Source organism: Neobacillus sp. YIM B06451, assembly GCF_032667185.1.
Classification (GTDB): domain Bacteria; phylum Bacillota; class Bacilli; order Bacillales; family Cytobacillaceae; genus Bacillus_D.
This window is the reverse complement of the sequence record NZ_JAVFKJ010000009.1, coordinates 1-115,343: the sequence shown is the minus strand read 5'-3', so window position 1 is coordinate 115,343 and position 115,343 is coordinate 1. Positions and strand designations below refer to the sequence as shown.

Below are 115,343 nucleotides of genomic sequence, written 5' to 3'. Positions count from 1 at the left end.
AATGTTATCGATTATGTAACCAGGCCCGAACTGGATCACTATTTTCCAAAGTCCAAATACCCCATATTTGGGCTTTCCTTCAATAATCTAATACCTAGCTGCAGTATTTGTAATAACCTAAAAGGGAATAAGACAGATCATACAAAAATGCATCATCATCCATATTTTGATGAAACAAAGCTTAATTTTCGTCTAAATGGCCTCAAATATGATGATGATATCAACACGTTTAATAAAAGTGACGAATGGGATATTGAATTAGACGAAAAGGGTTGTACTTTTACAAAAGAGTCAATTGAAATCTTTCGGCTTAAAGATATTTACAGAGAGCATAATTTCATCATTGAAGATATGATTGAAAAGGCACAGAAATATAACCGGACATTTGTTGATAGTGTTGAAAGTCTTTTTTCTGGGGAAGAGAATGAGGCAAATCCCTCAGGGGTTGTGAATGTGAGGTTTGAAAGAGAGGAGCTAATGGAGAGGATCTTTGGAGTCCTACCTTCAGTAGAGGATCACTCCAATCCAATGAACAAGTTTAAAAGAGCGATTTATCAATCCATAAGGGACGCACAGAACATTAAGGTTTCCCTTCTATAAAATTCACGCTTATAAGATGTAAGTCACATATAATAGGTGTTTTGAATATTAGTAAGGCTCTTGATGCACAAGGCGAATAATCCTCACCAAATTTTTCTTACTAAAAATGATGACAGATTCTATAATACACTTTTAGAACTGAAAAGCGATTATCAGGATGAATTATCGGACTTTATTGAGTATGAATGTGAAAGAGGGAAAAGTCTAGAACTATATCACTAGTCCTTAAACTAAAGGTCGGGCACCTAGATAAAACTAGGTGCCCGATACGATATTGCTTCAATAAAGAGCTTACTTTCATACAAGATACGGTAGGTATAAATAATAACAACTGAATATTTCACCTTTGAGCTGATAAGCAGAATCATTTCACAAGTAAAGAAAATGAAGAATTCAATTTAAAGCAGTGGGCATTATTCCCAAAAATGTTTATGATGGAGGCCTGTATTTTTCTTTAAGGTATTTTTAATCCTTTCTTGATCGAAAGCTTGTATATTCCTCCAGATTAACTAAAATTATCAATCAATGTTTAGAATCTGGATACCACTGCCACCTTAGGGAGAAATGTTAAATAGACAAAAATGTATCGTTTAATCAAATAGTAGTATCGGTAAACAATGGAAGGTTTGGTGAAGGTCGTGAAGGGAATTTTTCTATTACTTTTAACTTCATTTTTAATTTTATCTGGATGTTCCGATGAAGCTAAAATTGAAGAGTTATCTCAAAGGGTCGATGATTTGGCTGCTTAAGGTGATTATTTGAAGGCTGCTGAAGTTCAAAAAGAAATTAATGCTTTACGACGAGGTAAAAAAACATAAAGGATGAAAATCCCGAAAAAACAGCCGAAATTGAGTACAAAAGCAATTTTGAATATCTAGATATTACTGACACAAAAATTAACTGGTCTAGAAATACAGGTGATTTAACTGGAAGTATCACAAATAATGGACCTATGGCATTAGACGGATACTTTCATGTATATTTTTTTTACGAAAATGACAACATCGTTAAGGATCTGCGTGCCAGGTCAAGTCGATTCCCACACAGACCCGCCAACCCAGTCATATTAAGGCTTTTAGCTATCATACATAGAGCAGGAGACCGAGTGCAATCGGTCTTTTTTTATTGAGTGGTGCCCAAAATGGTGCCATGTGTACTTTGGTGGCCAAATTACTCAAGCAACCCATATAAATGATTGACTGCAATGCCTTCAATCGAATCTGTCAGGTGAGAATAGAGATCCAATGTCACGTTAATTTTGGAGTGCCCTAAACGCGCACTGACAATTTTCGGGTGGACATTCTCCTTCAGCAGGATCGTAGCATGTGAATGTCTTAAATCATGGAAACGAATGTCCGGAAGGTTTGCCGCTTTTAAACACCTTCTCAGTGCTCTAGTTATTTCGGTTGGAGCCATGATGTTTCCTTTTGTATTGCAAAAGACTAAGCGGTGAGGGTTAAATGAAACTCCAAGGATTTTTTCTCGATGGTCGTTTTCAACCTTCAGTTTTTGCAGAAGTTTGAACAATTCCAAGGTTAACCTTATACCTCGGGGTTTTTCGTTCTTGGGAATCTTATTAAAGAAATATTTCCCGTTTGCTTCTGTAATAATTTGTCTTTAATAAGAGCTAAACGAAAGCAAATGTAAAGGGTGCGTTGATTAAAGAGGATTAACGCTCTATTTCATTTAAAAATAATATAGAAAAGGGCGAGTGGAAATGAGTAAACTATGACCTTGGTGATCCTTTTTGTATTCCTGGTAAAGGTACCTTTTTTGAGGAAAAAAGCTAAGTTATTTCCTGTTATATAACAACTCTAATGAGTAATTATTAAAAAGAATATTTTTAAACAATATTGGAACTTTATAAGTATGGATATCGAAAAGTGGATGCCTATACCTAATTATGAAGGAATATATGAAGTAAGTAATTTTGGTAATGTTAAGAGGCTGTCGGGGGATGTCATAAGAAGGGACGGTTACATAAATAAAGTTAATGAGAAAGTATTATCCCCAAGCTGGGACGATGGATATAAAGTCGTCTCCCTTTACAAAAAGGGACAGGGAAAACGCATTTATGTTCATGTATTAGTAGCCCGAGCATTCATTCCCAATCCTGAAGGAAAACCATACGTTAATCACATTGACGGGAACCGGGGGAATGCTAATGAAGAAAACCTTGAATGGGTCACACAAAGTGAGAATATTAAGCACTCTGTCATCATGACCCCAACAGAGGAAATGGTTGAGAAACGTACTATGATACCTCCAGAAGAAAAAGAAATTTGGTCACAAATTAACATTAAAGGATTTGAAAACCTATATGAGGTAAGCAATTTTGGAAATGCTCGTAGTCTGCCAAGGATAGTGGAGGATAGCTCAGGAAGAAAAAGAAGCACTCCTGGTAAAGTGTTAAAACCATGGATAACTTCTAGCGGTAAGTACATGGTTGAATTAAGTAACAATAAAAAAAGTAGGTCTATTTATCTTCATCGATTGGTTGCAGAAGTCTTTATCGCAAATCCTGACAATAAACCGTTTGTCTCGCACATTGACGGATTCACTGATAACAATTCTGTATTTAATTTGAAATGGGAAACATACTCCGAAATTTCAAAGCTTAAGAAAGACTCCCTAAACGCTGGGGAAAAAGCACCTGAAATAAAAACTACAGAAGAAGAGACATGGCGCAATATTGAAGGATACGATTCCCATTATCAAGTATCGAATTTGGGGCGTGTACGAAGCTTAGATAGAAAGTTAATAGGCAAAAGGGGAGGTATAAAAGAAATAAAAGGAAGATTAATGGAAATTAAACTTAAGAAAGGATATTCCTTTGTAAGGCTTTCAAAAGGTGGGGTAAGAAGAAACATTTTGGTACATAAACTGGTGGCACAAGCTTTCATTTCCAATCCTGATAACAAGCCTATTATTAACCATATAAACAATATAAAACATGACAATCGATTGGAGAACCTAGAGTGGGCCACATATAAAGAAAATACACAACATATGGTTAATCAATTTAGAGGAAATGCGAAAGCGATAAAACAATACGATTTAAAAGGGGAGTTTATAAAGGAGTATCCCTCGGTTACTACTGCCTCTAATGAAACTGGTGTCAGCTATTTAACAATAATTGATATGTTTAAAAGGAAAAAAAATATGTGTGCGGGATATTTGTGGAAATGGGCGGATGACGATACAATAATCGAACCTTATAAAAATCCTAGGGAAAAGGAAGTCAATCAGTACACTTTGTCAGGTGAATTCCTCAGATCATTCCCGTCTGTTTTAGCAGCAGCAGAGCACTTACAAGCAATAGAAATAAAAACAGCTTGTAGATCAAGCATCAGTAAGGCGTTACTTGGAAAAGTAAATTATGCATACGGTTTTCAGTGGCGTTATGGTGGGGATGAAACCCCTCTTTTACAACTTAAAAACCGAATCAACCGGATAGTCCAACTGACTTTAGATGGTGAGTTAATTCAAATGCATGAGCATATACGTGCGGCTGAAAAGTACTTGGGATTAAAATTGGGTAATAGCGGTATCAGTAAGTGTTGCAATGGAAGGCAAAAATCAGCGCATGGATTTAAATGGATGAAAGAGGAAGATTATATTAATTTAAATCAACAGCAAGAAAGTCAATCTTATATCGTTTGAATAAATGAGAAGAGTATAAAGCTGTTTTTTAATTTTTAAACATCACACAACGCGAACTATTATGGAGAGAACGCAGGAAGGAAAGGCAATAGCAAAGCAACGGGAGGACTATCGTGAGGGTAGGCCAGCAAAGTTCACCAAGAGGCAATTAACACATGCTTTATCATTGCTGGAAAAGCACTCGTACGGGTATCTCAAAAAGTACTGTAATCAGAGCGAAACCAATTGTCATAACGGTCAAGTTACGATTGCTGAAGCCAAAGCTGCTGGCTTTAAAATGCCAATTACACGCGATTCGTGGCTCTATAAATATATGGACGAGGGGTGAGTTGAATGAGTGAAAAAGAAGTTTACACTCATTGTAGTGAGTGTGGAGATCCTATTTATGTAGGACAAACTATCGTAACAGACAGTAGAATCTCTGGGTCGTATTGCAGTTCAGAATGTTGTTCGAAATGAGTAGAAGATTCTGGCTTTGGGTGGGATAATTACCAAGCCTGGAAAGATTGATAGAATTATGCTGTTGCAAATTGGAGGCGATGAACATGGATGATTATAATTATATTGTTAGGGTTTATTTGACTAGCGGTAGAGATATTCGTTTTTGGTTCTCTCATGAAAAGTCCAGTAGAAATTAGAAACAGTATAATTACTTTTAATTAAGACCCATGGTATTATTTTAAGAATGCTTATGTGAAGGATATTTTAAAAAAGAAGAAGTAATAACATTGAGGTTGAAAAGAAGAAATAACAGTTTAAGCAAGTCCTTAGGGGTTTACTTGTTTATATTTCAAACTAAAAACTTTAAAATGTTTTTTGACTTTTTGTCTGGGTATTAGAGTGTAAACAGGTAAATTAGTGTAAAAATCTAACGATAAATATCTACCCAACTTAGTAAGTTAATGATTGTTATGCTATTTTCTTCAAAAATATACCTAATTATTGAAATTTATGTATATATTTAGTATAATTTGTTTATATACATGCACACTAATCCTGTTTAACATTAAGTTAAGAGGTGATTTATGTGTGTGGCAAGGAGGGTAAACTTAAAATGGCAACTCAAATGCAGACAACTCCAACTCAATATGGAGAGGAAGCTAATGAATTATTAAAACAAATTTCAAAAAAGCCATCTAATGAAAATATACAACAATTGATAAATAGGTTGGAAGAGAAATTTGAAGGTATGAATAAAAGACGGGGGTAGGAATATTACATGACTGACCCACGTTCTTTTTTTGTGGACTTATTTAATGAGGATGATCTTCGATATCTTGGTGGTTTTGATTGTGGAGATCAAATAATGAATGATTTTTACAAAACAGAAGAATTCTTTCAGGAGATGCAACTAGGTCTTAATGCCACATATGCTTTGTTCTTTAAGGGAGAGCTTGCCGTCTTATGTTCAATTTGTGCTGATAGAATTAATTTAGCTCAAGATGAAAAAGAAGAAAATGCTTTTCCAAGGGGAGCAGTACCAGCAATCAAAATTGCTCGAATTGGTAGAGAAATAAGGTTTAAAGAGAATCGATTAGGCAAATTGATGATTGATTATATTATTTTAAAAATATTAAAAGATTACCATAAATCCATTGGTGTACGAATGATAACTTTGGATGCTTATCCTAACAGGGTATCATTTTATGAAGATTTAGGATTTAAGGTAAATAAAAATCAAGGAAGAAATAATCCGAATGTCAGTATGAGACTTGATATTTTTGATTATAATCCTGAATGAATGTAATGATACTCAAACCGGGTATCATTTTTTATTTGATTAAAAATAATTTCCTATAAATTCCAACAAAACCCATGTTTAGTATAATCTTTTTATAGAGAGGCATATAATGAGTTGGACTTTGTGAACATCGCCGTCTTTATTGCCAATGATTTCTTAAAATGAATGCAGATGAGGAGTTAGTTCATTAAATTTAGTTTTCTTAAGATTATTCCCTACTGCCTATCTGCTAATTTACGATAATTCATTAACTCCAGATGAGTCATGATTGTTTTATATCTTTTTTGATATAATTGGACTAGTGGAAATAAAATGTAAAATTCATGATTTAAAGAATTTATTATAATGGCTGTGGATTAGAAATTAGATAGGGCAGCGGACAGGGGGGAACAAAAATGAGCTTTTTAGCATACATAGCGGGAAGTTTGATAGCACCAAAAGTAATTGATTACCTTTTTTCAACAGGTTTAAAAAAATGGGAAGAGAAGAAGTTAATTAAAGAAATAGAAGATATAGTTACTCAATTTAATCGAAAGTTTGATGATACTGAGGTTGATAGTAATTATTTTGTAAAGTTTTTAGAACAGAATAAAATTAGTGACACAATAATACAAAGAGTATTTACTGCTTACAAAACTTCAAAGGAAGATTACGAAGCTTTATCCAAGAAATTGGCCCAACAAGCCGTTGAGTTCATCAATATTCAGAAAGATAAATTAAATCATACGCACGTTAAGAACCCGAGTGATTTTGAACAATACTTTTCTGAGTTGTTTAATGTATTAATTAATTTTCGAGAATCATTATTAAACATGAAAGACAAGGCAGTTTTGTCAATCGTTAATGAGTCTGTTGGTAAACCGGAAGCCATTATCAAAGCCATTGAGGCAAAGTTTAGTGATGATTATTTGTTAGAAAGGTTTAAGAACCTTATGCATGATGAGCGTATAATCCCTAGGCTAGAGGAGTTGAATCAAGAATATAAAAATGCCTTTATTCCATTGGATAATGGATTTATTAAGAGAAAAGAATTTTCTGTATGTAGAGAAGCAATAGATTCTGGGAACTCTTTAATAATACATGGAAAGGCTGGAAGAGGGAAAAGTGGGTGTACAGTAGATATTATCAATTATTGTGAAGAAAAAGCCATACCATATTTGGCTATTAAATTAGATAAACGGATCCCGAATATGAATGCAGAGAAGTGGGGGAAAGATTTAGGATTACCTGCATCGATTACTCATTGTATTGATAGTGTTTCTAAAAGGGAAAGAGCAGTAATTATTCTGGATCAGTTGGATGCGCTTCGTTGGACTCTGGCGCATTCTAGAGATGCGTTATTAGTATGCGCTCAGATTATAAATCAAGTAGAGAGATTAAATATTGAGAGGGAAAATAAAATATCCGTCGTTTTTGTTTGTCGAACCCATGACTTGGAAAACGATAATAATATTAGGACGTTATTTAAAAGAGTTGACTCAAAAGAGGAAGTTATTCAATGGTCTAAGGTTCAGGTAAATGAGTTGGACGAGGATTTAGTTAAGGGCATCGTTGGGGAGCGTTATGAGCAACTAACAAGTAAACTGAAAGAGATACTAAGAATCCCAAGCAATTTATATATTTGGCAACAGTTGGACCCGAGCAAAGTATATGCGGAATGTTCTACCGCAAGTCATTTGGTTTCAGAATGGTGGGGACAGTTGTCCTATAAATGTTTTGAATTTGGATTGAAAGAAGACAATCTAAATCAAACTAAAGAAAAAATGGTAACTCTTTTGGAGAAACTAAGTAGAATATTCATTCCGTTAAGTTTATTAAACGAAAATAAATCATCCTTAGAATTTTTAATTTCAAATGCTTTCTTAGTGATTCAAGATAATAAAGTGTCTTTTGCCCATCAATCTATATTAGATTGTTTTTTAGCTGAAAAAATGCTTAAGAGATATTATGAGGGTGAAGAAATATTAGATATTATTGGCACTAAAGAAAAACAAACCCCTGGAAAAAGATATCAAGTGCAAATGTTCATGCAAAATTTATATGAGTTTGATAGCCAGGAATTTATTAATGTAGGAACAGAAATGTTTGAGGCAAATCAAATCAGGTATTTTGTTAAATTTGTTTTCCTTGAGGTATTAAATCAGATAGATAATCCAGATGAAAATATACAAAATTTTATTGTACATAATTGTGAAAACAAAATTTATAATAACCATCTTATAAATAACGTTATATTTTCAAGGCCTAAGTATATTAGGGTGCTTAGGAAATATGGCATTTTAGATAACTGGTTTAACAATCCCTCAAATAAAGATATTGTAATAAAATTACTAGTCAGCATGAGCCCGTATTTTGACGCTGATGATATTGCTTTCATTGAAAAGTATACATTTAATTCAAAGGAAGATGATAATAAACTCTCTAAATGTTTTAGGCACGATATAAATCAGGATACAGATGAGTTATTTGAATTACGAATGAAATTTTATACCCTTTATCCTCAGTTGGCTGATGTGTATCTTGACTTTAAGTCAATGCTTAAGAATTGTGAATTAAGAACAATACAACTATTGGCATTTTTTTTGGAAAATAAAATTAAGAGTAAGGGGAGAAGAATTTATAATTATGAAGAAGAATTTCTATATGAAGACTCTGAAATTCTAATAAATAATGGGGAAGAGGTTCTTAATTTATTATTGCCATTCGTTCCTACAGATAAAGACGTAAGCTTGATATATAGTGATTGGTCTGGTAAATATTCTCATAAAAGAGGACTAGAAAGGGCTTGTATCCAAATTATAAAGAAAGCGAATGCAGCAATAATTTCTCAACAACCGGAAAATTTCTTTGAGCGTTATAAAGAATTCATGGGAAAAGATAATGATTTATTTAATGAAATTATATTAGATGGATTATACAGATTGTCAGAAAGTTATAGTGATATTGTAATTGATTATTTATGCAGTGATTTCAACAGCAACATATTCGATAAGACGAGTGGCAATGGCGATAAATTACTTCTTGCCAAACAAATCTTAGGAAAGCATTCAAGAATCTGTAGTGAGAATATTTTCAATGGATTGGAAGAACGAGTTTTAAGTTATCAATCGCCAGAAGCTAAAGATAGATATTTACGTAGAGTTAATTATAATAGAGAAAAAAACGGCGATACAGTTTATTGGAGTTTCTGGGGTGATTTTCAGAAAGAGATTCTAGAAGTTCTCCCCTATGATCGATTGAGTAATCAAGCAAAAGATCTGCTCCGGATTTTAAGACGTAAATTCCCTAAAGGGACAACTTTATATAAATATTCAGATGGACATTTTGGATCGGTAAACTCACCTGTGGCGGGGAAAAAATTAAATAACAAAAAGTGGCTAGAGATTTTAACTAATACAAAACTTAATCATAAAAGTCATTCTCGATGGAAAGAGGTTCCAGGAGGGTTTATTCATAATTCTATTGAAGAGTTTGCAAGTAGCTTTAGCAATGCTGTTTCCGAGGAACCCGAAAGAATGGTACATCTACTTCTTTCATATAAGGAGAAAGTTTTGGATGTATATGTAGATTCTTTATTTAGTGGAGTTGCATATAGTAAGACTTTGGATAATGTGCCGGTAGAGTTATTAGAAACAATGATTTTGACCTATCCATATGATTATACCTCATATCGGGCGAACTACATTTGCTCAATTATTCGAAACAGGAAAAACGTAAAATGGTCTCAAGAGGTTTTGGATATTCTAAAGGATATTGCAATTAACCATAAAAACCCGGAAATCGGCAAACCCAATATAACTAATAATGAAGATAAAGAAATGCGTAGCTTTGATATGCTACAAAGTAATGCAATAAACTGCGTAAGGGGTATCGCAGCTGAAGCAGTAGCTCAGCTAATATGGAACGACAGTTCGTTGTTTAACCAGTTTAAAGATACAATTGAAAAGTTGGCATTAGATGAAAACCCGGCAGTGAAATTAGCGAGTTTATTTGCATTATGGCCTTCGTATAACATAGAAAGAGATTGGGCATCAGAAATAATCCTAAATCTATTTGAACAAGACTACAGGCTAGCAGGCTTCCATGATACGAAAAATATGCTCTTTTTGCTATATCCGAAATATCGTGAACGAGTATTAGAAGTTATTAAGAAATGCTATAACTCCGAAGATAAAGAACTAATTGAAATAGGTGCATATTGTCTGTCAGAGATGTTTATTCTTAAAAACGAATTTGCCGAAATAATAAATAATGTGGATACAATGAGTGAAGTACAAGCAGAAGCGGTTCTTCATATGACTACTAATTATTTCAATAAAGATGAATTTAATTCATTAGCAAAAGATATGATACGCAAGTTTAAGGCAAGTACATTAAATCTGGAGATGCCGATTTCAAGATTATTTTATGATAATGTTATTGATTTAGAGAGAGACAAGAACTTTTTAATTGAAATAATGGACTCTGACTTAAGTCGCAGAACAGTACATGCTTTTGTTCATTATCTTGAAGAAGAATCAAAGTCAGTAGTTGATTACAAAGATATTATACTTTCAATGAGTTACCATTTAGTTGGAAATGAAGTTGATAAACTTGAAGGTATTTGGGGAATAGAAGATGAAATTTCTAAATTGATTATTGGATTATATGACGAAACCTCTAACTCAACAATACCTGAGATAAAAGATATTGCAAATGAATGTCTCGATATATGGGATTTGATGTTTGAAAAGCAGTTTGGGCAAATTAGATCCTTGAGCCAAAAACTGATGGAAAGGTAAGAAATTGTTGTATGGCTCCTACCTTTTGTTAACTGGATAAATTGTAAACTCACCAGGCATCCCATGTGTTGCCACATACATTCAACACATGTGGAGTGCTGTTCACTACTTGTAAGGAAAGAATAATATAGGATGTTTCATTGAGTTGAAATCTTTTATAGGAATTTTGAAACCCTCATTCGAGGGTTTTTTTAATGCCAAATTCAAATGAAAGATAAACCTGTTTTAAAGGATAGTTAATTGTACGAACAACAATAGTTTTGTTAAAATATAGTAAAAATGGCATACAGTATTGTAATAATGGTGGTGGGGAAATGAGTGATCAGAAAAGGGTTAAGTATTTATTAGAGCTAATGAATAATAAAAAAGCTCTAAAAAATTTAACTGGGGAAAATAAACAAGCCTACAAATATATCATTACAGGTATATTCATAAATCTAATTAATGGTTTAGTTTTTATTTTTATTTGCATTGGTGAATTAACCAATGTCTCAGAGTTATCGACAAAAGGCCACGAGAGGGTACCCTCTCGTGGCCTTTGTTCTGAAGCGAGCTCTTAGCTCATTTGTCATATTTCCGTACTTCTTCCCAATTGGTAATTGGATAAATACCGGCGAAAGCATGGAGCAGCGCCCTTTTGGGTTTCTATTTCTATTTTTTATAATTAGGTTCGATACGATGACAAAACTGGGTAATATTGAATGGCATTTTTTTTGTAAACATTATTCTTCCGAATGCAGTATCTTTAAAGCGAAATTCCCTTCAAAAGAATTATAATTCCTTTGTAAAGGGAATGGATAACAACAAAGAAATCACCTGGAATGAACTATACGCACTTTGTAACATTGACTACGAGGAAGTTAAAAGGACTCCGCCTAAATGGACATTTGAAAAGTTTGTTGATTACCTTGTAATGGTTAAACAAAATGACGAAGATGTTCATCCTGCATACTTATATAAGAATCATAACAACTTCTATACACAATTAAAAAGGCGAGAGAGAAACGGGGATATCCAAGTGGAGGAGGTTTATAAAGCAAGTGGTTTAGACTACGAGAAAATAGTAAGGCAGAAGAGATATAGGAATAAGTTTTCCGTCGTTAAAAAGCTTTCTGAACTCAGAATGAACGGCAGTCTTCATACCCTTAGAGCAACCCATATTAGAAAAATAGATCCAGCACTTTATAAAGCCCTTTTGGAATACGGAAATGGAAGTTTTGAGAAAGGGCTGGAAGAGTTGGCATTTAATGTTGCGGATATCCATAAGGTTCCAGAGTACAAATTTATAAAACCAGTATATACCCGTTTAAGGGCAATGCTTGGAAATAAGTTTCAATCGATTATGTCGGAAGCGATTAAATATACAGACTTGCCGATTGCACACAATAATAACAAAATTGATGGAAAAAAACCTGACATGGTCTATATAAACGGAGAAAAAGTCTGGTTGGAAGTAAAATTAACAACAAAACTTGTTAATTCCCACTTGTTATCGGAAAACCCTTATCATATGAGGATAGAAAGAGTCATTTACATCGTATTTGATGAATCTGAACCGTTATCCAATCCACTGCCTTCCAATGTGGAAGTTCTTAATGCATTTACCTTTATTAAAAATGTGAAGGATCTTCCAAAAAGAGAATGGTTTAAAGGAAGGTTATTTGAACTACTGGTAGATGCAGAAAACATTGGTATTGAATTCACAACAACCGAGCATCAAAAGGCCATTGTTTAGAAAAGCTTTTGCTCTTAACAGCAATTATGAAATGTAGGTGAATTTCCTCTACCCTTTCTTATTATTTTTATACATTCAGCACTCTACGCATGTCGAGGCTGTTGCGAAAATTATACTAAAATAAGGCAACTAACCCTTATGGGAGTTGCCTTATTTTGGAGGTAATAGTAGGTAATTAAACGGCCCGAATGGTTTAGCGGCAATTAATCTTTAATAGGAACGATACGCTTATCGATGTACTGAGTTGCTACGCCTGTTAGCGAATATGCGGTGGAGTTTTTGAATACGGATCCCGCAAGTCCTTGTGGCAAACGTTTCTTTTTAGCTGGCTCATAGCCTAGAGGGGCAAGGGATACTGAAATCATTCGACCGATAACTTGTTTTACAGTATCGTTGCTGATATCTAGATCGCAGCTGTTTGCTGATGCGCAATGGGATTCTATTTGCTGTGCACATGCTACAAGTGCAGGGATATCAGCAGAGGATAACTCAGCCATTTTAATCCGATTTGCTTCCTTCCATATAATTTTGTCATAAATGTCACGGGCTGTTTGGCTGTTGGCTACAACTCGGCAAGTAGGATGTGTCATAATGAAGTCATCAAATGTCATTGAAAATCACTCCTCTAGGACGTTTTAATTAAGGTTTAAAATTACGTCCTTTAATAATTATAAGGTAACATTTTACGTCCCTCTTTGTCAACTTGAAAACAAAAAAAGTTTGTGTTTCAAACCGAAGCCAATAGGAATCCTTTGAGAGAGAAAACAGATTCAAACAGGATAACTTCGATGAGATTTGACCAGGGGGCGTATGTCAACAGCTTGTAGACCTTGATTCTTTTTTTGAGATAAACGATATCGGAATTAGGATAATTGTTTACTAGGAAAATACTTGAAAATATTTATTGATAAATGAATCATGAATTCATATTATTGAGCTATGGGGTTTTCCAAAAAATCCAATGGTTACAAACAAAAAAGACTTGAGGAGCAATTTTGATGCATATTTTAGAACTTCTAGATAAGGGGCAGATTGTAGAATTAGAGCAGGTTGCAAGGGAAATTGCTCAATATAAACCAACCAAATCTCAAATAAGTTCTCTGGAGTTATCAAGTAATATGATTAATAGCTCTTTTAATGAAATGGTATGGGTGGGAGCCGCCACTTCAAAATCGATATTACGCTCGATAATTGGAGTCGTACCTGGACTTTTAGTGGGATTAGTAGGATCGGTGTATGATAAAAGAAACCAAGGAAACGATGAACTTATTAAAAACAATAATCAAGAAATAATTAGAGAACGTGAGAATCAAATACGTATAGAGGAATATATAAATTTTTCCTCGTCAAAAGTTGCTTCTACATTGACCAAAAATTCATTTCACACATTAGACTAAGAGATTTAGCCCTAATTATAAAAAATCGGAGTTCATCCAGGTATTTTGAAGAAAGTTCTATAACGTCTTCATCACCAGTCCAATCATAGAATCCGTATTTTATTGTCTTTGACATATAATTAGGGACATTATTAGTTTCAAACGTTGGCAAGGATCGGGACCACTAATTCAAGTGTATTCGTTATTTTGTAAAAAGGTTATTTAGGTTGCATTTTATGAGGGAATTCGTAAACCAATTTTAAAAGCATTATCAAAAACTCGAATGACATATAGGCATCTTCTTTACTAATATCGGGTATTTCGTGGGTAGCGGTATTACCAATTTGCCTTATTCGGTCTACCCAAGGCTTCATTTTAGCAGTTATGAAATCATGTCTTTCTAAATAGTCCACGTAATAAACGAAAGACTTGTTTTTATCTGCACCTTCTAGGACTGCTAAATTCATCAGCATTTTTCGGCACAATAATACTGTTGAATTATACAATTCGGCAGAGATAGCTTTCCTTGTTTCATTTAGAAGAATAGCTAGGGGAGGAGGCAGATTTTCAACATTTGCAACCATTTTTGGCTGTGGTACTTGAAGGGTATAATCCTCTGTCAAAAAAGTTGGAAAATTACAAGAAGTGCATATTAGGATAAATGCAACTTGTTCATAAAAACCAAACTTTTCATTCCTTTGTTGAAAATTATAGCCACCACTCGAAGAAGTTTCAGTTCCACAATAACCACAAACATATTTTTGACCTATTATGGTTCCTTTACCAAGCCATTCACCGTGAAAGTACATTTAATATCCCCCTAATAGCATTTCCTAACTAAATTATACTAATTACACTAGAAGTTTTATATACAATTAGAGGAAAATACCTCCTTTTGTCGAAAATGTTTTTTAAAGGAGTAAGGAGAATATCTAGGTTCGCCTCAGATGTCATGATGCAGGCAGTATTACTTACCTTATGGACATCCAGCCCGCAAGCTCTTTCAATGAATACTTCCATTGAACTCTTCCTTTCTTGGCCAGTTAAAATGGAGGCTGGTGCAGCAACCAGAATTAGGATTAATCTACTATGAGTGCTTCCCCGAAGGAGAGCGACAGACGGTTGTGCACCGTGGTCGTTGGAGTCAGACTAACGGATGGGCTCTATGGCACCAAAGTTGATCGACCTTCCTCTCCCGGCCTAGGAACAGGATCCATTTTCATTCTCTATGGTGAATCGCCGGTTTCGTTATTCATAGATGGCTAACAGGGGTGTTACTTTAACAAGCTACAAAAAAAGATACAAACCTAAACCATTTGTTTAAAATGTCGAATCCTCACAAGAGAGGTAAGATATTGGAGAATGTTTTGAACGAGCTGTTTAAAAGGTAGGGTGCCTCATAAGGGAATCATTCGCTTTAACTGGCTCAAATGGAGAAGGAATTTATGAACTAATTGATGGAGTAGTTGAATTGGATAGCATGATTTTCTTGGTAGAGATGAAATGGTTGAACCAACCGATAGGGGTTGGCGAGGTTCTCAACATTTAGTCCGAATCTTCAATAGGGGTCACGCTTGTGGAATTTTTATTTCTATGTCACAATTTAAACAGCCTGCTGTCACCATATGTAGGGAATCTCTTTCCCGAGCATTGATAGTTCTTGTCAATCTTGAGGAAACATATAAGGTACTCTATCAGGAAGAGGATTTATAAAAATACAGGCTAAAATCATTAATAAGGAACCTTTGTATTCCGAGTTATGCCTTGGGAAATTAGTGACTGAGGATTTACATTGTCAAGGGATAAGATAGGGAGGGGCAAGGGGTTAGGGATCTCTGCAGCTTGTTTATAGGTCATTAAAAAGCAATAGGTCCCCTACGATCTACCAGAAGGTTTTCAGGACATTAATAATTATTTTTCGCTTTTTATTGATTTATATTTTTTGATATCGTATAATTTCTTTAAAATAATAGCTATTTTTTTATCGCATCTTGTTACAGAAGAACTGGACAGATGGATTGCTTAGGCAATCCTCTGTCCTTTTTTATTGGCCTTTTGTTGAGAAGATTTATACTTCAGCATTCATAATTGTGATAATTATACAAGAAGGTGATAGCAAATATTTCAATATTTAACGAGTCGAATCAAAGTAGGGGTATTCGAGAAACCGCCGTATCTAAAATCACAAAACAGATAAAATCAAATGAGGGATAAATATGGAGCAGATACATTCTATTAATCAAGGTAATTTTCAACATCATGGAAAAATAAAAGAAAAGATTGATGGTAATACTTCGTTAGACTCGGCTTTTACAACTATGATTGGGGTAAAACCTTGGGCGGCAAATACTATCACCTCTTATTCCAATAATATTGGGAACATAGTGGGTTTCATGCGTAAAGAAAACATTGAACCTCTTCTAGGAAACGTTGATTTTGAATTAGTACAAATGTGGATTTCATTCCTACAAAAGAATGAAAAATCTAAAACGACCAAACAAAGAGTTGCTGCGCTATCCTCTATTTTCAGCTTCTTTAAGCAATTAGGAGTACTGGGTGCAAATCCATTTTTAGCTATCAAAGTGGCTATCACTGATTCCGGACATCATTCGAGGGTTCTATCCCTTGAGGAGTTGTTTGAGATTTACTCTGCTATACGAACAGAAGCAGAACTGGCAGTTTTGGAACTCCCAATCTCAATTGACTTAATGACGGGATTACGCAATGTTACCCTGAGTAAATTGAGGGGGAACTCCATTGACCACATGGAAAAAGGAATTAAATACGGATTGATTGATGATGAAACAGGCGGAGCTGAGGAGATAGGCGAAAAAAGCAATACCAAAAACAAGGAAGGTTTCATTCCATTGCCACCCTTATTGTTTCAAAAGGTTACCCAATATATTGATGATATGAAACTAAAAGGTCAAGACTCATTGTTATATGGACTACAAGGGAAACCACTTGCAAATAAACAATTAAATCATATGGTAAAGAAACTGTGCGCAGCCATGGGTTGGACAGGGGATAAGGGGATTACCCCATACTCATTCAGATATACATTTGCCACTATACTTGGGGAGATGGGGGTATCCGATGATGCCATTCGATACGGCCTTGGACATAGTATTGATGCCTCAAAGGGAAGTCTTGCCCGATATGTCCGATTGGATGAAAGGTATAAAAAAGAACTGAGGACCGCTCAAACGATTTTGGAAGAAATCTTGGAAACATTTCTTCTGTTAAAAGCCCATCATCTGATGAATTTAAATATCAATCAAATTAGCGATGAGTTGCCAGACCTTTATAAACGGCAACTAAAGGATCAACAAAGCATTATTCATTATAAGTATCATTTGATTGAAATGGCCAATAAAAATAAGCAAATAGAACTGATGAACATGAATGGTCAAATACCTATGCAAAATGTTTCCCTATCATTTCAACCTTATCAACAACAAAATGGAAATATGTTACAACCAGGAATGATGACTGCCCCTAATTATCAGTATTTCGCTGATCCTAACATGAATGGGTATCCTATTCAACATGCGTATCCGATGATGCCAATGAATATGGCTCCACAACAGCAAGCCGCTTATCCTTTTGGGGGTCAGTATGGTGGTACTCCTTACCCCGTTAATCCTTATATACAGGCCAATATGAATGTTTTAGCCCTACCTAAGGATACAAACAAATAAAGCTCCTCTGAGGAGCTTTATTTCCCTTTAAAATTGAAACTATTGATGGCTTTACGTTTTTGTTCAAAATCCACATGCGTATATACAGAGGTTGTCGCCAAACTTTCATGACCCAACAATTCTTGAAGAGTCCGAATATCCACGTTTTCCTTATTCTCCTGGAGGAGCAGGGTGGCAAATGTATGCCTCATATGATGTAGGGAAAAACGTTGAGGAGGCAGTCCTGCTTTTTCAAGCGTTTCCTTAAAAATCTTGTGAAGGCCACGGGGATTGAGCTTTTCTCCATTCTTGTTGCGAAATATCGGTTCTTCATGATGAATTTGATGTGCTAAAAGGCTGTCCCGATAATCCAAAAAAAGCTGGTGTATCATCGGGTGAAGGGGGAGGAGGCGCTCTTTTTTTCCCTTTCCTAAAACCTTAATGGTCATATTTTCAAAATTGACTTGTTTCCAAGTAAGATCAACTAGTTCTTGCCGTCTCATTCCCGTACTTGCTAATAGTTTAAACATCAAGTGATTTCGCATGGCAAACCGCTCTTCGGACTGCTCTAAATAGCCAAAAAGCTTTTGAACCTCAGAAAGAGTCATGTAAACAGGGAGCTTTTTGTCGTGTTTAGGTGTTTCGATTCCGGACATGAAATCGCTATTTATGAAACGCTCCTTTAAGCAATATTTTGATAAGGATTTTAGACATGAAATCTTTCGGGCCATTGTTCTTGGACTCAGATTGTTTTTGAGAACCATCTCCTGAATGTATCGCCTGACAGTGGAGGGAATCAAATCTTCGAGTTGCAACGAACGGTTGTGCCGAGTTAAAAAGTCATGTAACGTTTTCAAATCATATTCATAACTGTCCAATGTGTTTTTTGAGTAATTACGCTCAACCTGCAAATACAATAAAAATTCATCAAATGCATGTGACAATAACATAAAGATCCTCCAAATGAAAAAATAATAAACAACTAAAGAATTAAGGTTCAAACCAAAAAATTATGGTTCAAACCATTGAACGATAACTACCCGAAAGGAGACAATAATTATGAGGAACTTAGGGGAACGAAGTTCCATATATCAAGTATTATGGGGACTTAGAGGGGATACGTCAGGTTTGACGATAATTTTTTCTCAGTTAACATAATATATATTCTAAGAAGTTGAATTCAAAAACAGAAAACTAGTCTCACTATCAAAGTAAACTCTTGATAGTGAGACGGAATAAAATTTTTCGCATATATTGCTTTCATCATACCACAGCAGTTATTTTACCCAATACCTTACCCAGTTCTCTGAATATCGATCACAAACGGATTTTAGTTGTACCATTAGCTGCTTCAGTGTTTTGCGATAAGGAAAGGTTCGGACTGTTGATTTCAGAAGTCTGCAAAAGTTTGTTAGTCCATATAAAATGCATTATTTCCCATAATGATTTCATGAATCTTTTTTAATTATTTTGCTGCGTTTACCAATTAAAGTCTAACAAATGATGGATTTTGAGGTTTATTTTCCCCCCTCTTCAATTCTGAGGCTGAATAGGATTATTTACATTACTCACCAAATTGCATTTTGACAATTAAAAAAACCATTGATTTGATAATCAATGGAGAAATAGTAACTCAATTAATTCCTTTATGCAGGGGTCTTCCGAGCGTTTGTATCCATGCTTTTTAAATACATCCTTAACATAATTATGGTTAATATGGACCTTTTGCCCTGTTTCCACCAGCCTGACTTTCTTCTTTTGATTAAAACGTCTTATAGGTACATCTGGATGCTTTGGAAAATTAATTATGGACAAGATAATCCCTCCTAATACGGTTATCTTGTCCAAAAGTATATGAAATCCGTGCTAATTTTAGAAGCTATCTTTTGAATAATGAGTAATAACATTATTTATCCGTCTTACAAATGGATCGTTTTTTCTGGAATAACCATTTCGTTTCATTTCTTCTTTGACGATTTGTTGAATGGTTTCTTTAGTGTCAATTGATGCACCTTCAGGGAGTGTTCTTTTGGGTGCAATTTTGGGGGCTATGGCTACACGTTTTTCCCTTTTCGGACGTCTAACAGTTAGAATCATACCGAACACCTCCTATCATTAGTTTACCACAGCAAATGTTTATGAAACAACTTGATCACCATTGTTATCTTCTTCTGTATTCTCAAATATCACTGCACCTTCTTCTGATTGGTACCAGTATAGTGTAACGATAGTTTCCGCAACTTTAATAAGTGTACCAAGATAATCGCTGTCTGTTTCTGTAAAAGTTAAGTCGTCCGAATAAAGACAAACCACATAATAAGAATCCTGTTGTGCAAAAGGATTAATACACATCGCAAATGTGCCCTTCCAAATATAAGGCTTCTTTTTATTTATCGCCTGGAGACAAGCATCCCTCATTGCCATAGGGAGTTCTTCTAGCCTCTTTTTGCTTGCAGCTTCTTCATGCAGCTTGACAGATTCAACGTGATATTGAAGTCGAAAATTACTTTCACTGGCTTGATAGGAAGTTTCAACGAGTTCTAAAACTCCTGTAACCATTTTATTGGGATCAATTTCAAAATACTGCGTTCCATCATCCTCTGTGAACTCATTAACACAGTCTTTTAAGGTTTCATCAAAAAATTTATCAGAAGTAAGGATTCTGAGAATATTTTCCCTAATAGAGGTTAACTCATTAGTAACAGCGTTTTTCTCAACAACTGCATTTACTTTTTCCCTAAATTCAGCCGAAATGCCAAATCCAGAGAATTTTGATAATCCTTGAGTGTTAAACGGGACTGTCATCACCAGCCAAACAAGAACAATAAATAGTAGAACCGAAATAAACAATAAAAGTTGTAGGTTGGCGGGATTTGTAAATATGTAATTCAATAATGATTTATTTTCCACTGGTGGGGGTTCTACCAGAGGTTTATAATTATTTCCAACAATTAGAATAGAAATTAGAGTCATAAGTAAAGGGGGGATATATTTGGCGGTATCTTTATTCCATTTCCATTTCCAATTAATTTGAAATAGCCCGGCAAATGACAGAACTAAAAGAAAAGCAAGTACAGTAAAAGCTCCAAAGAGAAATGATTGATAATCTTGAATCATGACTGCTTGTCCCCCTTCTATAATCAATATTAATCCATCTATTTAAGAGGAACAACAAAATATTAGGAAAAGTATTTAATAGCAAATAATAACGAAAGAATTATGGATTATTTAAAAGTTATAAATATAAAAGGTTTATCAAGACCTCCAGTAAGCCTTTTTTAAAATGCCTTACGATTTTTCCTAATATAAAAAAGCGAAATCCACTTCCATAATGGATTTCGCTGTTGTCATTAACCGTTATTCAACTCCCCCGCTTCCTCCAGTGCAATGACAGTCAGTACAAACATCGCGTGCGACCATGTGAGGGGCATGACCCAAGCAGGTTGGCCGGTCTCTTTGTGGATTTGTTCAGGCAGCAGGCAAAGATGGTTGGCGTTGTTCACGGCCCATTGCAAATAAGCTCGGGCTTTTTCGAAATTGCTGATTTTAATGTCGAATAAAGCCATCCACAGGGTGGTGAGAATCCACGGGTTCCCTCCGATATATACGTCCCCTGGAAAACGTTCCAGTCCGCCTGTTACCGGCGAAGTCAACAGGCGTTCAATCGTTTCCGCCGTCTTAATCATCCTTTCCGAATTTTCATCAATCATCCCGAAAGGTACATTCAATCCGAGGAGGCTGATGTCGACAACTGAATCTTCCATGAGCCTGTAAGTTTTGTATCCTTTCCGGTCCTCTTCTACTACCGTCTCCTTACCTGCCAGCGCGGCCTCCGTAAAGGTTTTCTCGTCAACTGCAAGCTTCAGTGCCCTTAAATACGAGCCGGTTTCTTCATTCCAGCATCGTTCCTCTACCGTCTTTTTCATCCGTTCTGCCGTTCTTTCCCATTTTTCAGCCAAATCTACTCGGTCCAGTTTTCGGGCAAGCTTTGCCGAACCAATCAAACCGCCATAGACAGCTGCGGTTGAGTACAGATGTTCCCCCTCCCTCTTTTCCCAAAGATCGTTTGTCGGGAGCGGCAGATGGGTTTCAAGGTCAATGAACATTGTCAGGTAATTGGCGCCCTTTTCCACGGAGGGCCAGATGGTATTCAGGAAGATGTCATCCTTAGTAATTTCATAGTGTTTATGAATACCCCAGAGAATTGAGCCGCCTTCATCAATTTGGATTCCCCAGGTAGGGGCGAGCATGCCATTCGTGTAAAATCGGTGCTCCCAGGCTCCATCATCCCTCTGTGTGGCCATCGTGGAATAATAAAATTTGGATACAAGATCATGGTATCCTGCAACGGTGGCGGCAGTGGCGATATAAGCGGCGTCCCTGCCCCAGCAATACGCATACCCTCCGGAATAGTCGTAATCTTCATCAACTTCCGGACCTGCGATGAACGCTCCCGTCTCTTCATCATTAAGTAGCTTGAACGCGAGCAATGACCTTGTGTATACCTGCCTTGTCTTTTCGTCCTCAATATGGATTGCTCGTCCCTGAAGGAGGTACTCCTCCCAGTAACGCGCCGTTCGATCATGTAGCTCATCTGGCCCCTGCTCTTTTGCTTTGGCAAGGCAGGAAACTGCTCCTCCGAGATTGGAGCCGGCGGTAATGTATACGGTCAGCCGTTTCTCCTCCCCGCCTCCCATATCCCCGAGGTCCCATGATAGCGCTCCGTCTGTTTTGTTAATAATTACCTTGCCGCTTAGTTTGTTCGTGCGGGCCGCTTCCAAAGCGGAGCCGCTCTGGTACTGGGCGGCATCCATGCTGCTTCCGACCGCAAAGGCGTATTGGCGGAAATAATGTACAAGGCAATCGTCCACCGGGTTAAACATCACCGTGCTGTACCTTTTCCTGTCATCAACAGTGAAATCAGAATACACGATGAATGACATCCTATTGGGTAAACTTGATTGGTTTTTAACATGATAATCCCGAACAAAAATGTCCATTCCGGGAACCACAAAATCTGTTTGCGTGATTTCAACTTTCAGTTCAAAGTTACGTGCCGTGGTGACAAGGATATTCGTATCTTCCTCGTAAGACTGAAGATGTTCCCACCCATCTTCATGGATAAACGAAGTGGCTCCTCCTTCCCCTTCATTATGGATATAGATGCCGGTATAGAAACGGTTTGCATGCTGCGGATAGTCGATATTCGGCCAAAACAGCCGCTGGAGCTGCCCATCCTTCGTCAGCGTTGCAAGCATTTTAGAGTTGCCGATAATCGCGTCTGTTAAGTAAGGTTTTTTCCTCATACAATTGTCACTCCCAAAAAAACGAATCCATCATTCTATTTTTAACGTTAAATAAGACACCATGTTCTCTAGATTACGAGGAATCGAGGAAATTCCTCAATGCAATTGAACAAACCCCTAGCTGATTTAAAATCACTTTATCCTTTTACCGAACCCGAAGTCAGCCCAGAAACAATCCTTCTTTGGAAAATAAGGACCAAAACAACAATCGGTATCGTTACAATAACCGTTGCTGCGGTAATGTCGCCCCATGGGACGGTGTAATCACTTTGGTAAAGAGAAATTCCCACTGGAACCGTCCTGGATGACTCCTTCGAGTTGATTGTCAGCGCGAACAGGTATTCATTCCATGCCGTGATAAAGACAAGAATTGCTGTTGTAAAAACTCCTGGCGCAGCGAGCGGAAAGATGACCTTCCTGAAGGTTTGAAAAGGAGTCGCGCCATCAATTTTCGCGGATTCCTCCAAGTCGAACGGAATCTTTTGAAAAAAGGTAGAGAGAAGCCAAATCGCGAGCGGCAGGCTGAATGTAATATATGGGATCACAAGGCCCATGTACGTATTCCGCAAATGAAAGTCTGTCGCAAAGTTATAGATTGGTGACATGATTGCAATATGCGGAAACATAGAGGAGGCCAGTACGATACCCAATATGAGTTTTTTGAACCGTATCGGTAGACGGGTCAGCGCATAGGCTGCGAACGAAGCGAAAACAATCGCAATAAGGGTTGTCAATGCCGATACAATAAAACTATTTTTCAAATATGTCAGCAAAGGCCTAGTAGTCAAGGCTGATTCATACGACCTGAGCGTCGGCTCCTTAGAGAACCAGGCGAAAGATGAAAAAATTTCGCCGGGCGGTTTAATCGATGTGAGAAATACCCATAAGAATGGGAACATCACAAGAAATACGAAAACAACAAGGAACGCATAAAAAGGAATTCCGGCTCTCCTATTCATACTAAAACCTCCTAACTCTTTATTTTTCCTTCAAAGAGGTCGGAACCGATGAAACGGATATAGATCATGCTAATCAATGCCACAGCCAGGAAGACAATGACTGATAAAACAGATCCGGCTCCGAAGTTTTGCTGGGAGAACAATGTTTTATAAGCATAGACCGTAATCGATTCCGTAGAATTCGCCGGTCCTCCCCCAGTCAATACATAAATCAGGTCGAAAACTCTGAAAGCATCAAGAGTACGGAACAGGAGCGCCACCAGAATCGACGATTTTAAGAGTGGCAGCGTAATTTTGAAAAACTGATGGTATCTGTTCGCTCCATCAACCTGCGCAGCCTCATACAGCGAAGAAGGTATCGTCTGGAGGCCGGCAAGCAGAAGCAGCGCCATATAGGGAGTCGTTTTCCATACATCGGTAAAAATGATGGAGAACATTGCGCCGGTTGGCGTCGTCAATAAATCCCCGGCATTTTCAACGAGGTGGAGCTTTTCAAAAAAGTGAGCGATAATGCCTGATTGGCCATCATATAAATACTTCCACATCATCGCTGAAACCGCGGTCGGGATGGCCCAAGGAATTAGTACCGCCGCCCGGACAATACCTCTTCCAAAAAACACTCTGTTCAGGAGCAGTGCGATCATTAATCCAATGACGAGCTCGAAAAATACGGATATGACCGTAAAGATTGTGGTATTCGCAATGGATTGCCACATCCGCTGGTCCTGAAAATAATTCATATAATTTTTAAAACCGATAAAATTCGACTTAAGGATTGCTCCCCTCGTATCTTTGAGCTGTTCCTTTAAGTCGGCCGCGATTGCCTCTTCTTCCGGTCCAAATTCAAGCGTTGCCAGTTTTTTGTCCGCTTTGTCCAATACTGCTGAATAATCAGCCGCAAGCTTTGAATCCAGCTTAGAGTATTTAAGGTTTGAGTCTGTTACGGGCCTAAATGAAGCAATAATATCGTTTACCTTTTTGTATTTATCTTCCATACCGGGTTCGTCCAAAAGCTTTTTATGGTATGATTCAATCTGTGTATTGATATCGGAAAGCGATTCCTTAACATCCGTCTCCTTAACGCCTTCTTCCAGGCTTTCCAGTGAATTGGACAAATAATAATAGTTGTTTGCGTATCGTTCAAGATCGATATTGTCCGTCAGCATTTTCTGTGATCTGGCGGGGTCGTTCAGCCTGTAATCAAACAGGCTGTTCCAAAAGGACTGGGTGATGGGCCAAATCACAACTGCTAGGATCAGTAAAAGGGACGGCAAAACCATCAAATAGCCAAGCTGTTTTTCGCTAAGGCTGAAGTTGCGCCCGGGGCCTTTTGCCATTATGACCACCCTCTCTTTTATATGGGTTATGGGATACGCCATTAAGGTTTGTTAAGGGGGAACTTGAAAGAAAAGAGGCGGGTGCGAGAACACCCACCTTCTTTCTTTGTTCCTTTGAAATCAAATTAACGACAAAAGTAATTTATTTTAAAGCATCTTCCATTTTTTGCTGCATATTTTTAATGGCCTCTTCTGGCGTAATTTTCTTGGTCAACGCTTTGGAAACTTCTATCTGCATAATATCGGATACTTTTTGGTAATTTGGCGTTACAGGCCTTGGAACGGCGCTATGAAGCACATTGACAAATTCTTCTTTGCCAAAAAGCGGGGCCGCTTCTTTAACTTTTTCGTCATCATACAAAGCTTTCAGCGTCGGCGCCCTTCCGCCTTCAATAGCGGAAATGAGTTGGCCTTCCTTGCCTGTCATCCATTTAACGAACTCCCACGCAGCTTCCGGTTCGTCCGTATAGCGGTTAATCATTGTCATGTATCCGCCGAGAGTCGAAGCTGAACCTTTATCACCTGAAGGCAGTACAGAGTAGCCAACTTTATCAAGGACCTTCGAACGCTCTTTGTCCGCCCCGGATTTCGACATGTATGGCCAGTTACGCGCAAGGACAGTTTGCCCTTCAATAAACGCGGTTTCCGTTTCTGTTTCAGTAAAGTTCAGGATATTGTTAGGCGTAATGCCCGAATTAACTACTTCAACCATTTTCGTTAAACCCTTGATAGATTCGGGGCTGTCAATAACAACCTGGTTGTTTTCATCAATGACCTGTCCTCCATAGGCTGCAATGAACTCAATGGCGTTTACGACAAGGCCTTCATATTGGTTCGCCTGAAGGACGAAACCGAATTTTGTCCCTTCCTTCCCTTGCCCTTCTTTCGCGGCAGCGATTAATTCATCCCATGTTTTAGGAGGATCTTTTACAATGTCCGTCCTGTAGTATAGGAGGCCGGCGTCCATGTATTTAGGCATGGCCCATTGTTTCCCGCCGAATTTTCCCGCCTGGACTGTCGCAGGGAAATAGTCATCCATATTGATTCCGTCTTTCTCGATAAGCCTGTCCAACTCGAGGGCATAATTCGCCTGGGCAAATTCAGCCGGCCAAACGACATCCGCATCAAAAACATCAATTTCATCGCTTTTCGAGCTGAAGGCGGTTACATATTGGTCGTGCTGCTGTCCGCTGCTGTTAGGCATTTCCTGGTATTCGACTTTGATATTCGGATGCGCGTCCTCGAATGCCTGGATCAGTTTTTCTGTACTCCCTGTCGTATCGGCACCCCTTGCATACGTAATTGTAACAACTTTATCCTTTGTGCCTTCCCCTTTACCATCCTTTTTTGAATCCCCTCCCGTTTTATCAGAAGAAGATTGGCAGGCGGCCAGTCCCAAAGCGAGAGCGGCGGAAGCCAAAATCGGAAGGAACTTACTTTTCTTATGCATAAGAACGCCTCCTAGTCAATTTTTGAAGCCGGTATCCAGTTCACTCTTCTAAACAGCAGCATGTTTTCTTTATGTAGGCCTGGAACCGATTTCCGAAAAAGTTATGCTAAAACGTATTTACCCTTGTTTCTTTTAAAAAAACCGGGTATGTCCAAATCAAAGGAATAATCTACAAAAACAAACAGCGCAGGCATTTTTGTCCCGCGCTGCTACGTAACTTTCTGTCCACGTAATGATGCAAGGTATTGCCTTGGCGTCCCATAGTATAGGACTTTCTTGAATTCAGGATAGATGGAATCAAATTGAATGTAAATGGGAGCATCCAGGAGCCATGGGAAGCTTTTGTAAAACACTTGGTCGCCATAAACAATTGCCGTAAGAGCCAAATCCATTTCCTTTTTAAAAATCATGAACCGGACTCCGGATTGCTGTTCGTCGAATTCACCGCTGCTTACATGTACTCGGCCATACAGGGAATACTCTCCCATACTTTGGACCCATTCGGCAAAAACTTCATCCTTGGCAACAGTTGTTGTCGAATAGCTGTATTCAGGTCCGACCGTCAAAAAAAGTTTACCAGTCGTATCCGAATGGGACAATGTATACTTTCTTCCCTCAAGCGGCCTAAATGGGGTAATCGGGGCTATATAGGTGACTGTTAAGTTAGCGTGATTGAATTTAGTCAAGTCAAGCAAGCTCCTTTCCCTTTAACTACTTGCTTTATACTATGCGTCCCTTACAAATTTGTGACGATTGCCTATCCCTATCAAAAAGACAAATGAAAAACCCCCGTTTCTAAAAAGTAAAGGGGGTTTCGTGCTCTTATTTTTTGATTACATACGTATCGGCAACAAAGTCATGAAGGGTCCGTTTTTGTTTTGTCCAGAGAGCCATCAGGTAACCAATCCCTAAAATGATTGAAGACAGGAATGTCGCGAAGTACCTGCCGATGGCCCTGCCATAGCTGATTCGCCCGCCATCAGGACCAATTACCTTTATACCCATTGCCATTTTCCCTAGTGTGGCTTGGTAGGAAGAACCTTCCATTCCCGCTTTATAGGCAATACCAATAATAAGGGAAATCAAATTCGTGAGAATGCCGGTATCGTCAATGAATACAAATACAATTCCAAGGATGAATCCAGCGACGCCTAGAATAACCGAATCGATTATAAGTGCTACAAGCCTTTCGCCAAAATTTGCATACCGTACATTATCCGCATCGGCGCCAAATGCGGAGTAGGACCCGTAATTGTGTGAAGGGCCTGATTGAAAACCGCCATTGCTCCCTCCAAAACCATCTGCGGTGCCAGTGTTGCCATAGTTATTCGTTGGCGGTGCTGTTTGGATTGGCGCATTGGCATCAGGGAATTTATAGCCGCACATATTGCAGAAGGGATCGCCCTTTTTCCCTTCAGTACCGCAGTCCGGACATATTTTCGGTTCTTTCTTTTCGAGGTATTCCCCGCATTTGCTGCAAAAACGGGCGGAATCATCATTTAACGTGTTGCAATTAGGACAGTACAAGTAGTTGCCTCCTTCAAAAAAATTAACAATATTAATAAATAGTATAATAAACTGGCTGAAAGATTACTAGAAAAATTGGTTAAAATTGTCGTGTTTTGTCATTTGGTTTGATCACTCATGGCCCGACACTACCAAATGCCCCGAATCAAGGGCAATCTCGCGGAGGAAGCTAAAAACGGCAGCCAAATGATCTGCCCATTAAAGGAGAAAGGGCCGCCAAAAGCAGGGCAGCCCTTTGTCAGCTATGCTTGTTCAGTTTCTTCTCCATGGGTTTCCTTCCAAAGGGAGACGGCTTTTCCGCTTTCCCCTTCATCCAAAATAAACGAGCCGTTTGAATAGCGGTCGCTAAATTTCAGGTCGCCCGCTTTTATGGAAAGAAGCTGGCCTTTTTCAGTCAGGATGAAGAGCTGGTCGAGGTCTTCAACCGCTTCAACGCCGACTACGCGGTGCGGATTGGCTTTCAGTTCCCGCAGGACGACGACTCCCCGTTTCGCGCGTCCGGCCTTTTCAAATTCCTTTAATTTCATTTTTTTCATTGCCCCGCGCTGGGTGACAATAGTGATTGATTCCTTGCCTTCCGGGCCAATCACTTTCCCGCCGGCCACAAAGTCGCCTTCCTTCAGGTTCATTCCTTTCACCCCGGCTGCCCTGATGCCAATTGGGCTGACCTCCGCCTCATCAAACCATAACGCATACCCATAATGGGAAATGAGGAACAGTTCCTGTGAGCCGTCGGTTACGTGAACATCGATAACCTGGTCGGCACCTTTCAGGTTGATTGCGGTCAGCGGCTTGGAGTAGCGTTGCGCCTTATAAAGCTTCAATTCCGTTTTCTTGACCATTCCATTCCTGGTGACGAACAGGAGATACGAGTCGTTTTCAAAATCTTTAACTGGAATCGCTTTGATGAGTTCTTCATCCCGGTCGATTGGAATGATATTGGCGACATGCTGCCCCATATCCTTCCACCTGATGTCAGGAAGCTCGTGCACGGGCATGTAAAGATAATTTCCTTTGGATGTAAAGAGAAGCAGGACATCCTTCGTGTTCATTTCCATCTGCGCGAACATCCGGTCGGAATCCTTCATCGCCAAATCTTGCCCGTTTGAGGCGCTGAACGAACGGAGGCTTGTCCGTTTGATATACCCTTCCTTAGTCACCGTTACGATGACATCCTCGCTTGGGACCATTACATCAAGATTGATTTTCAGTTCTTCGATTTCTTCTTCAATACTTGACCTTCTGGCGTCCGCGAAACGCTTTTTAACATCCTTCAGGTCTTTTTTAATGACGCTGAAAAGTTTCTTTTCACTGCCAAGAATGGATTGGAGCTCTTCGACTTTTTTAGAAAGCTCCTCGGCTTCTTTCCTGAGCGCGGTAATATCTGTATTTGTCAACCGGTAAAGCTGCAAGGAAACAATCGCTTCGGCCTGCGGCTCAGTAAACCCGAATTTTGCGATAAGGTTATCCTTTGCATTCCGTTTATCTTTCGAAGCTCGGATGGCGGCGATCACCTGATCAAGAATCGACAGTGCCTTCATGAGGCCTTCTACGATATGCTGCCTTTCCCGTGCTTTCCTTAGCTCATATTGCGACCTTCTTGTAACGACTTCTTTTTGATGGCCGATATAAGCATCAAGTAGCTCCCTGAGTCCCATCAACACAGGCCGTTTGTTGTGGATTGCGACCATATTGAAGTTATAGGCCACTTGCAGGTCACTGTTTTTATATAGATAATTCAGGACGCCCAAAGCATCCGCATCCTTGCGCAATTCAATGACGATCCTGAGGCCTGTCCGGTCGGTCTCGTCCCGGATTTCGGAAATCCCTTCAAGCTTCCTGTCGAGCCTGAATTCATCCATTTTTTTAACGAGGTTTGCCTTGTTAATCTCATATGGTATTTCAGTAATGACGATTTGCTGCCTTCCGCCGCGGATATCTTCTATCTCGGCCTTACTGCGGACAATGATTTTCCCGCGCCCTGTTTCATATGCTTTCCTTATTCCATCTACGCCCTGGATGATTCCTCCGGTCGGGAAATCTGGTCCTTTAATGGCCGTCATCAGCTGTTCCACAGATACGTCTGGATTTTCCAGCCTCATAATAACGCCATCAATTACCTCGCCAAGGTTGTGGGGCGGGATATCGGTCGCATAACCGGCGGAAATACCGGTCGAACCATTCACGAGTAAGTTCGGGAACATGGACGGCAAAACAGTAGGCTCGCTTGTTGTGTCATCGAAGTTTGGGATAAAGTCGACAGTCTGTTTGTCAATATCCCTGAGCAGTTCAGTTGAAATGGAGGACAGCCGCGCTTCCGTATAACGCATCGCGGCCGGCGGGTCGCCGTCCATGCTTCCGTTATTGCCATGCATTTCGACGAGTACATTACGGACTTTCCAATCCTGGCTCATCCGCACCATCGCTTCATAAACAGACGAATCGCCATGTGGATGGTAATTGCCTATAACGTTACCGACTGTTTTCGCGGATTTCCTGAATCCTTTTTCATGGGTATTCCCTTCGACATGCATAGCATACAGGATTCGCCGTTGGACTGGCTTCAGTCCGTCCCGCGCATCAGGAAGTGCCCGCTCCTGGATAATGTATTTGCTGTATCTGCCAAACCTGTCGCCAAGTATATCTTCAAGGGGAAGGTCACGGAATTTCTCTGTCATGCTCATTGCCCTATCTCCTCCTCGGCGACGGTAATATTTTCATTTTCAAGAATCGTATCAAGTTCATCCTCTTCTTCCAGGCCAAATGCAACATTTGATTCAATCCACTTCCTGCGGGGTTCTACTTTATCGCCCATCAGGGTTGTGACCCTGCGTTCCGCTCTTGCCGCATCATCGATTTTCACCCTGATCAATGTCCTTGTTTCAGGGTCCATTGTCGTTTCCCACAGCTGGTCGGCGTTCATTTCACCGAGTCCTTTATAGCGCTGAATCATATAGCCCTTGCCAACCTTTTTGATGGCGCCCTGCAGTTCATCTTCGTTCCAGGCATACTCAATGACTTCCTTCTTGCCGGTACCCTTGCTCACTTTGAAAAGCGGCGGAAGGGCTATAAAGACCTTACCGGCTTCAACAAGGGGCTTCATGTAGCGGTAAAAGAATGTCAGGAGAAGCACCTGGATATGCGCACCGTCCGTGTCGGCATCGGTCATGATGATAATCTTGTCGTAATTGATATCTTCAACATTGAAATCAGTCCCGACTCCTCCGCCGATTGCGTGGATGATTGTGTTGATTTCTTCATTTTTAAAAATATCCTGAAGCTTTGCTTTTTCGGTATTGATAACTTTACCCCTTAATGGAAGGACAGCTTGGAATCTGCGGTCGCGGCCTTGTTTTGCCGACCCTCCCGCGGAGTCCCCCTCCACCAGGTAAAGTTCGTTCTTCTGTGGATTGCGTGATTGCGCCGGAGTCAGCTTGCCGGATAGAATTGCATCAGCGCGCTTCCGCTTTTTCCCGCTCCTCGCCTCTTCCCGTGCCTTCCGGGCAGCTTCCCTTGCCTGGAACGCCTTAATTGATTTTTTAATAAGCAAGGAACTTATATCGGGATTCTCTTCAAGGAAATAGGAGAGATGTTCGGAAACGACTGAATCGACTGCAGACCTTGCTTCGCTCGTGCCCAGCTTTCCCTTTGTCTGCCCTTCAAATTGGAGCTGGTTTTCGGGAATGCGGACCGAAACAATCGCAGAAAGCCCTTCACGGATATCGGCGCCGTCAAGGTTTTTATCTTTTTCCTTCAGGAGGGAAACCTTGCGGGCGTAATCGTTAAAAACCCTTGTCATCGCCGTCTTTGCGCCAACTTCGTGCGTACCTCCGTCCTTTGTCCGAACGTTGTTTACGAATGAAAGGACATTTTCCGAATAGCCATCATTGAATTGAAAGGAAAATTCAACTTCAATCCCGTTCGTTGAGCCCTCGAAGCTTACGACCGGGTGAAGGACTTCCTTGCCTTCATTCAAATATTCGACAAACGCTTCTATTCCATTTTCATAATGGAAGGATTCCTGTATGCCGTTCCGGTCGTCAATAATATCTATCTTCATGCCTTTTAATAGGAAGGCTGATTCTCTTAGCCTTTCGCAAAGCGTTTCAAAGTTATAGGTGGTGACGGAAAAAATAGACGGATCCGGTTTGAAATGAATGGTCGTTCCTGTTTGGTTCGTTTTTCCAATGTTCTCAAGGGTGGTTGCCGGTTTTCCTCCATTTACAAACCGCTGTTCATAGACGAAACCGTCCCTTTTAATTGTGACAACGAGCCATTCCGATAGGGCATTGACTACCGAGGCGCCCACACCATGGAGGCCTCCGCTTGTTTTATAGCCCCCCTGGCCGAACTTTCCTCCGGCATGCAGGACCGTCAGGATAACTTCGGGTGTCGGTTTGCCAAGCTTGTGCATTCCAGTTGGCATTCCGCGCCCTTTATCAATGACGCTGATTGAATTATCCTTGTGGATTCTCACGATAATATGGTTGCCATATCCGGCAAGCGCTTCATCGACCGAGTTGTCGACAATTTCGTAAACAAGATGATGGAGCCCTCTTGCATCAGTACTCCCGATATACATACCCGGGCGCTTCCTGACTGCCTCCAATCCCTCAAGGACTTGGATGGCATCATCATTATAAGTAAAAGCTTGTTGGTTTGCTGACACTAACATACCCCTTTCATGCCCTGCCAAAGGATTTGACTTTTATCTCTATCATCCTTTTAGGCATCAAATAAAGTGAAACTACATCAAAGTGGGTTCATCCCCCAATGATGGTTATGTCCCGTTAAGTGTGGGATTACCGGTAAACTTTGGTCAAGAACGGATGTTCGCAAGTTAATTTTACCATAACTTGTCCTGCCGTCTATGCTTTATTGTAGCGATTTATTTCGTTTTCGCAAACCAGTTCTTTCAAATTTCCGTTGGTTTTACATGATTTTTGGCTATTTTTGTTATGTACAGCACGAAAAAAGCCGCCCTTGGGGCAGCCGTTTTCAATTATGTTACCTTCTGGTTAAAGCATGTTCCACCTTTATGCAGCGGTCCATAATAACGGTATATCCTCTTTCTTTCAGAAAATGATACGCTTCTTCGCTTTCAAGGCCAAGCTGCGCCCAGAAAACATCAGCATCAATTTCTGCGAACTCCTTGGCAACCCCGGGCAAATACTCGGGTCGGCGGAATACGTTAACAATGTCAATATGCCCCTCGATGTCTTTTAAAGATGGTACCGCTTTTACCCCAAGCGCTTCTTTAATTGCCGGATTCACAGGGATGATTTCGTAGCCTGCCTTTTGCATCGCTTCGGATACCATATAGGACGTTTTTTCTGGATTATCACTTAGGCCAACGACAGCGATTCTTTTTGCCTTATTAAGGATTTCCTTTATCTCTACACGGCTAGGATAAGTCAGCATGAGCACGTTTCCTCCTTATTCTTTTAGCTTTAGTTTACCTTTTCCCATAAAAAAATGCCTTAATTCTGCTTTTTTGAGGATAAAAAGAGAACGAGGGTTTGGGCTAATCCGCCAGCTTATTCTGTGCCTGATTAAATGCTTTGGGGATCGATAGCCTGAACAGCGCCCCTGAATGATCGTTTTCAACCACTGAGTTCCCTTCCATGCGTTCAACAATCGTTTTGACCATATATAGCCCCAAACCGGTTCCTCCAGGCCTTGTTGTAAAATAGGGGTCAAAAATATGTGTTATGTAGGATGGATCAATTCCTCCGGCGTTGTCAGTAAAGATAGTTTCGGTAAAACAATCTTCATCTTCAATCGAAATCGTAATTTTCCTGTTTTCCATTCCTTTGTGGACAAAAGCGTCCCTTGAATTGGCAAGCAAATTCAGGATTGCCTGGCTGAATTCATTCGGATAGCCGAACGCCATTTGCTGTCCCCTGTAGATGAATTCAATATTAATTTCGTGCTTTTTGAGGCTTGGCGAGAAAAGGGACAATGCATCCTCGATCGCATCTGCAACAGAGAAGAACGACTTTTCCTGGTTTCGGCGGTAAAATTTCCGGATGTCATGGATGGTCCGGGACAGCACTTGTACCTGCTCAAGCCCATCTTTTATAAATATGTCCGCAAATTGTTCGTTAATTTCGCCGAATTCCAGCGCTTCCCTTGCTTCCTGGAAAAGCATCGATAAATTGTTCAAAGGCTGCCTCCATTGATGGCCAATACTTGCGAGCATTTCACCCATCGCGGCAAGCCTCGATTGTTGTATAAGAATCGCATCCTTTTGCCTGTTTTTTTCTATTTCCGAAGAAAGCTTAAAAATTAGGCTTTTTGGCTCAAATTGCCCCTGTTCTTCATGTAAAAATGGGCTTGAACAATCGATCATAGCGCCGGAATACCCATGAATTGTACCGTCATCTAATAAAATGGGAAGTACAGATACGGTAACGCATGTAAACTTTCCTTTTTTGGTGAATAAAGAGCGTTTTTCGTTTTTAATGAGGGGAAGGAAATCGCAGTAGCCCCTTGAAAGAGGATCGAAGCTGAAAATATCGAGGAAGTTTTGGCCAATTGATTCGGTAGGACAAAGGCTGGTTATCGATTCCCACTCCTCATCAACAGCAATAATCATTCCTTTGGAATCTAGCTGAAAAATACTAAGTGGGTACCTGCCAACTGGAAAGGCAACGCCGGTTGGTGATTCCCCTTGTTTCTCTTCCCATGAATCCATGCTCGCTCACAACCTTTTAAATGGATTTGAAAAAATAAGCCGGCCTTACGTACAAGCCTGGCCGGCGGAAACTATAGGAACTCCTATATGTAAAATTATAGAAATGTCTTCCGGATTGTTCAATTCGAAATGGCGGCTTTTGGCAATAATCCATCAAATTGTAAAAAGTTCGCCTTTTTTTGGACGTATTTATGTAAATCCTTTTTCAGTGTTAAAGGAGTGTGTACCCCGCTCCAGCCCCAATGACAACGAGGAGCCACGGAGGTATTTTCCAAAAGGCCAGCAAACCAAAAAATAAAGCAAAGAGAGCGGCATCCATCCTGGATGTAATTGACGAAATGAAAATTGGATCATAAAAAGCGCCAGCAAGCAGCCCAACAACTCCGGCGTTCAACCCGGCAACCACGGATTGGATAGCAGGCCTTGACCGGATTTTTCCCCAAAATGGCAAAACAGCCAATAGAAGCAAAAAACCCGGAAGGAAGATGGCAATAATCGCTATAACCGCACCTGTCCATCCATCAATCGCCGCGCCGAGATAGGCGGAAAACGTGAATAACGGGCCAGGCATTGCCTGGACAAGGCCATACCCAGCGAGAAAGTCCCCATTCGAAATGAAACCGGTTGGGATTAGTTCCCGTTCGAGAAGCGGAAGGACAACATGCCCCCCTCCAAAGACAAGAGCGCCGCTTCGGTAAAAACTGTCTGCCAGTACGAATTCCATTCCGAAATTTCGAAGGACTGGGAGCAGGATGAACAATAGGCAAAAAACCGCCAGACAGACTACCGCCAGTTTCTTGGATACATTCGTGAAAGTACCGGTGATTGGTTCTCCTTCCTGCTTATTGCAGAACAGATAGCCAGCGATCCCCGCTGCTGCCATTACGGCCAACCGCGCAATTGAATAAGGAAAAAGGAACATCGCTGCCGCGGCGAAGGTCGCGATTGTACCAGTTACCTTTGTAGAGGCAAAGTTTTTACCTAAAGAGTACACAGCCTGGAGAACGACAGCAGCGGCTACAATTTTCAGTCCGTGCAGCCAGCCATTTCCTGCTGGATCAATCCCCGTAAGGACGAATGCGAATATCGCCATCAGAGCAAATGACGGAAGGGTAAACCCCGCAAACGAGGCGATCCCTCCTGCAACTCCGCCTCGCTTTAAGCCAATACCAAATCCCGCCTGGCTGCTCGCCGGCCCAGGCAGCAGCTGGCATAAGGCAATCAACTCTGTAAATTCCCGCTCCTCGAGCCATTTTTTCTTCTTTACATACTCATTATGGAAATAGCCTATATGGGCTGTTGGCCCCCCAAACGACGTACAGCCCAATTTTAACGAAACAAGAAATATTTCCATCAAACTCGATTGCTTATTATCCTTATATGTACCCATCCTGAACCGTCCTTTCCTAGTTTTTATCCTAGCAAACAAGCTGCCCTTATGCTATAGGAACCACTGCCTTCATTCAGGTTTTAAAAAATCCTTTTTAGGCTATATGGCGTTTTAAAAAGAAAATGGTACAATAAAGTGAAACTTCCCTCAGCGGTGTCTTTCCGCTGAGGGCTAGTTGAACCAATCGGACCTTTAGGGACAGTTGCCCTTCAGGCTTACTGTCCCTTAAGAGTGGGATAAAGTGAAACTTCCCTTAGCGGGGGTTCCGCTACAACCTTTCATCTAAACATCTGCAACTGAAGGTAAAGGAGATTTATGTATGATTGAAATTGTTCTTTTTTGTGTGATGGCGTACCTGCTAGGATCCATCCCTTCCGGACTCATTATCGGAAAGGTTTTTTATAACAAGGATATCCGCCAGCATGGAAGCGGGAACCTTGGGGGAACAAATACTTTCAGGACGTTGGGCGTAAAAGCGGGAATTGCCGTCACTTTGGCCGATATTCTGAAAGGAACCCTTGCAGCTGCCCTGCCGACGCTCGTTGGCTATGATGATTTCAACGCGTTAATTCCGGGCGTGTTTGCGGTAATTGGACATATGTATCCGATTTTCGCTGGCTTCAGGGGAGGAAAGGCCGTCGCGACCTCAGGGGGAGTTCTTCTGTTTTACGTACCTATCATGTTCCTTGTCATCTTTGCAATTTTTATCATTTCTTTATATCTTACAAAATATGTTTCCCTCTCTTCCATGATGGCAGGAGTCGGTGCAGTGGCTTATTCTCTACTGATATCTCCAAGGGATGTACCGCTCATCATTATCGTAAGTATCTTGGCGTTATTTGTTTTTTACAGGCACAGGGCGAACATTAAGAGAATCATGAATAAAACGGAACCCAAAATTAAATGGCTGTAAGGGATGGACAAGCTCCCTTACAGCCATTTTTAATGAGGAAAAACAGGGATACCTGAAAATGACAAGGGTACTAGGACCTAAAAATTATTGGGAAATTAGATATAAAGTTTGAAGAAAAAAATGAATGGCGCTGAGAAACCAGCAGTTATTTTCCGGATAAGCGATTGTAAGTAAGGTTCATATTTTGTATCATTATAATGAAAATTTATGGAAATTAAACTGATTCACAATCTTTTCATGGCTATTATCCAGAGTTCGACAAGAAAACTTTTTAAGGATGGTCGGATGCTTAATGGTAATTGAAATTGCAAATCTCCCCTTTCCATGTTTTCTTCTCGATCACAAGTTTGCTATTCAGGGAGCTTCTCCTTCCGCTATTAACCTATTTTCGGAGAGGCAGTCGTTTTTTAACTTAGTGGATGGCGAATTTTTCAATGATGCCAAGGAGTTTTTCCAGTCTTCATTTTCTGATGAGCCCATTGTACTTGCATTGTTTGATGAAAATAACAAGAAACACTATTTTAATGTATATAAGTCTAAGGGCCGGGAAGGAATGGTTATGGTTTATTGCATTCCACTCTCTGGCAGAGAGGAACTACATAACAGCAAGGCAGGGCTTAAGGAATTCCTGGATATAAGCCTTGATTCTCTATATCAAAAAATTGATGAACTAAGGGCTTTGAACGATACGCGGGAGGAAATTGGAAAGCTCGCGGCGGGAATCGCACATGAAATCAGGAATCCTTTGACCATTGTAAAGGGGTTCCTGCAACTTCTAATGCCCGAGTTAAAAGAGTTGGGAAAAGAACGTTATGCTTCGGTGTCAATAGAGGAAATAAACAGGGCGGACAAGATTATCAGCGAATTTTTAAGCGGGACAAAACACCCGTCAAATGTAAAAACAAAGACCTCAATTAATCAACTTGTAAAAGAAGTTATCTTGCTTTATGAAAGTGAATGTATTCTTCGGAATATCCGGCTTGTGGCAAGCCTTTCTGAGGTAGATTTTACGTTCATACTCGATGCCAGCCAATTTAAACAGGTTCTCATAAATATGTTAAAGAACGCCATTGAAGCGATTGATTCAGCTCCCCATTTGCATAGTCGGGAAATAGCGATTTTCACGAAAACCAAGAAGGATGCATTCATTATTGGCATTAAAGACAATGGGTGCGGGATGGAACCGGAAACTGTTAACCGGCTGTTCACCCCTTTCTTTTCAACAAAGCCGAATGGTAATGGGCTCGGATTAAATATTAGTAGAAAAATCATTGAGGAACACGGTGCTTCTATCCAAGTGGAAAGCAAAGCGGGAGTGGGATCGCTGTTTTCCATTTTATTTCCGATTAAGATTCCTGTTTGCTCATGACATTGATACATAAAATTCACGAATCATTCATATCATTGCCGGATATGGAAATTTCTTTCCTTTACAATAGACATATACGGAATTGTAATAGTGAGAGGAGAATTCCCATGCCTGATTTGAATGCCAAGAAGTTTGAATTTGTCTTTTCTTCCTCCGTTACCCCTGCTCCTTCCAAAGAAGAATTCATTGTTGAATTTTATCCATACACGCCTGACTGGTCCTGTTCCGGCAAACCGGTAAAAGTGACTAAAACGTTTGATGAGCTGATTGGATTCTTTGAAGAAATGGACGAATTAGATTTCCGGTAAAAGCAAATTTTAAACGGTGTCCCTATTAAGGGGCACCGTTTTTTTAGACTTTAAGAAGTTGGAATTTTCCGCTTCCAAAGACGTCTTTTACGAAATCAAGCTTAGTGTTGTTGAAATACACGTTATCGTTCTCATGGATCAGGAAAGTCAAATCGTTATAGTCAAATTCGTGGTCATTGGTTAACTTCTGCTCTTCCAGAGACAGGTTCAGCTTTGGGCCGCCTCAGCCAATTCCCATAGTCAGGCGAATATACAGTTTGTCGCCGTTTGATGGGGTTTCATTTTCAATTGACTTGGCAATGGTTTGGTAGGCGGCTTCCGTAATTGTGAACATTTTGTCACCCCGTTTGATTATTATATTCATTTTTTGCCTTTTATTAAAAAAATAAGATGAAATGCAAAAGGCTACCATTTATAATAAATCACTGTGCCCTGCATTGAAAACAATTTGCTTAACAGGAGGACTTCCCGTGAAGGAATTCCGGATTCATAGAAAATTGATGGTGGCTGGATTCATTTTGGTTTTCCTATTATACGCCTGCTCAACCCAAAAGCCCGAGGATCTTCCCGCACCGACGCTCCATAAGGAACGCCAATATACGGGTGCACCGAAAGAAATTGTTGAAAGCGCGACAATCGGTGCCATTGGGGATATTCTGATCCATGACCATGTTTACAATGATGCAAAAACGGCTAAAGGATACGATTTCAACCGGATGTTCGAACCGGTAAAAGAAATGCTCCAAGCACCCGACATCTTGACTGCAAACCAGGAAAGTCTCGTTGGCGGTAGTGAATTGGGTGTTTCGAGCTACCCTAATTTCAATAGTCCGTTCGAGTTGTCCGAAGCTGTCATGAAAGCTGGGGTCGATATTGTTTCAACTGCGAACAACCATTCCCTTGATAAAGGGTATCGGGGCGTACAGGCCCAGATAGACCATTTTGCTAAAGTTGGCCTCCCCTTTACCGGGACGGCGGACAGCAACGAGAGAAGGGATAAGATAACCGTCCTTTCAAAAAACGGCATCCGGCTCGCCTTCTTATCGTATACGTATGGAACGAATGGTATACCGATTCCGCAAGGCAAGGAATTCGCTGTTAATTTGATTGACAGGGAGCTGATGAAAAAGGACATCGCCAAGGCCAAAAGGATTAGCGATGCCGTTATAGTCAGCGTCCATTGGGGAAGTGAGTACCAACGCTTTCCAACTGAAGAACAAAAACGCCTTGCAGCGTTCATGGCGGACCAGGGAGTCGATATTATTTTCGGTTCCCATCCCCATGTCCTCCAGCCAATGGAATGGATAAAACGCAAGGACGGAAAAAGGACGTTCGTCGTTTACTCTCTCGGAAATTTCCTTTCCGCGCAGATTGGTGATTACAAGGATATCGGTGGCCTCGTTACGCTAAAGCTTACCAAAAGGGTTAATAGTAAAGGAACAACCGTGGAAATCGGTTCTCCTTCCTTCCAGCCGACCTTTGTCTACAGGAAAAACCGCCGCAATTTCAGCGTAATACCGATTGGCGAAGCTGCCCAATATGGAGTTGCTGGCGCTCAAAAACTGCAGGACGAAACGATTCGCCACATGAACCAATGGCTCCGTTAATGCGGAGCTATTTTTTTAGGGTTTGTTTTTTTGCATTAACACTCGTTTTGGTAAATAATAAAGACGCGGGAGGAGGCATTTACATGAAATTAAATGTTAGCAGCAAAGCGGCAAAGTGGTATAAAGATGAATTCGGGGCGAGTGATGGAACCCCTATCCGTTTCTTTGTCCGTTATGGGGGCTTCAACCAGCTTCAGAAAGGTTTTTCCCTCGGAGTGATTTCTGATGAGCCTATGGACGCTGCCGTGACGACTGAAAGCGGCGGATTACTATTCTATATTGAAGAAAAGGATTTATGGTATTTTGACGGGAAAGACGTGGAGGTAGAACTGGATGAACAACGCCAGGAACCTGTATTTCTCTACCATTAATGCAAAATGGCGACCCTCTACAGGCCGCCATTTTTCTTTTCCCAAATATGCTCATACAATCCTTCGGCGAGCAGGATTTCTCTCTGCTTTTCTCCAAGAAGGTCAAAATGTGGATACCCATCAGGCCGCTGGTGAATCCATTCTTTTCTCAAACCGTGTTTTTTCCCCCACTCCGCAAGCTTTTCGATGTCATTGCAGCCCGCTTTCGTTACGGTTTTGCAATCGGGAAAACGTTCATCCAGCCAGTAGTGGGTCAAGAATGCGATTTCGCCTCGGTCAATCTTTCGTTTCCATTCCTGTACGTCCTTTTTCTTAATTCCAAAAGCCACCCGATTTTCCCCCTATCAGTCTTCCTTTTTGGAAGCTTCTAGATAGGACTCGTGCCAATCAGGATAAAGCCGTTTAAGTGAAACTGGACGGAAATTTTCTTTCTTTACACATACATGGACAGAAAAACCTGTAACGGCTAGTTCCCCTTCTTCATTTAGAATTTCATATCCATATTTGACCCTGAAGCCATCGTATTCCTCGACCCACGTTTTAACTTTCGCTTTTTCTCCATATCTCATTGCTTTTTTGTAAGAAGCCTGGATATCGATAACCGGGGAAATGATTCCGTCCTCCTCCATTTTCGCATAGCTATAGCCCAGGTCCTTGATAAAACTTGTCCTTCCCAATTCCATCCACACAAGATAGTTAGCGTGGTAGACGACCCCCATCTGGTCCGTTTCCGCGTAGCGTACTTCGACGGTTGTCTCGCTGATTAACATTGTTTTTCCCCACTTCCTGAAAACTCTTTTTTTCTTTTTCCTATGTTATCATACCGGTAAGCGCATCGCGACGTATCAGCCTTCGATTTATCGTTCGAAGAGATTTGAATAATGGAAAGGAGGGCCTTGAAAAGTACAAGCCCTCCCTTCCATTATTCCGTTATTTGGCCGTTGGCGCGGGCCTCATCCCTTACTTCCTCCCTCATAGCCTCAATGCTTTCCCGCCTGCGTTCGTTTTTCTCCTCAACCTGCCGCCTTGTTTCATCACTATCGCTGAGAGCCATTGTTTCCTCGGCTCGTTCCATATTTTCAATCGTGTTTTGAATCATTTCTTGCAACTTTTCTACATTGTCGCTTCTGTCATCCGGCTTTGGCTTATTTCCAAACGGCATCCTGTTTTCCTCCTTTAAATATCAATCGTTCTATTTTAGGATGAGCTGTGTCCGGGAAATTATGAGCAGAAAATGGCCAATGCAAAAAGCCCGGTTTCCCGGGCTTTTGGATTGTTTGCTTTCATGTAATGGCAGGGGACTAAATGCTGCCCTATTCTCCCTTAGTTTGGATTACCTGGGCATGCTCCCCTGATTTATCCTGCATCTTTTTGCCTTTGTTGCCGCTGAACCCTCTTGGTTGTGTCCCAAGATGGTCCGGCGAGAAATGCTGGCTGTGTTTCTTTGGATTTCCCATCTTCATCCCTCCTGCGATTAGTTTTGCCAGGAGACTAAAAATCATGATTGGAAATCAATGCTCTATTCAGCTTTGCCAAGACGTTTAGCTTCAAGGCGCTGCTCGATTTTTTCCAGTGCCGCTTCGTCTTTTAAAATTTGTGTCTTGTTTTCCATAACAAGCTCAGCAAATGTGCGTTTCCGAGGCTTTCGCATGTTATCACCTTCCCTTACTTACTATTCTAACAGTTAGTATGCCCACAAACGATTTCAATTATTACAACTTTTTGAAAATTTAATCGAAACGTAATTGAACTTTAAAAAAAGCCGCAGGCAGTAACCCAGCGGCAATTCTGTTAATTCAATTTTTCAATGTATCCCACCATGGCGTCATGAGGCATGGCACCGATAACTTTATCCTGAATGATTCCGTTGCTATCAATAAAAAATGTAGTGGGAATCGAAATGATTTGGTAAGTTGTGTTTACTTCATCTTTTTCATCAAGCAGGATTGGGAACGTAATGCCATTCTCTAGGACAAACCCCTTTACATCCAATTGGGGATCGATATTTACGCCCAGAATGGCAACATTGTCATCCGCTTCCTTGTATAATTGCTCCATGGCTGGCATTTCCGCTTTGCAAGGTCCGCACCATGTTGCCCAGAAATTTAACATGACTTTTTTTCCCTTTAAGCTGGATAGTTTAACAGTTTCCCCTGTCAGCGTTTTAAGTTCAAAGTCCGGTGCTTTTGCCCCTTCCTTTACCCCTTGGGCCACCGCTTCTTCCGACTCCGTTGGTTCTTCCTTTTTATCAAGCGCCTGGACAATCGCAATCGCCATTAAGAAGATGATTAAAATGCCTGCAATCCATTTTTTCGCCACTTGCGCCCCTCCTTTTAACTCTATACCGATTTTACACTATCCCTAGTGGGGAAATAAACATGCCTATTGGCCATAATCGTGCCGATAATGTGACAAATGTACTTCATGGTGTAGTTGTTTTGTTTTTTAGAAATTTTAGATAAATTTACCAACAACAATATCGCATTTGGCTTGTTCCTGTTAAAATCAAGAGAAGAAAGGGGGATGCGTAGTGAAAATTCTTGTGCTTGGAGGTAGCAGGTTTCTTGGAAAAGCGTTTGTTGAGGAAGCCTTGAAACAAAACCATGAGATTACTTTATTTAATCGAGGCAATCACAATACCTTTACTGATGTTGAAGTAATTATAGGAGACCGATTCGGGGATTTAAGTGGCCTGAAAGGACGGTATTGGGATACGGTGCTTGATACGAGCGGTTATGTCCCTTCGACCGTAAGGAGGTCTACAGAACTGCTTGGCGGGCAGGCCGGCCAGTATACCTTCATATCGAGCATATCGGTATACAAGGACTGGAGTAAGGAAAATATGGATGAATCTGCCCCTGTCCTTGAAATTGCTCCGGAAAAGGCGGACGAATTATCCAGCGGAGCAACAGGGCCATTAATGGAATACTATGGTGAGTTCAAAGCTCTTTGTGAGCGCGAAGCAGAGAGAAACATGCCTGGAAGAGTCCTGAATGTCAGGGCGGGGCTGCTTGTTGGCCCGGATGATTATTCTGACAGGTTCACTTATTGGATTAACCGTGTTGCTCGAGGCGGCCGCGTTCTTGCGCCGGGTAGCCCAAAAAGAAAAATTCAATTCATTGATATTCGCGACCTTGGTAAATGGCTGCTTTTAATGATGGAAAACAAAGCTGCTGGCACATACAATGCTACCGGGCCAGAATCCCCTCTGGAAATGGGAGCATTGTTGGAAACGATACAAGCCGTCTCCGGCAGCAATGCAGAAATAAAGTGGGTCGATGAAACATTTCTCCTGGAACGTAAGGTGGCCCCGTGGACCGAAATGCCCCTATGGCTTCCTGAAACAAATGGGGATTCGGTCAATACGGCAAAAGGCGGATTTTCGTTTAACATAGATAAAGCATTGCGGTCGGGTCTATTATTCAGCCCGGTTGAAAAAACTGTCCGGGATACCTTAACATGGGATCTAACACGAAATTGTGCGGAATTGAAAGCAGGCATATCCCCTGAAAAGGAAAAAATCCTCCTGAAAGAATGGGAAGAAAACAAGGCGGAATCAAGAAGTTAACAAAAAACACCATGCGGCATTAAGGCTGCATGGTGTTTTAATATGGCCTTTAATTAGGCTTTCAGCTTTTCGCGGAGAACCATTGGCAGGATTCCGCCGTGACGGTAGTAGTCGATTTCAACTTCCGAATCAAAGCGCACAAGTACTTCAAATTCAGTCGTTTTCCCTTCCTCATCCACAGCAGTCACTTTGATAAGATCCCTTGGGCGGACGTTTTCATCCACATGGACTGTAAAGGTTTCTTTTCCGGATAATCCTAGTGATTCCGCGTTTTCGCCTTCCTTAAACTGAAGCGGAAGGACGCCCATCATGACGAGATTGGAACGATGTATGCGCTCAAAGCTTTCGGCGATGACCGTCTTAATGCCTAGAAGGTTTGTTCCTTTCGCCGCCCAGTCACGGGAAGATCCCATGCCATAGTCTTTGCCTGCAATGACAACAAGGCCTGTTCCTTCCCCCTTGTACTTCATGCACGCATCAAAAATAGTCGTAACTTCCCCAGTAGGCCAGTAGGTAGTGAACCCGCCTTCTGTGCCCGGCGCAATCTGATTGCGGATGCGGATGTTCGCAAAAGTTCCACGCATCATGACTTCGTGGTTGCCGCGGCGTGAACCGTAGGAGTTGAAATCACGAGGCTGAACCCCTTTTTCAAGCAGATATTGTCCTGCAGGCGTATTTTTGCCAATCGCTCCCGCAGGCGAAATATGGTCGGTCGTTACAGAATCGCCAAACTTCGCGACTACCCTCAAGTCTGTAAGCGGTTCGACAAGGCCTGGCTCAGGGGAAAGCCCTTCAAAGTATGGAGGGTTCTGGATATAAGTTGAATCCACATCCCATGTGTATAGCGGCTCATTGCTTGTTTTGATTTCATTCCAACGCTCGTTGTCGCTAAACACGTTTTCGTATTCCCTCCTAAATAGCTCAGGAGTAACTGTCTTGTGAACCACTTCATTTACTTCATCTGTTGATGGCCAAATATCGTTAAAGAATACATCATTGCCATTCCTGTCTTTACCGATTGGCTCGCTCTTTAAGTCGACGTTGACATTGCCTGCAAGCGCGTAAGCAACAACAAGCGGCGGAGAAGCAAGATAGTTCGCTTTTACAAGTGGATGGATCCGGCCTTCGAAGTTACGGTTCCCTGAAAGGACGGATGTAACAAGAAGGTCGCTCTCAGCAATGGCTTTTTCAATTTCCTCACGGAGTGGTCCGGAGTTACCGATACAAGTCGTACAGCCGTAGCCGACTAAGTTGAATCCAAGCTGTTCAAGATATGGAAGCAAGCCGGAATCACGAAGGTAGCCTGTTACAACCTTCGATCCTGGAGCGAGGGAAGTTTTGACAAACTTCGGAACTTCCATTCCAAGCTCGACAGCTTTCTTTGCTACTAGGCCTGCACCTACAAGAACATACGGGTTGGATGTATTAGTACAGCTTGTAATCGCTGCGATTGCAACAGCACCAGTTTTCATCACTGTTTGGTCGCCATTATGGAATGTTACAGGAACCTCTTTACCAAGCTCTTTTTCTTTCAAGCCGAAGCCCTGGTTTCCTTGCGGCGCACTTACAGCCTTCACGAACTCTTCCTTCATTTTTGAAAGAGGAATCAAATCCTGTGGGCGCTTAGGGCCGGAAAGGTTCGCTTCGATAATGGAAAGATCGATCTCAACTACATCTGTGTAAACAGGCTCTTCTTCAGGATTAAAGAACAGGCCATTTGCCTTGCAGTATGCTTCAACTACTTTAACCTGGTCTTCATCGCGGCCAGTCAGGCGCAAATAATCAAGGGATTCATCATCTATCGGGAAAAATCCGCATGTAGCGCCATATTCCGGAGCCATGTTGGCAATGGTTGCGCGGTCCGCTAATGGAAGCGCGGATACACCTGGCCCGAAGAATTCAACGAACTTGCCAACCACTCCCTTGCTACGGAGAATCTGAGTCACTTTCAATGCTAGGTCAGTAGCTGTCGCGCCATTTGGAAGAGTTCCAACTAGCTTGACGCCCACTACTTCAGGTACAGGGAAATAAGATGGCTGGCCAAGCATTCCTGCTTCAGCTTCAATGCCGCCAACCCCCCAGCCGAGAACGCCAAGGCCGTTGATCATTGTCGTATGGGAGTCGGTACCGACAAGTGTGTCCGGATAAGCTTCGAGTTCGCCGTCCGCTGTTTTGGCAACGTGGACGACATCCGCAAGGTACTCAAGGTTTACCTGGTGGACGATACCCGTTGCAGGTGGCACTGCGCGATAGTTGTTGAATGCTTTTTGTGCCCAGTTTAGGAACTGGTAACGTTCAGCGTTTCGTTCAAATTCAAGAACCATGTTCGCTTCAAGGGAACCCGGTCCGCCGTATTGGTCAACCTGTACGGAGTGGTCGATAACGAGATCAACCGTTTTTTCTGGATTGATTTTATCCGGGTCTCCGCCAAGGTCTGCAACCGCTTTCCTAAGGGATGCAAGGTCGACTACAACCGGAACGCCGGTAAAGTCCTGAAGAATGACACGGGAAGGTTTGAAAGGAACATCTACCTCCCTTACATCGTTTGTGCCCCATTTCGCCAGGTTTTCAACATGCTCTTTCGTAATAACACGCCCATCATGCTGCCTAAGGACGGATTCTAATAATACTTTAATGGAATATGGCAGCTTGGAAACATTGCCTGCGCCTGCTTCTTCAAGTGCGGCAAGACGGTAATAATGGTATTGTTTACCGTTTGCTTCAAATGAAGAGCGGGCATTGAAAACATCATTTTTCGCCATTTGGTACTCCCCCTTCAATTCATCAACCCAATAATATAGGAAAAATTTATAAAAGTCGAAAGGTTTGTATTTATCCGCTCCTTCGCGACTTTTCTCACAATTATATCGTAATACAGCGCAGTCAAAGAGTAAATGACCGGAAATTTATGAAATATAATAAGTTTTTCTTATAGTAAATCTCTTACAGGCATTTTTTCCTTGGAAAATCAAGGCTCGTAAACTGCTGCTTATCTTTCTTGATAGCTAAAATTATTATTGTGGAAAACATATTAATTGCCTAGGTGTTTCTGGGAAGAATAGTATGTGGGGGTGAAAGTATGGCCAAACGAAGGTCGAATCATGTCCGTCCAGGCATGAATGCCGCAAAGGCACAGGGAATGGGCGCGGGATACAATGAAGAAGCCGGAAACGAGCCTTTGACCGAAATGGAAAGGCAGAACAATAAAAAACGCAAAAAGAACCAGTAATTCATGTGAAAGGCTTGGCCGTCGTTCCAAGCCTTTTCCTTTGGCAGGTAAAAAAAATAATTCCTAACAAAAACACAAACTTAGATTCGATTCCAGATGTATAGGGCCTCATGTGGGTCCTATAACGCAATCTGAGTCCCAATTCCAGGGTTATCGGGACCCATGCAGGTCCTAATACTCAATCTTTGTCCCGATCCAGCCAGAAACGGTTTGCTTAATTTTTAACAACAAGCATTCACTTTGATGCTTTTAGTAATGAAATAAAAATTAGGTAAACGGAAAAAAACAGGCACCCAGCCTGTTTTTTCTAAAGGTATAATGATTTTTGAATGTTTAAGCTTTCAATTAAAATTATTCACTTCTTCAACCATTCTTTGTAAATCATCCCGGAACTGTTCCAACTGGATCCTCTGGTGTTCGGAAGCAACTTCCAGGGCGTTTTCTATTTGCTGATATGCCTCATTAACTTCATTTTTTAAATGTTTAAGTTGATGCCCGTAGCTTGCGCTGTCACGGACAATTTCAGCGAACAAATCTCTGGCCTCCTCGACTCCCTGTTGGGCTGCCTGAAAAGCCTGCTGCTTGTTTTTATGGTATGGCATTGTGTCCACTCCTTCGTGATGTTAAGCATGTACCGTTAAATTATCCAGCACCAAAGGATTTATACAACGATTGATTGGCAGGCCTTCCACCGTTAAACAGCATAGAAATGTTCCCTTTACCCATCCTAAGGGAAAGGAGGGATTGAAATGGCTAAAAAACCGAACAGGCAAAATGCCGAGAATGTCCAAAACGTTAGTCAGCCTGAACCGATGAGCGGGTCGCATAAAGTGAAAAACCGCCAGCATTCCCGCCAAAAACATAACTCCCACCACGACATGTAAAGAAAAGAACTAGAACTAGGCAATATGTATTAAGAAAAAGGCCCCTGAAATTGGCAGGGGCCTTACCGGAAACTGGAGGTTACTTCACCACTTGATTAAAGATTCAATAATGATTTCTTCTTCCAGAGAATTCACCGAGCGCAGATCAATTAACACTTCCTCGTTCTGGATGCGGACGATGATTGGTTCAATTGCATCCTTCCTCAGTTTAGTGGCAAGCTGCTCTGCGGAAAGGGACTCATGGATAAGAGAAACCGCATAAGATGGGAGATTGACATCCGGCATCGTCCCTCCTCCAACCTGGCCTGAAGCAGGAACCGCCTTTGCCTTATAGCTGCCCGTTTTTGCAAAAAGACTCCTAATGAAAGCATCCGACCGTTCCTTCAGTTCTTCCGGACCTGTCAAAAGGTTCCGGATTGTCGGTATGCCCAACATCCCTTTTTCTCCCTTGGCATAGGCGAGCAGCGTTCCCTCCAAAGCAGCGAGTGTCATTTTATCGACTCTTACTACCCTTGCAAGCTGATGTTTCTTTAATTTATCAATGAGGTGCTTCTTTCCTGCGATGATACCTGCCTGGGGGCCGCCAAGGAGTTTGTCCCCACTAAATGAGACGATATCCACTCCCATTTCAATAACTTCCCTTACATGTGGTTCCTCGCCAATCCCGTGTTTGCGGAAATCATACAAAGCCCCGCTTCCAAGGTCTTCGTAAAATATAATGTCCTTGTGGACGGCGGCTAAACTAGAAAGCTCCAAAGTATCGACCGATTTTGTAAAACCGATTGTCTTGAAGTTGCTCGTATGGACTTTCATGATCATGGCCGTATTTTCGGAAATTGCATTTTCATAATCGAAAAGATGGGTTTTGTTAGTCGTTCCGATTTCGACAAGCTGCGCGCCGCTCTCCTCCATGATGGAAGAAATTCTGAACGAACCGCCGATTTCGACAAGCTGGCCCCTCGAAACGATAACTTCCCTGTTTTCGGCGAGGGACCGAAGGATCAGATAAACAGCCGCGGCGTTATTATTAACAACCATTGCCGCTTCCGCTCCAGTTATTTCTGTCAATAACTTTTCAATATGGCTGTGCCGCGAGCCCCTCTCTCCTTCCTCCAGCTTGTATTCAAGGTTTGAATAATTTCCTGCTACTTCGGTGGCATGTCGAATTGCTTCCTCGCTCAGCCGCGCTCTGCCCAAGTTTGTATGGAGGATTGTACCCGTTGCATTGATGACTTTTTTTAATGTATAGGAGAAGTCCTCGGCTACTTTGGCTTCAAGCATCGAAAAGAACTCATCCACAAATTCGGAGGTTCCAGGAGACGGTCCGGACCACAAACCGGACAGGATGGAATCCCGTATTTCGCCAATGGCCGTACGAACGTGCTGGACAAGCTGGCTGGAATCAAGCCCTGTGTCTTCCATTAGGCTTAGGAATCGGTCCTCCTGCTGGAGCTCGTGAATTGGCGGGATTGAACGAAGCAACTGTTTCAAGCGAAAAACTCCTTCACCAAAAGAATATTGACTTCATTATATCATTTTTGCATATAAGCTAAACGGAATTAGGAGCACTAATGATAAAAGAAAAACTCTCCCGAAGCCACCTTCGGGAGAGCGTTGCATTAAAGTGATTCCAATTTTGATATTATATCATCCGACTTCGGGAATACTCCTGTTTCATCCTTTGAATAAATCTTATCGCCGTTTACGTATACCTCGAAAATTCCTCCCGAGGCCGGTATGAGTTCCATTTTGGTAATATCCCGGCGAAAATGTGTGAAAAGATCCTCCGCGAGACCCGCGGCTTTTGGGGCGTAGTTTCACATCATGCAAAATTCGATTTTAACTTCCAGGTTCTTCATGGCAAAAACCTCCATTATTCTCCATAGTAAGATAAAGACATTTTAGTATATCCTGAAAAACTTCTGCAAGTCATCTGCCTGCTTGCGTGCGGAAATCTGTCGCAAAAGGTATACTATGGAATGGAGGTGGACAAATTGAGCGAGCAGGATAAAATTCGCCTGACCTCTTTATCGACTAAAGCAGGTTGAGGCTGCAAGATTGGTCCAGAGGACCTGGCGCAAGTTTTGCGCCTATTGCCAAAGCAAGAACCAGTACCGGAACTTTTGGTAGGCCACGAAACGTCGGATGATGCGGGTGTCTACCAGCTTACAGATTCAATCGCGTTAATCCAGACCGTTGATTACTTCACTCCGGTCGTAGACGATCCCTATATGTTTGGACAGATCGCAGCGGCCAATTCGCTAAGCGATGTCTATGCGATGGGAGGGGAACCAAAAACGGTGCTCAATATTGTAGGGTACCCGATCAAGAAGCTCGGTGCCGAAATGCTATCGGAAATTCTCCGTGGTGCTGCTGATAAAGTGAAAGAAGCCGGGGCGATTACTGTTGGGGGCCATTCCATTGATGACCAGGAACCAAAATTCGGCCTTTCCGTCACCGGGATTGTCCATCCTGAAAAGGTTTGGAAAAACGTGGGCGCCGTACCTGGTGACGTCCTTGTTTTAACAAAGCCCATTGGAGTCGGTATCCTGACGACCGGCATAAAACGCGGTGCTGTATCGCCCGAGCAGGAAAAAAAGGTAACCGAAACGATGGCGTACCTGAATAAAACTGCTGCCGAAGCATTGAAAAAGTATCATCCCCATGCTGTAACAGATGTGACGGGATTCGGGCTTCTCGGCCATGGAAGTGAAATGGCGAGGGGAAGCTCTGTCAGCTTTGAGTTTGATTTTGTGGGCATCCCGTATTTAGACGGTTCGCTTGAACTTGCCCACGCTGGAATCGTTCCCGGCGGGACAAAGTCAAACCATTCCTGGCTCAAGGATGATATTGAATACAGCGGCCTCTCACTTGAAGAGCAGCTAGTCGCCTGTGATGCGATCACATCCGGGGGCTTGCTCGTATCCATGCCGGCCGAAGAAGCCGAACTTTACGTATCGGACCTCCATTCGCTTGGGCTTGAGGAAGCTGCTATCGTTGGCAAAGTAACGGAAAAGAAAGAAAAGCTTATTTATATTGGAAAATGAAAAAACGGCTAGCCTTTGGGGCTGCCGTTTTTTCTTTACGATAATTTCACCTTTAATTTCTCAAGCATATCCCCTGTCATGCGGGCAATATCGTATTCTGCCTTGAATCCCCATTGCTCCGCGGCTGCGGATGCATCAATGGAATTCGGCCAGCTGTCGGCGATCCTTTGTCGGACGGGATCAACATCATACGTCATCTCGAAATCAGGAATGTGCTTCCTGATTTCTGCTGCCAATTCTTCCGGGTCAAAGCTCATCGCGGTCACGTTAAACGAGTTCCTGTGAATAAGTTTAGCCGGATCCGCTTCCATCAAGTTAATAATTGAATTAAGAGCATCAGGCATATACATCATATCCATGTAGGTGCCCTTGTAAATGAATGAAGTATATTTTTTGTTTTTTACGGCTTCGTAATAAATCTCAACAGCATAGTCGGTCGTCCCGCCGCCCGGGGGAGCAACATATGAAATCAGGCCAGGGAATCGGACGCCGCGAGTGTCGACTCCGAACTTGTGGTAATAATAGTCCGATAAAAGCTCACCCGCCACTTTGTTCACCCCATACATTGTCGTTGGGCGCATAATTGTATCCTGAGGTGTTTGTTCCTTCGGCGTAGACGGTCCAAAAGCACCGATGGAACTTGGCGTGAAAAACTGTGCGTTCATTTCCCTGGCCGTTTCAAGAGCGTTCATCAGGCCGCCCATGTTCAGGTTCCAGGCGAAAATCGGATTTGCTTCCGCCGTCGCGGACAACAATGCGGCCAAATGCATGATTGCATCGACATTGTATTTTTTAGCAATTTCGGCCATCCGCTTTCCGTCTGTCACATCTAGTATTTCAAACGGGCCGCTCGTTGCCGCTTCATTATCTTCATTCATTCGGATATCTGTCGCGATGACGTTGTCGTTTCCGTAAATTTCCCTAAGCTTCATCGTCAGCTCGGAACCAATTTGGCCGAGCGCCCCGGTAAGCAAAATACGTTTCATTCTCGTCTTCCTCCCCTAAAGTGCCGCATGCATTCGCTCTATTGGTTAAAGCGATCTTACTTAATTACTCCCATTTCTTTACCGACTTTTTCATAGATAGAAATGGCTTTGTCTAGCATTTCCTTCGTATGCGCTGCTGTAGGCATATTCCGCACCCGCCCAGTGCCTGCTGGAACTGTCGGGAATACAATCGACTTTGCATAAACCCCTTCTTCGTTTAACCGCTTGCTGAACTGCTGGGTCAGCTTTTCTTCGCCAATAATGCATGGAGTAATCGGTGTTTCGCTATCGCCGATGTTAAAGCCTAGTTCCTTTAAGCCTTTTTTCAGATAGTTGCCATTTTCCCAAAGCCGTTCGTTCAGTTCGGTGCTTTCAGTTAAAATTTCAATTGATTTAATCGAAGCGGCTACATCGGCCGGGGTCAATGATGTTGAGAACAGGAATGGGCGGCTCCTTACTTTCAGCCAATCAATCAGGTTCTGTTTGCCGGCTACATAGCCGCCGACAACTCCAATGGCTTTTGACAGTGTTCCGATTTGAAAATCAATTTTATCCTGAAGCCCGAAATGCTTGACCGTTCCCGCGCCTTTTCCAAGGACGCCTGAGCCGTGTGCATCATCCACGTAGGTCATCAAATCAAATTCTTCCGCGATTTCGACGATTTCAGGAAGAAGTGCGATATCTCCGTCCATGGAGAAGACTCCATCCGTAATGACCATCAATTTTTTATAAAGCCCTGATTCCCGGGCTTCCTTTGCCTTGGCGCGCAAATCTTCCATGTCCGAATGGTTGTAGCGGATGATTTTTGCGCGGGAGAGCCTGCAGCCGTCAATGATGGAAGCGTGGTTCAATTCGTCCGACAAAATCGCATCGTTCTTGTCCATGACTGCCGAGATTGCCGCCATGTTGCAGTTGAAACCAGACTGGTAGGCAATCGCCGCTTCTGTCCCTTTAAATTCGGCAAGCTTTTCTTCCAATTGGACGTGGAGTTCAAGCGTTCCGTTAATGGTCCTCACCGCCCCGGCGCCTACGCCGTATTGTTCAATCGCCTGTTCAGCTGCCTTTTTAAGCCGTTCGTCAGTAGCCAGCCCGAGGTAGTTATTAGAAGAAAGATTGATTAGCTCCCTTCCGTTGATTTTGATCATGGGCCCATTCGGGCTTTCGAGTGGGTCAATCACATTGTAAAGTCCTTTTGCCTTTAAATCTTCCAGGTTCTCGATCAAAAATTGCTCTAGAGTTTTGCTCGACATCGAAATCTCTCCTTATCTTTAGTTTACTGATATTTTGTCGCGGGTATGTAGACATGTGTCCTTCTGAGGCGGACACTATAAAACCTTGATTTAACAGGGATATAAAGTGATTCATTCCCTGCTTACTATAGCATATTTTCTTTTTTGTTCATACTGGAAGGACACTCTTAAAACTGATTTTACCATTACTCATGGGGTTTTGTATACGCTTACAATTATTATGGTTTGATTTCTTGGAGTTATTGGAAGGATATAAAGGCGTTGCAAATCACGTCCTCCATGATATAATTACCCTTACTTTTTAAAATTTCACTCGTATAATCGCAGGAATATGGCCTGCAAGTTTCTACCGGCCCGCCGTAAACGGATCGGCTATGGGTGGCAATGGAAGGATGGCTCAACTGGCTAATCCTTTATTACCTTTTGGTTTTTTCAGCCCAAAGGCTATTGCTCCCAATGAGGTAGCATGCCTTTGGGCTTTTTGCATTCAAATAAAAATTTCTTTTTACAGGGGGATATATATGGAAAGCTTAAAAAGAAAAATCATTGAGGAAGGCCGGGTGCTGTCGGAGAGTGTTTTAAAGGTAGATGCCTTTCTAAACCATCAGATCGATCCATTTTTAATGCGTGAAATTGGCAAGGAATTCGCCGCGCGTTTTGCAGACGATGGAATAACGAAAATATTAACCCTGGAATCGTCGGGAATCGCTCCTTCTGTTATGGCAGGCCTTGAGTTGAATGTTCCGGTTATTTTTGCAAGGAAAAGAAAGTCCCTTACAATGACCGACGGGCTCCTAAATGCAAGTGTGTACTCATTTACAAAGCAGGAAACATCAGAAATATCAATTGCATCGAAATACGTATCCCCTAATGACAAAATTCTCATTATAGATGATTTCCTTGCCAACGGACAGGCCGCACTTGCATTGATCAAGCTCGCGGAAGATGCCGGGGCCCAAGTATCCGGAATTGGCATTGTAATTGAAAAATCGTTCCAGAAAGGAAGAAATCTGCTTGAATATAAAGGCATCCGTGTCGAATCGCTTGCAAGGATTCAGTCGTTAAATGATGGCAAGGTAAGCTTTGTAAATGAAACCATGGAAGGCATCGGGCTATGAAAACTGGGCAAATCAAGTCTTCCTCGCTTTTTTTTAATCTTTAAGCCCGCGCGTAAAGCCTATATCATTGAAGCATAGGTGGTTAAAAGGTGGATTCCAAACTTGGAGTCCACCTTTTTTATCAATTTGAACTTTTGCAAAACAACGAACGACCCAATTGTTCAGATCGTCAAAACCTGAAGCGTTATCTTGAGAAAACGTTCATAATCAACAGAAATAATGTTCGTTTAGGTTGAAAGGAATTTCTTTAAATGTTGAAAAAATGTTCAAATCCTTCCCCAACCGTTAAACGAGTAACCCGGAAAGCTTTTCCCCCCAAGGTGCAAGCCCTTTATCCTCGAAACCTGCCGATTTGTACAGCTTCTCGGCAGCCACATTTTCAGGATTGTAGCCAACCATAATCAGCCGGCACCCTTCCTTGCTTTGCAGCCATTCTACTACCACCTTCAAGCCTTTCCTTCCATATCCCCTGCCCTGGAACGATTTGTCGATCATAAATCGGTAAATCCAATAATTGTTGTCGTCCGTGTCGAGCCCTGCCATTACGAAGCCGACCATCCTCTCGCCATCATTGATTCCCAGCGCCTCGAAGTTCACCAGGAACTGCACTTCCGCGATTGAATACAGATTAGATGCCATAAACCCCTTCTGGCTCTCCGCCACGGAAAGCGCAGCACATTCTTCCCAGTTATCTTTTGTCAATTCAACTAATTTCACATTCATTCTCCTACCCCCATTTCCTGTAACTCCTAAACTATTCCTTGCGCCATCGGTTATTTCCTTTTTATTTGAAAATCAGTCCGGAATAACATTGGCAAAGCTTTTCCATTCTTGCCTATAGCCGTTTCCCGTAAAATCCTGTATGATAGGAAAATAGGTGTATTTTTAAGATAAAGTGAGGAAAAGAACAAAAATGGCACTATTAACAGTTGAAAATTTAACTCATACATTCGGGGATCGTATCCTCTTTAAAGATGTTTCCTTCCGCCTTTTGGCTGAGGACCATGTCGGCCTTGTCGGCGCAAACGGCGTGGGAAAATCAACATTAATGAATATCATTACAAACCAATTGATCCATGACGGCGGAAAAGTTGAATGGACGCCTGGCGTTCAATACGGGTATCTTGACCAGCACACAGTCTTGACTCCAGGCCGGACGATGCGGGATGTTTTGAGGGACGCCTTCCTCCCTCTTTTTGAAAAAGAAAAGGAATTGAATGAAATAACCGCAAAAATGGCCGACGCTACTCCTGAAGAGCTTGAAGACCTGCTTGAGCGGATGGGTGAAATTCAGGATGTGCTTGATGCGGGCGGCTTCTATACGCTTGATATCAAAATTGAAGAAGCGGCTCGGGGTCTTGGATTAGATGCGATTGGCCTTGATAGGGACGTCGCGGCACTGAGCGGCGGCCAGCGTACAAAAGTGCTCTTAGCGAAGCTATTGCTTGAGCAGCCAAAGGTCCTCCTTCTTGATGAGCCTACCAACTATCTTGATGTCGAGCATATCCGTTGGCTATCCGGTTATTTAAAGGAATATCCATACGCATTCTTGCTGATTTCACACGACACAGAGTTTATGAATTCTGTTTCGAATACTATTTTCCATTTAGAATTCTCAAAGCTGACCCGTTATACAGCTACGTATGACAAATTCCTTGAGCTTGCGGAAATCAATAAGAACCAGCATATCAATGCGTATGAAAAGCAAAAGGAATTCATTAAAAAGCAGGAAGAATTCATCGCGAAAAATAAAGCCCGCTACTCAACAACAGGCCGCGCGAAAAGCCGCCAAAAGCAGCTTGACCGCATGGAACGGATCGACCGTCCAGAAACAGCGGTTAAGCCGACATTCGAATTCAAGGAAGCTCGCAGCAGCAGCCGGTTTGTTTTTGAAGCGAAGGGTCTCGAAATCGGCTACTCACACCCGCTTTTGCCAAAAATGGACATGGTGATTGAAAAAGGCGAAAAAATTGCGATTATTGGCTGCAACGGCGTCGGGAAATCAACGCTGTTAAAAACGATGCTCGGGAAAATTTCTCCGCTTGGCGGCAAAATCGAACATGGCGACTTCCTCTTCCCTTCCTATTTCGAGCAGGAAGTGAGAGCGATGGACATTACCCCGATTGATGACGTTTGGAATGAGTTCCCGAATCTCGACCAGCATCAAGTCCGAGCCGCGCTCGCCCGATGCGGACTGAAAAACGAGCATATTTCACGGCCGCTTAGCCAGCTTAGCGGAGGCGAGCAGGCGAAAGTCCGCTTGTGCAAGCTGATGATGCATGAAAGTAACTGGATTCTTTTCGACGAACCGACGAACCATCTTGATATTACTGCAAAAGAAGAACTGAAGCGTGCCCTAAAAAATTATAAGGGTACAATCGTCCTCGTCTGCCACGAGCCTGATTTTTATGAAGACTGGGTAACCCGGGTCTGGAATGTTGAGGAATGGTCTTTGCAGGTAAATTAAATACATGAAATTGAACCCCGGTTCTTTTGAAAAATGGGTTTATTTGTGAGGTGAAAAACTTTAAATCGCGGATTTAATCACAATGCAAATAACATAAATTTCACAACACAAATAACAGGCTTAGAGTAATTTTCAACTCTAAGCCTTTTTTGTATTATCTTATTAAAAATAATTACCCGGTAGTGAAAGAACTTATGGCCCTTTTTGGGTATTTTTTCCTAAACTATTTTTTATCTATACTTTCTTGAAACAGTAAACGCAACAAGTGGATATAAAATCATTGTAAAACAAAGTGTGATAAATAAAGTAATATTTCCAAAATCGCTGGTCCTCACAAATATTATGTGGTCAACAATCCAAATAATAAACATAGTTACTATTAAAATATAGTAACTAATCTTTGCTGCTTGACTAGCTATCTTCTTTCCCATCTCATCTTTTTGGACTTTAAAATCCATATCCCAAGTTAATCCTTCAATTATTATCATAATAAAAAAAACCGAACTAATTATATAAGTTACGGAAACATCATCCCCACTTAAATAATTCAGTATACTAGTTCCTAAGAGATAGCTCGTAATTATGACAGCCATTAAAATTATCCAATTTTTTAACATACTTATTTCCCCTTATAAATAAATAATTCTTCAAGTCGTGTTTGCAATGTGATAGATAATAAAAATGCTAATTCAAGGCTTGGGTCATATTTATTATTTTCGATTGCATTAATTGTTTGACGAGAGACATTACATACAACCGCCAATTGTTCTTGTGACATATTAAGTAATTTGCGTTTTTCTTTAATAATATTTTCCATCATCCAACCCCTCGGAATGTAAAATATGTTTTACATTTTCATTTTACTATACAAGTCATAAATGTCAAATATGTTTTACATAATTCTTTTCTCTTTATTCATTTATCCTATTTAGATAAAAGAATAAATACGCGTTTAGAATAATTACCAAACGAGTTTTACGACTCACAGCAGTTTTATTTTTATTAGATTTCTTCTCTTAAGTAAACCTAACCTATATAGATAGGAAAGCTCCCTCTTTTGATCTATCGATTCTTTCGATAAGTAGTTAAGCGTGTTATCTATAATTTGAATGGTGGCTAAATCGTTAAATCCATTGTTATTTCTCTTTTTTTCTTTAAAATTAACAAGAGTTGAAGGACAACACGCAGAAAACTGGAGGAATAACTTATGAAGAAAATCTTGGCATTATTGCTTACATGCCTTCTTGTGGTTGGATTGGCTGCCTGTGGAAATAAAGATGAATCCGACAAATCAGGTGAAAAAGACACTAAAAAGAATGAAGAAGTGTTTAAAATCGGCGCCATACCTGACCAAAGCGCAACGGAAATGAAAAAGAGCATGGATGCCGTCGCTGAGCATCTGGCAAATGAAACCGGTATGAAGGTGGAATTTGTCCCTTCTGTTGATTACGCGGCGCTAGTGACCGCTTTCCATCGAGGTGAAATCAAGCTTGCCTTTTTCGGCGGCCTAACAGGAGTACAGGCAAGAAACCTTGTGCCTGAAGCCGAAGCGATTGCCCAGCGTCCGAGGGATGCAGAATTCCATTCCGTGTTTATTACCCAAGCGGATTCTGGAATTAATTCGCTTGCCGATGTAAAAGGCAAATCGTTCACGTTCGGAAGTGAGAGCTCAACTTCTGGACATTTGATGCCCCGCTATTATTTAATGAAGGAAGGTATTAATCCGGCTAAGGATTTTGACGGTCAGCCGAATTTCTCGGGTTCGCATGATACAACGTATAAGCTAATCGAATCCGGAGCATTTATGGCGGGTGCCCTGAATGAAGCTGTGTGGGAGACTGCGGTAAAAGAGAAAAAGGTTGATACGAATAAAGTACGTGTGTTCTACACAACTCCTTCCTACTATGATTATCACTGGACAATTAATAAAGTAGACAAAGAAACAAAGGATAAAGTGAAGGCGGCCCTCCTTTCGATGACTCCTGAGCAGCTATCCGGACTCAATATGTTTGCAACAGATCGATTTATTGAAACAAAAAATGAAAACTACGAAGCAATCGAGGAAGTTGCAAAAGAACTGAAGATTATAAAATAACTGGTGTGAGATGTTATGAACCAAACAACGGCATTGGAAGCCAAAAATATTATGAAGTTTTTTGGGAAGAAAACCGCGCTTTCTTCCCTTTCCTTTTCCGTTCGAAAAGGAGAAAGAGTCGCACTTATAGGCCCGAGCGGCGCGGGGAAAACAACTCTCCTTAATACGATTGCCGGGATTGTGGAACCCGACGGTGGTGAATGGATTATTGCCGGAAAGCCGAGGGGCTCCTATAAAAACGGAAAAGAGTTTGCCAAAAAAGTGGGCGTCATCCGACAGCAGTTCGACCTCGTCGGCCAGCTTGCGGTCATCCATAATGTCCTGGCGGGAAGGTTTTCCGAATGGGGAGTGGCAAAATCGCTTCTCTCGCTTCTGATTCCGAGAGATAAAAATCTGGCAATTGAAGCGCTTGAGCGTGTCGGATTGGCAGATAAGCTATATGAGGAAACGGCAAGACTTTCCGGCGGCGAGCAGCAGCGGGTTGCTTTGGCGCGTATTCTTGTCCAGAAGCCTGAAATCGTACTAGCGGACGAGCCCGTCGCTTCCCTTGATCCGGCGCGTGCAGAAGATGTGCTGGATGCACTATCTACAATTGTCGAAGATGAAAAACAGACGCTTTTTGCGAGCCTCCACTCTGTTGAATATGCGAGGAAGTATTTTACCCGGATCATTGCCATGAAGGATGGAGAAATCTTTTTCGACCTACCAGCCAGCCAGGTAACCGATGCCCTTCTTGGCGATTTGTATAAGTTGAAGGAGCTGCCAGAACATGAGTAGGCCGCTGTCAAATCCGCAGCCCAGGCATAAACGGCTTACTCTGACCGCGGTTTTGTTCCTTGTATTTGCCTGGAGCCTTTTTTCCGTGGATTGGGGCCCAGGGCTCTTGCATGCTGGCGGAGGGGCGATGATTGTTGAGATCTTGAAGGGGCTTGTTTCCCCTTCCCTTTCCCCTGATGTCCTTTGGCTGGGCCTCGAAGCTTCTTGGCTTACAATGGCCTATGCCACAGCTGGGATGTCCCTTGCATTCGTGTATGCGTTTGTGGCCGGCGTCCTTGCATCCGGCGTCCTGTCGAATGGGAAGGGATCAAGATTCTTCTCCAAGCTCTTTTTTCGAGGAATCCTCGGGTTTACCCGCTCCATTCATGAGCTTGTTTGGGCATGGCTGTTTGTAGCATCTGTGGGTCTATCCCCGTACGCGGCTATTTTTGCCCTTGCAATTCCATATGGAGGCATTTTGGGGAGGATTTTTGCCGACATGCTCGCCGATGTTCCTGAGCAGCCCATTATTGCCCTTAAAACAGCAGGGGCGTCACGCCTCCAATTATTGTTCTATGGATACTTGCCGCTTGTCCGGGCCGATTTCGTCAGCTACACAATGTACAGGTATGAATGCGCAATTCGTTCTTCGGCCATTATGAGCTTTGTTGGGCTTGGAGGCCTCGGGTATCAGATTCAATTATCCCTAGCTGACTTAAAATACAATGAAGTGTGGACCTACGTTTTCTTTTTAATCATACTGGTCATTCTCGTTGATGGATGGAGCACACTTGTCCGGCGCTCGTTGCTTGATAAAGCGGAGAAACCTTTCTTCGCGGGCGGCAAGTTCTCTGCCCTGCTTGCTATAATACTTGCAGCCGTTTCATGGATTTATATTTATATAGCCGAAGGCGCAAGCCTCTCCTCCCTTTTTACGAATGAAAATGTAAACTATGCGGCGAAGTTTTTCGGCGGTATGCTTGGGATTGGCGAAGAAACGCCTGCTTTTATGCAAGCCGCCGCCTGGAAAAATGCGCTTCATTTGACACTCGAAACGCTGGAAATGAGCGTCATGGCAATTGGCTTTGCTGCAATTGCCGCGTTTTTGACGGTTATTCCCGCGGCGCGGAATATTGCCGACGGAAGCCTGACAGCTACAAAGCGATGGTACAACTGGCCTCTCTTTGGAATCGTCCGGATTTCCTATATTTTTTCACGGGCAGTCCCTGAGCTCGTTTGGGCAATGATGATTGTCTTTATTTTAAAACCGGGGCTTCTTCCGGGAGCAATTGCACTTGCCCTCCATAATTTCGGGATTCTTGGAAAGCTTTGGGCGGAGGTCATTGAAGATATGGACCCGAAGCCGGTACGGAATCTGGCCAGCGCGGGCGCTTCCAAATGGCAAAGCCTCTTTTATGGGGTTCTCCCATCGGTGATGCCTAAATTCCTGACATACTTCCTCTATCGATGGGAAGTAATTATGAGGACGACCATCGTAGTCGGGTTTGTCGGCGCAGGAGGCCTTGGCCAGCAATTTAAATTGAGCATGAGCTTCTTCCATTATTCAGAATTGACCTTGCTTCTATTGTGCTACATGGTCCTTGTCTTTCTTGCCGATATTGCATCGGAAACAGCAAGGAAGACGATAAAATAATAAAAACGCCGTTGATTAATCAATGGCGTTTTTTGTAGTTTAATGATGCAATGCTTCCCATTCTTCTTTTAATATGCCCATTTTGATTGAATCGAAATATATGCCATTATGAAGCCTGCACTTTCTGATGCGGGCTTCCATCTTCATGCCAAGCTTTTCACCGACCTTCATCATCCTTTCGTTTCCAGACCAGGTTGTGTAGCCGATCCGGTGGATTGGATAATATTCGAAGAGATGGCTGATCCAAAGTTTGAATGCTTCCGTGCCATACCCACCATTCCAAAAAGCCGGATCATAAATGACTATTCCCGCTTCAAGCCAGTTGGAAGGCTTATGTTCCCAATAACACGAGACACTCCCAATCAGTCTTTCCCCGGCCCATATGGCCCACCTTGTATCCAATCCTTCTTCAAGAAGAATTTTCATGCTGATGACATACTCGTCCTTCTCTCGCGGCTTTAATGGATAATAAGGCGCATCCCACCTCTTCCATTCAGGATCCTCTTCCCCGTATATCATTTCCCATAACACAGGCAAATCTTCTTCAGCGAGCGGTTTCAGCGTTACTTTTTCTCCTTTAATCATACGGACTCCCCGCTTAACGATAATGAGTGGCGCAACTTCAGTCCATCAATAAGCAAATGGGCTACCGTAGCCGCGCTTTTGGATGCCCCTTCTTTGTTAGCAGCGAATTCGGTTACTTCAATACCCTTAACCCGCTGGTCCATAAGAAGGAGTGAGAACAATTCTGATGCCGTTTTGAAATTCATTCCGACTTTGCTTGGCGAATACGCGGCGGGCATGATGCTTTCATGCAGGACATCCACATCAAAATGGACAAGGATGCCAGCATCCTCAGGAATACTTTTCAACATCCGGGCCAGTTCTTCGCTTCCCTCGTCCGTTAGGAACTTCTCATAAGGAATATGTTCAATTCCAAGCGTTTCGCCAGGAGTATAGGTGCCTAAAACCTTAATCCTTTCTACTGGGACGCGTTTTTCTGTCCACCAAACATGAGTGTCCTGGGCAAGGAACCAGAGACCCATGCCGGCCGCCCCGATGCAGCGGTTTCCATCGGGTGCCACCGTATCGAAATGCCCATCAATGACGATAAGATATGTATTTTCCCCAAACACCTTTTGGAAAGCGGTAAAGGTACCTACAATAATGCTGCAATCACCGCCGAGGATGATTGAAAAGGCGTCCTCTTCAAAAATCGCGGCTTGCTCTTCGACAATTTCATCCCATACCTCCCTGGGTGCGGGCCAGTTTCGTACAGGCGGTATATTATGCCGGGCCAGTATCTTGCCTTCCAATAGATTCCCTCTATCCTCTACAAAACAAACCATTTTTAATAGAGCTGGAATCAGATTGGTTTTCCTCATAGCATCAGGTGCGAGTTCCGTACCATGATACAATGCGCCAGCACAGCTTGGTACCCCGGTGACGATAATTTTCACAGCAATCCCCCCTCTTTCTTCCATCTTAAAAGATAAGAAGCAGGAGCGCCACTTCAAAATCAGCTTGGTGGCTGCAAAAGATGGCGGAATATGTTTATATTATTTTCCGAAAATTTAAAATATAATCAAAGTTGAAAGCAATTGTAAAGGAGGAAGACGATGAAGCATTCAAAAATGAATATAATGCTAGTATTCATTCTCCTGTTTGGCACGATTTTTGCGCCAACTGTATACGCAGCAAACGTAGGCGGGAAAAAGCTTAAAATTGTTTCGCTTGGTGATTCGATCACCTATGGTTGGAACCTTGACGAGGATAAATCCAAGCCATCAGAAAAAGCTTTCCCGAATTTGATTGGCGAGCGGGACCACAAGGTAACAAATCTCAGCAAGCCGGGCATGACGTCCTCCCAGCTTCTCGCAGCGATGGAACTTGATACGGATTATGGGGATGCGATCCGGAAAGCGGATATCATTACGTTGAACATTGGAAGCAATGATCTACTCCAGACCACTGGGATTATGGATATGGTGAATGGCAAAATACCCTTCGATAGAAACACAGTTCTTGCCAATTACCCACTGGCGGTCGCGCAATTAAAGGTCAACCTAAACAGCATTATTGAAAACATAAGATCGAAAACGGACGCACCAATTATTTTATACACTCTATATAATCCGTTTGGATTTGACCCAACCAATCCACTGGCAGTAATGCTTTATGGACTTGGCCAGCAGATTCTACCCCAAGTAAATCAGTTTTCTATCGCCCCACAGGCAAAAGCCGGCTCAATATTAATAGCCGATGCATTCAGTGCTTACGACGGAAACCAAGCAGCGTACATACTGCCAAATGACATCCACCCTACTGTGGAAGGGCAAGTAGTACTCGCAAAATTAGCCGAGGAGCAAATTGTGGAACTCGGTGATAAACGTTTGAAATTGAAGTTCTCGAAATAACCTTTGAGATAGGCTGCCCGCCCTGTTGGCGCGCAGTCTATCTTTTTGCTAGCAAGAGCTATTACTTTTCTATCTATTTGATAGCAATAGCTTTACCTTTTGTGAATGGGAGATTTCTTTTTATATTTTTTATAAATTCTTTTTTAAAAATAACGCAGTTGGCATCAATCGTAACAGTTGACTTTTCCCTTATAAAATATAAGATTATCTTAGCCCTTTTAATGTGTATTTTTTCAAATTATGTTAGTGGGAATGTTGTAATTGGTCCTGGGAGTGAATACGATGGTTGAAACAAAAAAGGCGTTGCCTATTTTATTTCTTATTATGTTTTTAGTGATGGTCGGTTTTGGGATCATCATTCCGGTATTGCCTTTCTATGCGGAAAATCTTGGAGCAAGCCCTACCCAGCTTGGTTTCCTTATGGCTGTCTATTCGCTCATGCAGCTATTGTTTGCCCCGATGTGGGGCAGGATTTCAGACAAAATTGGCAGGAAACCTGTCATGCTTGCCGGCATTACCGGACTTGCAATCTCGTTTTTCTTAACGGCGTTTGCCGACTCGATAATGATGCTGTTTGTAGCCAGGATCGTCGGTGGCCTATTGTCCGCGGCAAACATGCCAACCGTTATGGCTTATGTTGCGGACATCACAACCCCGGAAAACCGCAGCAAAGGCATGGGAATCGTTGGAGCTGCAGTTGGTATGGGCTTTGTATTCGGCCCGGCGATCGGCGGGATTTTTTCCAAAAGCAGCCTAAGCCTTCCTTTCATCATTGCGGGCTGCTCATCCATTTTGACGCTTGCCCTTGTTGCTTTATTACTTAAGGAATCCTCAACGAAAGAAAGCAGAGGACAAAACTCCCAGCAAAAAGCACCGTTCAGTGTCGCGCTTCGCGGAGCTTCCGGCATGCTGTTCTTTTTGCAATTTTTTATTTCCCTGTCGCTTGCTGGGCTTGAAGCCACGTTTGCTTATTTTGCGGCAGAGAGGGCTGGCCTTGATACGACGAGCCTAGGATATATTTTTATGATTATGGGGTTTGCCGGTGCGTTTGTCCAGGGCGGCCTTATTGGAAAGCTTACGAAAAAGTATGGAGAAGGAAAGGTCATTCAGGGAGGGATCATCGTTTCGGCAATCGGTTTTGCCTTGATCCTATTAGTGAATAGCTTTGCCACCGCCGCAATATTCCTTACGATATTTGGCATTGGGAACGGCGTAATCAGGCCGAGTGTTTCCTCAGTCCTGACGAAAACAATCAACACTGGACATGGAAGTGTTACGGGCCTCCTCTCTTCCTTTGATTCTTTGGGCAGGATTGCCGGGCCTCCCCTTGGTGGACTTCTATTTTCAGCCGCGTCGGGCCTGCCGTATATTTCTGGAGCAGTTTTATCCATTGCTGCACTAATTCTTTACCGTGTATATCACGGGCGGATGAAGCATGGCGCCCTTTCGTAGATTTAAAGGCCATTGCTCTTGGTTGTGCATCATCCGCTAAAAAGCGGCCGGAATTGTAAACCGGTCGCTTTTTTGATGGATAAATCCACTTATCACGCATATATTGTACAACCATACATAGAACGAGGTGGCCTTAATGGAAAAAATGAAAACCTTCCGACTGTTGTGCCTTGGTTTGCTGATTACAGGGGCGGCCTATTTGGATTCCCCTTTTTCCTTCCTGAACAAGGAGTATTATTATGAAACAGATGGCCCCAGACCCGCACCCGCGATAACGGAACCGGCTATCAGAAACTTGCCTGAGTACCAAATGATGCTTGTTGAAGAACGGAAAAGCAATGGATATATTATTGAGATATACAGGGAATATGAGGTCATACGAGATAAAACGGGCAAAATTGTTGAGAAGAAACCGGGAGATAAAATTGAAGAGGTGAAATACCGTGACTATTCTTTCCGGCTTGCCCCATAGGGAGATTAAAATGTTAAGTAACAAAATCAATTGTAAAATTGTCCATGTTGATTGTTTTTATTTATGAAAAAAGCATCCGCTTTTTTCACGGATGCTCGTTCATGGTTTACTTTTTATCATGGTAATTATGCTGCTCTTCAATTCGGCCCTCTTCATTATGGATGTATGCCATCGTCCCGGCTTCTTCGACAAGGCGCTTTGCTTCATCAACTGCTTCAGACTTTGAACCTGTTGTCATTTCATGTCCATCTTCGCCTTCACGTTTAACCGCCCATCCTTCTTCATCATGGGGAACAACATGAAAACGCGCTTCGTCGTTCCCGGCCCGGTCTTTAAAATAGTGTGCTTGTTCTTCTGAATGGATATTATTGTTTTTATCAGCCATTTGAATTCCTCCTTTGCGTCCTTACCAGCCTGTACCCGATAAGAGCTGCCATAAAAACAGGTGTTTTCTTCTGTGCCGAAAAACCCGCCGGAATGGCGTTATCATTTTTCTGGATATGTTGTAATCGGCGGCATGTTTATTTTATGGTCGTCAAATAACCGGGAAATGGAGTGTCGCAATTCACTTTCAACCTTCTCTTTAATTTCAAAATTAACAACCGGCAACTCAATGGAGAAATCCATGGCGCTATTCCTGAAATTAACGAATCTGATTTCAAGCTGGGATGTCATGAGAATCCCTTCACAGTTTTCTTTTATTTGATCAACGGCATCTTCCAGGAGCCGATGCACCAGTTTCGAATCAACCCCCTGGCTAACGCTCACCTTCACCTCAGCCCTCATTTCGGCACCGGTCCGATTCTTGATGATCGTTTCAATAAAATATTGGTTTGGTATAATTAAAGTGCCTTCCTTCGCAGTCCTGACGAGCGTCGACCTGAGCCGGATTTTTTCAACCCTGCCAATTTTCCCATTAACTTCAATAACTTCCCCTACTTCAATAGGCCTTTCAAAGAGGATAATGATTCCGGAAACAAAGTTCCCGGCTATATTTCGCATCCCAAATCCAATACCGATCCCCAGAACGCCAAGGATTGCCCCGAGGGCTGTCAGGTTAATTCCGACTATTGTAAAGCTGAAGGCTAGGGCAGAAATCATTACCGTGTAATAAATAATTTGGTTGATTGTGTAGCTAAGCCCTTTGTCCACGTTGTAATGTTCGTAAATATTTGAAAGAACATATTTTGTGAACAGCTTGATAATCCTGCTGGCCAAAGTAACAATCATAAACGCGACAATGATTAGGAAGGCGGAAACCTTGATTCCGTCCTTTGAATACAAAGGTTCGAATAGCCATTTTGTAGTTGAAAAGTGAACAAGGAACAAAAGAATGATTCCATAAAAAGTTATCCAGTTCAACAGTGAACCTGCAGCGGGAAGGAATCTGTTTTTTAGTTCTGGTTTTTTTAATGCGAGCAGCCTTGCCAAGCCTTTAAGACACCAATTTCCAATCAGGACAAGCCCTGCTTCAATAAAAAAGGAAACGACATTGCCAGCTGTTATCCCTTTTAAATGAGAGATCCATTCTTCCATTATCATCACCACATCAATCATCGCATGCTATATGAACATTTACCTGTACGAATCCGTTACTAAACATTGGGGCAGTTGCAATAAAAGTGAAATCACATCCTATGAGGAACCCACAATGTTTTTGGAAAAACAGGTTATCGCTACCGATTTTCTGATTTCAGTAAAGTCGGGAATTCGCAATCTTACAGCCGTTATTACGGAAACCGCCACTCCGGAACTTCGGGCAGTTCTAAAAGAACAACTGGCAGAAGCCATACAGACCCATACGGAGATCAGCGATTATATGATTGCCAAGGGTTACTATCACCCAGCGGACCTTGTTAGCCAATTTGAGGTTGACCTTACCGCTTCCCAAACAGCAACCAACCTTGCGCAAAAACAGTAAAAAGGCTGCGTCACGGCAGCCTTTCTTTGAATAAACGAAAAAATTAAATTTATATCGCACCTAAACTAATGTTCTTCCTACTTATTTTTCACAAAAACCGTATCCCGCTTTTCTGTGACAGGCACACTGTAAAATTCGAAAAGAATGCCATACAGGAATGAAACAAGGAACATGGACGCAATCATATCCGGCACAACATGCTGCTTAACGAATAACGTTGAAATAATGATGAGCGAACCGGCGATATGAATAAACAATGTATTGAGCAGATGCTTATTTCCAATGTGGCGGGAACCAAGCATAATCGCAAACGTTGTCAGTACATGGATACTCGGAAAACAGTTGTATGGCTGATCATTTGCATAAATGAAACCGACCAACTGAATCAACATTCCGTCTCCTGTCAGTTGCGGCCTCGGGACGACTGTTTGGAAAAAGAAATAAATCAAAAAGCAAATGATTTCTCCGACAACGATTAGAATTAAGGTTTTAAGGTACACTCGGGTATCCTTGAAACAAAAATAAACAAGGTAAATAAAAACATATCCATACCAGAGGATATAGGGAATAATGAATATTGGCAGGAATGGAATTAATCCATCCACCGCTGTTGATATATGGACCGCCTTTTGCGGGTTCTCATTCAAAAATTTGTAAACCATGCCGAGGACAGGCATGACCAGCAAAAATAACAAATATGGAGATTTCTTGAGATACGTATTCATAAAGATTGTAGAGCTCCCCCCAATTTGATATTTATGCATTTTTACCCTTTATGGCTAAAAATAACGCTCTCTAAGTATATCATAAACTATCCTATAATGTTGTAATTTTCCACTTTTAAAAGGAAATGTCACCAAAAAAGGAAAAGCAGCACATCCGGCTGCTTTTTTCCTCTTATACGTCCAACGATTCGCCTTCCTCGACAATGTGATATAGGAGATGGGCCAAATGGTGGATGGGTCCGTATTCTTCCTCTTCTTCATTTGTTTCTTCGTTGAATTCCAGGTCGTTCAAGTAAAGAGCCATGAACTCATAAAAATCTTTCATTGCGAATGAATAGCATGCACTCGGATCTTCACTTTCCTCCTCATAGTGGAGGACTAGATGTGAAACCGTGCCATCCACATCCTCTGCATCAAAAAAGACAAAAAACCCGATATTCGTATCAAGCTCAAACAGATGGCGCGTCCCTCCTTCAGTCGCCCTGCTATAATCCTCTTCATTCAATTTTTGGATTTGCATGGAGTCCACTTTGTCCTCCTGATGGAAACTGACAACAAACGATTGCATTCCCATTAACCTCCTTTTTCATCAACTTGCTCCCGAATCAATATACCCTATATTTCCTCTTATTATCCAATGTTAATCCTGTTCCAAAGAGCGCCGTACTCCTTGAAACATTATTTATACAATAATAATATTATTACCTATTACTAGTTTAAATGGTAATATTAAAGGAAAGATAAAATACTAAAACCGCAAAGGAAATCTCATTTTATGAAGAATAAGAAACTTGCATGGATTACTGACAGTACCGCTTATTTGACCGATGAATTAAAACGTAATCCCGATGTCCATGTCGTTCCGCTTGAAATCATTTTTGGGGACGAGGCTTTCGAGGACGGAGTCGGGCTTGGAACGGAGCAATTATACAAACGCATCAATGGTGAAAAAAAAGTCCCAAAAACATCCCAGCCCTCGCCAGGCAAATTCGCACGGCTATTCGAAAAATTGAAGGAAGAAGAGTACGATGGGGCAATTGCAGTTCATATTTCTTCAAAATTAAGCGGCACATTTTCAAGCTGCATTGCAGGCGCGAAGCTTGCTAAATTCCCCGTTGAAGCTGTAGATTCAAAATCAATGTCCTATGCGATAACCGCGCTGATTGAAAAAGGGATTGAACTTTGGGGCACTGGCCTTGGAGCCAGCGACATAGCGTCCATACTGAGAGAAGAGGCGGAGAACTCACAAAATTATATCCTTCTTGGAAGCCTGGAACAATTTTTTAAAGGGGGAAGGATGTCCGGAACCCAGTATTTACTAGGAAGCATTCTTAAAATAAAGCCGATTATCCGGATCAATTCCACTGGTGAGTTCGAATTATTCGAAAAGGTCCGCTCCGAGAAAAAAGCTTCCGCCCGGCTGGTGGAACTTTTTGGAGAAGCATATCGGGAAAACAGGGTTGAAGAAGTCTGGGTTATGCACGGAAATGTGCCCGGCAAAGCCAAGGATATGGAAGCAATGCTGCATGCCGCCTACCCTGGCCTAAAGACATCGATCGGTGAGATCAGTTCAACCATTGCCGTCCATGCGGGTGAAGGAACCTTGGCAATCATTTGGCAAAATGAACAGAAATAATGCAAAAAGAAGGCCGGAAATGATTCCGTCCTTCTTTTTGCATTACTGATTGAAAAATGCCATTCACCGAATTTAGCCGCCTATCCACGAGTACATGTATCCCTTATCTTCAATTTCCCCAGCAGGCTTGAAGATACGAAGCGGGCGGAATGTGTCGATCATGACGGCAAGCTCGAGTGTTTCTTTTTTGCCGATGCTTGCTTCCGTTTTACCTGGATGTGGTCCGTGCGGTATGCCGCTTGGGTGCAGGCTGATCGAGCCCTCCTTGATTCCTTTCCGGCTCATGAAATTCCCTTCCACATAATACAGCATTTCATCACTGTTGACATTGCTGTGGAAGTATGGGGCCGGAATCGCATCAGGATGGTAATCATAAAGCCGCGGCACGAAGGAACAGACAACGAAATTATGTCCTTCAAACGTCTGGTGCACTGGCGGCGGCTGGTGGATCCTGCCGGTAATCGGTTCAAAATCTTCAATATTGAATGCCCAAGGATATAAATAGCCATCCCACCCAACTACATCGAACGGATGGTGGCCAAGGATATGCTGATGCAAGAAGCCCCTCGTTTTAGTCAGGACCTCGAATTCCCCTTTCTCGGAATACGTTTCAAGTGTTTCCGGCCCTCTCAAATCGCGCTCGCAAAACGGACTGTGCTCAAGCAGCTGGCCGTATTCATTCCGGTAACGCCTAGGGGTCGTCAGTTGTGAGTACGATTCTATGAAAAGGATTTTTGTTTCCGACTCCGGAATAAGCCTGTATATCGTACCAATTGGGATAATAAGATAATCACCGCGCCGATACGTAAGCGTTCCGAACATCGTTTCAAGTTTACCGGAACCATAATGAATGAACAGCATTTCATCACCATCACCATTACGGTAATAGGCCTCCATTGCCCGGTTGACATTTGCCGTGCCGATCAACAAGTCGCTGTTCCCCATCAAATATTCCCTCGCGCCAAGCGCATCGCCCGTTTTCTTTATTTCCGGCGTAAAAAAGTGCCTGTGCCTGAGCGCACCCTGTTCTTCATATTCAGGAAGGAAAGGAATAACCTTTTCCGCCCTAACAACTTCTGTTGGCATATGTTCGTGGTAAAGAATGGACTGTGTACCGGAGAAGCCTTTCGTCCCCATCACCTGTTCCCTGTATAATGATTCGTCATCCTTCTTGAAAACGGTATGCCTTTTACGGGGAATTTTCCCCATTTGCCGGTAAAACATGTGCTCACCCCTTTTCCCCAACAATCGTATTTCGCAAAACACCAAGCTTTTCTATTTCAAGTTCAACCACATCGCCCGGCTCCAGCCAGCGATGGACTTCATCGCCAAGTTCAAGGATGCAACCTGTCCCCACAGTCCCGGAGCCAATCATTTCGCCAGGATAAAGGGTTGTACCCGCCGATGCGCGCTCAATCATTTCTCCAAAGGAATAATAAATATCCTTCATATTCCCTTCCGATAATACCTCACCGTTCACCTTGGCGGTCATGGCAAGGTCAAAGCCCTTCCCCGCTTTATGTCCGGAAAGTTCATCATCCGTCACAATCCACGGACCGATCGATGTAGCGAAATCCTTTCCTTTGGCCGGGCCGAGTCCGACTTTCATTTCCTTCTGTTGAAAATCGCGCGCGCTCCAGTCGTTAAGGATGCAGTAGCCGAATATAAATTCCTCGGCATCCTCGGCTTTTATACTGCTCCCTTTCTTACCAATCACACAGGCGATTTCAAGTTCATAATCCAATTTTTCGCACCCTTTGGGCCTCGATATTTCTTCCTCCGGCCCCCTGATGGCCAGATGGTTTGAGAAGTAAAAAACGGGAATTTCATACCACTCGGGGACCATATCGAGACCCCTGTTCCTCCTCGCCGTTTTCACATGCTGTTCAAATGCATAGAAGTCACGGAAGCTTTTCGGCTGGGGAAGCGGCGCCAAAAGCTTTACCGAATCAAGTGGATAAACCCCAGGGGACTCAACGTCCACTTGAAGCGACCTGGCTTTTTCAAGGTTGATGTCGGCTTGTAAAAGAAACTCGTCCAGCGATTCTGGCAATTCCCCTCCGGAAGCTTCTTTCATATCGACAGCGAACTTATCCGCCAAAATCCAGCCGGCGGTAGGCTTACCATTTGGTTTTATAAACGTTACGAATCTCATTTCGATTCACCTGATCTTACCTGCCGTTTGAGCTCAAAGGTAGAACCAAGCGGCCTTGTATACAAATTGCCCGCCATCCGCCCGATCGGCTTAAGTTCTTCGGCAAGGATCCTGCCGTTGTCCAGCAAGCTGTTATCCGCATGGATATGGACCACTTTCCCAACTACAAGGCTGCCAGCTCCCGGCTGGTCCCCGTAATGATGGACCTCGTGCAGCTCACATTCCAAATGGATTTTCGCTTCCTTTATCCTTGGCGGAAGTACTGCCACGGAAGGTTCTCGTGTTAGCCCCGATTCCTGCAGTTCATCTACTTCAGGCGGGAATTCTGTTGCACAAATGTTCATCTGAGCCGCTATTTCTTCGCTCACAATGTTAATGACGAATTGGCCGGTTTCCTCTATGTTAATTAGCGTGTCTTTTTTAGCGCCATCGCTCCCCCGCCTCATCGGTGAAAAGCAGACAAGCATTGGTTCAGCGCTGACGACCGTAAAAAAGCTGAACGGCGCGGCATTTGTAATCCCATCTTTGCTGACCGTGGACACAAACGCAATTGGCCTTGGCAAAATCGAGCCGATCAAAAGCTTGTAGCCATCGCGCCAATCCATTTTTCGTGGAGTAAATTCCATTCCCTATACCACTCCTTCCGCAGCGAAGGTTCTTATCGCATCAAGAAATAAAACATTATCTTCCCTGCAGCCAAGAGCGACACGGAGAGCATTCGGATATCCGGGTGCCGAAATCCCCTTTACGAAAATCCCTTTTCCGGCGAGGGATGCCTCTGCCGCGAACGCGGATTCTTTTAGCAAAACAAATAGGAAATTCGCCTCGGACGGCAAAACCGTAAAACCCATTCCGGCAAGGCAATTGGCAACGTATTCCCGCTCCTCCCTGTTTTTTCCGGAGGAAGACGTGACAAAAGCGGTATCTGAAAGGGAGGCAGCCGCAGCAGCAGCGCCTGCTCTGTTGACGTTGAACACGTCCCTTACCTTTTGAAGTTGCCCTGAAATTCCCGGGTCCATCATCCCGTAGCCAATCCGAAGCCCGGCAAGCCCGTGGATTTTTGAAAAAGTACGCAAAATCACAACATTTTGATGCCGGCCAAGGATTGTTTTCGCGTCATTCATCGCTCCGGGACTGACATACTCCACATAAGCTTCATCAATCACAACCAGGACATTCTCTGGCACCCTGGAGATAAATTGAACGAGTGCATCTTTGTCGACAATCGTTCCTGTCGGATTGTTTGGATTGCAGACAAACACCATTTTTGTCCGTCCACAAACCCTTGACATCATTCCTTCGAGGTCATGGGATCCGTTAACGAGCGGAACTTCAACCGGCACCCCGCCTTCGATCAAAACATTGGTTTTGTACCTAGGAAATGTGCAGGAAGCCATGACAGCTTCATCCCCACGGCTAATGAATGCCCTTGTTAACAGGCGAATCACTTCATCCGAGCCGTTTCCGACTGTAAAATAACCTTCAGGCAGGCCGTGGAAATTGCTCAATGCTTTGTAAAGCCTCGAATAGGTGCCATCTGGATAGCAGCTTATCGCATCAAGTTCCCTTTTCGCCACTTCGAGGGCCAAGGGCGATGCGCCATATGGATTCTCGTTATCTGCCATTCTAATAATCCTGGAAAACCCCAGCTCTTTCTGCTTTGTTTCAGGCGGGGGGCCCAGTGGGTAAGGGATGACTGAGGCCAGTTCATCCCTTGGTTTAATTGTTGCCATACCCATTCCCACTTTCGTGATGCTTATTTTTATAGGTTTCCTCGCCTAGCCTGTTCGCGTTCGATCGATTCGAAGAGCGCTTTGAAGTTTCCTTCGCCGAATCCCCTTGCGCCTTTGCGCTGAATAATCTCTATAAACAATGTTGGCCTGTCGACGATCGGTTTTGAGAAAATTTGCAGAAGGTACCCTTCATCATCTCGGTCGACCAGAATGCTTAATTCCCTGAGTTTCGAAATTTCCTCGTCGATTTGCCCGACCCTTTCAGAAAGCTCTTCATAATAAGCATCCGGAGTGGACAGGAATTCAACGCCATTGTCTTTCAGGGCAGTAACAGTCGATACGATGTCTTCAGTAAGGATGGCCAAATGCTGGACTCCCGGGCCGTTATAAAACTCGAGGTATTCCTGGATTTGCGATTTCCGTTTTCCTTCAGCCGGCTCATTGATCGGGAACTTGATTCTGCCGCCGTTATGCATAACCTTGGACATTAGAGCCGAGTACTCGGTTGAAATGTCCTCATCGGAGAAATGCTTCATTTCCTTGAAGCCCATGACTTTTTCGTAATATTCAACCCACTCGTCCATGCTCTCGACGTTGCCAACCACATGGTCGATGCCAATCAGTCCGGTATCCGGGACCTGGTCAAATAGCGTGTACGGCTCATATCCAGGCATGAAAGGCCCCGTATACCCATCTCTTTGGACAAGTGTATGGATGGTGTCGCCGTACGTACCGATTACGGCTTTCTTAATCGTTCCATGCTCGTCGCTGAAATCCGTTGGGGCCATCAATGCAATTGCACCGCGGTCCACTGCCGCTGAGAAGGCTTTTTCGACATCATCAACGAGAAGGGCAACATCCTTTACACCGTCGCCATGTTTTTTAACAAAAGCGGAAACTTCGCTGTTTTCAACTAGCGAGCCAGTTAGAACGAGCCTGATGTTCCGCTGCTGTAGAACATAGGAAACAGTTTCGCGGCTGCCGGTCTCAAGCCCCGAATATGCAACAGTCCTGAATCCGAACGTATGGCAGAAAAAGTAGGCGGCCTGTTTGGCGTTCCCTGTATAGATTTCAAGGTAATCAACATCCCTTACTGGAAAAAAATCCTCCACCAACTCAGTCGTTTTCATTGTTTGTTCCTGCATGAAATAACCCTCCTATAAAATTAGTTTATTTAGTACCGGAAGAGATTCCGGCTTGTAAATTTTCAGTATTGACTGGGCTACTTTTCTTTTCCTTTTGCGGTTTTAAGTGAACGGCCTTTCCTTCAAGCCCTTCCGCAGCTTCAAGCAACGCTTCTGCAAGCCCGGGATGCGGGTAGGACGGAAAATGCACATCCTCCTCCCTGGCGCCCATTTCAAGGCCAACCACTCCACCGAAAATGAGTTCATGGGCTCCTTCACCGATAATATGGACGCCAAGAATCACGTCGGTTCCCCGTTCAGAAACAATTTTTGCGAAGCCCTCCTTCTTTCCGGTGATGGTGCTGAACCCATTCGCAGCCAACGGAAACTGGCTTGTTTTAATATCCAGTTTTTTGGCGATCGCCTCTTCTTCCGTCATTCCCGCCGAGGCGATGGGCGGCCGTGTAAACGATACCGAAGGCAGGAAGCGGAAATCGGCTTCCGGTTTTAGCCCGCAGGCTGCTTCAGCGGCCGTTTTCCCTTGTTTAATCGCTTTGGAGGCCAGGAAAGGCCCGCCTGTTATATCTCCTATTGCATAGATCCCCTTCACCGAGGTGCGGCATTGGGTATCAGTAAGAATGAACCCTTCCTCATCGTGTTGAATCCCAATTCTTGATGTTCCAAGCCCAGCTGAATCAGGACTTTGTTTTTCTTCGTAAAAGAAATGCGTTGCCTTGAGCACCTTTTCACCGGATGGCTCATTGAATGTAATGGCGACGCCGTTTTCCGTTTCCGCTACATCCTGTAAATTGCAATCCTTTACCATTGCTATTTTTTCCTTTTTAAAAATCCGTGCAAGTTCTTTCGATACCGCAGAATCGAAGGGCATTTGTTCCCCCTTTTTAAAAAGGATTGTAACTTCCGCACCGAGCGCCCTATAGGCCATGGCCATTTCTAACTGGAGTGAGCCTGCGCCGTATATTGCTAGGTGTCTTGGAATCGTATCCAAGAAGGAAATCGCCAATTGATTAAAAATTCTTTTGCTCTCGGGGTAAGAAGTATTCGGAACGGGCTGTACCCCCGCCGCGAGGATGGCGTCCTTGAATTCATAGATTTCGTAATTGTCGCCATCCTCCACGCCGATTCTTGTATCTGATAAGAAAAACGCAGACCCTTTTAGTATCTGAACCTTATTTGCTTTGCAGAGAGCTTCCACCCCTGCCCGCAATCCTTCAATTGTTCTTTTCTGATGTTCACGCAATCTATCAAATTGTATGCCCGCTTCCCCGGTGTCCAACCCATATATAGAGGCTTTTTTCATATCATCAAGCCTTTTCGCTGCTTCGGTTATAACCTTGGAGGGAATGCAGCCTTTATTGAGGCAAACCCCTCCCATGTCCGCTTTTTCAATCAGGACGACTTGCCTGCCGAGCTGAGCAGCCCTAATAGCCGCATGGTAGCCGCCCGGTCCGCCGCCAATGACAATAAGATCCGCTTGATTGGCCAATTCACCCACGACCATCAGCTTAGCTCCAATAAAAGCATTTTCGGATTCTCGATATAGGCGGCAAAGCGGTTCGTAAATTTAACGGCGGTTGCACCATCGGCAACTCTGTGGTCGAATGACATCGACAGGTTCATGATCGAGCGGATGACAATTTCATCGTTGTCGTTTACGACAGGCATCTTTTTCGTCTTATGGAAGGAAACAAGCGCCACTTGCGGATGCTGGATGATCGGGGTTGCGCCGATGCTTCCTCCAAGCGGACCGACATTGCTGACCGTAAATGTTCCGCCTTGGATATCGCTTACAGTAAGTTCGTTATTCAAGGCCTTTTCGGTAAGTGATTTCATTTCCCTATTTATTTCAGGCAGGGATTTTGTTTGAATAGCGCGGATGACCGGAACGATCAGCCCCTCCTCGGTATCGACCGCAATACCAAAATGATGGTCATCGATCAGCCTGATTTCTTCTTTTTGCTCGTCAAGAACGGCGTTGAAAATTGGATATTCCTTTAAACAGACGGATAAAGTTTTTAGGAAAAATGCAGTTGCCGAAATCGGACTCCCTGCTTCCTTTAGTTCATTTCTGAATTGGATAAGGTTTGTCACATCAATTTCTTCAAAATGGGTGCAATGAGGTATAGTCTGGATGGAATGAAGAAGGTTTTTGGCGATTTGCCTGCGCCTGCCCCTGAATGGAATGGATTGGCCCTGTTGCGGGGCCGGTGCGGGTTGGCGGGTTCGTTCCGGCTCTTTGGCCTTTATTGTGCCTTTGCTTTGTTCTATGAACCTGAATACATCTTCATCGAGGATTCTGCCGGCGGGGCCGGTTCCCATGATTTCTTCTATATTGACGGAATTGTCCCTCGCTAATTTCCGTGTGTATGGCGACGCCAAAATTCGTGGGTAGGTTTGTTTGATGGCTTCCCTCCTAGGAGCAAGGACCGTTTCCATGGCCGAATTAGCTTCTTTACCAATTTCCCCGCCACTTTCGGTTCCTGCTGTTTTCCCGGCAGCATCAAGGATGAGAAGAACCGTGCCCACCGGAACGGTATCCCCGGGTGAAACTTTGAATTCCTTGACAATCCCGGATGCGGGAGAAGGAATTTCAGCCACCATTTTATCTGTCTGAACTTCGATTAAGGGATCGTCCGCCTTAACATAATCCCCCGGTTTGACGAGGAAACAATTAATGCCGGCTTCAGCCATGCCCTCCCCAATATCATGGAGCTTTACCTCCATTCATTTCACCTCCTAAAACCGGATTACTTTTTCTATTGCAGCCTCTACACGCCTTGGTGTCGGCAAGTAGTGGTTTTCAAAACCAAAATATGGGACCGGGGTATCAAAACCGGTTACCCTTTCCGCCGGAGCTTTTTGATATAGGAAAGATGTGTCATTTATGATAGCAAGGATGTCGTTTCCAACTCCGCCGGTTTCGTGGGCTTCATGGACAATAACAGTCCTGCCGGTTTTTTGGACAGATTCGGCAATGATTTCCTGATCAAGAGGATACAAAGTCCTCATATCAATTACATCGCAATGGACTCCCTTTTCTGCCATGGCCCTTGCGGCTTTCATGGCGACCGGGACCATCGCCCCCCAGGTAAAAATGGAAACATCATCACCATCCATCAGCCGTTTTCCTTTACCAAGTTCAATCTCGTAAATTCCTTCGGGAACCTCATCCCTTACCGACCGGTACAGATGCATCGGCTCAAGGAATAAGACTGGATCCGGATCCAATATGGATGCGATAAGCAATCCTTTCGCGTCATAAGCCGATGACGGGCAGACAACCTTGATGCCCGGCATATGGGTGAACAGCGCTTCCGTACTGTCGCAGTGGATTTCCGGAGCCCGGACGCCCGCTCCATAAGGGGCGCGAATAACCATCGGAACCGTGAAATGCCCGAAAGTCCGCATCCGGAGCCTGGAGGCATGTGTCATGATTTGTTCATAGGCAGGATAAATGAAGCCAAGAAACTGGATTTCGGCGATAGGCTTAAATCCGGCGGCAGCCATGCCAATGGCGGCTCCCACGAAACCAGCTTCGGATAATGGCGTATCCATGACCCGCATTTCCCCGAATCTTTCCTGTAGCCCGTCTGTTACTCGGAATACGCCTCCGTTTTTGCCAATATCCTCGCCAAGGAGAATGACCTCATCATGTTTCTCGAGCATGGCGGCAAGGGCGTCGTTGATTGCCTGGACCATGGTCATCGTCCTTGTTTTTACAGCCACATCCACTACTTTCCGCCTCCAATCAGCTGTAGATAATCTCTTTTTTGCTTTTCTATCGGCCAAACCGGTTTCTCGAACACGTAATCGAAAATATCAGCCGGATTTGCAGGCGGATATTGTTCCATATCTTCGACCGCCTTTTCTATTTCCGCCGATACTTCATCCTCAAAACCCTTGAGAAGTTCCTCATCATAATACCCTTCATTTTTTAGGAACCGCTCCAGCCTGAGAATAGGGTCGATTTTTTCACGCTTGGCATGGCTTTCGGACTGGTCCCTGTATTTTGACGGATCGTCCGCCGTCGTATGGGCTCCGTATCTCCATGTTACCGCTTCGATTAATGTAGGCCCCCCGCCATTACGGGCCCGGGCAAGCGCTTTCAATGTTTCGAAATAAACCGCGAACACATCGTTGCCGTCAATCCTGACACCGGGAATTCCATAAGCAATTGCTTTTTGGGCAATTGTTTCGGAATTCATTTGTTTTCCAATCGGAACAGAAATCGCATAACCGTTATTCTGGTTAAAAAAGACGACAGGAGCCTTCGTTACGCTCGCAAAGTTCAAGCCTTCGTGGAAATCGCCTTCCGAAGTCGCTCCGTCGCCAAAATAAGCAATCGAGGTGCATGATGTACCCTTCATTTTTTCAGCAAGAGCGGCCCCTGCAGCATGGGGAATTTGGGTGGCGATTGGAATGCCTGGCGGAAAAATTTTCTTGCCATTTGGCGGCACACATCCTTCGTTTCTACCATTCCAGAATAATAGGATGTTCCGGAGCGAATGGCCGAACACAAATGCGGCTCCATGCTCACGGTAGGTCGGAAACATCCAATCGTCGCTTTCAAGTGCGAGCGCGCTTCCTACCTGGGAGGCTTCCTGCCCTTCGAAAGGGGCGTAGGTGCCAATCCGCCCTTGCCGCTGGAGGCTTACCGCCTTCCTGTCAAACAGGCGGATTCTTACCATTTGCTTATAAAACTCCCAGGCAAGGCCACGGTTAATTTTTTCCTTTACGGAAGGCTCTGCAACATTGCCTTGTTCGTCCATGATTTGTATGATTGGAAAATCAACTTTCACTGCTATCGCCCTCCTTGGCAGGAATTATTAGGAACGGACAGCCCATTTCGGGCGCTTGTGATGGGAGAAGAAGCTGTTTCTCTTCACCCGGGCTTCAATCCTTGACTCGCAGAAATGGTTCGCAGCCTCGACCGTGGTCAGCCCTTCTTCCGCTGCACGACGGTATATATCAAGCAGGGAGTCGTAGATTGCCCGTGTTTTTTGCATCACACGCTCCTTATTCGGCGTGTACAATTCATCGGCAACTTGTATCAGTCCGCCGGCATTGACGATATAGTCGGGTGCGTACAAAATACCTTTAGCCTGGAGCAACTGCCCATGCCTTTCCTCTGCAAGCTGATTGTTGGCGGAACCGGCCACTGCAAGGCATTTAAGCTCGGGTACGGTATCGTCATTGATAATTCCTCCAAGCGCACACGGGACAAACACGTCGGCTTCCTGGGAATAGATTTCATTGCTTCCCACAGCTTTAACGCCGCAGCCCAATGACTTCGCATGTTCCGTGAGGCGGTTGACCGCTTCTTCATTTATATCGGTAACGTAAAGGTCTGCGCCTTCTTCCAAAAGCTGTTCCGCAACCTTATAGCCGACTTTTCCCAACCCCTGGATTGCATAGCTTCTTCCTGAAAGGCGGTCCGTCCCCCAGATGACCCGGTTCGTAGCCTTGATACCGTAAATCACGCCTTGCGCTGTCGGAATCGATGAATCGCCGCTTCCGCCGTAAGCTTCATCAACCCCGACAATGCAATTCGTTTCTTTCATCGCATGGACGAAATCAGAGGGCGTCGTCCCCATATCCGTACCTGTGTAAAACCGGCCATTGAGGGAATCGACAAACTGGCCGAACGCCCTGAATAGCTCCGGGCTTTTATCCTTCATCGGATCGCCGATGATTACCGCTTTTCCACCACCAAAGTCAACGTCCGCTGCGGCGCATTTATACGTCATCCCTTTTGATAGGCGAAGGACATCCTCAAGCGCTTCCTCCGTACTGGAATACGGCCTCATCCGGCAACCGCCCAAAGCCGGACCAAGCTTCGTACTGTGAATGGCGATGATGGCCTTCAGCCCGGTTGTCTCATCATTGCAAAAAACAATCTGTTCATGCTCGCCAATTTTCTTGAAAATGTCCATTGTGTTCGTGTCTCCCCCTGCAAATGGTAACGCTTTCATTTTTAGCTCCCCTTTCGGCTTGTGAAAAATCAAATCGGCTTTATTAAGAAAGGCGGTTTACAGTCCAGCTGAAGCTCTATGTACATATTTAAAATCAAACTGCTTCACCGCTTTAAAGCAAACGAAGCCCCTAGAAAGCAAGAAAGAAACAAACCCAATAATGGGCTGTTTCTTCGTATTGCCGCTGTTGCGCTAATTCGTCTATGATTTTAGGATACTGCTAATTTTCATTTTTGGCAAAATTTTCTGTTTTACATCGCCTATCCCAATTAGTCCATCCGGCCCGTAGGCCTTGACCTCGGTCACTACCGCGTTTCCTTCCATGGCTGAAAGTGAAGCTGTAACAGTAATTGCATCACCTTCAAGTCCCGGCGCGATATGTTTAATAGTAACCTCTGCCCCCATTCCTTCTTCGTTATCCTCAAGAAAGGGGAGGATAATCTTCCTGGAAGCCCATTCCATATGATAGACCATCCAGGCTGTCGAATAGGCGGGATGGACAACCTTTCCGCCAAACTCGGCAAACATTTCCTTTGTGACCGTGAACTGAATGGTTTCCTCCTGGCCAATTCGCATACCCGGCTTCATTTCATGTTCTCCCTATGTCGGTTAGTAATGAAAAAAAATTACGTTAAGAGTGCCCGGTCATTGGCCATCTGTGTGCCGCGAATCCGCTGGAACTCTTGTAGAAGGCTTTCAATCGTAAGTTTTTTCTTTTCTTCCTCATTTACTTCAAGGATGATTTGCCCTTTATCCATCATAATCAGCCTGTTGCCTAGGTCGATTGCCTGCTGCATATTGTGGGTGACCATAAGCGTCGTAAGGCCGTATTGCTCGATGATTTGTTTCGTTAGATTCGTGATCAGCTCCGCCCTTGATGGGTCGAGCGCGGCGGTATGTTCATCCAAAAGGAGAACACATGGTTCAGTAAAAGTCGCCATCAATAATGACAGCGCCTGCCTCTCGCCGCCGGAAAGAAGCCCCACTTTTGCGTTCAGCCTGTTTTCAAGGCCAAGATGAAGGGATTCAAGCACTTCCTTGAACAATTCCCTCCGCTTTTTCGTGACCCCCTGCCTGAACGTCCTCGTTTTATCCCGCGAGTACGCCATTGCGAGGTTTTCTTCAATCGTCATGCTCGGCGCCGTCCCCGCCATCGGATCCTGAAAAACGCGTCCTATCAGCTTTGAACGATTGTATTCTGTCATGTTTGTGACATTTTTTCCATCAAGGTAAATTTCACCGATATCAGGCGAAAGAGCGCCTGATATGATATTCATGAGGGTCGATTTGCCTGCCCCGTTACTTCCTATGACTGTGACAAAATCGCCTCTTTTAAGCTCCAGGTCAATATGGTCGATGGCGATTTTTTCATCGGGGGTCCCTTCATTGAAAACCTTATTAATCTGATTTAAGCGAAGCATGGACATCCCCCTTTCCCGCCTGGACAGTTTTCATGAGCGAGAGCCTTTCCGCCCTCTTTCTTGCTTTCCGCTTTCTTTCCTTTGCCCCTCCAAAAATCTTTGGGGTAATGAGTGAAATGATGACAATTAAGGCGGTGATCAATTTCATGTCGCCCGGATCAAGGAAGTCAATCCTTAAAGCGAGGGTAACGACGATTCTGTAAATAATCGCCCCGCCGACAACCGCAAGAGTAGCCCTGGCGATTGTTTTGGCACCAAAGAGCGCTTCTCCAATTATCACCGAAGCGAGTCCGATGATGATCATCCCGATTCCCATTCCAACATCGGCGAATCCCGATTGCTGGGCAATCATGGCTCCGGAAAAAGCGACCATTGAATTCGAAATTCCAAGAGCAAGGATGATTAGCAAATTTGTATTCGCTGAAAAGCTGCTGATCATTCGCTTATTGTCGCCGGTCGCACGCACGGCAAGGCCGATTTCCGTTTTAAGGAACCAGTCGGTAAAAAACTTGATTAGGAAGGTAACGATAATCATGAACAAGAGGATGCCCCATGTAGACGGCAAACTGTCCCCAAGGCCGAATGAAACAAGAAGATTGTTCATGAATGCATCAATGCCCGCCTTTTCGAACAAACCGCTTACCGTTGATAAAGAAGTATCCTGGTTTAGAAGAGTCACATTCGATCTACCCATAATCCTGAGATTAATAGAATAAAGGGCAATCATGACAAGGATTCCTGACAGAAGCGCATTTATTTTCCCGGCCGTATGGAGGATGCCTGTCACACAGCCCGCGGCAAAACCCGCAATAAGGGCTGCGACTGTCGCGACAAATGGATTGTAGCCATTCACGATCATTGTTGCCGCAATTGCGGCGCCTGTCACAAAGCTGCCATCAACCGTCAAGTCGGGAAAATCAAGGATCCTGAAGGATAAATAGACACCAAGCGCCATAATTGCGTAAATGATTCCTGATTCAAATGATCCGAATATTGCAGTAAACACATTCATCATCCTTCCTGTCCAGCCGGATGGCGGGGCAGTTTCCGGACCGCTCCCGCCATTTTCGGCTCCAACTTAGCTTGAAAGTTATCAGGGATTATTCCCCTTCGTAAAACTCCCCTGCTTCCTTCCACTCATCCTTCACTTCGAGGCCTTGTTCCTCAGCGGCCTTTTTGTTGATCATAAGCGTCAGGCTTTGAGGAAGCGCGACTGGAATTTCAGAAGCCTTTTTGTTGCCTGTTAAAATCTCGACAGCCATCAGGCCTGTTTCATAGCCAAGGTCATAGTAGCTGAATCCACTCGCGGCAACCGCGCCCTTTTTCATGGAATCAAGCTCCCCAACAAAAAGAGGGATTTTTTTGCTATTAGCTACAGAAATAACCGAATCCAATGCGGAAACCACTGTATTATCAGTAGGGATATAGATAGCGTCTACACGACCGACAAGGGATTCAGCCGCTTGTTTTACTTCAGCGGTTGTCGAAACCGATACCTTTACTAATGATCCGCCATTGTCTTTTGCCAGTTTTTCAACAGCCTCTACCTGTACGACGGAGTTTTGTTCACCGGAATTATAGACAATCCCAATTTTCTTTGCGCCTACTTCATTTGTAATAAAATCAATAGTCTTTTTCGTGGCATCCGGGTGGTTGTCAGTTGTTCCTGTAATATTGTCGCCTGGTTCATCAAACGATTTTACTAGGCCTGCGCCAACCGGATCTGTCACGGAGGTGAACAGGATTGGGATATCCTTTGTCACACCCAAAGCCGCCATGGCACTTGGAGTCGCATTCGCGAAAATCATGTCAACCTTGTCGCCGACAAAGTTTTGTGCGATTGTACGTGTATTGTTCTGGTCTCCCTGTGCATTTTGTTCGTCAAAGCTTACCTTCAATCCTTTGTCTTCAAGTGCTTTTTTGAAGCCTTCAGTTGCGGCGTCAAGTGATGGATGGGGAGCAAATTGTGAAATGCCCACTTTATACTCTTTTTCTTTCTCCCCTCCATCGCCTGTCTTGCCGCCAGCCGAGTCCTTGCTGCCGCAAGCCGCTAGCATTAACATGCCGGCAAGAGCGATGGAAATCGTTTTTACATGTTTCTTCATAAAAATACCCCCTTGTTTTTAAGTGCCACCCAATATTGGATGAAAGCCATTATGTAAACTTTCTTTTGATGTCAATATGATATTTACTATCACCACCGTATTTATACCGTTATACTAACATTCGTAATATTTGTAAGTCAAACAATATTCTAAAAATTGAATATTATTGAAAATTATATTGGTATAAAATAAAAAAAGCAAGAGTAAATTTTATCCTCCTGCAAAATTAACGCTTAAACCCGTTGGCGCACTAAAGGGTTAGTAATTTTATTTTCATCAAAAAAGTTTTGTTTTCGCCGATTCCAAGGTTATTTTAGCCTCTTCTACCATTCTTTCAAGAAGTTCCGAGGTCGACGGAATGTCCGTGATTAACCCGGCTATTTGCCCGGCGTTCAGGAACCCATCTTTCAAATTCCCTTCAAGCGCGCCCAATTTATGATAATATTCGGCGGTCATGTTGATAAAATCGCTCAGGCTGATTCCTTTACGCTCTTCGTCTAGCAGCTTCTGGGCATACGGAGTGTTAAGGAGCCTGCGGATTCTCCCCAGTCCCCTGCCAACGATGATGGTAGATATATCTTCCGCATTTGTAATGAGTTGTTTATAGATTGCATGGAACGGGGCTTCCTTCACCGCTATAAACCGGGTGCCCATCTGCACGCCGCTTGCCCCCAATGCGAGTGCAGCAGCCAGGCCTCTTCCATCGGCTATTCCGCCAGCGGCCACGACCGGAACGGCAACCGTGCTTGCTACCTGAGGAATGAGCGCCATTGTTGTTGTTTCGAACGGCGAATTAATTCCTGCTGCCTCGTAGCCTTCCGCCACAATGGCATCCGCGCCCGCTTCTTCCGCTTTTTTCGCATGCTTTACGGATCCAGTGACAACGATTACCTTGACTCCCTCGTCGTGAAGCTTTGGAATGTAAGGCGCTGGGTTGCCCGCGGACAAGGAAACAACCGGAACTTTATGCGTCAGTACGAGGGAAAGGATCTCCTTGCCGTAGGGCGAAACGCCAAGTGGTACATTGACGCAGAATGGATGGCTGGTTCTAGACTTAGTGTCCAAAATCATCGCTTCCACTTCATCTGGTTCCATCGTTCCGGCGCCAATCGTCCCCAAACCTCCTCCTTCTGAAACAGCTGCAGCCAATTGGGCATTGCTGATATTGCCCATGCCTCCCTGAATAATAGGGAAACGGATTCCAAGTATTTCTGCTAGCTTATTCACAAATTCCATCCTTCCGTTTAGAAACCGTTATAAAGTTTACGGTTACTCGATGATAAATGGATGCTCAAGAACATCATAATCCTCATCGCGTTCCTCAAGCAGATTTCCCTCCTTGAAAACCGCTTCGAAAAAACGCGAAGCCGGCTCTGCTAGCTCCTTGTAATAATCGGAAAACAAAGATGCCGCATGTCCCCCCAACCATTTATCCGGCAGCAGTTCCTCGGGCAGGCCGGGGTCAATAAACAGGAATTTCCTGTATTCATGGACAAGTTTTGTCCTCTCCACAAAACAGTCCGCATCGGACATTTGTCCTTTGTGGATCATATTTTTGCCAATAATGTACTTTTGGCTGTATTCCTGGATGAAATCCTGGTAACGATGATTGATGTCCTCAAGGTCCCAGCATTTCTCGACAAGCCGGATATTTTCCTTTGGCCCTTTATATTCCGCGGCAAAAAAATCAACATAATCGGCAATTTTGTACTTATCAATCAGGTCATACACTTCGTTTTCAAGCGGATTGGCCGAAATCCACGAACTGTTCGAAAGTGTGCCAAACCCGCTCCAGACAAGTTCCTTCCTGAGTTCATCCCTTACATTCCTGATTTCTTCCGGAATGGAGTACATCAGGATGCGCCATTTGCCGTCCCAGGCTTCAGGCTTTAATTTAAAAATCCTTCTAGCGGCTTCCTCGATCCGCCTGACACCACGTGGAGTTAGGGAATAATAGCTTTTGTTCCCCGATTTTTCTGCCTGGACCCAGCCTTGCTTATTCATTCTGGAAATGGCCGCGCGAACCGACTGGCTGTTATGGCCGAACTCCTCAAGGAGCCTGATCAGGCTTCCAATCCAAATTTTGTTCCCGTAGTGGGAAATGTAGTCGCCATAAAGCGTAAAAATCATTGATCTCGTATTCACTATTCTGCTCACCTTTTCATGATGCTTAGGTAGATATAATTATAGAGATTCCTAATTAGAGAATCTTTTAAAGAAAAAGGTAGAAATAAATATTCTAATGTAACCTTGCGGTTGATTTCCTCTTCGGGCACACGCTTTCCACGGGGCGTCAGTTGAGCCTCCTCGGCGCTAGCGCCTGTGGGGTCTCAACCTTGCCGCTAAATCCCGTAGGAGTCGGTGCCCTCCGCTCCAATCAACTTACTTTCCAAATTAATTATCATGTGAACAACCTATATAGTTCCAGAGCCTGGCTAGTTTTCACCCTGTTTAAGTATCCTGATTATCTTGTAACAATTTGGCTTGTCGGGGCTGAACAAGGCGCTTCCACTTTTTATTTTACCACTACGATTGTTCCTGATTTTTCCGGACAAGTCAATTTTAAAGATCCGGGATCTCGATGATGGTGGCGATTCCCTGGCCTACACCTACGCACATTGTAGCAAGGCCGTAACGGGTTTTGCGCCTGTTCATTTCATGCACCAGTGTGGTGAGGATACGGGCGCCGCTTGCGCCAAGAGGATGGCCGAATGCAATGGCTCCACCGTTCACATTGATTTTTTCTGGTGCGATTCCCATTTCCTTTATACAGGCAAGTGATTGTGAGGCGAACGCCTCGTTTAATTCGGATAAGCCGATATCGTCCGGGTGCAAGCCCGCCCTTCGCAGCGCCTTTCTTACAGCAGCAATCGGTCCAAGCCCCATTACCCTCGGTTCAAGCCCTGCGGCGGCGGAAGCAGCGTATTTGGCGAGCGGTTTTAAGCCAAGAGCTTCCGCTTTTTCGGAACTCATTAGCAACAGGGCCGACGCGCCGTCATTTACCCCGGATGTATTGCCAGCCGTAACCGTTCCGCCCGGGAATAATGGCTTAAGCTTCGCAAGTTTTTCGATTGTTGTATCGGCACGTGGATGTTCATCCTGCTCAACGATGATTACATTTCCTTTTTTATCTGTGTAACTGACCGGCACAAGCTCATCCCGGAAGACTCCGCTTTCTATCGCCATCTTTGCCTTCATTTGGCTCTTGAAGGCAAATTCATCCTGCTCCTCCCTACCAATTGAGTATTCCCTGGCGACATTTTCAGCTGTTTCCGGCATACTGTCTGTACCAAACTTTTCCTCCAGCTTTTTGTTGATGAACCGCCAGCCGATGGTGGTGTCGAACAACTCCATATTTCCGCGCGGGAAACCGGAGTCAGGCTTTGCCATTACAAAAGGCGCGCGTGTCATGCTTTCGGTTCCGCCGGCGATGAAAATATCCCCTTCCCCGGCTATTATGGCCCTTGCCGCGTAATTGACGGCGTCAAGGCCAGAACCGCAAAGGCGATTGATTGTTGTCCCAGCCACTTCTACCGGAAGGCCGGCTAGGAGGGCTGACATCCTGGCGACATTGCGGTTATCCTCCCCTGCCTGGTTGGCGTTTCCGAATACCACCTCTTCAATTTCATTCGGGTTTACAACCGGATTACGCTCAACTAGAGCTTTGATGACGACAGCGCCAAGATCATCCGGCCTGATTAGTCTTAATGCTCCATTGTATTTCCCGATTGGCGTCCGAACCGCGTCAATGATAACAGCTTCCCTTCTTTTCATACTGATTACCCCCGATTCTAGGACTCTGTCCGATTGCTATAGTCATATACCCCTCTGCCGCTCTTCCTCCCGAGGCGGCCCGCTTTGACATATTGCTCCAGCAGCGGGGCGGGACGGTATTTTTCTCCAAGCTTCTCATGGAGGTATTTAAGATTGTTCAGCCTTGTGTCAAGGCCGACGAGATCCCCAAGTTCGAATGGCCCCATTGGGTAATTCAGGCCAAGCCGGATGGCTTTGTCGATTTCCTCAGGGGTTCCGACGCCTTCTTGAAGCAAATAAAAAGCCTCATTTCCGACAAGGGCGCTAATCCTGCTCGTTACAAAGCCGGGGAATTCATTGACAACAACCGTTTCCTTGCCCATTTTTTCGGCGGCCACCCTGATTTTTTCTGCCGTATCATCGCTGGTCTCAAGACCCCGTACGATTTCGACAAGCTTCATTTTATGGACCGGATTGAAAAAATGCATGGCAATGACCTTTTCCGGCCGGTTTGTAAAAGACCCGATTTCCGTCGGGCTCATCGTGGACGTGTTCGTAGCAAAAAAGCAGCCCTCAGGAGCATGCCGGTCAATTCTTTCGAAGATGTCCTTTTTAATCGAAAGGACTTCCGGTACAGCTTCAATGATTAGATCTGCTGTTTTAACTGCTTTCTCCAAATCGGTTGAATAGGAAAGCCTGGCGATTCCCTTATTCATTTCGGAGTCGCTGAGCTTGCCGCGTTTTTTTGCACCTTCAAAAATGGACAGGATGTCTGCTTTCGCGGCATCAAGCTGCTCCTGCCTAATATCCACCAATACAACCTGAAATCCCCCTGCCGCGCTGACATAGGCAATTCCGCGCCCCATGACTCCCGATCCAATCACAACCACATTTTCCATACTCACCCGCCTGCCTCCCTCTATCATTCTTTTAAAAACAGCGACAAGCACCTTTTTCAAGGTGCCCGGCTTATTGTATTTGCTTAAATCTCCAAAACTTTAAACACCGAGAGGGTTTAACGGCTTCGGCCCGTAGTAGGAGATAATGCTCTTTGTTTCTGTATACAAATCTAGCGTCTCGATCGACAATTCTCTGCCAAATCCGGATTGCTTATAGCCTCCAAATGGTGTTCCCGGGAATGCGGAGAATGGGCAGTTGACCATAACGATCCCGGCCTGGATTTGCTTTGAAACCCTTGTAGCCCTGCCGTAATCCTTTGTCCATATGGCGGAGCCAAGGCCGTAATCACTATCGTTCGCAAGCCTGATGGCTTCTTTTTCATCGGAAAATTTCATGACGACAACAACCGGTCCGAAGATTTCTTCGCGGACGGCTTTCATACCGTGATTTACATTTGTGAGAATCGTAGGCTCATACCAGTAACCTTGTTCATAGCCTTCCACTTTTGCTTCCCGGCCGCCTGTTTCCGCCACCGCACCGTCTACAAGCGCCGATTTCACATAGCCATCAATCACTTCCAGCTGCGAGCGGCTGATGATGGCACCTACATGGGTCCCAGTATCGAAAGGATTGCCAAGCTTGAGTTTTTTTGTTTTCGCAATGAATTTTTCCATGAATTCATCGTAAATGTTTTCGTGTACATACAGCCTGGAGCGTGCCTCGCAAGACTGGCCGCTGTTATAGAAAATGCCAAAGAGCGACCCGTCGACAGCGGCGTCAATGTCGGCGTCGTCAAAAACGATATTCGGCGATTTTCCTCCAAGCTCAAGCGTTACACGTTTCATCGTCTGCGACGCCTTGGCCATGATATCCTTCCCAATCGGCGTGGAACCGGTAAAGGCGACTTTGTCGACCTTCGGGTGTTCAACAAGGTAATTGCCGATCTCGGAGCCCGCGCCCGGAAGGATATTGACGACTCCAGCCGGAACACCTGCTTCGATACAAATTTCACCTAGGACAATTGCGGTCAGGGGAGTCAGGGATGCTGGCTTTACGACTACCGAACAACCGACCGCGATCGCGGGGGCGATTTTCCATGCGGCCATCATCAATGGATAATTCCACGGTATGATTTGCGCGCAGACACCGACAGGCTCCTTCTCGGTAATGTTCTGGAACGCGCCCGGCATGCTGTTGACGGCTCCCCTGTGGCTGACAATCGCGCCAGCGTAAAATTCAAAATCCTCGATTGCCTGCATGACTTGGCCCTGGGCGGCGGACAGCGATTTACCGGTATCAAGTATCTCCAATTCCACAAGTTCATTGAACCTGGAACGCATAATTGAAGCAATTTTATTCAACGTCCTGGACCGTTTATTTACGGGGGACCGGCGCCATTTGCCGTTATCGAACGCATCCCTTGCAGCCTGGACCGCGCGTTCCGCATCTTCAATGGAAGCTTTGGCAACGCGGGCGATTTCCTCTCCTGTTGCTGGATTGATTGTCGCGTATGTTTCGCCGGAGTGGCTGTCGGCACGCTCACCATTGATGATCAGATGGTAAAGTTCTCGCTTCATTGCAAGGGTCTCGAATTTTTGCTCTTTTACTGTAGACATCGTTCCAACTCCTTTTTCGATTGAAATTTAGGGAGATTGAATAATAGAATGTTATATTCCTTTAAAGACCGCTTTTCGTTTTTCGAGGAATGCCTGGACGCCTTCTTTATGGTCGCCAGTCAGGCTGGCGATCCGCTGGCTTTGGGCATCCCTATCCAGGAACTGTTCGATTCCCGATTCCCAGCTTGCTTTCAAATTGCGTTTGATCAGGCCGATTGCCTTTGTCGGCATCGCCGCCAGCCTGTCTGCAAAGGCGGACGTTTCATCGAAAAATTGGTCCACAGTGACGACTTTTGTTGCGAGTCCGATGCGGAAAGCTTCGTCGGCACCGATTTTTTCGCCAAGGACTGCGAGTTCCAATGCTTTTGCATGCCCAACAAGGCGAGGCAAATAATAGAGGTTTCCGGCATCTGGGACAAGCCCGACATGAATGAATGCCTGGAGAAAACTTGCCTTTTCGGAAAGAATCCTGAAATCGCATGCAAGGGCAAGGCTCATCCCCGCTCCTGCCGCGACTCCATTGACCGCGGCCACGATTGGCTTTTCGCATTTTTCTATTTCCATAACCATTGGGTTGTAGAGTTTCCTGAGCACATCGCTATAGTCGGTATTTTCATCCACGTCCCCCAAATCCTGCCCGGAACAAAACGCCCTTCCTGCACCTGTAATGACAATGGCCCGCACAGAACTTTCCCTTGCCGCTGTCCGTACCGCCGAAGCGACATCCTTATTCAGCTGTGCGGTAAAAGCATTCAGCTTATCTGGCCGGTTAAGGGTAATCCATGCAGTTTCCCCGCGTACTTCGTATATCGCCGTTTCAAACAAAGCTATGTAACCTCCTCAACGGCCTTTAAATTGCGCCTTTCTCTTTTCAATAAATGCCTTCATGCCTTCTTTTTGGTCTTCCGAAGAAAACAATAGCGAAAAATTCTTTCGTTCGAACTGCATTCCTTCATATATGGAAGCGTCTATCGCCTTTAAAACGGATTCCTTAATGAACCGAACCGAGAGCGGAGGCATCTTTGCAAGCTCCCGCGCATACCGGGCTGTTTCCTCCATTAATGCCTCTCGGGCGAACAACTTGTTGACAATTCCGAAATCGCTCGCTTCCTTTGCGGATATGCGTTTCCCGGTGAATAGCCACTCCATCGCCTTTGTTTTCCCGACAAGCTTTGTCAGCCTGACAGTACCGCCAGCGCCAGGCATCACCCCGAGAAGAACTTCGGGAAAGCCAAACTCAGCGTCCTCCGTGGCAAAAAGCAGGTCGCAACATAATGCCAGCTCGAATGCCCCGCCAAGCGCAAAGCCATGGACAGCCCCAATAATCGGCTTTTTAATCCATGACAATCGGTCCCAATCTGTAAATTGATTGAGCAGTTCCATTTCGATTGATTCTGCAGCGGCCATTTCATCAATATCAGCCCCGGCCGCAAAGCAACGCCCCTTTCCGCTCAGGACAATGACCCGAACGTCATTCGCTTTATCGAAATCTTCCATTGCGCCAAGGATTTCGGCAACCATTCCCCGGTTGAGGGCGTTCAGGACTTCAGGCCGGTTCAGTTCGATAAACGCAACAGGCCCTTCCGTTCTTGTTTCAATGAAACACGGCGACTTACTCATTTACTTCCTCGCCAATCATCAACGTGACTAGATCCCCGGCGAAACTCATTACATCCTTTCCGGACGCCTTTGCTTCATCGGTCTTCATGGCAGCTTTGAAGGAAGCCATGTCATCGTAATACATTTCGCACATTAAATAATAGGCTGGCTCCCCACCCATTGGGCTGCCTATAATCCTTGTAACATCCATTTTCCTAAGGCCAGGAATTTTCGAAGTCAAAGGCCCGTGGGTGTTAAAATAATGCTCGTCAAACGCTTCCTTGTTTTCTGGATGCTTGTAAAGCGCGATCATTTTAATCATGTTCTTCTCTCCCTTATTTGTATTAGGGCAAATCCGATATTCGGCTTTGCCCTGAATATCCTTACATCAATGTAGAAACTGGCTTCATCGCTTCGAACGGATTTTTGCATGAACGGCAGTACAGGATGCTCCTGCACGCTGTTGGGCCAAAAATATTGTCTAGCGTCGTATAAGGAGAACCGCAAAACGGGCAGTCCACTTCCCAACCACCCTCCTCCAGCTGCCTTGGTGGAGGGGCAATCCCGAATTCCTTCAAGCGCATACGTCCAGTTTCGGATATCCGGTCCGTCGTCCAAATCTGGCTGTAAACGAAATTTACGTCAATTTCCTCTAAACCATCAATTCCTTCAAGGGCCTTCACCGTGTTTCCTTTAATGATGTCCAGTGCCGGGCAGCCAAGGAATGTCGGTATCAAGGATACTTCCACCCTTGTACCGGAAACCGTAATGTCATGAAGCATCCCCAGATCGACAATCGATACAGAGGGAATCTCCGGATCCACCACCGAATAAAGCGCTTTCAAAACCGTTTCTTTCGAGAGTATTTCTTGCGGTTTGTTCGCTTCCACAACAGTCATTCCTTTGCCCGAATTTTAATTGCTTAGGAATTTATATAATTCAACGTTTGTTGATAACTCGAAAAAAGTTATCGGAATCCAGCTCCAGCGCCTAGCCCCTCGAGGTCTTAAGCCGGTTCCCTCCGGAGGGCAGGCCCGTCCTCGGAAATGCTCGCATTTCCTTCGTGCGTGGGCGAATTCAGGGATGCCACTCAGTGTCCTGCGGGCCCCGTCTTAAGCTTGTCGGGGCTGAGCAAGGCGCTTCCGCATTTTGTTTCTACCAACCTGCCGCGGGATCAAATCTGTATACTTCGCTCAGAATTGAGAGTGCATCCTCAAGATCCTGTGTGTGCTCTCCATTTCGTCCGGAGCCACCCGCCATTCCGAATTGTGCTGGCATCGATGCTCCAACCTGTGAAAAAACCGGTTCCATACTCGCAATCCACTGTTCCTTCATGTCCTGGCTTCCGGCGATTAACCCATGGCTTGTTAATGCACTTTCCTTGCTTCCAAGGGAGAGGACGTCCCCAAATCCCGCAAACACTCTAGCCATTGCTGCATCCATCCGTTCCCTAGCTTCTCCGCCGGCTGCCAGCAACTGGGTGAACCATGTTTTCCAATGGAGCTGGTGGTAATACAATTCTACGTTCACCCTTGCCGCGGCTTCGGCTAGTGGAATATAGCTTGAACGCATTAGCGCAGCCATTTTGATCCTTTTCGCGACAGTATAGAAATAATGGCGGACAACTGCAAACGCCCAATCGTAGCGGGGCTCATTCAAATAGGTCCCGGTTCCATTCACCAATTCAAGCAAAATGGCATTTTTCCGATCCTGCGCCGGCCGGCCATGGGCCAGATCGTCCAACTTTCCTTCGCCCAATTCTTCAAGCAGCCTGTAAAAAATAGCGGCATGGCCCATCGTATCCTGGCTGATAGAAGAAAAGGCGACGTCTTCTTCGATATGCGGGGCCAGGCCAAGCCACTCGGAGCCCCTATAGGCGACAATAAAGTCATCATCGGCCAGTTGGTAAAGCAACTCAGTGAGCGCTTCCCGGTAGCCCGGTATTTCAGCTGCCATTTCCGGAGTTTTGATTGACACGCGCACCACCGCCTCCCCATGACATGATTTCCTTTTCATCGAGCATTTCCTGTTCGTACTGGCGCCATTTCTTTTTCAGGTATCCATACCCTTTCGTATTCCGGTAGTCCTTGTTGTCCAGGCGTTTCAATGTCTCCTTTTCCTCGGCTGTCATTTTTCGGATGGCCGTCCTTTTCACGACCCAAATATCGGCCACAGGTTCCCGGCGCATGAAGTTTTCCTGCGCCATTACGAGGGCAAGCTCTTCATTTGGCGCTAGAAGTGAAAACTGATATTGGATTGGAGACGTTTCAGACCGTTTGCTGAATACTTCATATTCCTGGTAAAAGCTGTTTTCCGGCAAATGCGCCCCTCCTTTCTTCTTTATAAAATATTGTCTATTGGTCTAAAGATACATATTAACTATTGAACAATTCTATTTACCTTATAGAATTTGTATCTATGAAAGAACCGGAGCTCCGAGGGCTTCCCGGACCCATGCGTTTGTTTCGTAGGAAATTTTCCTGAGCCTTAGGCGTTCTTCCGATTTAGGTCCTTTGTTTTTGATGATCTCCTTGAATCTGCTCCAGTCAGGCTGGCGATAAACCCACTGCCCTGTTGCTTCATCAAAATGCATTGTGGGATCAGGAAGTTTCAAGCCGAGAGACAACACGCGTGGAATGTATTTTGTAAAGAAGTCCTGGCGCAATTCTTCATTCGTTTTTGTGCGGATTTTGTATTTAATCGTGATATCCTGTTTTGACGTGCCGGTCGTCGAGGCATCCCCCGGACCGAAGAACATGAGCAAGGAATCCCACCAACGGTTGAGGGAATCCTGGATCATCGCTTTTTGCGCATCGGTTCCTTCGGCAAGGGCGATGATAATTGACTCGCCGTGCTGGGCATGGAATACTTCTTCTGCGCAAATCCTCTTCAGTGCGCGGGCATACGGTCCATATGAGGCATCGAGCATATTCGTCTGTGTGATAATCGCAGCCCCGTCTACAAGCCAGCCGATCAAACCTGCATCCGCCCAGGTAGGAGCTTCCATGTGAAAAACATTATGAAACTTCAAATCTCCACTGAACAAATCTTCCATAATGGATTCTCGATTTTTTCCATAAGGTTTCATTAAATCCTCCGCAACACGGAGGAGGAGCTGGCCGTGGCCCATTTCGTCCTGTACTTTAGCCATAATCCCAAGCTTCCTTTTTAAGGATGGAGCCTTTGGAACCCATTCTTTTTCGGGCAACGCCCCCATGATTTCACTGATGCCATGCATGGAAATCAGCTTGATTAGCGTCTTTCTATATTCATCAGGCATCCAGTCATCCGCTTCGATTTTCTCGCCCGCATTAATCCGGTCCATAAACTGCTCGAGTCTAACATCATCAGACAAGTGATTTTGGTTTGCCAATGTATACCCTCCAGTCTTCAAATATTATATAACGGGTTTTTACCGCAGATGTTATCTTGTGTTATATATTTATTTCAAAAATAACTTCTTGATAGTGAAAAGTCAAATAATTATTCTGAAAATTGGTTATATTCCTCAAAATAGGCGGTTCGATAAGCAAAAAAAATAGCCCTTCACAAAAATGCGAAGGGCCCAAATTTATAGAAAGAGGGTGAGAAACTAACATAGTAATAAATATTCAGTTCTTTTCAAGGAAGGCATCCAGTTCAACATGGACAATTTCCAAATCAGCGCACCCATGGCTGGAATGCATTTCAAGCAATTGGTCAATATCAATCGTAACGAGATCCATGTCGCACCTCCCTGCTGCTTTTACCACATGATTCGGGACTGAACAAGCCTTTTTGGGGGTGTCCAAAAAAAAAAAAAAATTTTTGAAAAAAAAGTTAGTATGAAAAAAACCCGGCGGATATGCCGAGTTCTCCCACTTTTTAATGCTGTTCCGCGAGTTTCCGCTGTTTGAATTTGCCTGCGAAAATGACCGCGATGATTATTATGATGATAAAAGCCCACTTTATAAAAGGGTTTTGATGGAAGAAACCGGAAAGGAATTCTTCTTCCGTAATCATATGAGCCGCTGTATAAGCAAGCACCCCTGCTCCGAATGTAATAATGATTGGGAAGCGTTCCATCCATTTTAGGATGATTGTGCTGCCCCATACAACGATTGGGATGGAAATCAGCAATCCGAGAATAACTAGAAGCGGATGTCCGTTCGCCGCTCCAGCGACAGCCAGTACGTTATCAAGGCCCATTAAAGCATCGGCTACGATAATCGTTTTAATCGCCCCCCAGAAACTCGCGCCTGCCTTAATGTCATGCCCGCTTTCTTCGGTTAGGAGCTTGTACGCAATCCAAACAAGCAAAATACCGCCAATTAATCGGAGGCCAGGTATCATTAGCAGCCATACGACCAGGATTGTGGCTGTGGCACGGATAACAATCGCTCCGACAGTCCCCCAGATAATCGCCTTCTTCTGCTGGTTCTTTGGAAGCCGCCTCGCCGCGAGCCCTATTACAATCGCATTGTCGCCCGCGAGCACGAGATCTATGATGATGAGGGAAACTAATGCTGACCAAAACTCGGCTGAAAATAACTCCATTGACTAATCACTCCATACCAATAATATTTGCTTTCTTATTAAAACTATTCCTGCCCAAGCCTGTGCTTTTCCCTTAATGAATCCGGTGCAAGCTTAATGATTTGCTGGAGGATGAGCAGCAAAATGCCGACGTCGTCAACCAACCCGAAAAATGTAAAGAAATCGGGGATGGCATCGAACGGGAGCAGTAAATATCCGGCGAAGAAACCGACAGATAACAACTTTTTTTTCAAAGAAACCGTATCCGATTTAAAAAAATCAAACAGGAACGGCCCGAATTTTCTTATCGTAAAAACCATCTTGATCCGTTTCCAAAATTTTCTCATCGTTTCACCTCATACCCTATTGATAAAATTGGCTGTACGTTACCATTTCCCTTTTAGAGAAGTGGATAAAAGTACATATATTTCCAGAAAAAAAGAAAACAAAAGACCTTTACCGGCTTGCGGTAAAGGTCTCGCTTACAACGAAAAGTTGCCAACAAAGCCGGGGATCCTTCCCGTCATGACGACTTTGCTGTCTCAGCTACTCCCCTTTAAGGGCTACAGTATAATTTTAGAAAAACGATGTGCCACAGTCAAGGATTTTTATGGCACCTTTAAAATGGATTTAGGATTGTTCCTGCATGCTGCAAGTCAAGCCCTCTTTTTTCTAGGCCTTTTTAACACTTCATACACAATTGGAACAATAACGAGCGTCAATAGCGTAGAACTTGTCAGTCCCCCAATTACTGTCACGCCAAGCCCCCTTGAGATGACGCCGCTCCCTTCAACGCCCATCGCAAGCGGAATCAATGCACCGATAGTAGCGATTGCCGTCATAAGAATCGGCCTTAGGCGCGTAACACCCGCTTCAAGAAGTGCTTCCCTGACCGAATATCCTTCTTTTTCCTTATTGATGACACGGTCGATAAGGACGATTGCGTTTGTCACGACAATCCCGATTAGCATGAGCGCGCCAATCATCGCTGAAATCGAAATCGTTTCCTTTGCAATCAAGAGTGCAACAAGGCCACCGATAATGCTAAATGGCAGGGAAAATAAAATCGCAAACGGCGCGAGCGCTCCGCCAAACGTTAGGACGAGGATAAAGTAAACGATCGCGACCGCGGCCAGCATTGCCATTCCAAGCTGGGTGAAGGATTCCCTGATATCTTCCGTTACCCCGCCCGTTTTAATATCGACTCCGGAAGGCAAGGAAAGCTCATCGATTTTCTTTTGGATGTCTGCCGAGACTTTAGCGACATCCTTTGTGCGCAGTTCACCGCCTACGGAAACATATAATTTTCCATTACGGCGATGGACGGTATCGGAAGTTGTTCCTTTTTCCACGGAAACCAAGTCTGCAATTTTAACATCGACTCCGAGCGGAGAGGTGACAGTTTGGTTTGTCACATCATTGATATCCTCAAATTCCTTTTTGTCCGCCTGAATATAAACCGTTATGTCCCGTCCATCTTTTTGGATGACCGCGGCAGTAGGCCTTTCCCTTTCCTGCATGAGCGCCATTCCAACCTGCCCCGCGGTTAGGCCGAGTTTGCTGGCCTTCGTTTGGTCAACCTTCAAGGCATATTCCTCATAGGAAGCGGAAATACTCGTTTCAACATTCCGGAGAGATGGGTGATCAGCCATGATTGTTTCGATTTTGCCAACAACCGGCTCAAGCTGCTGAAGGTTATCACCATAGACAAAATAGGTTATGCTATTGCTTGCACCGGCGCCGGAAAAGTCCTGTGTTGCCCACTCGCCTTTATCGGTCCGTTTCTGTAGGGCTTTAACGACCCTTTCCTTTTCGTTTTCAAAGTCATCCGTATTATTATCATACTTTACAAAAAACATCGCCTGGTTTGAAGCTCCTGGATTCATCGGGTTTCTTCCCCCGGCGGAATACTGTACAGTTTGGACGTCTTTCCTTTCAAGAAGGAAGTCATTGGCTTTGGCAGCCGTATCGGCAACCTGTTCGAGCGTTTGGCCGGGGGCGGGGTTGAATGTCAGGATGGCCATTTTCTCCTCCTCGGATGGTATGAAGCTCACGCCAATTTTGGGCACGAGGAGAAAACTTCCCACCAACATAAGGACAGCAAGGCCAAATGTCACGATTTTATGATTGAGCGACCATTCTAATATTTTTTTGTAAGTTCCGGCCAGGATTCCCGGTTTCTCTTCGCTATGCTTGTCCCCCACACCTTTTTTCAAAAGGGAATGGGCAAGCATCGGCACCAAGGTTACAGCTACAAGCAGGGAGGCCATTAAAGCAAACACAATGGTTAAGGCGAATGGCAGAAACAGCTCGCCTATTTGCCCCTCGACAAAGCCGAGCGGTAGAAACACGGCGACAGTTACAATCGTCGAAGAAAAAATCGGGATGAACATTTCCAGTGTAGCTGATTTAATCAGTTCGCTCCCTTTAAGCTTTTCGGTTTTTAATGACATTCTTCTATAAATATTCTCGATAACAACGATGGAGTCGTCGATTACCCTGCCGATTGCGACCGTCATCGCGCCGAGTGTCATAATGTTTAGCGTGATGTCCATTTGCTTCAGCGCCAGGATGGCGATCAATAACGAAAGCGGAATCGAGATAATGCTGATAATGGTAGATTTAAAGCTCCGTAGGAACAACAGAATGATAGCAACGGCAAACAACGCTCCGAATAAAGCTTTGCTGAGCATCGTTTTGACAGATTCCTCTATCGGTGTCCCTTGGTCGAATGTATGTGTGAATTCGGCATTCTTCCACTCGTTTTTGAATTTCTTCAATTCGCCCTTAACTTCGTTGGCGACTTCGACAGTGTTCGCTTCCGGAGCCTTGATAATCTGAAGCCCGATGGACTCCTTGCCGTTCGTCTTTGAAATCGACTCAGCCCTGCCGACAATTTTCACATCAGCCAATTCCTGGAGTTCTACAGTTGGAAGGCCCGCCGGGAATGGATTGCCCGTTCCTTGGCCGTCCGGCAACTGAGGCTGGGCGCCAGTTGAAGGAGTGGCGGCCGGCGGTGTTTGCCCGTTTCCAGGAGCCTGCTGTGACCCAGGCTGCAAGGCAGCTCCTGCCGGATTAAGTGGTTTTTGTGCTTGGGACGGGAATCCATTCCCACCCTGTCCGATCGCCTCCTGTCCAGTTCCACCCGATAAGGAAGGGACAATCGGAATTTCCACCTTTTTCAGATCTTCCAGAGTCGTAATTTGGCCGTCCACCAGAATGGATTTTTGTGTTTCTCCGAGAGTATACAACCCGAGAGGCAACGAAACGGTCGACCCTTTTAGCACTGAGAGGATCGTTTGCTCAGATAAACCATACTGGGCCAATTTTTCTTTTTTAAAAACAAGCTGGCCTTCCTCGATGTTCTGGCCGGAAATCTGGACGGATGCAACCCCTTCCAGTCCTTCAAGTGCAGGGACAAGCTCGCCTTCCACTTTTTCTGTTAGGCTCGCAAGTGACTCGCTTTCATTTGAAACACTCATCGCGATTATTGGAAAGGCGTTGAAGGAAATTCGCGAAACTTCCGGTTCCCCCGCCCCTTCTGGAAGCTGGAAATCGCTCAATGCCTCATCCGCCTCACGCTTGGCTTCCTCCATATCCTTTTTGTAGCTGTATTCTATTTGAAGTGAACTTGCATTTTGATATGAGCTGGAACTTATGTTTTTTACGCCGTCAAGGTTTTGGAGGCGTTTTTCCATCGGCTCGGAAAGCTTGGCCGCCACCTCCTCCGGTGAAGCCCCAGGCAGGATGGTTGTTACCGTAATAACAGGAATCGTGATATCCGGCAAGGTTTCAAGTTTCATCCTAATCCCGGAATAAAGTCCCGCTACGGTGACCATAATCGTTAGAAGCCAGATGGCAAACTTATTTTTCAGCGAAAAGTCAATGACGTGTCTCAAATATATGTACTTCCTTTCGAATGCTTTGAATTTTCTTCCAAACTACACTATATCGGGTTCTGTAATATCGGTCAATCAAAATATGGGGGAAATAATAGCTATGTAAAACTCCTTTGCCGTTGCCGCTACAATTATTGGGGAAGAAATAATCTATTTCATTCATCATAGCTTAATTGGCCATAACCGCCCTTTGAGTGTGCTAAATAGTTTGAGGGATGGCAGCCGCCATCCCCCATTCTTACTCCCACCCTTTTAATGAAGAAACAAGTTTTTCCTTCAGGCGTTTTCCAAGCGCTTCCCCGCCTTTTTCTGGATTTTGTTTCCTCCATTCATTGTAGCTGGCAATTCCGATTAGGAGTGTGCCGGCTGCAAGGAGATAGCCCCACCACGGGAGATTTCCCCATAACGGCCGTGTCTGCAGGAACAAATTAAGCAGCAGGACGCCTGCACCGGTAATGAAGTACGATTTTATCCTGTAGAACATTCCGGCAAGCAATGAAATAAGTGACAAAGTCCCGAGAATAAGGGCATCGTAAACGGTGTTGCTTTCAAGCCCATCCTGGATGAGGGCAATCGCTGTAATAATGAGGATTGCCCATTGCAGTTTGCCGGTCAACTGGCTGTACCTGCCCTTCATCGTTTTCCTTAAATAGATGACCAGTACAACAAACGGTAGGACATATGTTTCTCGTTCAAAAAGCGAGGGAATTGAAAGTTTGCTAATTACCCCGTAATATGGCTGAAGCAAATACGCTCCTGCAAAGAACGGGATGAAGAACCCGATTGTTATACCCATTCTCTTCCGTTGCAGCAACAATGTAAAGGAAATAAGCAGTCCAGGAAGAGCAATCATCCAGATGGATTCTCCCGATAGCGAATATAAAGAGGCATAATATAGAAACGCCCCGAAGGTATACCAGTCGATTTGTGAATACTGGATTTGGCTGTTGCTGCTCAGGAAACGTGCATAGACGAAGTAGCCAATTCCCGCATGGGCTACCCCAATTGCCGCGGTTATGATAAATATCCATTCCATCTTAAGCCCTGAGGCGGACAAATATCCCATGGTTGCGAAAAATAAAAACAAAACCGGCAAAATACCAAACAGATCCCATTTCACCTTATGCAAAAAGCCAAGCGTCGCGGCTCCATATACCAAAGTAACCGCGTACGGTAGGAGCGTGAATGGATCCATGAATGCCACGGCGGCGATGCCAATAATAGAAAACACTGAGAGAAAGTGTTGCGTCCGCTTTTTCAATTCTTCTTTTAAAAACAGCCATGCAAAAAGGAGTATGAAGCTCGTGGCAGGAAACTCGTAACTGCCCGAATAATCCATTTCTGCCAGATCGAATCCTTTGGTGACTGTAAGGAATAGTGTTGTGTACGCGCTGTATAAAAACAAGGCCTTTTTCCAACTGTCTTTAGCCAAATAACAGGAAAGACAGTAAATGGCAATGGATGCAGAAAAGCTGTAAATTGACCATGCAGGAAAAGCGAACCACACAAGAAGTAACGAAGCCGGAAGCAGGATATGTCCTAACCAAGCAAATCCCTTTTGCAAAAGAGCATCCTTTTTCATCATCACCAAGGAAAGCAACAAGAGTACGAAAGCCCCGAGGGGTACAATTAGCGATTCTGCAAAGTCGCTAAATTTTATTTGTGAATAGGCCGAAGCAACAACTGAAAAATAAAAACCGAGTGTTACTGTGGCGATGAGCATGGCAACCGTCTGGATTCGATGCAGCCTATAAAGCAGGAAATACATCCCCAATGCGCCAAGGACAAGCGCCGGGCGGACAATCAGCGGATCGATTTCCAAGAAAGCGGATGCTATGAGGCCAGGTGTATACAGAAGCTGAGCTATATAAAAGAAAGATGCAGCCAGTTTGTGGTCCCGTTTTTTCTTCCACAAAAGCGACAACCCGAGCAAGAAAACCGCGCCTGCGGCGAAGGCAGTTGGATAGCCCCACTCTGTTCTGAAAGCATCCGATTCAATCATCACTTTTTGGCAAAAAGCAAGGACGGAAAATCCCGCAGATACCGGAACTGCCCAAATGGACCAGTTCCTGAAAATAGGTCTTTTCTCTATTAGTTTTACAATAAATAGCCACCCAGAAAACAGAATGAGCATGACTCCGAGCTCAAGCCATTCCTCGAAACCTAAGGCAATCAGGATTGAGAGCAGCATCGCGGCCAAACCAAGATCCCTTGCTGGCAACTTTATTGGCGCCAACTCCTTCTTCGTAGCCAGTACTCCAATTACTATAAACAATACGGCCCCGGCAAAGTAAATTTCAGTTTGCTGGCTGATGCCAAAGACATATTTTCCAAACAAGGAAGCAGCTTCGAAAAACGCCGTCCCAAGAAACGCGGCGCTTAAATAAGGGAATGCCGGCTGCTTCTCTGCATGGGAGAGATACAGGAAATTCCCTGCAATGATAACATAAGCAAGCAAAAGGACAAGCGAAGGCTCCCCTGCCTTTAGGAATATCCCTTCGAGCGAGATGTAAAAGAACGCAAGGATGGACACGATAGCGCTCGTATACCGGAAAACCGTATCGAGCATCAAGTTCCCTTTCAGCCCCTTTGGTATGAAGACAAAGCCAAATGCAATTGCCGCGTAAAAAATGGCGCCCGCTTCATCAAGGAAGGAATGTTCAATTAACTGGTATGCTCCGTACACGGCCATTGTGCTGAAAATAAAATGATACTCTTTTTTTCCGCTCACAAACATCATAGAAAGGTAGATGGCCGCGGTCAGAAGGAGATTAAAACTATAAATGAGTTTGCTGTCATAGAAAAACAGCATTAACAATGTTGATACGACAAGATTGGCCTGGATAAAGACCGGGAACTCCTTTAGGAACAAGGCAATGGATGGCCTGCCACGCGATTTATAGAAAAGAAAGATGATTGCCGCATTATAGCCCATGATGCCAATATAGAAATAATCAATCGCCAGGTCGAAGGATGCCAGCAAAAATCCCGCCGAAACAGATAATGCTATAAACGAAAACCAGACGAAGAGCCTCGATTCAAGCTTTTTGGCAAAGAAAATATACGCACCCGCCGGAAGGATGCTGCCTATAAATCCAAGCAGAAACTTCCCTTCACCGGTTACGGACAAATATTCACCAAGCAGGCCAAACCAGCCAAGAGAAAGGACGAATATGGGCAAAAACAAGCTTCCGAGAACGGTGAAGGCAAAAGCAGTCTTTTCGATTTTCAGTATTCTTGAAGACAAATAGGCAAATCCGTAAAAAAGGACCGAAACGAGTGCAATTGCGCTGCTTTTCATTACCGGGGACATTGTTTCCCAATTGCTCGTTGCAACAAACAGACCGCCTACTAGAAGGAAAATGACCCCGATATTTAGCAGCCAGGATATATTTCGTTCCCTGATTTGTTCATTCGTCAGGATTTTTTTTGGTTTTTTCGGAATGACCGGTTCTTTTGGTACTTGCTGCAGTGGAGAGGTGCTTTCAGGGATGGATGCGGATGGCGGCTGAATAACCGGTTCATGACGTGCTAGGCGGTCTTGCAACGCCTCTTCCCTTTTCCTGTCTTCTTCCAAAAGGTCCTTGTGGTATTGAAAATGGGCATTGGCTACTTCGTCCACGATTTCGGGCTTCAGATAGCCTTTTTCTTTCATATTGAATAGTTCACGCCTGAATATTCTCCGGGCTTCACTCCTATATTGAGGTTCCATCCAGCATCCCCCTAATCGGATTTTTTATGTAAGTTAGGAAAATGAATCCAAACAATCCCCTTATAGTGTAATTTTACACATTTAGCAAAAATTTTCAATCCTTTTAGTTTGTAGTTATAATAATTTTTTCAGGGCACCAAAAAGGAAATCCGGGTTAAATTAAAGGATTTTTGGTTCCAGGGAAAGAAATACTACAGGGAGAACTTTTAGGAGGAATTAAAAGATGGACCAAAAGCTTCGCGATTATTTTGTACATAACAAGGAAAAGCAATTGAATGAATTAAAGGAATATCTTTCAATACCAAGCATTTCCGCGATTCCTGCCCATAAAGAGGATATGTTGAAGGCAGCGGAATGGACGGCGGATATGATGAGGAAAATCGGACTTGAAAAAGCGGAAGTCTTTACTGGAAAAGGCCATCCGATCGTGTATGGCGAATGGATGAAGGCTACGGGAATGCCAACTGTCCTCGTGTATGGCCATTACGATGTACAGCCGGTCGACCCGCTTGAATTGTGGGATACGCCCCCATTCGAAGCTTCAATCAGGGACGGGAAACTTTATGCGCGCGGTTCAAGTGATGATAAAGGCCAGGTATTCATGCATTTAAAAGCAGTCGAAGCCATTTTACAAACACAGGGACAGCTGCCGGTAAATATAAAGTTCCTGATTGAAGGTGAAGAGGAAATTGGGAGTCCGACTCTCCCTGCGTTTGTTGAGGAAAAAAAGGACCTCCTGGCGGCGGATGTACTTGTCATTTCCGATACCACCCTCCTTGAACGGGGCAAACCTGCAATTGTCTATGGCCTTCGCGGTATGACAGGAATCCAAATTGATGTAAAAGGCGCTTCGGGAGATTTACACTCCGGGCTTTACGGCGGAGCAGTCCAAAATCCAATCCATGCAATCGTGGAAATACTTGCATCCATGCGGGCCAAAAAAGGCTTTATTACTGTAGATGGATTTTACGATAAAGTCAGGGAACTATCCGCGGAGGAACGGTCTGAATTCGCTGGCCTGGGCCAAAGTGAAGAGGCGATGGCCAGCCAGCTTGGCGTTCCGGAACTCTTTGGCGAGGAAGGCTTTACCGCCCTTGAGCGGATTTGGGCTCGTCCCACACTTGAAGTGAATGGAATATATGGAGGCTTCCAGGGCGAGGGGCTTAAAACGGTCATTCCTTCCGAAGCTCACGCTAAAATAACATGCAGGCTTGTTCCCGACCAGGATCCACAGGAAATCGCGGACCTGCTCGAAAGCCATGTTAAAAAAGTAGCGCCAAAAGGGGTAACAATTACCGTCACTCAGTTCGACAAAGGTGCGCCATTCCTCACCCCTTTCGACCATCCGGCCATCCAGCTGGCGGGAAAGGCATATGAAGAGGTATACGGAGTCCCGACTGCCTACATCCGTGGCGGAGGGTCAATCCCGGTAGTCGCTTCATTCGCCGAGATCCTGAACATGCCAATTGTAATGATGGGATTCGGGCTGTCGGATGAAAATTTCCATGCGCCAAATGAACATTTCAATCTTGAAAACTTTGATAAAGGCCTTGAAGTTATCACCAGGTACCTTTTCAAACTGGACGGAAACTTATAAGGAAGCTTTTTATGAGCGGCGTTCTTCCGCAGATGGTTTGGATGAATGAAAAAGGGCAGCCCACTTGAATGGGGCTGCCTTCCCTGTTTATTTATCATCAACAAATTTCCCGTGCTCAGGAATTGCAATTTCATCAAATTTCTCAACAAGAAGAGAGAGGTTTTCGCGTAAAGTATCCCCTGTCATTGGGCGTCCGTGACCAGTGATGGCTACGATTGGTTTCAGAGAAGCAAGTTTTTCGACAGAAATCCTTGCTGTCTCCCAATCAGGGGTTAAATAACGTGGTGGCCCGCTGATTTCCTGTTCCTGGGTGAACACCTTATAAAGGGATTCCTGTTTAACAGTCACAAAGGCATCCCCGGCAATAAGGGCGCGATCTTTTTCACGGAATAAAGAAACATGTCCCTGTGTATGCCCTGGTGTATGGAGCCATCTCCATCCTTCCATAAACGGGACAGTCCCATCCTGTGGAAGCGCCTGTACATGGCCGTCAATTGTGATTGCTTCATTTGGGTAATATGGGGAAATCTTTGCAAGCAAGCCCCCCTCTACGGTTGGATCCGGTTTAGGATAGTTCTTCTCTCCCCTTAAAAATGGCAATTCCAGCTCATGCGCATAAACCGGCATTCCCCACTTTTCGATAAGATCGGTTATTCCCCCAACATGATCAAAATGGCCATGGGTCAGAATGAGCGCTTTCGGTGGGTTGTTTTTGCCAAATCTCTCTTCTGCTTCAATAATAATATTGTCACCGGACCTTGGCATTCCGGCATCAATGAGAACCCAATCATTGCCCTCCCCCGGATAGCCGTAAAAAACGACATTCACAATTTGAAAAGGGAAATAATACAAGTCGCTTGTTATTTGCTCGCCGATACCACTGTCTATGCTGGTCATGGGGATGATTTTTTTTTCTGCTTTGTTCTCCATTGTAAAACCTCCAATCCTTTGCTCTTTCTCCTTATACCCGCTCCCTGCTCATTTATTCACAAGAAACCGGGCAGGAATAGGTTGAAGCGCCTAGCCTGTGCAGATAAGCTAACAGCGATTTGCCCACTGTTTCAGTGGTTTGGTATACTTGACAGGAAATAAAAATTTTGGAGGCATTATGCTAACTTTTGAAGAAAAAATCGCTATTATTGAAGGGTTCCCGGAATTAGAACGTAGAAACGTATCTTTGGGGCGTGTCAACTTCCAATTTGCAGGCAGTGAAACCGACAAGAAAAATGTTGTTTACCATCTTCATCCTAATGGGAATGGATTTGTATATGCTCGTGGCCTGGATGGCTATAAGACAGATGACAAAGGATTGGTTAATATCAGGGACTTTTCCGCTGAGGAACTCAAATCTCTGGTTGCAAAGTCGATTTCACTTTTGTCAGGTGTTGAAGCGCAGGAAGCCGTTTCTCACACCACGCCTGAAAGATGGTTGAATAAGGAAAATGATGTCCTTGTTGTTGCGCACGAAGATGAATTGTGGAATGTATATTTTGGCGCAAATCTTGAGGAGAGCTTTGGAACATACAAGGAAGTGGAAGACTATATGGCGGAAGAAGGATTTACGAAGGATAGATAATGTCCAGTAAGCCGTTTTCATAGCAAAATTAAATTGTATCTCTCCATCATGATTGAATGCCAAACTAGGCCGGTACCTGAATGAAAGGGCCGGCCTGCTGCTTTACTTATTCAATAATGGTAAATGGCTTCCATTCATCCGGAAAAAGGCGCAAATATTTCGGCTGCAAGAAGCGGTCGTCAATTAAAAGAATTGTACCGCTGTCTGTCTCGGAGCGGATTAGCCTCCCGCCAGCTTGGAGAACCTTGACCATCCCTGGAAAGGTGTAGGCATAATCATACCCATTGCGCCCCGCTGAAGAATAAAACTTCTTTAGCAAATCTCGCTCGAATGAAATCTGCGGAATCCCAGGCCCTACTATAACCACCCCATTTAGGCTATCCCCGGGAAGATCAATTCCCTCTGAAAATATTCCACCAAGAACGGCAAAACCAACAAGGCTGTTATTGCCCATTGTCCTAAAGTGTGAAAGGAACTCATCGCGTTCCTCCTCACCCATATTGGATTGCTGGATGATACATTTAACCTCATTCCCCGGCTCGAGGATCTCTACTACCTTTTCCATAAATTGATAAGACGGAAAAAAACAAAAATAATTACCAGGCCTTTCATCGAGAAGCATCATGATAGTATTGGCAATGCGGTTGTAAGAGCGCTCCCTGTCCCTGAATCGGGTGGACAAAGCATGAATAAATACATCCGTCTGGCTAGCATCAAATGGAGAAGAAACGGACAGGAATGGATCGCCCTCAGCCCCGCCGAGCATTTCCCTGAAATAGTCGGGCGGAACCAGTGTTCCGGAAAAGAAAACTTTTGACCTAAATCCCTTTCCGGTTTTCCTGAGCAATTCAGATGGATCAAGGCAAAACAGTTTTATTGAAACTTCCCCGTGATTCACTGTGATATAGATGGCAAATCGTTCATCGGCCACCATTTCGGCTTTTAAAAAATTCTGGGCATTAAAATACGCATCGAGCAGCATTTCTTCGGGAGCGGACTCGGCCGCAAGCTGCTTTTCGGCTTCGCCAACAAATTCTCTTACCGTTTCCACGAGCCCTTCAGGCAATTCCTCAAGTAGGCATTCTCTTTCACCTGATACCCTTTTCCTCGCGTCGATGAAAAATTGATTGACGTTGGAAGCTGCCTTTGCCAATCCCCTGTTTGCTGACTTGTAGCCTCTTTTAACTGAAAGGAAAAGAGACTTTTCGAGTGAAGCGGAGAACATGTCCCTGGCACGGTCGGGAAGATTGTGGGCTTCATCAATGAGCAGGGCCGCCCGTTTCTTTTTTTCATCAAAAAGACGCTTTAACGAAACACGCGGATCGTAAATATAGTTATAATCACAAATCACCACATCGGCAAGATAAGCAAGGTCCAGAGAAAATTCGAATGGGCAAACGCGATGTTTCCGGGCGTACGTTTCAATTCTTTCCCTGTCCACAAACGTCCCGTTCTCCAATATATCAAGGACCGCCCCATTAATCCGGTCATAATAGCCAGCGGCGAATGCGCAATTTCCTGGCTGGCAGCCTTGTTCTTCATTGAAGCATGTTTTCTCCTTTGCAGTAAGGGAAACAGAGGTTACGTGAAGCCCCTTGGATGCCATTAGGCTCAGCGCCTGCTCCGCGGCCTTCCTGGTCGTTGTCCTTGCGGTAATATAAAAAATATGGCCGATATTCCCCTCGCCCATCGCTTTTATGGCGGGGAACAGCGTCGAAATTGTCTTTCCTATCCCGGTCGGTGCATTTACGAATAAATTCCCTCCCTCATTGATAGTCCGGTATACAGAACCAGCTAGCGCTTTTTGCCCCGGCCTGTATGCTGGAAAAGGAAAGGCAAGCTTTTGCGCGGTTTCTGTCCGCCTTTCCATTAGGGAAATTGTAAGTCTAGCGTAGGGGGCGAAATCAATTAGCAGCTGTTGAATAAATTCCTGTAACTCATTTATTGAAAAAATTCGATTATAATGCTTTTGCTCATATGTATCCCTTTGAACATAAGTAATTCTCACACCAATCTGGCCGATTCCCTGTTCAGCCGCCACAATATACGCATAGCATTTTGCCTGTGCCCAGTGGACGGGATAGGAGTTTTCTTCAATTAAATCAAGATGTAGTGAAGTCGACTTAATTTCATCAATAACGGGCTGCCCGTCTTCCAGAAGCAGGCCATCGCATCGTCCATCAATGATATAATCAATGCCTCCGTACTGGATTGAAATTCGAAGTGGGACTTCTTTTTGATCGCCCTCTTTATACCCCTTTTGTACAAACTGGTGGGCTTTTGTGCCCTCCGCCATCGCAGATGCTGCCCCAATTCCGGTTTCGATACTTCCGCTCCTGTATACGTACTCCGCAAGTGCCCTTGCAGAAATATGGAACTCTGCCATTTTCTTTCCCCTTTTTGCGAATATATGTTCTTTCATCGTACCATATCCTATTAGGAATACGAAACAGCAAAATACGTAAGTGTCACCGTTGCAAGTAAAAATCTCCTCGAGACAAACAAAGGGCGTCTATCCCTGTGTGCATTTGTGGGATCCAACCTTTGTGTCCCTGCAGATTATCTTCTTTTATAAATTTAAAGGCGAAGGATTTCTCCTTCGCCTTTTTTCTTATTCATTGATATCTTCCGCAGGAATGTCTTCCTTTATATACTCATAGTCGTTCGGGTTAATTGGTTTGAAACCGTCAGGAGTGTAAAACCTCAACAAATCCTTAAGGACGATTTCATCGGACAGTTGAAGTTCGTTTTTCACCCTTTCCGCATTCTCGGCACACATTGTTTGATCTTCCAGCAGTTCACCAGTGGCTGTGTCATAGCACTTCTCGTTCACCTGAGTCACTTCAGATGAAATGAAATCGCCATTCCTGAAACTTACAACACCGTGATGCTTCGGAGATAGCAAGTCAGAACCGAATTCAAGGAAGTCTTTCGTGTCAATTCCAAGAAGATGCAGAACGGTTGGGCGAACGTCAATATGGCCGCCGAATCTGTCAATTTGCTCAGCTTTCACACCCGGTGCATGAATAAACACTGGAACCCTCTGAAGCTGCGCGTTTGTGAATGGGGTAATTTCTTCGCCAATTACCTGGCTCATTGCTTCGTTGTGATTTTCAGAAATCCCATAGTGGTCCCCATACATAACAATCATTGTATTGTCATACAGGCCGGAAGCTTTTAGGTCATTGAAGAACTGCTCAATTGCCTGGTCCATATAATTTGCAGATTGGAAATAATGGTCAACAACATTATTTCCGGTTGTACCCGCCGGGAAGTCTGTATCCCCTTCGTCCATTTCAAATGGGAAGTGGTTGGACAGGGTAATAAACTTCGTGTAGAAAGGCTGTTCCAACGTCTTTAGCAATGGAATGGATTCCTTAAAGAAAGGCTTATCCTTCATTCCATAGTTTTTTGTCTCTTCTTCTTTCATCGTGTAATATTCTGCGTCAAAGAAACGGTCGTAGCCAAGTGCCTTATACATGACATTCCGATTCCAGAACGTTTTGTAGTTTCCGTGGAAAACCGCGGAATTATAGCCATAGCCCTTCAGGATTGCAGGGGTTGCATGGAACGTGTTCTGGGCCTTGTTGATGAAAACGGAACCTTGTGACATCGGGTAAAGGGAGTTTTCCATCAAAAATTCGGCATCTGATGTTTTTCCCTGGCTAGTCTGATGGAATACGTTGTTAAAGTAGAACGTATTTGGATCCCTCGTCAACGAGTTGAGGAAAGGTGTGACCTCCTGCCCGTCAAGTTTATAGTCGATGATGAAGTTTTGAAGCGATTCGAGGGAAATGTAAATCACATTCATCCCTTTTGCTTTCCCAAAATATTTCGGATTCGGTTCAGTATAGTTCGCATTCCTGTAGTTTTGGATTTCGGTAATATCACTGCTGTCCGCCAGCGCCCGCTGGCTGGATGATTTAATGTTTTGAACCGCATCATAGATGGTAAAGTTGTAAGCCCCAAGGTACTTCACAAGATACGCCCTGTCAAACGAACGTGTAAGCAGCTGTGGGCGGTCTTTTTCAGCAAGGCCAAGGTTGAACAGGAACGTTGTTACCGCAAATAACATCGCAAGCCTGAATGAACGCTTTCCAGGTTCCCTGAATTTCCCGAAAGCTTTAAAAGCCAAAAAGGCAAGTAAAATTGTGTCGGTAAAATAAAATACATCTGTAAAGGACATGAGCGATAGCGCGCTGTCGCCAAGTTGCCCCGCATTTGTTTTTGTCTGCATCAAAACCGGTACGGTAATGAAATCATTAAAGAATCGGTAATACACAATATTTGCGTATAAAAGGAAGGAAAGGACAAAGTTTAATATCAGGATGACTGTAAACTGGATCTTTTTCTTGAACAAAAGCGCGAATCCAAAGAAAAAGAGTGCCGAGCTAATAGGGTTAATCAATAAGAGGAATTCCTGTAAACCATTGTCAATTCCAAGATTAAATTCAATATTGTAAGCAATATAGGTTTTTATCCAAAACAGTGTGACCGCCAGGATAAAGAAGGAATATTTTTTATTTTTCCAATCTACGGTTTGTTTGAATTGCAACATCTTGAGTCTCCTTTCACTTACCGCAAAACTACAGGTAAACGAACCTCAATTACTATAACACATTATAGGGAAAAGTTAAAACAATAATACTGCCATTTACTGCCGCCCGGCTGTAATATTTATTGGCTTTTTTCTTTATTTCCCAACAAGATCCGTTCGAGTTCTACATTCCTTACAGCCCTTTCCTCCGCTGAGGCAAGGTCATATTTTTTAAGCAGGTGAAAAAGTTCATTCAGGGTCATTTGATCCGGGGCCTCCATGAACTTGGCTTCAAAAGCATCATATATAGTAGACGGAAGAAACCCCTTTTGGGTTTCATATTTTTTTTTGACATCTTCCAAACTGTGGTCAAGATTGCATTTTCCCAAGGTGGATCATCTCCTTTTAAATTCGCTGCCCGCTGAAACTCCCAATTTATTAATCTGGATTTTGTTTTTATTAGTCTTCATAAACACGTAAAACATAAAGAAGAGGATCGCGCTAGAGGCACGAACTCCGGTTGAAATGGACATTGATACCCCTATATTGGTTGCTTCTAGTAGAAATACCCCAAATTGTGGTGCGATGAAACCGATTACAGCCAACAGAACATTATAGTTGGCAATATAGGTGCTCCGGTTATCTTCCTTTGTCACATCCAAGAGTTGATTGAACAAAATAAGGACTGTCCCAGAAACAAAAAATCCTGACAAGCCGTTCGCAATCGTTATATAGACAAGGTTCGTGGATACAATCATAGTTACCGGAGCGACAGCCATTCCCAATGCGAGCGGAATCATCATTTTTGAATTCCCGTGTTTGTCAGCCATCTTTCCCCACCATTTAAAGCTCGCAATTTGGGCAAGTTGGTTTGCTACCGTAAAGATGCTAATCCAAAATCCATTTGCATGGGCATAACTGATTTGATAGATGCTGAACAAAGGCCAGGCCATTTGCCAGCCAAAATTGAAATACAAACCGCAAATAAGGAAATAAAAATATGGCTTATCGCTGAAAATCCTTAGATTCAGGCTGAATCCGGACTGTTTTGGTTTATTCGCAGCCTTTTCTTCCCGGTGTTTCATTATGTAATATACTTCAGCCGCCCCGAAAAGAACAGCCAGAAGGAAAAGAGCCTGGTACGGAAATGGATCACTTTTGTCGAATTGCTGCAAAGAAAGGCCAATTAAGAACGTAGCAGCCATTCCGACAATCGTCAATATTTTGTTCCTTTCGCTAAAAAAACCATTCCGTCGATGGTCAGGAATAAGGTCCCCTATAAAAGATTGCCAGCTAAGCATGGCAAAAGACCCAGGGAAGTTCATCAATCCTACCAGAAGCACAAATACCCAGCTCCTATAAGCTTCAGGAACATAAATAACAAAAACCATGCAAAGAAGGAATATCCTTGTTGCGAGAACTGAATAGGCTGTAAAGGTTTTTTTCTCACTAACCCTCCCCATCATAATGGAACAAACAAGCATGGCGAACATTCCGATAAACTGAGGAAGAGAACTGATAAGCCCAACCTGATAATTTGACGCCCCCAGGACGCCGATTGCGAAAAGGGAAAAATAATTATTTGTTAAATTTTGTACAATTGTAGAGGCAATACCATTTTTAATGCTGAACTTCTCGTTTGCTTTCACCGTTTCCGGGAGGTGATTTACGTTCAACGGATTCATCGTCCTTTAAATTATAAACCGATATTGGTAACTTCTTTTGTAATCATAAACCCGCACTAATGAACGTGCAAGATGAAATTTATCATTCCGATAAATAAATAAAAACCTTTTTCCCAATTTCTTTAAAGAAACAAAATTTCTTCTACCTGAAATCATTTTTATCTCAGTCAAAAATCGTAGCGTATCATAAGCACATATAATAATTGAAGGAAAACGCGAAAAACAGGAAATGCAAATTACATTTCCTGCCTCAAGCCTAATTAGAACCAGCCTCTGCAATGGCGTTTGCGGTTGTATGCTCCACCGACATTTCCATCATATTCGTTACCGTAGTCGCCGTAGTTGTAATCTTCTGCTCCAGCGACGTCATACTCGTGGTCCCTTCTTCTCCGCGCACCTTCAATCCGAACCCTATTCGTGCGGATGATGACCTCGTCGGCGTCAATTTCCACCCTTCTGACTCGGTTGCGATGATGCCCTTGGCCTTGTCCCATTGTGTAGTTGTCGTTGTATGACATTATTCTCCCTCCCTTCCTGATATCTACTGTAATTTATGTGAGGAAAAAAAATATGAGTGGACAAGTATCTAATTTTTCCAAAAACATTTTACATTTTACATTTTTGGGTTTTACACGGATAAAATTATTCCATTAACCCATTCTAAGTATAAAGGAATGTGAGAGGAGGGATTAATTTGGATTCAAAGAGGGTAAGGCAAATCCTTTCGTCATCAGCGGATATCGATGTAACGTATAACGGTGTTTCCGTCTGGATTGATGAACTTCATGAAGATGGACAAAAGGCTACAGTGCATTTGAGGGGGCCTTTGGAGGAAAGAACGGAAGTTGATATAAGGGAACTTAAAGAGGAATAAGTAGAGCCCCGCAAACCTGAAGTGACCCCTGTCAAGTAGACACTAATAAGAAAGCAAAAATT

At 43.8% G+C, this 115,343-nt stretch carries 105 protein-coding genes, 2 pseudogenes and 1 riboswitch (1 of these 108 running past the window's edge); of the genes and pseudogenes, 32 read left to right on the top strand and 75 right to left on the bottom strand.

Going from position 1 to position 115,343, the window contains the following annotated elements; translation table 11 throughout:
* Window positions 1-600, top strand: partial view of an HNH endonuclease family protein gene (locus RB160_RS15535; protein WP_316571336.1) — the 3' portion only. It extends 561 nt beyond the left edge of the window; 600 of the gene's 1,161 nt are visible here — the last part of the coding sequence; its start codon lies beyond the left edge, outside the window; its stop codon occupies window positions 598-600.
* Window positions 601-1,770: 1,170 nt separating this feature from the next.
* Here the strand turns inward: RB160_RS15535 and RB160_RS15530 are convergent.
* Window positions 1,771-2,172 carry a tyrosine-type recombinase/integrase gene (locus tag RB160_RS15530; RefSeq protein ID WP_316571371.1) on the bottom strand — a complete coding sequence of 134 codons (402 nt, stop codon included), beginning with the start codon at window positions 2,170-2,172 and terminating at the stop codon, window positions 1,771-1,773.
* 297 nt (window positions 2,173-2,469) lie between these two features.
* Here RB160_RS15530 and RB160_RS15525 point away from each other — a divergent pair, with 297 nt between their 5' ends.
* From RB160_RS15525 to RB160_RS15495, 7 genes and pseudogenes are all read left to right on the top strand, one after another.
* Entirely contained in the window at window positions 2,470-4,263 is a 1,794-nt protein-coding gene (locus tag RB160_RS15525) for an NUMOD4 domain-containing protein (protein ID WP_316571335.1), read from the top strand.
* Window positions 4,264-4,321: 58 nt separating this feature from the next.
* A pseudogene (locus RB160_RS24040) lies at window positions 4,322-4,604 on the top strand (hypothetical protein); the annotation flags it as partial.
* Window positions 4,605-5,317: 713 nt separating this feature from the next.
* Entirely contained in the window at window positions 5,318-5,473 is a 156-nt protein-coding gene (locus tag RB160_RS15515) for a hypothetical protein (RefSeq protein ID WP_316571334.1), read from the top strand.
* Between the two features lie 9 nt (window positions 5,474-5,482).
* Window positions 5,483-6,004, top strand: a complete 522-nt coding sequence (locus RB160_RS15510) for a GNAT family N-acetyltransferase (RefSeq protein WP_316571333.1) — start codon at window positions 5,483-5,485, stop codon at window positions 6,002-6,004.
* Window positions 6,005-6,399: 395 nt separating this feature from the next.
* Entirely contained in the window at window positions 6,400-10,785 is a 4,386-nt protein-coding gene (locus RB160_RS15505; RefSeq protein WP_316571332.1) for an NACHT domain-containing protein, read from the top strand.
* 314 nt (window positions 10,786-11,099) lie between these two features.
* Window positions 11,100-11,345, top strand: a complete 246-nt coding sequence (locus tag RB160_RS15500) for a hypothetical protein (protein ID WP_316571331.1) — start codon at window positions 11,100-11,102, stop codon at window positions 11,343-11,345.
* Window positions 11,346-11,578: 233 nt separating this feature from the next.
* Window positions 11,579-12,520 (top strand): hypothetical protein, encoded by a 942-nt coding sequence (locus RB160_RS15495; RefSeq protein ID WP_316571330.1) that lies wholly within the window; start codon window positions 11,579-11,581, stop codon window positions 12,518-12,520.
* A 203-nt stretch (window positions 12,521-12,723) separates the two neighbouring features.
* Here RB160_RS15495 and RB160_RS15490 read toward each other — a convergent pair whose 3' ends face one another.
* Window positions 12,724-13,131: a hypothetical protein gene (locus tag RB160_RS15490; protein WP_316571329.1), complete on the bottom strand. Its 408-nt coding sequence runs from the start codon at window positions 13,129-13,131 to the stop codon at window positions 12,724-12,726.
* A 387-nt stretch (window positions 13,132-13,518) separates the two neighbouring features.
* Here RB160_RS15490 and RB160_RS15485 point away from each other — a divergent pair, with 387 nt between their 5' ends.
* A complete protein-coding gene (locus RB160_RS15485; RefSeq protein WP_316571328.1) occupies window positions 13,519-13,917 on the top strand; it encodes a hypothetical protein in 399 nt (132 codons plus the stop codon).
* Window positions 13,918-14,114: 197 nt separating this feature from the next.
* Here the strand turns inward: RB160_RS15485 and RB160_RS15480 are convergent, their stop codons facing one another.
* Window positions 14,115-14,705 (bottom strand): DUF4145 domain-containing protein, encoded by a 591-nt coding sequence (locus RB160_RS15480; RefSeq protein ID WP_316571327.1) that lies wholly within the window; start codon window positions 14,703-14,705, stop codon window positions 14,115-14,117.
* Window positions 14,706-16,112: 1,407 nt separating this feature from the next.
* Here RB160_RS15480 and RB160_RS15475 point away from each other — a divergent pair.
* The gene (locus RB160_RS15475; protein ID WP_316571326.1) at window positions 16,113-17,597 is read left to right on the top strand and encodes a tyrosine-type recombinase/integrase; all 1,485 of its coding nucleotides are present in this window, start codon (window positions 16,113-16,115) and stop codon (window positions 17,595-17,597) included.
* Between the two features lie 17 nt (window positions 17,598-17,614).
* Here the strand turns inward: RB160_RS15475 and RB160_RS15470 are convergent, their stop codons facing one another.
* The 15 genes from RB160_RS15470 to chrA all read right to left on the bottom strand — a co-directional run bounded on the left by RB160_RS15470 (window position 17,615) and on the right by chrA (window position 36,242).
* Window positions 17,615-18,493 (bottom strand): tyrosine-type recombinase/integrase, encoded by an 879-nt coding sequence (locus RB160_RS15470; RefSeq protein ID WP_483870179.1) that lies wholly within the window; start codon window positions 18,491-18,493, stop codon window positions 17,615-17,617.
* Between the two features lie 697 nt (window positions 18,494-19,190).
* A complete protein-coding gene (locus RB160_RS15465; RefSeq protein ID WP_316571325.1) occupies window positions 19,191-19,391 on the bottom strand; it encodes a hypothetical protein in 201 nt (66 codons plus the stop codon).
* 57 nt (window positions 19,392-19,448) lie between these two features.
* Window positions 19,449-19,673 carry a hypothetical protein gene (locus RB160_RS15460; protein WP_316571324.1) on the bottom strand — a complete coding sequence of 75 codons (225 nt, stop codon included), beginning with the start codon at window positions 19,671-19,673 and terminating at the stop codon, window positions 19,449-19,451.
* Window positions 19,674-19,712: 39 nt separating this feature from the next.
* Complete coding sequence (locus RB160_RS15455) at window positions 19,713-20,693, bottom strand: hypothetical protein (RefSeq protein ID WP_316571323.1); 981 nt, start codon at window positions 20,691-20,693, stop codon at window positions 19,713-19,715.
* A gap of 233 nt (window positions 20,694-20,926) precedes the next feature.
* Window positions 20,927-22,882, bottom strand: a complete 1,956-nt coding sequence (locus RB160_RS15450; protein WP_316571322.1) for a glycoside hydrolase family 15 protein — start codon at window positions 22,880-22,882, stop codon at window positions 20,927-20,929.
* 137 nt (window positions 22,883-23,019) lie between these two features.
* Window positions 23,020-23,841 (bottom strand): carbohydrate ABC transporter permease, encoded by an 822-nt coding sequence (locus RB160_RS15445; protein ID WP_316571321.1) that lies wholly within the window; start codon window positions 23,839-23,841, stop codon window positions 23,020-23,022.
* Between the two features lie 11 nt (window positions 23,842-23,852).
* Window positions 23,853-25,178, bottom strand: a complete 1,326-nt coding sequence (locus RB160_RS15440) for a carbohydrate ABC transporter permease (protein ID WP_316571320.1) — start codon at window positions 25,176-25,178, stop codon at window positions 23,853-23,855.
* A gap of 142 nt (window positions 25,179-25,320) precedes the next feature.
* Window positions 25,321-26,628, bottom strand: a complete 1,308-nt coding sequence (locus RB160_RS15435; protein WP_316571319.1) for an ABC transporter substrate-binding protein — start codon at window positions 26,626-26,628, stop codon at window positions 25,321-25,323.
* Between the two features lie 209 nt (window positions 26,629-26,837).
* Window positions 26,838-27,314, bottom strand: coding sequence for a staygreen family protein (locus tag RB160_RS15430; protein ID WP_316571318.1), 477 nt, complete (start codon window positions 27,312-27,314; stop codon window positions 26,838-26,840).
* A gap of 136 nt (window positions 27,315-27,450) precedes the next feature.
* Complete coding sequence (locus RB160_RS15425) at window positions 27,451-28,155, bottom strand: RDD family protein (RefSeq protein ID WP_316571317.1); 705 nt, start codon at window positions 28,153-28,155, stop codon at window positions 27,451-27,453.
* 242 nt (window positions 28,156-28,397) lie between these two features.
* On the bottom strand, window positions 28,398-30,839 hold the full coding sequence (gene parC / locus RB160_RS15420; RefSeq protein WP_316571316.1) for a DNA topoisomerase IV subunit A: 2,442 nt from the start codon (window positions 30,837-30,839) through the stop codon (window positions 28,398-28,400).
* Window positions 30,836-32,824 (bottom strand): DNA topoisomerase IV subunit B, encoded by a 1,989-nt coding sequence (gene parE / locus RB160_RS15415; RefSeq protein ID WP_316571315.1) that lies wholly within the window; start codon window positions 32,822-32,824, stop codon window positions 30,836-30,838. Before parE ends, parC begins: the two co-directional genes overlap by 4 nt.
* Window positions 32,825-33,162: 338 nt before the next feature.
* Window positions 33,163-33,576 carry a CoA-binding protein gene (locus tag RB160_RS15410; protein ID WP_316571314.1) on the bottom strand — a complete coding sequence of 138 codons (414 nt, stop codon included), beginning with the start codon at window positions 33,574-33,576 and terminating at the stop codon, window positions 33,163-33,165.
* Between the two features lie 103 nt (window positions 33,577-33,679).
* Window positions 33,680-34,852, bottom strand: coding sequence for an ATP-binding protein (locus tag RB160_RS15405; RefSeq protein WP_316571313.1), 1,173 nt, complete (start codon window positions 34,850-34,852; stop codon window positions 33,680-33,682).
* Between the two features lie 211 nt (window positions 34,853-35,063).
* Window positions 35,064-36,242 (bottom strand): chromate efflux transporter, encoded by a 1,179-nt coding sequence (chrA, locus tag RB160_RS15400; protein WP_316571312.1) that lies wholly within the window; start codon window positions 36,240-36,242, stop codon window positions 35,064-35,066.
* A 319-nt stretch (window positions 36,243-36,561) separates the two neighbouring features.
* On the opposite strand from chrA, the gene plsY reads away from it, so the two are divergent.
* From plsY to RB160_RS15375, 5 genes are all read left to right on the top strand, one after another.
* The gene (gene plsY / locus RB160_RS15395; protein ID WP_316571311.1) at window positions 36,562-37,155 is read left to right on the top strand and encodes a glycerol-3-phosphate 1-O-acyltransferase PlsY; all 594 of its coding nucleotides are present in this window, start codon (window positions 36,562-36,564) and stop codon (window positions 37,153-37,155) included.
* 292 nt (window positions 37,156-37,447) lie between these two features.
* Entirely contained in the window at window positions 37,448-38,524 is a 1,077-nt protein-coding gene (locus RB160_RS15390; protein WP_316571310.1) for a two-component system sensor histidine kinase NtrB, read from the top strand.
* 107 nt (window positions 38,525-38,631) lie between these two features.
* On the top strand, window positions 38,632-38,832 hold the full coding sequence (locus tag RB160_RS15385; protein WP_316571309.1) for a hypothetical protein: 201 nt from the start codon (window positions 38,632-38,634) through the stop codon (window positions 38,830-38,832).
* A gap of 470 nt (window positions 38,833-39,302) precedes the next feature.
* Window positions 39,303-40,439 (top strand): CapA family protein, encoded by a 1,137-nt coding sequence (locus tag RB160_RS15380; protein ID WP_316571308.1) that lies wholly within the window; start codon window positions 39,303-39,305, stop codon window positions 40,437-40,439.
* A gap of 83 nt (window positions 40,440-40,522) precedes the next feature.
* Window positions 40,523-40,810, top strand: coding sequence for a HesB/YadR/YfhF family protein (locus tag RB160_RS15375; RefSeq protein ID WP_316571307.1), 288 nt, complete (start codon window positions 40,523-40,525; stop codon window positions 40,808-40,810).
* 17 nt (window positions 40,811-40,827) lie between these two features.
* On the opposite strand, the gene RB160_RS15370 is transcribed toward RB160_RS15375, so the two are convergent.
* From RB160_RS15370 to RB160_RS15345, 6 genes are all read right to left on the bottom strand, one after another.
* Window positions 40,828-41,139 carry a hypothetical protein gene (locus tag RB160_RS15370; protein ID WP_316571306.1) on the bottom strand — a complete coding sequence of 104 codons (312 nt, stop codon included), beginning with the start codon at window positions 41,137-41,139 and terminating at the stop codon, window positions 40,828-40,830.
* A 15-nt stretch (window positions 41,140-41,154) separates the two neighbouring features.
* Complete coding sequence (locus RB160_RS15365) at window positions 41,155-41,580, bottom strand: acyl-CoA thioesterase (RefSeq protein WP_316571305.1); 426 nt, start codon at window positions 41,578-41,580, stop codon at window positions 41,155-41,157.
* 152 nt (window positions 41,581-41,732) lie between these two features.
* Complete coding sequence (tlp, locus tag RB160_RS15360) at window positions 41,733-41,972, bottom strand: small acid-soluble spore protein Tlp (protein WP_316571304.1); 240 nt, start codon at window positions 41,970-41,972, stop codon at window positions 41,733-41,735.
* A 151-nt stretch (window positions 41,973-42,123) separates the two neighbouring features.
* Window positions 42,124-42,267 (bottom strand): acid-soluble spore protein N, encoded by a 144-nt coding sequence (locus RB160_RS15355; RefSeq protein ID WP_316571303.1) that lies wholly within the window; start codon window positions 42,265-42,267, stop codon window positions 42,124-42,126.
* 62 nt (window positions 42,268-42,329) lie between these two features.
* Window positions 42,330-42,461, bottom strand: coding sequence for an FbpB family small basic protein (locus RB160_RS15350; RefSeq protein ID WP_316571302.1), 132 nt, complete (start codon window positions 42,459-42,461; stop codon window positions 42,330-42,332).
* 140 nt (window positions 42,462-42,601) lie between these two features.
* Window positions 42,602-43,129 carry a redoxin domain-containing protein gene (locus RB160_RS15345; RefSeq protein WP_316571301.1) on the bottom strand — a complete coding sequence of 176 codons (528 nt, stop codon included), beginning with the start codon at window positions 43,127-43,129 and terminating at the stop codon, window positions 42,602-42,604.
* 211 nt (window positions 43,130-43,340) lie between these two features.
* Here RB160_RS15345 and RB160_RS15340 point away from each other — a divergent pair, with 211 nt between their 5' ends.
* Window positions 43,341-44,378, top strand: a complete 1,038-nt coding sequence (locus RB160_RS15340) for an SDR family oxidoreductase (RefSeq protein WP_316571300.1) — start codon at window positions 43,341-43,343, stop codon at window positions 44,376-44,378.
* A gap of 53 nt (window positions 44,379-44,431) precedes the next feature.
* Here RB160_RS15340 and acnA read toward each other — a convergent pair whose 3' ends face one another.
* Window positions 44,432-47,140, bottom strand: coding sequence for an aconitate hydratase AcnA (gene acnA / locus RB160_RS15335; RefSeq protein WP_316571299.1), 2,709 nt, complete (start codon window positions 47,138-47,140; stop codon window positions 44,432-44,434).
* Between the two features lie 317 nt (window positions 47,141-47,457).
* Here acnA and sspO point away from each other — a divergent pair, with 317 nt between their 5' ends.
* A complete protein-coding gene (gene sspO / locus RB160_RS15330; RefSeq protein WP_316571298.1) occupies window positions 47,458-47,607 on the top strand; it encodes a small acid-soluble spore protein O in 150 nt (49 codons plus the stop codon).
* Window positions 47,608-47,948: 341 nt separating this feature from the next.
* Here sspO and RB160_RS15325 read toward each other — a convergent pair whose 3' ends face one another.
* Window positions 47,949-48,209 carry a hypothetical protein gene (locus RB160_RS15325; RefSeq protein WP_316571297.1) on the bottom strand — a complete coding sequence of 87 codons (261 nt, stop codon included), beginning with the start codon at window positions 48,207-48,209 and terminating at the stop codon, window positions 47,949-47,951.
* 147 nt (window positions 48,210-48,356) lie between these two features.
* Here RB160_RS15325 and RB160_RS15320 point away from each other — a divergent pair, with 147 nt between their 5' ends.
* Window positions 48,357-48,491 carry a small acid-soluble spore protein P gene (locus tag RB160_RS15320; RefSeq protein WP_082306883.1) on the top strand — a complete coding sequence of 45 codons (135 nt, stop codon included), beginning with the start codon at window positions 48,357-48,359 and terminating at the stop codon, window positions 48,489-48,491.
* A gap of 84 nt (window positions 48,492-48,575) precedes the next feature.
* On the opposite strand, the gene selA is transcribed toward RB160_RS15320, so the two are convergent.
* A complete protein-coding gene (selA, locus tag RB160_RS15315) occupies window positions 48,576-49,982 on the bottom strand; it encodes an L-seryl-tRNA(Sec) selenium transferase (protein ID WP_316571296.1) in 1,407 nt (468 codons plus the stop codon).
* A 128-nt stretch (window positions 49,983-50,110) separates the two neighbouring features.
* Window positions 50,111-50,296 (bottom strand): annotated as a pseudogene (locus RB160_RS24035) (Rdx family protein); the annotation flags it as partial.
* Between the two features lie 174 nt (window positions 50,297-50,470).
* Here RB160_RS24035 and selD point away from each other — a divergent pair.
* Window positions 50,471-51,538, top strand: a complete 1,068-nt coding sequence (gene selD / locus RB160_RS15310) for a selenide, water dikinase SelD (RefSeq protein ID WP_396954728.1) — start codon at window positions 50,471-50,473, stop codon at window positions 51,536-51,538.
* A 35-nt stretch (window positions 51,539-51,573) separates the two neighbouring features.
* Here selD and RB160_RS15305 read toward each other — a convergent pair whose 3' ends face one another.
* Both RB160_RS15305 and RB160_RS15300 read right to left on the bottom strand, forming a co-directional pair.
* Window positions 51,574-52,524 carry an L-threonine 3-dehydrogenase gene (locus RB160_RS15305; protein WP_316571295.1) on the bottom strand — a complete coding sequence of 317 codons (951 nt, stop codon included), beginning with the start codon at window positions 52,522-52,524 and terminating at the stop codon, window positions 51,574-51,576.
* 56 nt (window positions 52,525-52,580) lie between these two features.
* Entirely contained in the window at window positions 52,581-53,774 is a 1,194-nt protein-coding gene (locus RB160_RS15300) for a glycine C-acetyltransferase (protein ID WP_316571294.1), read from the bottom strand.
* Window positions 53,775-54,067: 293 nt separating this feature from the next.
* A riboswitch (purine riboswitch) is annotated at window positions 54,068-54,169 on the top strand.
* Between the two features lie 126 nt (window positions 54,170-54,295).
* Here RB160_RS15300 and RB160_RS15295 point away from each other — a divergent pair.
* Entirely contained in the window at window positions 54,296-54,892 is a 597-nt protein-coding gene (locus RB160_RS15295; RefSeq protein WP_316571293.1) for a xanthine phosphoribosyltransferase, read from the top strand.
* Window positions 54,893-55,177: 285 nt separating this feature from the next.
* Here RB160_RS15295 and RB160_RS15290 read toward each other — a convergent pair whose 3' ends face one another.
* A complete protein-coding gene (locus RB160_RS15290; protein ID WP_316571292.1) occupies window positions 55,178-55,615 on the bottom strand; it encodes a GNAT family N-acetyltransferase in 438 nt (145 codons plus the stop codon).
* A 190-nt stretch (window positions 55,616-55,805) separates the two neighbouring features.
* Between RB160_RS15290 and RB160_RS15285 the strand changes: the two genes are divergently transcribed.
* The gene (locus RB160_RS15285; RefSeq protein ID WP_316571291.1) at window positions 55,806-57,359 is read left to right on the top strand and encodes an ABC-F family ATP-binding cassette domain-containing protein; all 1,554 of its coding nucleotides are present in this window, start codon (window positions 55,806-55,808) and stop codon (window positions 57,357-57,359) included.
* A gap of 230 nt (window positions 57,360-57,589) precedes the next feature.
* Here RB160_RS15285 and RB160_RS15280 read toward each other — a convergent pair whose 3' ends face one another.
* Both RB160_RS15280 and RB160_RS15275 read right to left on the bottom strand, forming a co-directional pair.
* Window positions 57,590-57,976: a DUF2178 domain-containing protein gene (locus tag RB160_RS15280; protein ID WP_316571290.1), complete on the bottom strand. Its 387-nt coding sequence runs from the start codon at window positions 57,974-57,976 to the stop codon at window positions 57,590-57,592.
* A 2-nt stretch (window positions 57,977-57,978) separates the two neighbouring features.
* Window positions 57,979-58,176: a helix-turn-helix transcriptional regulator gene (locus RB160_RS15275; protein ID WP_316571289.1), complete on the bottom strand. Its 198-nt coding sequence runs from the start codon at window positions 58,174-58,176 to the stop codon at window positions 57,979-57,981.
* Between the two features lie 390 nt (window positions 58,177-58,566).
* Here RB160_RS15275 and RB160_RS15270 point away from each other — a divergent pair, with 390 nt between their 5' ends.
* The 3 genes from RB160_RS15270 to RB160_RS15260 are packed head-to-tail and all read left to right on the top strand — an operon-like array spanning window position 58,567 to window position 61,864.
* The gene (locus tag RB160_RS15270; protein WP_316571288.1) at window positions 58,567-59,454 is read left to right on the top strand and encodes a putative selenate ABC transporter substrate-binding protein; all 888 of its coding nucleotides are present in this window, start codon (window positions 58,567-58,569) and stop codon (window positions 59,452-59,454) included.
* 15 nt (window positions 59,455-59,469) lie between these two features.
* A complete protein-coding gene (locus RB160_RS15265) occupies window positions 59,470-60,231 on the top strand; it encodes a phosphonate ABC transporter ATP-binding protein (RefSeq protein WP_316571287.1) in 762 nt (253 codons plus the stop codon).
* On the top strand, window positions 60,224-61,864 hold the full coding sequence (locus RB160_RS15260) for a PhnE/PtxC family ABC transporter permease (RefSeq protein WP_316571286.1): 1,641 nt from the start codon (window positions 60,224-60,226) through the stop codon (window positions 61,862-61,864). Before RB160_RS15265 ends, RB160_RS15260 begins: the two co-directional genes overlap by 8 nt.
* Before the next feature lie 39 nt (window positions 61,865-61,903).
* On the opposite strand, the gene RB160_RS15255 is transcribed toward RB160_RS15260, so the two are convergent.
* Window positions 61,904-62,449, bottom strand: a complete 546-nt coding sequence (locus RB160_RS15255; RefSeq protein ID WP_316571285.1) for a GNAT family N-acetyltransferase — start codon at window positions 62,447-62,449, stop codon at window positions 61,904-61,906.
* Window positions 62,446-63,324, bottom strand: coding sequence for an arginase family protein (locus tag RB160_RS15250; protein ID WP_316571284.1), 879 nt, complete (start codon window positions 63,322-63,324; stop codon window positions 62,446-62,448). Before RB160_RS15250 ends, RB160_RS15255 begins: the two co-directional genes overlap by 4 nt.
* Before the next feature lie 159 nt (window positions 63,325-63,483).
* Between RB160_RS15250 and RB160_RS15245 the strand changes: the two genes are divergently transcribed.
* From RB160_RS15245 to RB160_RS15235, 3 genes are all read left to right on the top strand, one after another.
* Window positions 63,484-64,281, top strand: a complete 798-nt coding sequence (locus RB160_RS15245) for an SGNH/GDSL hydrolase family protein (RefSeq protein ID WP_316571283.1) — start codon at window positions 63,484-63,486, stop codon at window positions 64,279-64,281.
* Window positions 64,282-64,563: 282 nt separating this feature from the next.
* Window positions 64,564-65,733, top strand: coding sequence for an MFS transporter (locus RB160_RS15240; protein WP_316571282.1), 1,170 nt, complete (start codon window positions 64,564-64,566; stop codon window positions 65,731-65,733).
* Window positions 65,734-65,869: 136 nt separating this feature from the next.
* Complete coding sequence (locus RB160_RS15235; RefSeq protein WP_316571281.1) at window positions 65,870-66,205, top strand: hypothetical protein; 336 nt, start codon at window positions 65,870-65,872, stop codon at window positions 66,203-66,205.
* A 106-nt stretch (window positions 66,206-66,311) separates the two neighbouring features.
* On the opposite strand, the gene RB160_RS15230 is transcribed toward RB160_RS15235, so the two are convergent.
* Both RB160_RS15230 and RB160_RS15225 read right to left on the bottom strand, forming a co-directional pair.
* Window positions 66,312-66,590 (bottom strand): DUF2188 domain-containing protein, encoded by a 279-nt coding sequence (locus RB160_RS15230; RefSeq protein WP_316571280.1) that lies wholly within the window; start codon window positions 66,588-66,590, stop codon window positions 66,312-66,314.
* Window positions 66,591-66,691: 101 nt separating this feature from the next.
* Window positions 66,692-67,741, bottom strand: coding sequence for a mechanosensitive ion channel family protein (locus RB160_RS15225; protein ID WP_316571279.1), 1,050 nt, complete (start codon window positions 67,739-67,741; stop codon window positions 66,692-66,694).
* Between the two features lie 115 nt (window positions 67,742-67,856).
* Between RB160_RS15225 and RB160_RS15220 the strand changes: the two genes are divergently transcribed.
* Window positions 67,857-68,126 carry a spore coat protein gene (locus RB160_RS15220; protein WP_316571278.1) on the top strand — a complete coding sequence of 90 codons (270 nt, stop codon included), beginning with the start codon at window positions 67,857-67,859 and terminating at the stop codon, window positions 68,124-68,126.
* 77 nt (window positions 68,127-68,203) lie between these two features.
* Here RB160_RS15220 and RB160_RS15215 read toward each other — a convergent pair whose 3' ends face one another.
* On the bottom strand, window positions 68,204-68,851 hold the full coding sequence (locus tag RB160_RS15215) for a phosphatase PAP2 family protein (RefSeq protein ID WP_316571277.1): 648 nt from the start codon (window positions 68,849-68,851) through the stop codon (window positions 68,204-68,206).
* 172 nt (window positions 68,852-69,023) lie between these two features.
* Complete coding sequence (locus RB160_RS15210; RefSeq protein WP_316571276.1) at window positions 69,024-69,419, bottom strand: cytosolic protein; 396 nt, start codon at window positions 69,417-69,419, stop codon at window positions 69,024-69,026.
* A gap of 207 nt (window positions 69,420-69,626) precedes the next feature.
* Between RB160_RS15210 and RB160_RS15205 the strand changes: the two genes are divergently transcribed.
* Complete coding sequence (locus RB160_RS15205) at window positions 69,627-70,487, top strand: DegV family protein (protein ID WP_316571275.1); 861 nt, start codon at window positions 69,627-69,629, stop codon at window positions 70,485-70,487.
* A 72-nt stretch (window positions 70,488-70,559) separates the two neighbouring features.
* Here RB160_RS15205 and RB160_RS15200 read toward each other — a convergent pair whose 3' ends face one another.
* The 30 genes from RB160_RS15200 to RB160_RS15050 form a co-directional block, all read right to left on the bottom strand.
* Entirely contained in the window at window positions 70,560-71,711 is a 1,152-nt protein-coding gene (locus tag RB160_RS15200; protein WP_316571274.1) for a homogentisate 1,2-dioxygenase, read from the bottom strand.
* Window positions 71,712-71,715: 4 nt separating this feature from the next.
* A complete protein-coding gene (locus RB160_RS15195) occupies window positions 71,716-72,642 on the bottom strand; it encodes a fumarylacetoacetate hydrolase family protein (protein WP_316571273.1) in 927 nt (308 codons plus the stop codon).
* A complete protein-coding gene (locus RB160_RS15190) occupies window positions 72,639-73,268 on the bottom strand; it encodes a flavin reductase family protein (RefSeq protein ID WP_316571272.1) in 630 nt (209 codons plus the stop codon). The genes RB160_RS15195 and RB160_RS15190 overlap by 4 nt, the downstream gene beginning before the upstream one ends.
* 3 nt (window positions 73,269-73,271) lie before the next feature.
* Window positions 73,272-74,375: a histidinol-phosphate transaminase gene (hisC, locus tag RB160_RS15185; protein ID WP_316571271.1), complete on the bottom strand. Its 1,104-nt coding sequence runs from the start codon at window positions 74,373-74,375 to the stop codon at window positions 73,272-73,274.
* A gap of 29 nt (window positions 74,376-74,404) precedes the next feature.
* Window positions 74,405-75,520 (bottom strand): 4-hydroxyphenylpyruvate dioxygenase, encoded by a 1,116-nt coding sequence (gene hppD / locus RB160_RS15180; RefSeq protein ID WP_316571270.1) that lies wholly within the window; start codon window positions 75,518-75,520, stop codon window positions 74,405-74,407.
* A gap of 25 nt (window positions 75,521-75,545) precedes the next feature.
* The gene (locus RB160_RS15175) at window positions 75,546-77,021 is read right to left on the bottom strand and encodes a dihydrolipoyl dehydrogenase family protein (protein ID WP_316571269.1); all 1,476 of its coding nucleotides are present in this window, start codon (window positions 77,019-77,021) and stop codon (window positions 75,546-75,548) included.
* Complete coding sequence (locus RB160_RS15170) at window positions 77,021-78,244, bottom strand: dihydrolipoamide acetyltransferase family protein (RefSeq protein WP_316571268.1); 1,224 nt, start codon at window positions 78,242-78,244, stop codon at window positions 77,021-77,023. The genes RB160_RS15175 and RB160_RS15170 overlap by 1 nt, the downstream gene beginning before the upstream one ends.
* A gap of 12 nt (window positions 78,245-78,256) precedes the next feature.
* The gene (locus RB160_RS15165) at window positions 78,257-79,225 is read right to left on the bottom strand and encodes an alpha-ketoacid dehydrogenase subunit beta (RefSeq protein WP_396954729.1); all 969 of its coding nucleotides are present in this window, start codon (window positions 79,223-79,225) and stop codon (window positions 78,257-78,259) included.
* A gap of 26 nt (window positions 79,226-79,251) precedes the next feature.
* On the bottom strand, window positions 79,252-80,319 hold the full coding sequence (gene pdhA, locus RB160_RS15160; protein ID WP_316571266.1) for a pyruvate dehydrogenase (acetyl-transferring) E1 component subunit alpha: 1,068 nt from the start codon (window positions 80,317-80,319) through the stop codon (window positions 79,252-79,254).
* Between the two features lie 27 nt (window positions 80,320-80,346).
* Window positions 80,347-81,492 carry a Leu/Phe/Val dehydrogenase gene (locus RB160_RS15155; RefSeq protein ID WP_396954726.1) on the bottom strand — a complete coding sequence of 382 codons (1,146 nt, stop codon included), beginning with the start codon at window positions 81,490-81,492 and terminating at the stop codon, window positions 80,347-80,349.
* A 201-nt stretch (window positions 81,493-81,693) separates the two neighbouring features.
* Window positions 81,694-82,080 (bottom strand): thioesterase family protein, encoded by a 387-nt coding sequence (locus RB160_RS15150; protein ID WP_316571265.1) that lies wholly within the window; start codon window positions 82,078-82,080, stop codon window positions 81,694-81,696.
* A gap of 38 nt (window positions 82,081-82,118) precedes the next feature.
* The gene (locus tag RB160_RS15145) at window positions 82,119-82,913 is read right to left on the bottom strand and encodes an ABC transporter ATP-binding protein (RefSeq protein WP_316571264.1); all 795 of its coding nucleotides are present in this window, start codon (window positions 82,911-82,913) and stop codon (window positions 82,119-82,121) included.
* Complete coding sequence (locus RB160_RS15140; protein WP_316571263.1) at window positions 82,891-83,919, bottom strand: ABC transporter permease; 1,029 nt, start codon at window positions 83,917-83,919, stop codon at window positions 82,891-82,893. The genes RB160_RS15145 and RB160_RS15140 overlap by 23 nt, the downstream gene beginning before the upstream one ends.
* A gap of 94 nt (window positions 83,920-84,013) precedes the next feature.
* Window positions 84,014-85,018 carry an ABC transporter substrate binding protein gene (locus tag RB160_RS15135; RefSeq protein ID WP_316571262.1) on the bottom strand — a complete coding sequence of 335 codons (1,005 nt, stop codon included), beginning with the start codon at window positions 85,016-85,018 and terminating at the stop codon, window positions 84,014-84,016.
* Between the two features lie 276 nt (window positions 85,019-85,294).
* Window positions 85,295-86,245: an NAD(P)H-dependent flavin oxidoreductase gene (locus RB160_RS15130; protein ID WP_316571261.1), complete on the bottom strand. Its 951-nt coding sequence runs from the start codon at window positions 86,243-86,245 to the stop codon at window positions 85,295-85,297.
* 42 nt (window positions 86,246-86,287) lie between these two features.
* The gene (gene paaX, locus RB160_RS15125) at window positions 86,288-87,163 is read right to left on the bottom strand and encodes a phenylacetic acid degradation operon negative regulatory protein PaaX (protein ID WP_316571260.1); all 876 of its coding nucleotides are present in this window, start codon (window positions 87,161-87,163) and stop codon (window positions 86,288-86,290) included.
* 417 nt (window positions 87,164-87,580) lie between these two features.
* The gene (locus tag RB160_RS15120) at window positions 87,581-88,792 is read right to left on the bottom strand and encodes an acetyl-CoA C-acyltransferase (RefSeq protein ID WP_316571259.1); all 1,212 of its coding nucleotides are present in this window, start codon (window positions 88,790-88,792) and stop codon (window positions 87,581-87,583) included.
* A 17-nt stretch (window positions 88,793-88,809) separates the two neighbouring features.
* Entirely contained in the window at window positions 88,810-89,670 is an 861-nt protein-coding gene (locus RB160_RS15115; RefSeq protein ID WP_316571367.1) for a 3-hydroxyacyl-CoA dehydrogenase, read from the bottom strand.
* A gap of 99 nt (window positions 89,671-89,769) precedes the next feature.
* Complete coding sequence (locus tag RB160_RS15110; protein WP_316571258.1) at window positions 89,770-91,287, bottom strand: aldehyde dehydrogenase family protein; 1,518 nt, start codon at window positions 91,285-91,287, stop codon at window positions 89,770-89,772.
* 51 nt (window positions 91,288-91,338) lie between these two features.
* The gene (locus tag RB160_RS15105; protein WP_316571257.1) at window positions 91,339-92,112 is read right to left on the bottom strand and encodes an enoyl-CoA hydratase-related protein; all 774 of its coding nucleotides are present in this window, start codon (window positions 92,110-92,112) and stop codon (window positions 91,339-91,341) included.
* A 15-nt stretch (window positions 92,113-92,127) separates the two neighbouring features.
* Complete coding sequence (locus tag RB160_RS15100) at window positions 92,128-92,907, bottom strand: enoyl-CoA hydratase/isomerase family protein (protein ID WP_316571256.1); 780 nt, start codon at window positions 92,905-92,907, stop codon at window positions 92,128-92,130.
* Window positions 92,900-93,208, bottom strand: coding sequence for an EthD family reductase (locus RB160_RS15095; protein ID WP_316571255.1), 309 nt, complete (start codon window positions 93,206-93,208; stop codon window positions 92,900-92,902). The genes RB160_RS15100 and RB160_RS15095 overlap by 8 nt, the downstream gene beginning before the upstream one ends.
* Before the next feature lie 61 nt (window positions 93,209-93,269).
* Window positions 93,270-93,776 carry a 1,2-phenylacetyl-CoA epoxidase subunit PaaD gene (gene paaD / locus RB160_RS15090; protein WP_316571254.1) on the bottom strand — a complete coding sequence of 169 codons (507 nt, stop codon included), beginning with the start codon at window positions 93,774-93,776 and terminating at the stop codon, window positions 93,270-93,272.
* 265 nt (window positions 93,777-94,041) lie between these two features.
* Window positions 94,042-94,842, bottom strand: a complete 801-nt coding sequence (gene paaC, locus RB160_RS15085) for a 1,2-phenylacetyl-CoA epoxidase subunit PaaC (protein ID WP_316571366.1) — start codon at window positions 94,840-94,842, stop codon at window positions 94,042-94,044.
* Window positions 94,832-95,206 carry a 1,2-phenylacetyl-CoA epoxidase subunit PaaB gene (gene paaB / locus RB160_RS15080; protein WP_316571253.1) on the bottom strand — a complete coding sequence of 125 codons (375 nt, stop codon included), beginning with the start codon at window positions 95,204-95,206 and terminating at the stop codon, window positions 94,832-94,834. Before paaB ends, paaC begins: the two co-directional genes overlap by 11 nt.
* Window positions 95,207-95,302: 96 nt before the next feature.
* Window positions 95,303-96,211 carry a 1,2-phenylacetyl-CoA epoxidase subunit PaaA gene (gene paaA / locus RB160_RS15075; protein WP_316571365.1) on the bottom strand — a complete coding sequence of 303 codons (909 nt, stop codon included), beginning with the start codon at window positions 96,209-96,211 and terminating at the stop codon, window positions 95,303-95,305.
* A gap of 539 nt (window positions 96,212-96,750) precedes the next feature.
* Window positions 96,751-97,422, bottom strand: coding sequence for a TerC family protein (locus tag RB160_RS15070; RefSeq protein WP_316571252.1), 672 nt, complete (start codon window positions 97,420-97,422; stop codon window positions 96,751-96,753).
* Between the two features lie 44 nt (window positions 97,423-97,466).
* On the bottom strand, window positions 97,467-97,748 hold the full coding sequence (locus RB160_RS15065) for a YkvA family protein (protein WP_316571251.1): 282 nt from the start codon (window positions 97,746-97,748) through the stop codon (window positions 97,467-97,469).
* 309 nt (window positions 97,749-98,057) lie between these two features.
* On the bottom strand, window positions 98,058-101,300 hold the full coding sequence (locus RB160_RS15060; protein ID WP_396954725.1) for an efflux RND transporter permease subunit: 3,243 nt from the start codon (window positions 101,298-101,300) through the stop codon (window positions 98,058-98,060).
* A gap of 238 nt (window positions 101,301-101,538) precedes the next feature.
* Window positions 101,539-105,012, bottom strand: coding sequence for a hypothetical protein (locus RB160_RS15050; protein ID WP_316571250.1), 3,474 nt, complete (start codon window positions 105,010-105,012; stop codon window positions 101,539-101,541).
* A 223-nt stretch (window positions 105,013-105,235) separates the two neighbouring features.
* Here RB160_RS15050 and RB160_RS15045 point away from each other — a divergent pair, with 223 nt between their 5' ends.
* A complete protein-coding gene (locus RB160_RS15045) occupies window positions 105,236-106,609 on the top strand; it encodes a dipeptidase (RefSeq protein ID WP_316571249.1) in 1,374 nt (457 codons plus the stop codon).
* Window positions 106,610-106,696: 87 nt separating this feature from the next.
* Here RB160_RS15045 and RB160_RS15040 read toward each other — a convergent pair whose 3' ends face one another.
* Window positions 106,697-107,539, bottom strand: coding sequence for an MBL fold metallo-hydrolase (locus RB160_RS15040; RefSeq protein ID WP_316571248.1), 843 nt, complete (start codon window positions 107,537-107,539; stop codon window positions 106,697-106,699).
* Between the two features lie 178 nt (window positions 107,540-107,717).
* Here RB160_RS15040 and RB160_RS15035 point away from each other — a divergent pair, with 178 nt between their 5' ends.
* Window positions 107,718-108,185: a hypothetical protein gene (locus RB160_RS15035; RefSeq protein WP_316571247.1), complete on the top strand. Its 468-nt coding sequence runs from the start codon at window positions 107,718-107,720 to the stop codon at window positions 108,183-108,185.
* 106 nt (window positions 108,186-108,291) lie between these two features.
* Here the strand turns inward: RB160_RS15035 and RB160_RS15030 are convergent, their stop codons facing one another.
* The 5 genes from RB160_RS15030 to RB160_RS15010 all read right to left on the bottom strand — a co-directional run bounded on the left by RB160_RS15030 (window position 108,292) and on the right by RB160_RS15010 (window position 114,925).
* Complete coding sequence (locus RB160_RS15030; protein WP_316571246.1) at window positions 108,292-110,571, bottom strand: helicase C-terminal domain-containing protein; 2,280 nt, start codon at window positions 110,569-110,571, stop codon at window positions 108,292-108,294.
* 225 nt (window positions 110,572-110,796) lie between these two features.
* A complete protein-coding gene (ltaS, locus tag RB160_RS15025) occupies window positions 110,797-112,743 on the bottom strand; it encodes a lipoteichoic acid synthase (RefSeq protein ID WP_316571245.1) in 1,947 nt (648 codons plus the stop codon).
* 119 nt (window positions 112,744-112,862) lie between these two features.
* A complete protein-coding gene (locus RB160_RS15020; protein ID WP_316571244.1) occupies window positions 112,863-113,111 on the bottom strand; it encodes a hypothetical protein in 249 nt (82 codons plus the stop codon).
* 6 nt (window positions 113,112-113,117) lie between these two features.
* Complete coding sequence (locus RB160_RS15015; protein ID WP_316571243.1) at window positions 113,118-114,398, bottom strand: MFS transporter; 1,281 nt, start codon at window positions 114,396-114,398, stop codon at window positions 113,118-113,120.
* Between the two features lie 269 nt (window positions 114,399-114,667).
* Entirely contained in the window at window positions 114,668-114,925 is a 258-nt protein-coding gene (locus tag RB160_RS15010) for a hypothetical protein (protein ID WP_316571242.1), read from the bottom strand.
* Window positions 114,926-115,101: 176 nt separating this feature from the next.
* Here RB160_RS15010 and RB160_RS15005 point away from each other — a divergent pair, with 176 nt between their 5' ends.
* Window positions 115,102-115,281: an H-type small acid-soluble spore protein gene (locus RB160_RS15005; RefSeq protein ID WP_316571241.1), complete on the top strand. Its 180-nt coding sequence runs from the start codon at window positions 115,102-115,104 to the stop codon at window positions 115,279-115,281.
* The last annotated feature ends 62 nt before the right edge of the window (window positions 115,282-115,343 follow it).

Coding starts and splice junctions, on each gene's coding strand:
- RB160_RS15525 (WP_316571335.1), top strand. CDS start 2,470: ATGGATATCGAAAAGTGGATGCCTATACCTAATTATGAAGGAATATAT.
- RB160_RS15515 (WP_316571334.1), top strand. CDS start 5,318: ATGGCAACTCAAATGCAGACAACTCCAACTCAATATGGAGAGGAAGCT.
- RB160_RS15510 (WP_316571333.1), top strand. CDS start 5,483: ATGACTGACCCACGTTCTTTTTTTGTGGACTTATTTAATGAGGATGAT.
- RB160_RS15505 (WP_316571332.1), top strand. CDS start 6,400: ATGAGCTTTTTAGCATACATAGCGGGAAGTTTGATAGCACCAAAAGTA.
- RB160_RS15500 (WP_316571331.1), top strand. CDS start 11,100: ATGAGTGATCAGAAAAGGGTTAAGTATTTATTAGAGCTAATGAATAAT.
- RB160_RS15495 (WP_316571330.1), top strand. CDS start 11,579: ATGGATAACAACAAAGAAATCACCTGGAATGAACTATACGCACTTTGT.
- RB160_RS15490 (WP_316571329.1), bottom strand. CDS start 13,131: ATGACATTTGATGACTTCATTATGACACATCCTACTTGCCGAGTTGTA.
- RB160_RS15485 (WP_316571328.1), top strand. CDS start 13,519: ATGCATATTTTAGAACTTCTAGATAAGGGGCAGATTGTAGAATTAGAG.
- RB160_RS15480 (WP_316571327.1), bottom strand. CDS start 14,705: ATGTACTTTCACGGTGAATGGCTTGGTAAAGGAACCATAATAGGTCAA.
- RB160_RS15475 (WP_316571326.1), top strand. CDS start 16,113: ATGGAGCAGATACATTCTATTAATCAAGGTAATTTTCAACATCATGGA.
- RB160_RS15460 (WP_316571324.1), bottom strand. CDS start 19,673: ATGATTCTAACTGTTAGACGTCCGAAAAGGGAAAAACGTGTAGCCATA.
- RB160_RS15455 (WP_316571323.1), bottom strand. CDS start 20,693: ATGATTCAAGATTATCAATCATTTCTCTTTGGAGCTTTTACTGTACTT.
- RB160_RS15450 (WP_316571322.1), bottom strand. CDS start 22,882: ATGAGGAAAAAACCTTACTTAACAGACGCGATTATCGGCAACTCTAAA.
- RB160_RS15445 (WP_316571321.1), bottom strand. CDS start 23,841: ATGAATAGGAGAGCCGGAATTCCTTTTTATGCGTTCCTTGTTGTTTTC.
- RB160_RS15440 (WP_316571320.1), bottom strand. CDS start 25,178: ATGGCAAAAGGCCCCGGGCGCAACTTCAGCCTTAGCGAAAAACAGCTT.
- RB160_RS15435 (WP_316571319.1), bottom strand. CDS start 26,628: ATGCATAAGAAAAGTAAGTTCCTTCCGATTTTGGCTTCCGCCGCTCTC.
- parC (WP_316571316.1), bottom strand. CDS start 30,839: ATGAGCATGACAGAGAAATTCCGTGACCTTCCCCTTGAAGATATACTT.
- RB160_RS15410 (WP_316571314.1), bottom strand. CDS start 33,576: ATGCTGACTTATCCTAGCCGTGTAGAGATAAAGGAAATCCTTAATAAG.
- RB160_RS15405 (WP_316571313.1), bottom strand. CDS start 34,852: ATGGATTCATGGGAAGAGAAACAAGGGGAATCACCAACCGGCGTTGCC.
- chrA (WP_316571312.1), bottom strand. CDS start 36,242: ATGGGTACATATAAGGATAATAAGCAATCGAGTTTGATGGAAATATTT.
- plsY (WP_316571311.1), top strand. CDS start 36,562: ATGATTGAAATTGTTCTTTTTTGTGTGATGGCGTACCTGCTAGGATCC.
- RB160_RS15390 (WP_316571310.1), top strand. CDS start 37,448: ATGGTAATTGAAATTGCAAATCTCCCCTTTCCATGTTTTCTTCTCGAT.
- RB160_RS15385 (WP_316571309.1), top strand. CDS start 38,632: ATGCCTGATTTGAATGCCAAGAAGTTTGAATTTGTCTTTTCTTCCTCC.
- RB160_RS15375 (WP_316571307.1), top strand. CDS start 40,523: ATGAAATTAAATGTTAGCAGCAAAGCGGCAAAGTGGTATAAAGATGAA.
- RB160_RS15365 (WP_316571305.1), bottom strand. CDS start 41,580: ATGTTAATCAGCGAGACAACCGTCGAAGTACGCTACGCGGAAACGGAC.
- tlp (WP_316571304.1), bottom strand. CDS start 41,972: ATGCCGTTTGGAAATAAGCCAAAGCCGGATGACAGAAGCGACAATGTA.
- RB160_RS15355 (WP_316571303.1), bottom strand. CDS start 42,267: ATGGGAAATCCAAAGAAACACAGCCAGCATTTCTCGCCGGACCATCTT.
- RB160_RS15350 (WP_316571302.1), bottom strand. CDS start 42,461: ATGCGAAAGCCTCGGAAACGCACATTTGCTGAGCTTGTTATGGAAAAC.
- acnA (WP_316571299.1), bottom strand. CDS start 47,140: ATGGCGAAAAATGATGTTTTCAATGCCCGCTCTTCATTTGAAGCAAAC.
- sspO (WP_316571298.1), top strand. CDS start 47,458: ATGGCCAAACGAAGGTCGAATCATGTCCGTCCAGGCATGAATGCCGCA.
- RB160_RS15325 (WP_316571297.1), bottom strand. CDS start 48,209: ATGCCATACCATAAAAACAAGCAGCAGGCTTTTCAGGCAGCCCAACAG.
- RB160_RS15320 (WP_082306883.1), top strand. CDS start 48,357: ATGGCTAAAAAACCGAACAGGCAAAATGCCGAGAATGTCCAAAACGTT.
- RB160_RS15305 (WP_316571295.1), bottom strand. CDS start 52,524: ATGAAACGTATTTTGCTTACCGGGGCGCTCGGCCAAATTGGTTCCGAG.
- RB160_RS15300 (WP_316571294.1), bottom strand. CDS start 53,774: ATGTCGAGCAAAACTCTAGAGCAATTTTTGATCGAGAACCTGGAAGAT.
- RB160_RS15295 (WP_316571293.1), top strand. CDS start 54,296: ATGGAAAGCTTAAAAAGAAAAATCATTGAGGAAGGCCGGGTGCTGTCG.
- RB160_RS15290 (WP_316571292.1), bottom strand. CDS start 55,615: ATGAATGTGAAATTAGTTGAATTGACAAAAGATAACTGGGAAGAATGT.
- RB160_RS15285 (WP_316571291.1), top strand. CDS start 55,806: ATGGCACTATTAACAGTTGAAAATTTAACTCATACATTCGGGGATCGT.
- RB160_RS15280 (WP_316571290.1), bottom strand. CDS start 57,976: ATGTTAAAAAATTGGATAATTTTAATGGCTGTCATAATTACGAGCTAT.
- RB160_RS15275 (WP_316571289.1), bottom strand. CDS start 58,176: ATGGAAAATATTATTAAAGAAAAACGCAAATTACTTAATATGTCACAA.
- RB160_RS15270 (WP_316571288.1), top strand. CDS start 58,567: ATGAAGAAAATCTTGGCATTATTGCTTACATGCCTTCTTGTGGTTGGA.
- RB160_RS15265 (WP_316571287.1), top strand. CDS start 59,470: ATGAACCAAACAACGGCATTGGAAGCCAAAAATATTATGAAGTTTTTT.
- RB160_RS15260 (WP_316571286.1), top strand. CDS start 60,224: ATGAGTAGGCCGCTGTCAAATCCGCAGCCCAGGCATAAACGGCTTACT.
- RB160_RS15255 (WP_316571285.1), bottom strand. CDS start 62,449: ATGATTAAAGGAGAAAAAGTAACGCTGAAACCGCTCGCTGAAGAAGAT.
- RB160_RS15245 (WP_316571283.1), top strand. CDS start 63,484: ATGAAGCATTCAAAAATGAATATAATGCTAGTATTCATTCTCCTGTTT.
- RB160_RS15240 (WP_316571282.1), top strand. CDS start 64,564: ATGGTTGAAACAAAAAAGGCGTTGCCTATTTTATTTCTTATTATGTTT.
- RB160_RS15235 (WP_316571281.1), top strand. CDS start 65,870: ATGGAAAAAATGAAAACCTTCCGACTGTTGTGCCTTGGTTTGCTGATT.
- RB160_RS15230 (WP_316571280.1), bottom strand. CDS start 66,590: ATGGCTGATAAAAACAATAATATCCATTCAGAAGAACAAGCACACTAT.
- RB160_RS15225 (WP_316571279.1), bottom strand. CDS start 67,741: ATGGAAGAATGGATCTCTCATTTAAAAGGGATAACAGCTGGCAATGTC.
- RB160_RS15220 (WP_316571278.1), top strand. CDS start 67,857: ATGTTTTTGGAAAAACAGGTTATCGCTACCGATTTTCTGATTTCAGTA.
- RB160_RS15215 (WP_316571277.1), bottom strand. CDS start 68,851: ATGAATACGTATCTCAAGAAATCTCCATATTTGTTATTTTTGCTGGTC.
- RB160_RS15210 (WP_316571276.1), bottom strand. CDS start 69,419: ATGCAATCGTTTGTTGTCAGTTTCCATCAGGAGGACAAAGTGGACTCC.
- RB160_RS15205 (WP_316571275.1), top strand. CDS start 69,627: ATGAAGAATAAGAAACTTGCATGGATTACTGACAGTACCGCTTATTTG.
- RB160_RS15200 (WP_316571274.1), bottom strand. CDS start 71,711: ATGTTTTACCGGCAAATGGGGAAAATTCCCCGTAAAAGGCATACCGTT.
- RB160_RS15195 (WP_316571273.1), bottom strand. CDS start 72,642: ATGAGATTCGTAACGTTTATAAAACCAAATGGTAAGCCTACCGCCGGC.
- RB160_RS15190 (WP_316571272.1), bottom strand. CDS start 73,268: ATGGAATTTACTCCACGAAAAATGGATTGGCGCGATGGCTACAAGCTT.
- hisC (WP_316571271.1), bottom strand. CDS start 74,375: ATGGCAACAATTAAACCAAGGGATGAACTGGCCTCAGTCATCCCTTAC.
- hppD (WP_316571270.1), bottom strand. CDS start 75,520: ATGCAGGAACAAACAATGAAAACGACTGAGTTGGTGGAGGATTTTTTT.
- RB160_RS15175 (WP_316571269.1), bottom strand. CDS start 77,021: ATGGTCGTGGGTGAATTGGCCAATCAAGCGGATCTTATTGTCATTGGC.
- RB160_RS15170 (WP_316571268.1), bottom strand. CDS start 78,244: ATGGAGGTAAAGCTCCATGATATTGGGGAGGGCATGGCTGAAGCCGGC.
- RB160_RS15165 (WP_396954729.1), bottom strand. CDS start 79,225: ATGACCATGGTCCAGGCAATCAACGACGCCCTTGCCGCCATGCTCGAG.
- RB160_RS15155 (WP_396954726.1), bottom strand. CDS start 81,492: ATGAAAGCGTTACCATTTGCAGGGGGAGACACGAACACAATGGACATT.
- RB160_RS15150 (WP_316571265.1), bottom strand. CDS start 82,080: ATGAAGCCGGGTATGCGAATTGGCCAGGAGGAAACCATTCAGTTCACG.
- RB160_RS15145 (WP_316571264.1), bottom strand. CDS start 82,913: ATGCTTCGCTTAAATCAGATTAATAAGGTTTTCAATGAAGGGACCCCC.
- RB160_RS15135 (WP_316571262.1), bottom strand. CDS start 85,018: ATGAAGAAACATGTAAAAACGATTTCCATCGCTCTTGCCGGCATGTTA.
- RB160_RS15120 (WP_316571259.1), bottom strand. CDS start 88,792: ATGAAAAGAAGGGAAGCTGTTATCATTGACGCGGTTCGGACGCCAATC.
- RB160_RS15115 (WP_316571367.1), bottom strand. CDS start 89,670: ATGGAAAATGTGGTTGTGATTGGATCGGGAGTCATGGGGCGCGGAATT.
- RB160_RS15110 (WP_316571258.1), bottom strand. CDS start 91,287: ATGTCTACAGTAAAAGAGCAAAAATTCGAGACCCTTGCAATGAAGCGA.
- RB160_RS15100 (WP_316571256.1), bottom strand. CDS start 92,907: ATGAGTAAGTCGCCGTGTTTCATTGAAACAAGAACGGAAGGGCCTGTT.
- RB160_RS15095 (WP_316571255.1), bottom strand. CDS start 93,208: ATGATTAAAATGATCGCGCTTTACAAGCATCCAGAAAACAAGGAAGCG.
- paaC (WP_316571366.1), bottom strand. CDS start 94,842: ATGGCAGCTGAAATACCGGGCTACCGGGAAGCGCTCACTGAGTTGCTT.
- paaA (WP_316571365.1), bottom strand. CDS start 96,211: ATGGACCGGATTAATGCGGGCGAGAAAATCGAAGCGGATGACTGGATG.
- RB160_RS15070 (WP_316571252.1), bottom strand. CDS start 97,422: ATGGAGTTATTTTCAGCCGAGTTTTGGTCAGCATTAGTTTCCCTCATC.
- RB160_RS15065 (WP_316571251.1), bottom strand. CDS start 97,748: ATGAGAAAATTTTGGAAACGGATCAAGATGGTTTTTACGATAAGAAAA.
- RB160_RS15050 (WP_316571250.1), bottom strand. CDS start 105,012: ATGGAACCTCAATATAGGAGTGAAGCCCGGAGAATATTCAGGCGTGAA.
- RB160_RS15045 (WP_316571249.1), top strand. CDS start 105,236: ATGGACCAAAAGCTTCGCGATTATTTTGTACATAACAAGGAAAAGCAA.
- RB160_RS15040 (WP_316571248.1), bottom strand. CDS start 107,539: ATGGAGAACAAAGCAGAAAAAAAAATCATCCCCATGACCAGCATAGAC.
- RB160_RS15035 (WP_316571247.1), top strand. CDS start 107,718: ATGCTAACTTTTGAAGAAAAAATCGCTATTATTGAAGGGTTCCCGGAA.
- RB160_RS15030 (WP_316571246.1), bottom strand. CDS start 110,571: ATGGCAGAGTTCCATATTTCTGCAAGGGCACTTGCGGAGTACGTATAC.
- ltaS (WP_316571245.1), bottom strand. CDS start 112,743: ATGTTGCAATTCAAACAAACCGTAGATTGGAAAAATAAAAAATATTCC.
- RB160_RS15010 (WP_316571242.1), bottom strand. CDS start 114,925: ATGTCATACAACGACAACTACACAATGGGACAAGGCCAAGGGCATCAT.